Origin of the sequence: Martelella mediterranea (assembly GCF_004342225.1) — a bacterium.
GTDB lineage: Bacteria > Pseudomonadota > Alphaproteobacteria > Rhizobiales > Rhizobiaceae > Martelella > Martelella mediterranea_B.
This window is the reverse complement of sequence record NZ_SMAR01000003.1, coordinates 56,714-172,056: the sequence shown is the minus strand read 5'-3', so window position 1 is coordinate 172,056 and position 115,343 is coordinate 56,714. Positions and strand designations below refer to the sequence as shown.

The window sequence follows — 115,343 nt, the reverse complement described above, 5'->3', positions numbered from 1 at the left end:
CTGTTTTTCATCAACGATAACGACGCCGAAAGAGGAACCTTCATTCACAGGCTTGATGACGTAAGGCGGCTCAATCGGATGCTCGATACCAATATCAAAACGGTTCATCATCCGTCCGCCGGCAACAGGGATGCCACAGGCTGCCGCGACATTCTTGGCCTGAACCTTGTTCATTGCCAGTGCTGAGGCAAGAACACCTGAATGCGTGTAGGGAATTTCCAGATACTCAAGAATACCCTGGATCGTGCCGTCTTCACCAAAAGGGCCATGCAGCGCATTGAAGGCGAAATCCGGCTTCAGATCTGACAGAACGCGGGCAACATCGCGGGTCACATCAATGCGGCTTACGCGGAAGCCTTCAGCTTCCAGCGCATCTGCGCAGGCTTTTCCCGATGCCAGGCTGACCTGACGCTCAGAGGAAAATCCGCCCATTAAGACCGCTACATGTCCGGCACTCATGCCCGTCCCCGCTTCATCGGCATTTCTGCCGTAAAATCATCGGAATACCGCTTTTTTGTGGAAAGCGTTTCGTATCCCCATTTGTGAACGAGGATGGTTAATGAAGCGTTTACTTTAGTTAATCAGTGAAAAAATCGGTTTGGCAAATGACAAACAGCGGCTCCTACGCGTCAGGTAAGAACCGCTGCCATTTTGCTCTCAGCCTTTATGGACCGGGTTATCAGTCAAGCTCCTGCGGCTCAAAAACATGAACCTGGCGTTCGGGCAGAAAGGCACCGATTCTCTTGATTTCCCAGTGCAGAAGTATGCCGGAATGATTGTATACGCGCTCGCGCACCGTCTCGCCCAGAAACTCGAGATCATAAGGGGTGGCATGGCCGAGATTAATCATGAAATTACAGTGCATTGGCGACATCTGCGCACCGCCGATCATAAGCCCGCGGCATCCAGCCTCATCAATCAGCTTCCAGGCGGAATGACCTTCCGGGTTTTTAAACGTCGAACCGCCGGTCTTTTCCCGCACAGGCTGAACGGTCTCGCGGTGTTCGCGCACTGCGTCCATTTCTTCGCGAATCACTGCGCGGTCCTCTTCAAAACCTTCCAGCAGTGCACCTGTGAAAATGACACCTTCAGGGGCTTCGGAATGGCGATAGGCATAGCGCATTTCCTCTTTGGGAATGGTCACCGTCTCGCCCTTGCGATTCATGCCGTAGATTTCCACGACGCGTGCCGCCGTCTCTCCGCCATTGGCACCGGCATTCATCTTGAGCGCCCCGCCAAGCGAACCGGGAATCCCGAAGAGGAATGAAAAACCGCCGATTCCCTCATCCATGGCAAAACCGGCAATGTGTTTATCGGGCGAAATCGCGCCTGCACGGATCTGATTGTCACCAACACGTTCCTGCTTGCCAAATCCCTTGGCAGACAGACGAATCACGACACCTTTCAAACCACCATCACGCACGAGAAGATTCGAACCGACGCCGACAACCGTGACCGGAACGCTTTCCGGCAGGGCCTTCAGAAACAGGCTCAGATCATCTTCATCAAGAGGCTGAAATAAAAGTTCTGCCGGGCCTCCGGCCCTGAACCAGGTCACTTTATCCATTGCTGCGTTCGGCACCAGTCGCCCGCGCAGTTTAGAGGCGGTGTCGCCGAGGCTTTCAATAAGCGCTTTGCCGTCAAGCATTGCGGTCTCGTCCTTTAAGTCATGTCCGCCAGAGAACCCGGCAGACGCGCAGCCCATCCGGTGATGCTGCCTGCGCCAAGCAAAACAACAAAGTCGCCCGGTTCGGCGCATTTGGCAATATGATTTGCCAGTTGATCTTCTGCCGGCAGATAGTGGGTATCGCGATGACCGGCAGCTTTGATGCCGGAAACCAGCGCTTCGGCATCAAAGCCGGGCCGCGGGTCCTCACCTGCGGCATAAACGGGAGCAATAAACACAGTATCGGCGTCGTTAAAGCAGCCGGTAAAATCTTCAAACAGGCTTTCAAGCCGAGAATAGCGGTGCGGCTGATGAACCGCAATAATCCGGCCCTTGCAAGCTTCACGCGCTGCTTTGAGAACGGAGCGGATCTCAACCGGATGATGACCGTAGTCGTCAATAATCTGAACGCCATTCCATTCACCGACAAGCGTGAAGCGCCGTTTCACACCGCCGAAGGATGCCAGTCCCTTGCGAATATCATCCTCAGATATATGCAGACGATCTGCTACGGCGATCGCTGCAGTGGCATTCGAGACGTTATGCCGCCCCGGCATTGGTAGAACGAGGTTCTCCAGCTTGACGGAAGGGCGACGGCGGCGGCGGATATCGACATCGAAGATCGTTTTCACGCCCTCGTTGCGAATATTGGAAAAACGCACATCAGCCTGACGGTTTTCCCCATACGTAACCACACGCCGATCCTCGATCTGCCCCACCAGAGCCTGAACCTCCGGATGATCGAGGCACAAAACGCCACAGCCGTAAAACGGAACATTTTCCACAAACTGGCGAAACGCCGCGCGAACGCCGTCGAAGGTCCCATAATGATCAAGATGTTCCGGATCTATATTGGTAACAACAGCAATTTCGGCGGGCAGTTTCAGGAAGGTCCCATCCGACTCGTCGGCTTCGACCACCATCCACTCGCCCTCGCCCATGCGGGCATTGGTGCCATAGGCATTGATGATGCCGCCATTGATCACGGTCGGATCAAGGCCACCGGCCTCCACCAAAGCAGCAACCATTGAGGTTGTTGTGGTCTTGCCGTGCGTCCCGCCAATGGCAATCGCATCGCGGAAACGCATCAGCTCGGCAAGCATCTCAGCGCGACGAACGACCGGCAGATGTTTTTCACGGGCGGCAATCAGTTCCGGATTATCACGGCGGATAGCAGACGACACGACAACGACCTCTGCATCCTTCAGGTTTTCCGGTTTGTGGCCAATTGCGACCTGAATGCCTTTTTCGCGCAGACGAATAACATTGGCACTTTCAGCCTGATCCGATCCCTGCACCTTATATCCGAGATTCTTCAGAACCTCAGCGATGCCGCTCATCCCGATGCCGCCAATGCCGACAAAATGAACGACCCCGATGGTCTGAGGCATTTTCATATACTCTATCCTTCAATCGCTGTGCGGGAAGCCAGTGCCTCCGCCATGTCGGCAAGTCTTGCCGTTGCATCAGGCTTCCCGGCCTTTCTCGCCGCTGCTGCTGCAATCTGCATTTTGTCCGCATCATTCACGGCTTCGGTTAACAATTCAGTAAAGCGTGTATCCGTCAGCTCTGACTGGCGAACGACCTCGGCACCACCATTGGCCGAAACCAACGCCGCATTGGCAGCCTGATCGTGATCCAGAGCATGCGGGTATGGCACATACACAGCCGGTCGGCCGATCACCGATATTTCCGAAACGGTCGAAGCACCGGACCGGCAAACAACATAATCTGCCTCAGCGATCCGGCGCGGCATATCTGAAAAGAACGGGGACACGTCTGCTTCAACACCCAACTCAGAAAAACGTGCCCTGACGTCATCGACATCCTCGGGCCGCGCCTGCTGGGTAACACGAAAGAGCGGACGAAGATCGTCATCAAGCGCTTCAAGTGCATCTGGAACCGCATGTGCAAAAAAGTGTGCGCCCTGGCTGCCACCAAAAATCAGAAGGTGAAACGGATCACGTGGCTGACGCTGGCGGTATGCCACCGCTGCGGCCTCCAGCACGGCGGGACGCACCGGATTCCCGGTTTCATAAATCTTTGAGGAGAACGGATTGTCACCACGCGCCAGAAAGCCGCCCGCGATGGCGTTGACCCGCGACGCAAGCATCTTGTTTGCCCGGCCCATTACCGCATTTTGTTCGTGCAGCATGGTTGGAATGCCCGCACTGCTGGCGGCATAAATCGGCGGCACGCTTGGATAACCGCCAAAACCGACCACTGCTGCAGGGCGGTATTCACTGAAAAGATCACGCGCAACGCGTGAGCCTTTAAAAAGCGTATATCCGGCCTTGATGATCGCAATTGGATTTTTCGAGCCGATGGTTGCCGAAGGCACGACGTGAACATGACCATCGGGGAAACTGTCGGCGTAACGCTCTGCGCGTTTATCCGTCACAAGATGAGGATCATGCCCGCGTTTGCGTAGCTCTTCGGCAAGAGCGACGGCGGGGAAAACATGCCCCCCCGTGCCGCCAGCGGCCAGAAAAAAGCAATATTGGTCCATTTTGAAAGTTCCTATTCAGCAGCGACGCCGCGCGACCGGCCCGGTTCATAAAAATGATCCTGGCGGGCGCGCTTTTCCGGCCTGTGGCGCGTCAGCGCAAGAATGAAACCAGCGCCGATACATGTGGCAATCATCGACGAGCCGCCGGCAGATATCAGCGGCAGCGTCATGCCTTTTGCGGGCATCAATTGCAGTGCCACGCCAATGTTGATCACCGATTGCATGCCGATCTGAAGGACAAGACCAGCGACAGCGAAACGCGCGAAGTCATCACGTTCGCGATAGGCATGGGTGAGACCACGCAGCACGATGAAGGCATAGATGCCGACAATAAAGAGACAGAACAAAATGCCAAATTCTTCAGCAGCAACGGAGAAAACAAAGTCTGTATGACTATCGGGCAGACGACGTTTGAAGACTCCCTCGCCCGGACCAAGACCGAAGAGACCGCCGTTTTGTATGGCCTTGGCGGCAAGCTCGACCTGCATATTGTCGCCCTCGCCGGTCAGGAACCGGTCAATTCGCGATGTCACATGCGGCAGCCAGGTATAAGCAGCCAGAAGCCCGGCAACACCAGCACCGCCAAGCCCTAAAATCCATATCCACGACATGCCCGCCATGAAGAAAATTCCACCCCAGACAATGGAAAGCAGAACAGTCTGGCCGAAGTCCGGCTGCGCAATCAGCAACACAGCCGAAATGATAAACAACATTCCGGCAAACAGATTGCCGGGAATATCGGGATAACGCTGATGCTCTGCAAAAAGCCAGGCGCAAACCACGGCAAAAGCCGGTTTCAAAAACTCAGAAGGCTGGATAGAAAAGCCAAACAGAACAATCCAGCGTCTCGATCCGTTATTTGCGGTCCCGAAAAACAGCGCAGCCACCATCATCAACAGTGAGCCCACAAGAATGATGACAGCCAGACGGCGGATCATCCGTGGCGAGCAGAACGATAGCCCCACCATGACGATGAGCGAAGGAACAATAAAAAGTGCATGGCGGCGAACAAAGTGGAAGCTGTCATAACCGAGCCTTTCGGCAACCGCCGGAGAGGCTGCGAAAGAGAGCATAAAGCCGATGCCCATGAGCACGACAAAAGCGGCCAGAAGTCCGCGATCAATCGTCCAGAACCACTCTGCAATTGCACCGCGTTGTACCCGACTTACCATGCTTTAAGCCTCCCCGCCCGCAGGCAAAAGCATTTCCACATCCGAAAGCGCCGACACAAATTCAACAAAAGCCTCGCCTCGCTTTTCGAAACTTCTGAACTGATCAAAGCTGGCACAGGCAGGCGAAAGCAGAACAACCGGCAGCGGATCAATGCTGGTTGCAGCATCGTCCGCCGCCGCTCTGACAGCCTTCTCCAGATTGCCGGACATCACAATTTCAGTAAAGCCGGACAAGGTTTCGGCGAAGGCGTCCGCCGCTTCTCCTATGAGGTAGGCCTTGCTGATCTTCGGAAAAAATGACTGAAGTGAGGCGATACCACCCTGTTTTGGCTTACCGCCTAAAATCCAGAAGATGTTGTTGAAAGTCTGCAACGCAGGTTCCGATGCATCAGCGTTGGTGGCTTTGGAATCGTTCACGAACAAAACCTCGCCACGCCGTGCAACCGGCTGCATCCGATGCGCAAGCCCCGGAAAACGCATCATGGCATCAGCGATTTCCTCATCTTTCAGACCGACGGAACGGCAGGCAGCGATTGCAGCAGCCGCGTTCTGGCCGTTGTGACGCCCGCGCAGGACCGTGTGGCTCGAAAGGTCTGCAACTGTTCGCCAGCCCCCGTTTTCGAAAGCCATAACCGCCACGCCATCAAAGGCCAGCCCTCCGCTCCGGCCTGCAACAGACTTCGAGATCGGCACAACGGCAACGCCGGAAACTACAAGACGCTGAGCAATATCGCGGCAATAATCGTCGTCCATACCAATGATGGCGACAGATGATCCGGCAACAAGGCGCTCCTTGATCGCCGCATAACGCTTCATATCCCCGTGACGATCAAGGTGATCCGGCGTCAGGTTCAAAAGAATGCCAGCATCAGGATCGAGTGAAGGGGCCAGATCAATCTGATAGGATGAGCACTCAACGACATAAATACGGTCGCTCTCAAAAGGCTCGAGATCCAGCACTGCCCGGCCAATATTGCCGCCCACCTGAACGTCACGGCCAGCGGTTCTGAGAATATGGCCGATCAATGCAGTTGTCGTTGACTTGCCGTTGGTACCGGTAACCGCGATCAGCCTGGCATCCGGGCACGTCGCCCTGCGCTCGCGGGCAAATAACTCGACATCACCCATGATCTCGACACCAGCATCGGTGGCTAGGTTCACAGTCCAGTGCGGCTTTGGATGTGTAAGCGGAACACCCGGCGAAAGAACAAGTGCTGAAAACTGGCTCCAGTCAGCCTCACGCAGATCAACAACAGAAATCCCGGCCCTGGCGGCCATGAGGCAGCTTTCCTCGCGATCATCAAAGGCAACGACCTCAGCGCCACCGGCGCTCAGAGCCTGAGCTGTTATCAGGCCCGAACCACCGAGCCCGAACAGAGCAACTTTTTTGCCTTTGAAAATACTGACCGGAATCATGTCCTTCGCCTATCGCAGTTTAAGGGTTGCAAGCCCGAGCATTGCCAGCCCGAAAGAGATGATCCAGAAGCGGATCACGACCTGACTTTCGGTCCAGCCCAGTTTTTCAAAATGATGGTGGATCGGCGCCATCAGGAACACGCGCTTCTTGGTCCGCTTGTAGACCGCAACCTGAATGATTACCGATAGTGCTTCCAGAACGAACAGACCGCAGATGATCGCCATGACGATCTCATGTTTGGTCGCAACAGCTACGGACCCGATCAGACCACCCAGCGCCAATGATCCGGTATCGCCCATGAAAATTGCAGCGGGTGGGGCGTTGAACCAGAGAAACCCCATGCACGCACCGATAACCGCACTCAGCAAAACGACCAGCTCACCTGTACCGGGCACATAATTGATCTGCAGATAGGTCGCGAACACCGAGTTGCCGACCACATAAGCGATCACGGCGAACGAGCCGGCAGCGATGATAACCGGAACCGTTGCAAGGCCGTCCAGCCCGTCTGTGAGGTTAACAGAGTTACCCGCTGCAACGATAACGAAAGCACCGAACGGGATAAAGAACCACCCCAGGTCAATAAAGAAATCCTTGAAGAACGGGAAGGTCAACGCGGATCCGAGAGTCGCTCCGTCAATGCTGGCAAGATTGGCAGCATACATCATGAAAGCAACAGCAATACCGGCAATCACGAACTCGAAGAAAAGCCGTCTACGGCTGGAAAAACCCTTATCCGACTGTTTCGTCACTTTCAGATAGTCGTCGTAAAAACCGATGGCACCGAACCCGAGCGTCACCAGAAGCGTGGCGACGACATAAGCATTGGAAAGATCGGCCCAGAGCAGAGAAGATCCGACAATTCCAGCCAGGATCATCAGGCCGCCCATTGTCGGCGTACCAGCCTTCTTGAAATGCGTCTGTGGTCCATCGGCGCGGATTGGTTGTCCTTTTCCCTGGCGTATCCTCAAAGACGAAATAATGCGGGGGCCGAAAAGAAAGACGATCAGCGCCGAGGTGAACACCGCAGCACCGGAACGAAAAGTGATGTAGCGAAAAAGATTGAAAAACTGGAATCGGTCAGACAATTCCACAAGCCAAATCAGCATAAACGCCCCTTTCCGGCGATGGCAGCCAGGACCGGCGCAGCAGCTTAAAACACGCGCTGGTCTGTTTGTGTGTATGTGTCGCGCCCCGGCGAAACCTTATCTGCACGGCCTGAAGCGCGTCTTACCGACCGCCTTATACGTCAGCTGGATAGGTTTCGAGTATTTTTTTGACGATATCGGAAAATCCGATTCCGAGTGACGACTTTACCATCACCACATCATCGGCGGCGATAGCACCGCTTGCGAATTCAGCCAGCTCACGTGCATTGGCGCGGTATTCCACAACTATGCTTTCCGGCAAGGCATCTCTGAGCACTTTCATTTCATCGCCTGCCAGCCAGACATCTGTGACACCACAGGAGACCAGCGGCGCCGCCAGAGCCTCATGCGCGTCATGCGCATATGCGCCCATTTCCAGCATATCACCCAGAATTGCAATTCTGCGGCCGTTGCCTTGAAGTTCAAACGACCCGAGAAGCTCAAGTGCAGCCCGCATGGAAGCCGGGTTTGCATTATAACTCTCGTCAATCAGGGTGAATACGCCGCCATCGGCCTTCAGCCTGTGCCGCCGCCCGCGCCCGTTCAACTGACGTGTTTCAGACAATGCCTCCACCGCTGCGATCGGGTCACCGCCAGCCACAGAAATTGCCGCAAGCGCTGCAAGCGCATTTTCGGCCATGTGCTGTCCGGGTAGTCCGAGTTCGAACGAGACAGGCTCATCAGAACCAAGCATGGCCTGAACCTGTCCTTTGTCGCCACACGTGCGATAATCGAGCAGCTTGAAAGAGGCCTTCGAATGCTCCCCGAAAGAAATAATCTGCGCGCCGGTATTTTTGGCAGTGCGTGCAAGGCTTTCAAACTGTTCGATATCACGGTTCAGCACCGCATAGCCCTCTGGCTCCAGCCCTTCGAATATCTCGGCCTTAGCGGCGGTGATTTCTTTCATGCTGTTAAAATTGCCAAGATGCGCGGGCGCAATTGTTGTTATGACCGCAACATGCGGACGAACCAGCTTTGTCAGCGGCCGGATTTCTCCAGGATGGTTCATCCCGATTTCAAAAACGCCAAACTCTGTATCAGCGGGCATGCGGGCAAGCGTTAGCGGCACCCCCCAGTGATTGTTGAAAGAGGCAACGGCGGCATGCACCTTGCCGGAGGGCTTAAGCCCGCTTGCGACCATTTCTTTCGTCGATGTCTTGCCAACCGAGCCGGTCACTGCAATCACTTGGACTTGAGCCCGCGCACGCGCCGCAGAGGCCAGCATATACATCGCCTCGAGAACATCATCGACTACGATCATCGGGCAGATCAGACGGCCAAGAGCTGGCAGCTTTGCCTCGGAAACCACAAGAAGCGATGCGCCATTGGCAGCCGCCATGCTGGCAAAGCTGTGGCCATCAACGCGGTCTCCCTTGATCGCGAAAAAAGCCTCACCCGGCGTGATCGAACGGCTGTCGATGGAAATGCCTGTGACGCCCTGAGGCAGTTCGCCGACGGGACGGCCATCCATGGCCGCAACCATTTCGGCTGAAGTCCATAGCAAACTCACGATGAGATACCCTCCAATGCCTTTCTGACTTCGGCAAGATCAGAAAAGGGGCGCGTTACACCACCGGCAGTCTGCCCCTCTTCATGCCCTTTACCGGCGACAATCAGTGTGTCGCCCTGTTGAAGCTGTGATACTGCGAAAGCGATCGCTTCGTGCCGGTCGCCGATTTCCGTCGCGCCTGGCGCTGCCTTCATGATTTCAGACCGGATGGATGCCGGTTCCTCTGACCGTGGATTATCATCCGTTACGATCACAACATCGGCAAGCCGCGTGGCGATTTCACCCATAATTGGGCGCTTGCCGGTATCACGGTCACCCCCGCAGCCGAAAACCACAAGAACGCGACCTGTCGTGAATGGACGAACGGAGGCCAGCACCTTTTCGAGTGCATCGGGTTTGTGCGCATAGTCGACATAGGCCAGAGCGCCGTTCGCCGCCCGGCCTGCAAGCTGCAGGCGCCCTGCTGCGCCTTCTATGCTTTCAAGCGCGGCAAGCGCTGTCTTCGCCTCCACGCCTGTGGCGATTGCAATCCCTGCAGCAACAAGTGCATTTGAAATCTGAAACTCACCGGCAAGCGGAAGTCTAACTTCGAAAATCTCACTGCCGTGACTGATTTCGGCAAACTGGCTGTCGCGCTTCTGCTCGACCCTTTTCAAGGTCAGAAACGTTCCATTGCGCCCGACGGTCAACACGTCATGTCCGGCATCCCTGGCGACCTTGACCGCTCTTTCTGACCACGGATCATCAGCATTGATGATGGCGGGCGAACCTTTCGGCAAAACCCGGTCGAACAGATGCATTTTTGCTGCAAAATAGTCCTCGACGGTCGGATGATAATCCATGTGATCGCGACCGAGATTCGTAAAGGCTCCGGCGGCAAGACGCACACCATCCAGACGATACTGGTCCAGCCCGTGACTGGAGGCTTCCATCGCTGCATGGGTCACGCCGGCATCTGAAAGCTCGGCAAGCAGCGCATGCAATGCCGCAGGATCAGGTGTTGTCAGCGATCCATAGTCACTGCGACCCGGCGCAATAACGCCGGTTGTCCCGATCATCGCGGCCTGAAGCCCGGCTAAAGCCCAGATCTGACGTGTGAAAGAGGCAACGGACGTTTTTCCTGCTGTTCCTGTGACCGCCGCCATCGTCTCGGGCTGTCGACCATAAAACCGGCTGGCCGCCAACGCCAGAAAGAGGCGCGGATTACCAACGGTCAGAACGGGGACTGAGACATTTTCAGCCGACCCGGCGGCAACCACGAGCGCTGCGCCCTTTTCGGCAGCATCCGCAATGAAGCGAGAGCCATCGGCTTTCGTGCCGGGGATAGCGACGAAAACCATGCCCGGTGTGATTTTCCGGCTGTCAGAGGAAAGGCCCGCCACTTCAAGCGCACCGGCATCACCAGCCAGTGCCTGTCCGAGTTCCGGAAACGCGTTTCCGGCCAAGTCACGAAACAACATCGGTACATCTTCCCCATTCAAACGGGCGGCTTCCGCAAGAAAACGCCCGACGATTCGTTTTCAGTAGGATGCCAGAAGCCCGTCACCCTTTTCACCAAAATCCGGATCAACACCCAAAATCGGTGCTGCCCGGCGAATAATCTCCCCCGCCATTGGCCCGGCATTCCAGGCTGCTGTGCGCCCCGGCACACCTTCTACCTTCTTTGGATCATCAATCGTGACCAGAACCACATACTGCGGATCGTCCATCGGGAATGCCGCAAGAAAAGCGTTGAAATTGTGATCATAGGCGTATTTGCCATCAATAATCTTCTCGGACGTGCCCGTTTTCGCCCCCACACGATAGCCGGGAACCTGACCGTTTCGGCCAGAACCATCCGTTCCGTTCAGCCGCAGCAGATAACGCATTTTGTTGCTGGTATCTTCTGAAACCACATGCTTTGCGATCTGGTCAGCCTGGGCCTCTGTTCGCGGAAGGAAGGTGGGCGGAATAAGTTTGCCGCCATTGATCAGCGCAGCTGCAGCAACAGCTGTTTGCAGAGGGGTTGTTGTAATGCCCTGCCCGAAGGAGACGGTCGCAGAAAAGACACCACCCCACTTTGCAGGCTTCTGAGGTGTACCCGAGCCACCGATTTCGGTCTCGATCCGGTTAAGCAAACCGAGATCTTCGAGAAAATTCTTCTGGTAATCAGGCCCGACAGCTGCCGCAATCCGCGAAGCGCCGATATTCGACGAATAGGTGAAGACTTCGGGATAGGTGAGGATGCGGTTTTGCGCGTGGTCGTCGTTAATGCGCGAGCTGCCGAAATAAAGCGGCGTCTTTGCATCGACAAGGCTATCGAGTGTGAACTTGCCGGATTCCAGCCCCATGGCCAGCGTGAAAGCCTTGAAGGTTGATCCCATTTCGTAAACGCCGGTAATTGCATGGTTCAGCATTCGCGGATCTGTCGCTCGCGGAGGATTGTTCGGATCAAAATCCGGGACTGAGGCCAGAGCAACGATCTCACCGGTATTGGCATCAAGAACAATGCCTGTTGCACCCAGCGCCTCAAACTTCTCCATGCCCTTTACGAGAATATCGCGCATGATGCTCTCAACCCGAAGATCAAGCGAAATCTCGAAGGGTTTCATTTCGATCGAATCCGTCAACCCCAGCCCCATCAGGCTCGAGATACCGTCGGTCTTGTCCATATAGCGCTCAATCCCGGAGAGGCCGCGATTGTCAACATCGACAAGGCCAAGAATATGCGCAGCTTCCGGACCGCCCGGATAGAAACGATGCACCTCAGGCCTGAAGCCGACGCCTGCCACACCAGCGGCGAGAACCTGACTTTGCTGTTTGGGCGTGATCTGGCGCTTCAGCCAAACGAACTCGCCTTTGGATTTCAAAAGGCGATAAGCACGCGAAACATCCAGCTCGGGAAAGATCGGCTTCAGTGCCTCCAGAACATCGTCGGGGCTCGTGATCATTGAGGGATTGGCATAAAGCGACATCATTCTGACGTCTGTCGCCATAACGGCGCCGTTGCGATCAACGATGTCAGGGCGCCGGGCCAGCGTATAAGGTACGGCTGCACGGGCAACAGTTCCGTCTTCCTTAGCCAGTGAATAGTGGATCAGACGCCCGCCAATGATCGCATAAACGGCGACAAACGCCGCAGTGAGCACCGTGACCCGACTGCGCGCAAGACCGACACGTTTTTTCGCAGTTCCCTGGAAAACCGTACTGTCCACCTGTTCACTCTGCTTGGCACAGGCAGGCTTGTCAGACTTCTTACGTAAAAAAAGGCTGGGCATCTTGATCATGGCGTCACCGATCCGGTTATGACAACATCTGTTCCATCAGGCGCGGTTCCGGCCATCAAAGGCGGCAGATCCTCTTCGGCGGGCGGCTCGGGCGCAATCGGGGGAAGCTGGTCGAGCGTTGCAATCTGCTCCGGTTCTGCGGGCTGAAGCTGCAGCTCATCGGCATAGTATTCAGCCAGACGCGAAAGTCTTGCCGGCTGCGTCAGAAGCGCCTGATCGGCCTCCAGAAGGTCGATGGTATTCTTTTCAAGAGCGATCTGATCATCCAGACGCCGCACCTCATCCAGTGTCGCCTCGGCAGAATACTTGATCGTATAGGTTACCGCTGCCGTTGCAGCCATAACAAGAATGAGAACGATATCGAGCGGTCTCAGCATCAGCTTTCGTGGCCTCCGAGGCGGGAAATATCAGCAAGAGCTGGCAGCCCGAAGGCATCCAGACCTGTATGCGGCGCTGGCTCATCCGTGCGCACGGCAGCACGCAGCTTGGCAGAGCGGGCACGCGGATTCACATCCGCCTCCGCTGCACTGGCCGCAATCATTGCTTTTCCCGCCTGCGAGAAAAGCGCCGGGGGCGGCGTAACCTGCGGCAAATGACGTGAGCCGGATGCCTTACCCAGCCTTTCTGCAATAAAATGTTTAACAATCCGGTCTTCGAGCGAATGAAAAGTGACAACTGCCAGAACACCGCCCGGCTTCAGCGCACGTTCGGCAGCTAAAAGTGCGGCGGCGAGCTCGCCCAACTCATCATTGACGTAGACCCGAAGCGCCTGAAATACGCGGGTCGCCGGATGGATCTTGTCTTTCGCACGACGCGGCGTGACCGTCTCGATCATCGAGGCCAGATCACGGGTTGTTTCAAACGGCGTTTCAAGCCGGCGCCTGTCGATTGCACGCGCGATCTTGCCAGCATTCTTCTCTTCGCCAAGCAAACCGAAGATCCGCGTCAGATCGCTCACCTTCGCCCGATTGACCACATCGGCTGCCGAAACACCTTCACGTGACATCCGCATATCGAGCGGGCCGTCTTTCTGGAAAGAAAAGCCGCGTTCGGCTTCATCGATCTGCATGGAAGATACGCCGATATCGAGGACGACACCGTCAAGGCCACCGTCTGGCGCAAACTGATCGAGCACGGAAAACCGGGTCTCGTACAGACTGAGACGCGCACCGGACTTTTCGACGAGCGGCTTTGCCGCAGCAATTGCGATGGGATCACGATCAAGACCGATTACGCTCGCGCCAGCATCCAGAATGGCAGATGCGTAACCGCCTGCCCCGAAGGTGCCATCGAGAATGACCTTGCCGGGCGATGGCTGAAGCACAGCCAGCACCTCGGCAAGCATAACCGGAATGTGACGAACCGGTCCGCCAATGGCATCATCTGTGCCAGGATTCCCCGCCATTCCGTATCCCCGTAGCTTCAGGCACCAGACCGGCCGCCAAACCGGGCCTTGCGCGCGGCAGCCTGCGCTGCCTGAAAGGCCTGCGGCTCCCAAAGCTGGAAGTGGTCCGCACGACCCACGAAAGTGATCTCCCTGCCGATGCCGGTGAAATCGCGAATGAAATCCGTGACCATCAACCGTCCTTCGGCATCGAGCTTCATAAACACGCCGCCACCATGAATCAGGAGCGACATGTCGTTCGCATCGGCTGAAAACGGATCTTCCTGATCGATCTGCCGCTCGAAGCGATCGAGCAGATCCGGCCCGCCGATACTGATGGCTGGAAAGATGAAATCCTGAAAGCAGTAAAGCTCTTCGATTCCCCGCTCGGCCAGCACTGTGCGAAACACTGCCGGGACCGAAACTCTCCCCTTCGCATCGATCTTCTTGGTCGCATTGGAAAGAAACCGGTTCATAACGCAATACCGCCGACGCTTCCGGTGACCGGAACGCAGCCACCCCTTCCCAACCCGATACAGACACAGAAAACCCGCTTCGCCCAAAGGGCGAATTCAACAACAATTCCGAATACTTAGAACAGAACCGCCTTACGAACGCAGGTGCTGCCGATGGCAGCGAACTCTTATCAGATGGGATAACATGGGCACAATTGGGCGTCAATGGGATAACCCGCTATTAACCAAGTCTGCATGCGGCATTAACAGCTGAGATTAGCAGCGCATCGTTAACGAAAGCTTTCCGCGCAAATCATTGAAACAAAAGGGACAACAGGACACGAATCCGTATTGCCCGGGCGCGAATGCAGGGCGAAAGAGCACCTGTGGCGCTCCATCCCAAAAAGTCATCGTGAGAAGAAATAAAAACCAGTTGGCCTGTAAGCCGGGTTCTGTATGGCCTTCTCAGCCAGAGCTGAAAAGACGTGGCGACCATTCATCTGGGACAGCACTTGCGCACTGCCTCTCGCAACCCACCCGGATGACAGACCTGGAAACAGGCTGGCGACAAGCGCCGCGTCATCCCTATTCGGTTTTGCTCCCGGTGGGGTTTACCGTGCCGTGACCGTTGCCGGACACGCGGTGGGCTCTTACCCCACCCTTTCACCCTTACCCCGCCGGCAATAAAGCTCAAAGCGGCGCACAGGCCAAACCAAAGAGCGTTATTGCAGGCGGGGCGGTTTACTTTCTGTGGCACTTTCCCTGGGGTCACCCCCGCCGGACTTTTTCCGGCACCGTGTTTCCGTGGAGCCCGGACTTTCCTCACCCTGCCGCCTTTCGGCATTGGCAAAGCGCGGCCGCCCGGCCAACTGGTGCGGGTTTCCTATACGAGACGATGGCAAATTGCCAACGGAATATCGCTCAGACAGTAACGCAGATCAGAATTCAGAAGAACGAAGGCGCGAAATCGACCGAATACCCCTCGCCCTGCAGCGTGCCCTTATCCATGAGCACCGCGCCAAGGCGACCGATTTCATCAGAGCTCTTCGCGCCGGCACCACAGCCGGCGGTCAGAACGGCCACACGGCTTGAAGGCAGGAAGCCGACCATTGGATAACCGGATGGTGAGTAGGACGTCGCGCAGGTTCCGGTCTGGGTATTGAGAACCCGGATACCCGGCATCAGATCGCAGAGCACCCGCGTCAGATATTCCCGGGTTGCTTTTTGCCCGGAAGAGCGAAACCAGTCTTTGATCGCCGCCTCGTTTTTCAGCGGCAGATCTTCAGGATCACCGCCGATTTTGAGATAGAAACGGCCATCGGGGTAGCGGATCGGCGGCAGAAGATAAATTCCGTCCGTTTCAGCGTCCGGTTTATAGATCAGGCTCGGCATGTCGGCCAGCGCTTCCGCCCCGTCCTCATCGACCTCGAAGTACGCGATCGTACGGGCAAATACACTCAGATCGATTTTGCGTGGCAAAAGCTTTTCGTTCACAGTGAAGCCGCCTGCTGCAACCAGAACCCTGTCGGCGGTATGGACGGAACCGCCCTCCACCTTCACAACGACATGTTCAGCCTTTTCCTGCACCTCTGTGACTGTGTCGGCTATAACAGTGGCCCCGGCCTTTTTTGCCAGCAAAGACTGCGCAGCCACTAGCCGGCGCGGCGAGATATGCCCGGCGTTTTCGGCTTCGTAGACAGCTTTTGTACCATCGGCAAACTCGAAATACGGGAACCGGGCAGCCAGCGCCTCAGCATCCATTTGCTGCGGTTTGACACCACAACTCTCAGCCGCCTCGATGACGGCGGCCATGTAGCGTGTGCCGGAACGTGAAGGCGCGGCGATGAGTGCGCCAACTTCACTGTAAAAGTCGATCCCGCTCTCATGTTCGATAGCGCGATAGCGCGCAATTGAACGATTGGCGAGTTCAGCCCAGACCGGGTCGCGATCAATCGTTCGGGTGATGCGCCCCTCATCATAGTGGCTTGCGAAAACGCCCTTATGGTTGGCCTTATCAAGTGGCTCGTCCGGACCGATCACAGCCACACCGTCTGTCATGGATGCAAGGTGCCTGGCGGCAGCGCTTCCCATCAGACCACGGCCGATAATGATGGTTTTGAAATGCTGTGTCATTCTCACCTCTTGGCCGATACCAAACCAGTCTTGCAGATAAGGCAGCGCCAACCGGTCCGAAAAGGTTCCCGACTGCCCAGAGATTTGCGGATGGACCGCATGATCGTTTCAACGTGATATAGACTTGATTAAAACCGGACAACAGGCCGGGAGCCCGTTTCCTCTTTCAGCCACTACCGCTCAGCATCATAAAGAACAAATGTCGTAGCGGACAGATCACCATCCTGACCATCGAGATTGGCTTCATAGATCGGATCGATCTCATAATGTTTCAGCACGAACTGACCATCTTGCAGAGACCACAATCCTGCGGAATAGGTATCACCAAGACCAAGCCACTTCTCAAAGGTTGAGATCGTCAGGGTTTCAGCATCAAATACCGGATTGATCAATAGGGTATCAGCCTGAAAACCGGTAACGACAGGATCGGCTTTCAGCTCAGTATCGGTTTCATCCCCATCGGCATACTCGATTGTAAACGCCGGTGACGCAAAGGAGGCCAGCGCCATATCCTCAGCATCCTCATCGCCCGTCGCGAAGACATATGCCACAACAAGGTTATACGCACCAGCGTAGCAGTTGATCTCGTAAAGAGTGCCGTGACGGTCAACCGATGTCCCGTCATAACTGGTTTCCGGCCACGATACCGAATAACTGGCGTCGGAAAGACCGGATATCCCTTCCTCGTTACACATATCGGGATGGGCCACCATTACAACGGACCGCGCACCTGATAGCTGGTCGCCATCTGCAAGCGCGGCACTTGCGGTAAGGACCGGGCAAGTCCCGACCAAAAGCGCCAACACCATTTCACCCCTGAGAACAAGGTTCATGTCAGGCAGCCTTTCGTTCACGCTCGATCTCTTCGTAAGCGGCGTTGATCATCGCCATGCGATCGTTGGCAGCAGCATGAAACTCTTTAGGAACACCACGGGCAATCAGCCGGTCCGGATGATTTTCTGCGACGAGTGAGCGATAGCGACTGCGGATCGTCGAAAAATCGTCAGAGCGTTTGACACCCAGAACCCGATAGGGATCGTTCGAGCCACGATCAATGTGACGCGCGCAGATGGCTTTGAAGCGCACCTCGCTGATACCGAAGATCTCAGCGATCCGCGCAAGAAAGGCCAGCTCGTTTTCGTGCACAGCACCGTCGGCCTTGGCGATGTGGAACAGGCCATCAATCACCTCTTCAAGGATCGGACACCCCTCTTCGCCACCAGCACAAAGACCTTTCAGCTTCTCGGCATAGGCTTCGTAGCCAGCAACATCCTGACGAGCGAGATTGTAAAGTCGCGCAACATTCGCGCGTTCCTTGTCGGGGATCTCGAAAATCTCGTGAAATGCATTCACTTCTTCCAGCGTGACGAAACCGTCTGCCTTTGCCATCTTGGCAGAAAGCGCAATCAGAGAAACGGAAAACGCCACCTGACGGCGCGTTTCAGGGTCACCTTCGAAAAGTGTGCGCACAGCCTCAACCACACCGGTCAAAACATTACCGGCGGACTGGCTGACAAAATTGACCAGCTTTTCCCAGAAAGACATCAGGCGCACTCCTTCAATCGGGCCTAACGCAAAACCCAAGATATCAGATTGAACAGTTTTATGTTTTTATGCAAGTCGAACCGATTGGTTCAATTTCAACTTTCTGCGACTTTCTGCAGAAGAATGAACCCGATCGCAATAGCCGATCAGTGATGGCGATCTGAAAACAGCCGCAGACCCTGAACGGCATTGGCGGATCAGAGGCAGACACCTCACCGCCAGATCATAAAGCCTCTATGAATGAAAGCCTTACAGAGCATAATTATACTTTAAATTTTGGCTATTTTCAGCTCACCCGAACAACGATCATCACGCCTCTCATATGTTCTGCTTTCTTTTTCCTTAAGGGTGACTGACGCCTGGCGCGTTTGACAGAGCAGAAGCAGGTGTTGAGGCGGTGCACTTTCGAACTTTTCTGATACAGCCTGCCGCTGCTCCTTTTTAAAGATATCTGAACATATCCTGCCTGGAACCCGCACTTTCTTACGGTTCAGGCTTTACAGCGGCAAGGCTCCTGTCGCATCCATGTCGCATTGAACGTAAATAATTCCACCGTTTTGATGGAAGGATGAAAATGTCGAGCCATAAGGTTGCCATGCTGACCGCCGGGGGCCTAGCGCCCTGTCTATCGTCTGCTGTAGGCGGACTCATTGAGCGTTATTCCGATATCGCCCCCGACACGGAAATCATCGCCTATCGCTCCGGTTACGCCGGACTACTGAAGGGTGACAGCCTTCCGATCACAGCAGCCATACGCGAACAGGCATCCAGACTGCACCGTTTTGGCGGCTCGCCGATCGGAAACAGCCGCGTCAAACTGACCAACCAGAAAGATTGTGAAAAACGTGGGCTGGTTGGTCCCGGCGAAGACCCACTGAAAGTGGCTGCCGAACAGCTGACCAGAGACGGCATTACAATTCTTCACACCATCGGTGGCGATGACACCAACACGACGGCAGCCGACCTGGCAGCTTACCTGAAGAAAAACGGATATGATCTCACCGTTGTCGGCCTTCCCAAAACCGTCGACAACGACGTCATGCCAATCCGGCAAACCCTGGGAGCATGGACTGCAGCTGAATACGGCGCGGCCTTTTTTGACAACATCGCCAACGAACAGAGCGCAGCACCGCGCACGCTTATCATTCATGAGGTGATGGGCCGCCACTGTGGCTGGCTGACCGCGGCCACGGCACGGGCTTATCTGGAGCGTCAGCGCACCGTCGAATATGTCGAAGGCATGTTGATGGACCCAGCCATGAAAATGCTTGATGGCGTTTATCTGCCCGAAATGGCGTTTGATCTTGAAGCAGAAGCCGCACGCCTGAAAGAGGTGATGGACAAGAACGGTTCCGTCTCGCTCTTCGTCTCCGAAGGGGCCTGTCTTGATGCGATTGTCGCAGAGCGGGAAGCCGCAGGGGCAGACGTGACCCGTGATGCGTTCGGCCATGTCAAACTCGACAAGATCAACGTTGGCGACTGGTTTGCCAAACAGTTTGCAGCCCTTCTGGGCGCAGAGCGTTCGATGGTTCAGAAGTCAGGCTATTATGCGCGTTCGGCCCCGGCCAACAGTGACGATCTGCGCCTGATCCACTCAATGGTCGATCTGGCGGTTGAAAGCGCACTTGATGGCGTTTCCGGCGTCACCGGGCATGATGTGGAACGCAACGGTCAATTGCGTACAATTGAATTCGAGCGGATCAAAGGCGGCGGTCACTTCGACCTCAACACCGCCTGGTTCGAAGCTGTCATGGACGAAATCGGACAGGAATTCAGCCCTGCTCATTGATTTTTCCTTCCTGGGAGGCTTTTATAGCCTGATAGGCAGGAGGTGCATAAATTGTCTGTCGAAGCCATGATCGCCTTTCCGGCGCTGGTTTTCGTTGTACTGTCGCTTCCCTCGGGCAGAATGCTTCATTTTGCCCGTTGGCAGTTTCAGCGGCGGCTTAGTGCGCGCTTTGCAGCTGGCTGCGGTGTCCTGATAGTGCGACTGGTAAGCCTGTGCATCGCTGCCGGGCTGGTTTTCTTCTTTTTGACTGCCATGCCGGACGGTATCGTTCTGGCGCGGATAGCAGCAGCCACTTTCCTGTTCATTCTGGCGGTCAGAACCACTTTGAAAGCCCGTCACTTTTTTCCTGTCGCATCAAACGACAATCAGCCGGTCCAGAAATTCCATCAGATTTTCGGCTATGCGATCAGCGCAAAAATCAGCCCATCAACTGAGATTGCCGTTCCCGCGTCAATCCTTGTGCTTTTTCTCAATCCAGAAGCCTTAACACGCGAAACACTGGAAACGCTGGCCATTTCCTATAGCGCTTCAACCGTGTTTTCACTGCTTTTTTATGCAGTGGCAACACGTTTGATCGCATCGCGCATTCGCAGAGAAAACGCGCAGGCACGGAAGCTCCGGATTGAAAAGCTGCTGCGCTCGGGCCTGCCGCGTGTGTCGGCCCGTTACCGACAGGATGCGGCATAAAGGCCAGCCTGCAAGGCGTTCTTGAGAACGCATGCGTCATCAAACTTTAGCAGAGCTGCTCTAGGTGCTGGAAGTTAAACATCCGCATCCAGAGGGAAAGAGTGTCGCCTGCTTCGGGTGATATTCCCCGGCCAGAAGGACGAGAGTGACGATGAGCAGCCTTGAGCAGCGCAACAATCCGAAAATAGGGAACCGCTTGAAAACGGCTCTGTTGCAACACCGCGCATTCTCGAAAGAAGGGTTTTCCGAGCGCCTGTTCGGACTTCTTTTTTCCGGCCTTGTCTACCCGCAGATATGGGAAGATCCGGACGTCGATATTGCCGCAATGAAGCTTGGGCCGGGCCACCGGGTGGTTACAATCGGATCTGGCGGCTGCAATGCGCTGGCTTACCTGACATGCAAGCCAGAACAGATCGACGTTGTTGACCTCAATCCGCACCATATCGCACTCAACAAGCTCAAGCTTGCAGCTTTTCAGCACCTTCCCGATCACGCTGCCATTCTTCAGCTTTTCGGCAATGGCGACAAAGGTGCCGTAGGGTTATATGATCGCTACATTGCAGAACATCTGGATGAAAAGACGCGCGCCTACTGGGAAAGCCGTGACAAGCTTGCCCGCAGACGCATCAGTGTTTTCGGGCGCAACATCTATCGTACCGGTCTTCTCGGAAACTTCATCGGCGCCGGTCACGCCGTTGCGCGCCTGCATGGCGTCAGAATTTCGGATTTAACGGAAGCCGGATCACTGCGCGAGCAGAGACGGTTCTTCGATGAAAAAATCGCTCCTTTGTTTGACAGGCCGCTGATACGCTGGACCACATCCAGAAAATCCTCGCTGTTCGGGCTGGGCATACCACCGAAACAATATGAGGAGCTGGCAAAATCAAGTGAAGACGGAACGCTGGCACCAGTGCTTCGGGCACGACTGGAAAAGCTCGCCTGCCAGTTCCCGCTGAAAGACAACTATTTTGCCTGGCAGGCTTTTGCCCGACGCTATCCGGAGGCTGGAGACGGCGCTCTGCCAACCTATCTTCAGGAGGAAGCATTTGAAGCAATCAGGGAAAATGCACCACGGGTGAAGGTTCACCATGCAAGCTTTACCGAATTGCTGTCTCACCGTGAGGCCGCCTCTGCCGATCGCTTCGTCCTTCTGGATGCGCAGGACTGGATGAATGACCATCAGCTCAACGCACTCTGGTCCGAGATCACCCGGACGGCACGTCAAAATGCTCGTGTTATCTTCCGCACCGCCGGGGAACCAAGCGTTATTGAAGGGCGGCTTGGAGCAGAAACGGCCTCTGAATGGCGGTATCTGAAGGATCAGTCAGAAGAGCTTGGCATGCTGGATCGTTCGGCGATCTATGGCGGCTTCCACATTTATGAAAAGGTCTGAGGCCCATGAGCGAACCGGCAACACCTGACGGCGGGCAGCATGCCATCGCCATGGATGCAATGTACCGCTACCAACGGCACATTTATGATCTGACCCGGAAATACTACCTCTTTGGACGTGACCGGATGATTGCTGGTCTTAACCCGCCTGAAGGCGGATCCCTGCTTGAAGTCGCCTGCGGCACAGCCAGGAACCTGAAGAAGGCTTCCGCGCTCTATCCCCAGGCACGGCTTTACGGCTTTGACATATCGTCTGAAATGCTCATCAGCGCACGCAGAACCTTTCAGCATTGCACTGCCCGCCCCATGCTGCGCACAGCCGATGCCTGCACATTCAGACCTGACGCGTTTGCAGTCGATGGCTTTGATCGGATCATGATCTCTTATGCGGTTTCCATGATCCCGGAATGGGAAAAAGCCTCAGAAAATGCAATAAAAGCGCTTGCTCCCGGTGGTTCTCTCCACATCGTCGACTTCGGTCAGCAAGAGGGGCTTCCAGGCTGGTTCAAAGCTGGCCTGAACCAGTGGCTCGCAAAGTTCCACGTCACACCGCGCCCTGACTTCAGGCAGGTTCTGGAAATGCAGGCAGCCGCAGCCGGTGCCCGGCTGACATTCACGTCTGTCGGTCGTGGTTATGCATCGTTGGCAGTCATTGAGCGACAATAAACGCTTCGCCACGGTCCCCATCGACGATCAAAAACGATTTTAATGAAAGCTTAGGTGGATCGGGCTAGTCTGGTTGTGAATGATATACTCTGTCGAACAGGCACAAGCTTTTGAGGAGACGCCTATGTTTTCCAGGACTATCCGTGCGGCCATTGTCGCCGCCGGAATCTCAACGCTCGCAGCTGGACCCGCGCTTGCGCAGCAATGCGGCGGTCCGCTTTCTGATTTTCTGAACGGGGTGAAACGCGAAGCCGTTCAGAAAGGCCTTTCACCGAGCGCAGCAGACGCTGTTCTGGCGGGCGCTTCGATCAGCAATCAGGTTCTGAAAATGGACCGTGCGCAGGGCGTCTTCAAGCAGACCTTCCTTGAGTTTTCGCAGCGCACCGCCAGCAATTCCCGCCTTCAGATCGGCGCCAAGAAAATCCAGCAATACGCCAGCACATTCAACCGTGCAAAATCCCAGTATGGCGTTCCGGCCGGTGTTTTGACTGCATTCTGGGCCATGGAAACCGATTTCGGCGCGGTTCAGGGCAACTTCAACACGCGCAACGCCCTTGTGACCCTCGCGCATGATTGCCGCCGGCCTGAAATCTTCCGTCCTCAGCTGATCGCACTCATCGAAATGACCCAGCACGGCGACTTCGATCCCAACAGTGAGACCGGCGCATGGGCCGGCGAACTTGGGCAGGTGCAGATGCTGCCGGAAGATATCATCCGTTTTGGCGTTGATGGTGACGGCGACGGACATGTTCGCGTCAAGAAGAGCGCGCCGGATGCGCTTTTGACAGCCGCGAACTTCATTCGCAGCCTCGGCTGGCGCCCGAATGAACCCTGGATCCAGGAAGTTGTCATTCCGCAGGACCTGCCTTGGATGAAAACCGGCTTTGACGGTGGCATGACAGCTGGCCAGTGGTTCCGGCTTGGCGTTCAGCCCCGCGATGGCAATACCCGTTATTCCAATCTTCCAGCAGCTTTACTGATGCCGCAGGGGCGCTTTGGTCCAGCATTCCTCGCCTATCCGAATTTCGATGTGTATCTGAAATGGAACCAGTCTTTCATTTACACCACTTCAGTGGCTTACTTTGCCACGCGTTTTGAAGGTGCCCCGCCCTATCGCGCCGGCAACCCGGAAACAGGCCTCTCCGACAGCCAGATGAAGCGCCTGCAGCGTATCCTTGCCAATAAGGGTTACGATGTCGGCGATATCGACGGCATTCTCGGCGCAGGCACCCGCAATGCCGTTCGCGAAGAGCAGAACCGGCTTGGCATGCCGGCTGATGGCTGGCCAACCCTGCCGCTGCTTCAGGCCCTGATGTAAGATAAAGGCGAACAGTTCACCGATTACAAAGGCCGCGTTCCTGATCAGGAACGCGGCCTTTTACTATTCTTTGTACTTCAAGATGCCCTGCGGCTTAATCGATGTCATCGACTTCGCTGCCCGCAGAGCCGTCGATGCGATGCGCAAGAGCGGCTTCCATGAACGGGCTGACTGCGCCATCGAGAACATCGGACGGAGATGTACTTTCAACGCCCGTCCTCAGGTCTTTGACCAGTTGATAAGGCTGCAGAACATAAGACCGGATCTGATGCCCCCAGCCGATCTCCGTCTTCGACGCAGCTTCCTGATTGGCGGCTTCTTCACGTTTCTGCAGTTCGGCCTCATAAAGCCGGGCACGCAGCATGTCCCATGCTTTTGCACGGTTCTTGTGCTGTGAACGCTCCTGCTGGCACTGCACGACTATACCGGTTGGAATATGGGTAATGCGAACAGCGGAGTCAGTCGTATTAACGTGCTGGCCACCCGCACCGGACGCCCGATAGGTATCGATCCGGCAGTCGCTTTCATTGACGTCGATGTCAATGGAATCGTCGATCACCGGATAAACCCAGACAGACGAAAACGAGGTGTGGCGACGCGCATTACTGTCGTAGGGTGAAATCCGCACAAGGCGATGGACGCCGGATTCTGTCTTCAGCCATCCATAAGCATTGTGGCCTTTAACAAGGATGGTCGCTGATTTGATGCCCGCTTCTTCGCCATCATGCACTTCCATGACGTCGACCTTGTAGCCCTGCCGTTCTGCCCAGCGAATATACATCCGAAGGAGCATATTGGCCCAGTCCTGGCTTTCAGTGCCGCCAGCGCCGGAATGGACTTCAAGGTAAGTATCGTTGGAATCCGCTTCACCGGAAAGCATCGCTTCGACCTGCTGCCGGTTTGCTTCTTCCAGAAGCTTGCGCAGACTGCCTTCAGCGTCGGCCACCACCTCGGCATCACCTTCCTCTTCACCCATCTCAATGAGTTCAATATTATCGGAAAGTTCTGTCTCGATACGGCGAACGGCAGAAATACCGTCTTCAAGAAGCTGCCGCTCGCGCATCAGCTTCTGAGCCTCGCTGGCGTCATTCCAGATGTCGGGATCTTCTGCTTTATTATTCAGCCAATCCAGCCGTTTGATTGCCTGATCCCAGTCAAAGATGCCTCCTCAGCAGGCTTACGGCCTGCTTGGTTTCATCGACAATACCTTCGATTTCCGCTCGCATGGTTCTCTGTTCTTCTTGAAAATGTGTTGAACGTTGCTGCCGGTGAATAAGCGCGGGCGGACGCGATGTAAACCCCGCCTGCCCGAATGGTGTTATGCCAATGAAGCTTAGTAAAGACCGCTCGAACCTGTCGAAATTGCCTTGTTGGCCTGATTGGAATCTTTCAGGATCTGCGCCGGAGGCACGTATCCGGGCATATCAATGATATCCAGTGCTTCGGCAGGACCCGATCCCGGCTTGAAGGCTTCAACAATGACATTCGGTCCGGACCCTGTCGCGCGCATGCCGGTGCTGCGGTTCACCGCAATATCCATCATGCCTTCAGGCTCGATGAAATTCTCTTTCGGGATATTTTTGAGGGCATCCTGCATGAATTCATTGAAGATCGGCGCAGCAAGCCCGCCGCCCGTCCCGTGACGACCAAGCGTGGCCGGCTGATCGAAACCGACATAAAGACCTGCCACAAGGTTGGGGGTGAAGCCCACGAACCAGGCATCCTTCTCATCATTGGTCGTGCCGGTTTTACCGGCAACCGGACGATCCAGATTGACCGCACGTGCCGCAGTACCGCGCTGGACAACACCTTCCATCATCGACGTGACCTGATAGGCGGTCATCGGATCAAGAACCTGTTTGCGCGTATCGATCAGGATTGGCTCGGGCTGACCCTGCCAATCTTCGGCGTTACAATTCTCGCAAATACGGTCTTCATGCTTGAAAATAGTCTCGCCGTATCGATTTTGGATCCGGTCGATCAGCGTCGGGTTAACCTGCTTGCCGCCATTGGCAATTACGGCATAAGCCGAAACCATCCGCATCACACTGGTTTCACCCGAGCCGAGCGCCATAGCAAGAACCGGGTCCATATTGTCATAAATTCCAAAATTATTGGCGTAATCGGCAACAACATCCATACCAAGATCGTTCGCCAGACGCACAGTCATAAGGTTTTTCGACTTTTCAATACCTGTCCTGAGTGTTTGCGGACCAGAGAAACTGCCACCATAGTTTTGCGGTTTCCAGAGCTCTCCGCCGGACTGAATCTCGATCGGAGCATCCATGACCACAGAGGCCGGCGTATAACCGTTATCCAGCGCTGCCGCGTAAACGAAAGGCTTGAAAGAGGACCCAGGCTGACGCATGGCCTGTGTGGCGCGGTTGAACTGGCTCTGAGAAAAAGCAAAGCCACCGACCATGGCGACAACGCGGCCGGTCTGCGGGTCCATGGCGACCAAACCGCCCTGAACCTTAGGCACCTGACGAAGCCGGTAATTATCACCCTCGCCCGTAGCCTCCGCATAAACGACGTCGCCCGGTTTCAGCACGCCTTCCGGACTGGAAGCGTTCTTCTTGCCACGTTCCTGAAAACGATAGGCCCATTTCATATTATCGGCAGAAATGAAGCCGGTGTCGCGCTCGGACGCAACCTTGCCACCAGCTTCGATCTGAGGGCGCAAACCGATTTCGACGCCATCAGCACTTACACCGAGCACCACAGCAACCTGCCAGTCCGGCACATCCCAGAGCGTGCTGACTTTTGAAAGCGGGATACCCCAGTCACCGCTGATATCGATCTGATTGATCGGTCCGCGGAACCCCGCAGCCTCATCATATTTGATCAGACCATCACGCAAAGCCTTCTGGGCGTCAGCCTGAATGTCCGGGTCAAGCGATGTTCTGACGGAAAGTCCGCCTTCATACAGCATCTCCTCACCATATTTATCGAGAAGTTCGCGCCGCACCGCCTCGGCAAAGTATTCATCACCGGCAACGGGCTGATTCTGGTGCGTGGTAACCGCACCCAGCGGCTCGGCCTTGGCCAGATCGGCTTCGTCCTGCGTGATGTAACCATTCTCCGCCATGCGGTCGATAACCCAGTTGCGGCGTTCAAGCGCGGCTTTCGGGTGACGCCACGGATCATAGTTGGCCGGGCCTTTCAACACAGCCGCAAGATAGGCACTTTCAGCAACACTCAGATCTGAAACGGGTTTGTCAAAATAGGTCAGAGCGGCATCGGCAATACCGTATGCGTTCAGACCGAAGTAAACTTCGTTGAGATAAAGTTCGAGGATGGTATCCTTGGAATACGCACGCTCGATACGGAAGGAAAGAATTGCTTCCTTGACCTTACGCTCAATGGTCTGGTCCGAGCTCAGCAGGAAGTTCTTTGCCACCTGTTGTGTGATCGTCGAAGCGCCCACGGGCCGACGGCCTGTTCCGATATTCTTGACATTGGTGAGCACAGCACGCGTCAGACCAACGACGTCGATACCGGGGTGGGTATAGAAATTCTTGTCCTCAGCGGAAAGAAACGCACCGCGAACGCGCATCGGGATGGCATCGATCGGCAGGAACAGGCGACGCTCATGGGCGTATTGCGCCATCAGCTCGCCGTCAGATGCGTACATGCGGGTTGTCACAGGCGGCGTATATTGCGCCAGCACCTCATAATCCGGCAAATCCTTCGCCACGTTGTTCAGGTAAACTGCAACACCGATGGCGACGACCAGAAACAGAACACAGGCCAGGCCGAAAAGATAACCAATGAATTTTATGACGCTCACGTTGATTGAACCTTGATTTTTCACGTCTTCAATTTTCGACGCGTGCTTCCCGCCCCGATGAAAGAGCAGTGCGAATTATCGATTGACACCGGGATAACCCTCGCCGCTCTCGAAAGAAACTCTCATTTCACCATTTTACGATGAATGTGCGCATTTTGCGACCATGGTGTTTTCAGCATCATCTGAAGTTCACTCCCCGGCATCCGCTATTGTCGGCTTGTGATATGCTTTTACGGCATCGACAAGCCTTTCAATCAGCTTGTCGCGCCAGGCAGGATCCTGCATACGCGCCTCATCCTGCGGATTGGAAAGAAACCCGATCTCAAGAAGAATTGAGGGAATATCCGGTGCGCGCAACACCATAAAGCCGGCATAGCGGTGAGGATTATTGATCAGGCCGATCTGTCCCTTGAACGATTCGACCACCCTGTCGGCAAGATTGATCGAAAAGCTTTGCGTTTCCCTGCGGGTCAGGTCGAGCAGTATATCGGTGACCTCTTCTGGTTCGGTCGCGGTTTCCAGACCAGCGATTTTATTGGAGAGGTTTTCCCGTCGCGCCAGTGCTGCTGCAAGCCGGTCGGACGCTTTGTCAGACAGGGTATAAACTGTTGCGCCTGAAATATCCGGCTGGCTCAGTGAATCGGCATGAAGCGATATAAAAAGGTCAGCGTCATGCTGACGGGCAAGCTCTACGCGCTGAGAGAGGGACAGATAGACATCCGAATCACGCGTCAGATAGGCATCAAGGCCGGGTTGCTCTTCCAGCTTTTTGGCGAAGGTGCGGGCAAACTCGAGCGTGATATCCTTTTCCAGCGTCTTCGAATCTTCTCCGATGGCACCGGTATCAATACCGCCATGGCCGGCATCGACGGCAACCAGAAACCCATCTTTCTCGACATCCGCGTCTGCCGGATTACTGATGGTCTTTGAAGAAAGCGCAATCGCCTGATCATCGCGCAGAGGCGCTTGATCTGCGATCAGTTTCTGAAACCGCGCCGCGTCTGTCATGGCCAGATCTATGACGAGCCGCGCCCCTCCCGCCTCGTTTTCGCGTGTCTCGGCCAGGGTAAGCTGAAACGGTTGCGTTGCTGTCAGGATGACACGAGATTGTCCCGGACCGGTGGTTCCATAGCGGATATCCGAAATCATCCCGCGCGGTTCAACGGAGTCAGCAGAGAAGCTGAATGATGTCGATGGCAGCGTCAGGATGAGACGCGCCGGATTGGACATGTAGTGATAGTTAAATGCGGGCTTTCTATCGAAATCAATCACCAGTCTGGCACGGGCGTCATCCCCCACCAGAAGCCCGTTATAAGCAATCAGAGGCGAAGCGTCCGCAGCATCGGACTGACTGCCGAAAGCGGACAACGGAACGAAAAGAACCAGCAGAAAAATCAGGAAACGCGCCAAAGGATCTCCGCTCATAAATTGCCCGAAGTGTTGATAGCGCCTGTGTCAGCAAGCAGCAATGTATTGTCAACACCGCCCCATACTTACAACCTATCAGTTTATATCAAATTGATCATCATCAGGGCCTCTAAAAAAAGGGAAGCATTGACCTCTTAGCCCTCAACGGAAAAAACGGCGATTTTCCGGCCACTTGCCACATTCCACACTGATTGACGTTAACGTCACAACATATGTGACCAAATGCAGCAGTTCATCGGCTTTTTTCTTGCTATTGTTGCCCGGAAAACATACTAATGCCTGACAGGTGGAGATTTGAGACGGGACAGGTCCAAGCTCCGGCAGCCGGAATCTAAACTGATTCGCGCCACAAAGAGCGGTCGATCGTCCGCCGTCATTCCACCACCGGACAGCATATCTTTGCTGACATATGTCTTAACAAACGGCTGTGCAGCAAAAGAATTAACGCTCCTGAGACGCTCAAACTCAGGTGCGCATTCATCGCCTCCTTGATAAAAGGGAGGTAAGGCAACATTGATTTCGACTGGTCTCAGATGAAGACGAAGCGTCAGTTCACCCCGTCAGTTTCCGCCGCAAAAAGCGGCGCTGTTTTTGTACGGCTGGTCGGCGCGCAGATCTCGTTTCGCCAGGCGAACACCTTATTATTCGGCGCCAGCACGCGTGACCATTCCCCTCGAAAAGCTTTGACAAGCCCGGGAACAGGCGAGCGGCCGCGCCGAGGAGCTTTTCTTAAATGGCAGATAAAATGCTTGTCGACGCCTCTCACGAAGAAGAGACGCGCGTCGTTGTCGTACGTGGAAATCGGATAGAGGAGTTCGATTTTGAATCGCAGCACAAGAAGCAGCTGCGCGGTAATATCTATCTGGCAAAGGTAACGCGGGTCGAACCCTCGTTGCAGGCCGCATTTGTCGACTATGGCGGCAATCGTCACGGCTTCCTCGCCTTTTCCGAAATCCACCCCGATTATTACCAGATCCCTCTGGCTGATCGTGAAGCCCTGATGCGTGAGCTCAGCGGCGAAGACGATGACGCGCAGTCGGCGGAAACATCCGAAACTTCGGAATCGAACGGCGATGACAGCAAGCCGAAACCGCGCACACGCCGCGGCAGAGCGAAATCGCGCGCCAAGAAGGAAACGGTCGAAGCCGCAGACGAAAATGCTACACAGCTTGAAGAGCAGTCCGACGGCCCCGAAGAAGCGGCTGTAAAGGCAGAAGCAGAAGAGACTGCTTCCGAGGCTCCGGCAGAAGAAGAAACAAAGCCTGCAAGAAAGCCACGCGCCCGCAGACGCAAGAAAGCCGATCCCGAAGCCGAAGCGAATAAAGCCGGCGCGGCCGAAGCCGATGAGAGCGACGCGAAGACGAAAGCAGGCGAAGACGGAGAAGCTCCGGGCGATGAAGACCAGAACGGTCCTTCGCATATGGAAGCGAAAGTCGATTCCGACACGATTTCCGAAGATATCGACAGCGACGATGAAGATGATGTTGAGTCGGTCGGCGCAGAAGATGCGATGGAAGAGGTTCCGGAAAGCGCGCATCGTCGTATGCGCAAACAATACCGTATCCAGGAAGTCATCAAGCGCCGTCAGATCATTCTGGTTCAGGTTGCAAAGGAAGAGCGCGGCAACAAGGGTGCTGCGCTGACGACCTATCTTTCGCTTGCCGGCCGGTATTCGGTTTTGATGCCGAACACCGCACGGGGTGGCGGCATTTCCCGCAAAATCACCAACCCGGCAGACAGAAAACGTCTGAAGGAAGTTGCCAAGGGGCTTGATGTTCCGCAGGGCATGGGCGTGATCCTGCGTACAGCCGGTGCAAACCGCACCAAGGCCGAGGTCAAGCGTGACTTCGAATACCTGATGCGTCTTTGGGAAAACGTACGCACAAAAACGCTGACCTCGACGGCGCCGTGTCTCGTCTATGAAGAAGGCAGCCTGATCAAGCGCTCTATCCGCGATCTTTATAACAGAGACATCGACGAGATTATCGTTTCGGGCGATGAAGGCTATCGTGAAGCCAAGGATTTCATGAAGATGCTGATGCCCAGCCACGCCAAGGTGGTTCAGCGTTATCGTGATCCGCATCCGATCTTTTCGCGATCCGGCATCGAGGCACAGCTGGACCGTATGCTCCAGCCACAGGTCACCCTGAAATCAGGCGGCTATCTGATCATCAATCAGACCGAAGCGCTGGTGGCGATTGACGTTAACTCGGGCCGTTCGACGCGTGAGCATTCGATTGAAGACACAGCGCTTCAGACCAACCTTGAGGCGGCGGAAGAAGTTGCTCGCCAGCTTCGTCTGCGTGACCTGGCCGGTCTTGTGGTCATCGACTTCATCGACATGGAAGAAAAGCGCAATAACCGTGCGGTCGAGAAGAAGCTGAAAGAGTGCCTCAAGAATGACCGTGCGCGTATTCAGGTTGGCCGAATCTCACATTTTGGCCTTCTGGAAATGTCGCGTCAGCGCATCCGTGCATCGGTTCTGGAATCAACAACGCAAACCTGCCCGCATTGCGGCGGAACCGGTCATGTCCTCTCTCAGTCTTCTGTCGCTCTGCATGTATTGCGCAGTGTCGAAGAATATCTGTTGAAGAACACAACCCATAACATTCGCGTGCGCACATCACCGGAAACCGCGCTTTACGTTCTCAACCAGAAACGCAGCAGCATCGTCGATTATGAAAACCGGTTTGGCGTCGATATCACCATCGAGGCTGATAATACGCTGGAAAGCGTTCACCTTGAAATCGACCGTTGTGAGCCTGTCGAAAATCCGGTCAAGATCGAAAGCCTTTTCGACTTCAGAGATGAGCCGGAAGAAATCGACATCACGCCGGTTGAAACAGAAACCGACAGCAGCAACGATGACGACCAGTCCTCTCCGTCCGGTGATGAAGGTGGAAAGTCTCGCCGCAAACGCCGCAAACGCCGCCGCGGCAACCGTAATAACCAGAACGGGAATGGCGACGGCAATCAGAATCAGTCGTCTGAGAACAATGACGGCGATGACGAAAGCAATGATGATCAGGCAGCATCCGCTGAAAACGGTGACGGCCAGCAGGATGATCAGCCCCGCCGCAAACGCCGTCGTGGAAAACGTGGTGGACGTCGAAACAAGAACGACAGCAACGGTCAACAGCAGGAAGACACACCGGCTCAGAACAATGATGAAACTGGTTCCGAAAATGCCCCAAGTACGCCCGTTGTAGCATCTGACACTGAAAAAACGACAGAAAGCGCGGCAGAATCGAACGTCTCCGAAAGCATAAAAGAAGACACTGCTACATCGGAGGAGAAGTCAGAGACCGAGGCCACTGTGACGGCTCAAGGGCAGGAAACGGCCCCGGAACCAACAGAGAAGCCGAAGCGTCGGCGCCGGAAGCCGGCTGCGACCAAGGTGAAAGAATACGCTTCTGCCGATGAGGCTTCAACGCAGCCGCCCGCCGAGGTGACATCTGAAGATGAGGCGATGGCTGAAATTGAAGGGCGCAAGCCACGTCGGCGCACCCGCAAGGCAAAGCCTGCAGAGACAGAAGCGCCGACCGCCGAGGCACCGGAACAGAAGCAGGAGCCGGTTGCACCTGAAACCGAGACGACAGCAGCGACTGGATTTTCTGAACCTGATCAGGTTCAGACTGAGGCACCTGTCTCCGAATCCAACGCTGACAGTGAAAACGTATCCGTCGCAGCTGAGACCACAGCCGACCAGGATGCTTCGGTTGAAACCGACGACAATCAGGCGCGGGCTAACCGCGCATCGAACGTCACAAGCTCAGAACCAGTTGTGACATCCAACGGTAACGGTGATGAAGATGACAGGCCGGCAAAGCCGAAACGCGGCTGGTGGCAACGTCGCGGGTTCTTGTAAGACCTGCTGACATCTGAACGGCTAAACGCCAGCCTTTCCGGGCTGGCGTTTTCTTTTGGCAAAAGGCAACGGCTGAGCAGATTCTGAATACCGGCTTTCATAAGCCGTGTTTTTAGTGATCCCAGTCCAGCACCGAAAGATGCGGCCAGAGATTTTTCCAGCGGGTCGATTTTTCTTCATACGCTTCGCGGGAGGCCTGGGTTTTGTTCGGGCGGATGATCCCCTGCATCAGGTCTGCAAGCCCAAACGGCGCATCGCACTGCCAGCGTCCTTCAGCAGGACGAATACCAAGTGAGGTCGCTGTGGTCGGGAACGTGCTGATCGCGTCGGACACGCTTTCGTAAGGCTCGATATCGTAGCCAAACCTGCCAGCGTACCAAAGATGGACCCGCGCTTCATTTTTCACATCGATCCAGAGCGGCAGATTAGAAAACAGCGCACGAATTCTTGCTGCGGTCTGGTTTTCCGAACGTTCTGAAAGATCGTCGGCATCAAAATAGACGAGATCGATATCTGCGATACCATGCGAAGGCGAAAATCCTGCCTGATGGTTCCAGACTGTCTGGGCCAGGACGCCAGCAACCAGCCAGCAGTCCGGCAATGCAATCTTGTGCCAACTGTTCAGGATCGGCTCAAGAACCGGGCTTTGACAAACAATCGATTTCAGTTGCGTAAAATTTTCGTCCATGAACTCTTGATATCCAGCGGCTGAAGACCGCCTGCGACAATTTTTCCTTAAGGCTTAGCGCACTGCGAAAGTCGGATAAATTCTTGATAATTGCAATGTCACTGCGCCGGGTTTGCTTGATACGGCGCTTGAGCTGCGCCTGCTGAGCTGACGTTTTTCAAATGCCGCTTCCATAGCGCTCGCAAAATGACGGTCGCAGCCCAGCACCTGACCTTGAAATTGCGTTCTTCAAGCCCCTTCTTTCTTCAGGGTGACGTTACTTCCTACGCCATCAAACACCCAAATCCGTTTGAAAAATGACGGAACAGACAGGGAGCCATATCATGATTTCAACAACGATTTTTCCGGGGCGTTATGTTCAGGGCAACGGGGCGATCAGCCTTCTGACAGAAGAGATTGCAAGGCTCGGGAAAAGTGCACTGGCCATCGTCGACAAGGGCGTCATTCCATTTGTCGGCGATGCTGTTAAAGGCGACGACAAGGCTGCCATAACAACAGAAATCTTCAACGGCGAATGCTCGGACGAAGAAATCACCCGTATTGGCAAACGTGTGGCTTCCGAGGGCGTGAACGTTATTGCAGGTGTTGGCGGCGGTAAATCGCTCGATACAGCCAAGGCCGTGGCACATGCAGCAGGCCTGCCAGTGGTGATCGTGCCGACACTGGCTTCGACGGACGCACCCTGCAGTGCACTTTCGGTGATCTATACCCCGGAAGGAGCCTTTAAACGCTATCTCTTTTTGCCGCGGAACCCCGACGCCGTTCTGGTCGATACCAAACTGATCGCCGGTGCACCCGTTCGGTTGCTTGTTGCCGGCATGGGCGACGCAATGGCGACATGGTTTGAGGCGGAAGACTGCAAGAACTCTGAAAGCCCGAACATGACAGGCCGGTCTGGCTCAATGACAGGTTACGGCCTGGCAAAGATGTGCTTCGAGACATTGCTCGCTGACGGGCCTGCAGCGAAGGCCGCAGCCTCTGAGAAGATCGTAACGCCTGAATTTGAACGGATCGTTGAAGCCAACACGCTTCTGTCTGGCCTCGGCTTTGAAAGCGGTGGGCTTTCCGGTGCACATGCCATCCACAATGGCCTGACGGTTCTTGAGGGCACCCACAGCTACTGGCACGGCGAAAAAGTTTCTATCGGTACACTTTCACTGCTGATGCTGACGAAACGTCCGAAAGAAGTGGTCGATACCGTATTCGGCTTTTGCGAGGCGATCGGGCTGCCAATGACCTTTGCTGATATCGGTATGGCTGACGTCACGGATGAACAGTTGCTGGAAGTGGCAAAGCTTGCCTGCGACCCGGCCGATACCATGGGCAATGTCCCTGGCGATGTGACGCCTGCCGATGTTGTCGCGGCCATGAAAGCGGCAGATGCCGAAGGGCGTCGTCGCAAAGCAGCGCAGCTCAACGCCTGAATGTGAGAGTTTCCGGGACCGGGGCCTCCCCGGCCCCGTTCAAGCTTTCAGATTCGGATACGATCCATATGGCTCAGCACTGAAAAACCATCCCCGCGGGCCATACCGATCAGTGTAATGCCTGCATCTTCCGCAGTCCGGATTGCCAGAGCGGTCGGCGCGGAAATCGCAATCAGAACCGGTGCTCCGGCAATGGCTGCCTTCTGCACCATCTCCACCGAAAGGCGGCTGGTAACGACCAGTGCGCCGCCGTTCACATCCCCTCCTGAGCGTGCAAGAGCACCAACGAGTTTATCGAGCGCGTTATGGCGACCGACATCCTCACGCACGGCTGCAATACCGCTTTCCGGTCTGTAAAATCCTGCACCGTGAACAGCTCGCGTCTGTGCGAACAGCGGCTGCTGCGCTGTGAGTAAGTTTACAGCTTCATTGACCTGATCCGGGGTTATGGAAAAACCGTGAGCAACAGGACCGGGAAGCTGACGCATGGCTGCCTCAAGCGATTCCAGCCCGCAAAGCCCGCACCCGACAGGGCCTGCCATCGACCGTCGCCGTGCCGAAAGCGCGGCTGACCGGTCTTCCGACAGTGTAATCTGAAGATCAACGCCATTATCGAATGAAATGACTTCCACCGCCTCGATCTGCGCGGGGTGGTCGATAATGCCTTCGCTCAGAGAGAAGCCATAGGCAAAATCTTCCAGATCCGCAGGCGTTGCCATCATAACGGCATGGCTTGATCCGCCATAAGACATCGCAATCGCCACTTCAGATGCAATGGCGCGCTCATTCTCATGCGCACCTGCATTGCTGAAGGTTATAATGGTTTGATTTTCCTGAATATCCCAGACTGTCACATTGCCTCACGCGATGACTGATTTTGAAGACGTCCGCTCACGGATCATTGCCGCGATCAGCGAGAGACTTGAAACAAGTTCAAGCTCTGTTGATGCAGACAGCGAAACCCGGATCGCTGGTGGCCCCGGTTGCCGGGCAATCTGGAAGGCCGCTCCGGCGGCAACGGCAACCCCCCGCCCCTTCAGGCGGTCAACAAATGAAGCTTCATGTGTCCCTTCCGGGAGAGGCATCCAGATATGAAGCGCACCGGGCGTCATCTGATGGTCAATGCCCTCCAAGGCCGTTGCAGCAATCGCACGGCGGCGCTTCAGCGCCAGTCGCTGCCAGTTCACCAGCTCTATCGCTGAGCCATCGACAATCCAGCGGCTGGCGATCTCTGCCATCACCGGGGTTGCGATCCAGTTAGCGGCCAGATAGCGGTTGGCAACTGATCCTGCATAGCGATCGGGCGCGGTCAGGAAGCCGCAACGAAGCCCCGGAATCGTATTCTTGGAAAGGTCTGTCAGGTACAGTGTGCGCTCCGGCGCAAAGGCAGCAACAGGCGGTGGACGATTGTCAACCAAAGGTCCAAGCACGTCATTTTCGATAATTGCAAGGTCAAGCCGGCGCGCGAGTGCAGCAATGGCCCGGCGACGTGGCGCGCTCATCAAAATGCCTTGCGGACTGCACGCAGACGGCTGGATGAAAACAGCGCGCAGCCGTTTGCGCGTTGCAAGCGCCTCCAGAGCTTCCGGCACTATCCCGTCACGATCCATCGCAACAGATTCGAGATCCAACCCCAGATAGCCGCAGAGCGGCTTCACCATCGGATGTGTCAGCTCTTCTGCTGCGAGTGTCGCGCCCGGCGGCACAACACTCATAAACGCTGCGGTAATGGCATCACTCGAACCGTTGGTGACTGTGATGCCATGAACCGGCGCTTTCAGCCCGCACGCCGCCAGCCAGTTCGAACCGGCAAGCCGGTACCGTCTAAACAGCTCATTCGGGATCATCGAAAAAGCCAGCTCAGATGGCATATTGCTGCCAAGTGTGGCAAATGCATCGCGAAACTTGGTCAGGCTCCGGCTTTCGCAGATCGGTTTCAGAATGGAAAGGTCAATCAGCCCCGAACCACCTTCCGTCAAATAAGGGCGCTCGGGCGTCGTCGGGACTGATTTTATATAGGAGCCACGCCCGACCTCACCTGTTACCAATCCGCGCCTGGTCAGCTCTTCATAAGCACGGCTGACCGTTTGCACCGATATTTTGAGATCAGCCGCCATCTGCCTTTGTGGCGGCAGGCGCATCCCATCGATAAGAAGTCCGTCGCGAACGGCGCCCGCGATCTGCTCGGCAAGTGAAAGATAGGCCGGACGTTTGATCAGCCGGGGATTCGGTTTCCATTTAGTCATGTCCGCAGTCTTGCCGGGATCAGGTCAATTGACAACCAAAATCAGGTCAATTTCAGCGGTATATCAGATGTTTCAATCACATCATGTGCAACACGTCAGGATTAAACCTGTTTGGTTCCAAGACGGCTGATACGCGTGCACAGCAGGTCTGCCAGGTTTAACGAGGCCGCCGCTGCGGCGACCATCTGCGGCAGCGTCAGCCACTCCAATGTCCACGCTGCGCCGGAGCGCTCCTGTTCATGCACCAGTGCGGAATGCATGGCAGAAAGCTGAGCCGCATTGAACCGGGCGAGCGACACCAAAACTTCGGCAGCGACCGGATTGCGCTTTCCTTCAACATCAGAAGACTCGCCACCATCAATCAACTCAATCTCATCGCCCATCTCCGCAAGTAGCGCGATATCCAGTCCGAATTTTCCAAGGTTGCCGGTGATCTGCGACATCGCAGAAGCAAATTCCGCCAGAACATTACGCTGGCTCTGCCATTGCGGCGCATCGATCAGGCCGAGGAGATCAGCCAGCATGGCGCGCACTTCAACGCCATGATCCGGCAACTTATGCAGCGTGCCAACAGCCCCGCCAAACTGAACGGCAAACAGCTGGCCATCAAGGCGCAGGAGAAATTGGCGGAGATAAAGAACCGGCTCACGCCAACTCCTGATCCTGTCGGAAACGGTAATCGGGATGGCCGGCTGCATGCGCGTGCGTCCCATCAGCGAATTGTCGCCAAAACGGGCCTCCAGTGTCTGCATCCGCTGGAAAAGATGATCGAGCCGGTCGAGCAGAAGTTCAGAAACAGATGAAAGCCGCATCATCAGCGAAGTATCGATGACATCCTGGCTGGTCGCTCCGAAATGAACATATTGCGCCGCGTCTCCGCCGACAGCCTTGCGAAGCTGGTGAACAAGATCGGGCACAACGATACCATCGCGCGCGGTCGCTTTTTTCAACGACGCTACGTCCGGCTCGAATGTCGCACAAACCTCGCCGATCCGGGTTGCGACATCTTCCGGTATCACGCCACAGCGCGCCTCAGCCTCGGCCAGCGCTGCCTCGAAAGACAGCATCGCCCTGATTTCTGCTTCCAGCGTGAAAAACGCTGAAACCTCGTCGTCGCCGACCAGACCAGACAGAACAGGATGATCAAATGCAGAATAGCTCATCGAATAACGATCACTCAAAAAACATCACGATACGGCAGTGCCCGGGCCAATATGACCATCAAACTGCCGCCGCAACGAAACAGACAAAAGCATGTAGCTGCCTACGTGCCATGGCACCGGGCCAGGATGGCTTACAGATTGCGTCAACCGACGCCGCCGCGCAAGTCTTGGCATGTAATTTTATAAGTCACTCATAAGTCTGTTTTTCCGCGAACGCGAGGATTGCATCAGCATATTGATCCGGACGCTCCATACAGGCCAGATGGCCGGCATTGCGGATCAGGCAATACTCTGCATCCGGGATCATGTCAGCCATAGCCTTTACAACCTCAGGCGACGTTGAGCCGTCTTGATCGGCAGCAAGACAAAGACACGGAACGGACATTGTCGAGACAACGCCTGTGTAGTCTGCATCGCGAATGGCTGCACAGCTTGCCACATAGCCTTCAGACGGCTGACGGGACAGCATATTGCAGACGCCTGCAAAAACAGGATTATCAGCGGTTCGAAATTCTCCTGTAAACCACTTTTCCATCGTGCCATTTACCTGCGGCAAAAGCCCCTCCTCACGCACCTTTGCGATACGAGCCGCCCACATATCGGCAGTTCCGATCTTATGCGCCGTATTGGAGAGCACGAGTGCCTGAATCAGGTCGGGGCGCGCAGAACAAAGCGCCAGCGCGATCAGCCCGCCAATGGAGAGGCCACAAATCGTCGCCGAGGTCACTCCGACATGCTCAAGAAGACCGGCAAGATCAGCGGCGTGATCTTCAATTGTGTAAGGGGTCTGGCCGAGATCAGAAAGCCCATGCCCGCGTTTGTCATAAACGATGACTGCAAAACGGTCTTCAAGTCTTGAGATGAGATCATCCCAGATGCGGAGGTCCGTTCCAAGCGCATTGATCAGCACGAGGACCGGCTGCTCATCCGGGCTTCCATGCACCTCGTAATGCAGAGTGACAGCGTTAATGCGTGCAAAGCTCATACGTGCCTCCTGAGGGAATCAAAAAATGAAAATGGCAGCTGCGAGACTATCGCAACTGCCATCATCAAAAATCAATTCTTCCCCGTTTTCGAGGCTTACTTCCACTCGCGCACATCGACGAAATGTCCGGCGATGGCGGCTGCGGCTGCCATAGCAGGCGAGACCAGATGCGTACGCCCCTTGTAACCCTGACGGCCTTCGAAGTTACGGTTCGAGGTTGATGCGCAACGCTCTTCCGGCTTCAGACGATCGTCATTCATGGCAAGGCACATGGAGCAACCCGGTTCACGCCATTCGAAGCCGGCTTCGATGAAAATCTTGTCGAGACCCTCAGCTTCGGCCTGCTCCTTAACCAGGCCGGAGCCCGGCACGACCATCGCATTGACGCGCTCGGAGACCTTGCGGCCCTTAGCAACAGCGGCAGCGGCGCGCAGATCTTCAATACGTCCATTGGTGCAGGATCCGATAAATACACGATCCAACTCGATGTCGGTCATCTTCATGCCCGGCGCGAGTCCCATATATTTCAGCGCACGCCATTTGGAAGAGCGCTTGTTCTCGTTGTCGATTTCATCCGGGTTCGGCACTTCGCCGGTCACCGCAATCACATCTTCCGGTGAAGATCCCCAGGAAACAATCGGCGGCAGGTTGGCCGCATCAAGCGTGACGACACGATCATATTCCGCGCCCTCATCGGTTGTCAGGGACTTCCAGTATTCAACGGCGCGGTCCCAGGCTTCGCCCTTCGGTGCCCGCGGACGGTCCTTGATATAGGCAAATGTCTTTTCATCAGGAGCGATGAGACCGGCGCGCGCGCCACCTTCGATGGTCATGTTGCAAACCGTCATGCGGCCTTCCATCGAGAGGTCACGGATCGCCTCACCAGCAAACTCGATAACATGGCCAGTGCCGCCAGCCGTTCCGATTTCACCAATGATCGCCAGAATGATATCCTTGGCCGTGACACCTTCCGGTGCCTTGCCGTCAACACGCACAAGCATGTTCTTGGCTTTCGACTGAATCAGCGTCTGGGTTGCAAGAACATGCTCTACTTCCGATGTCCCGATCCCGTGAGCCAGAGCGCCGAATGCACCATGCGTCGAAGTATGGCTGTCACCACATACGATCGTCATGCCCGGCAATGTAAACCCCTGCTCCGGGCCAACAATATGCACAATTCCCTGACGGCGATCTTTTTCGGAGTAATACTCAACGCCGAAATCAGCAGCATTCTGGGCAAGCGCTTCCACCTGAATGCGGCTTTCCTCATTCTTGATGCCGTGAATGCGATCCGGTGTGGTGGGGACATTGTGGTCGACCACGGCGAGCGTCTTCATAGGCGCATGCACCGTTCGGTTTGCGAGACGCAAACCTTCAAATGCCTGAGGGCTGGTCACTTCATGGACCAGGTGGCGGTCAATATAGATGAGACAGGTACCGTCATCCTGACTGTCCACCAGATGATCGTCCCAGATTTTGTCGTAGATCGTGCGAGCCTTGCTCATGGTTTCATGACCCATATTTCAAAAGAGAAGATAAGGCGCGGAACACCGGCGCCAGCGTTTTTTTCTGCAAAAACGGCGGTCAGCTAAGTCGGGCGTTGAGTGCGCCGGAAATCATTGCAAAAAAGCGGCTCGGCAGGCGTTTGCGATCCTGCAGAACAAAAGGCCTGTAAAAAACGGCCGCACTTTCTTTTCTCATGCTGTTCATGGCGCGCTACTTACCAGTTTTCAAAGACCTGAGCAATTCAAATTAGGATGGTTCAAAACTGGCCGACAAAAACACTCAAGACTGTTAGCCAGAACGTCTTTCATAACCGTTCTTCCGGCGCATACGACGTTCAACGCTCCGCAGCATCAAAGACAGCCCGATCGTCAACAACAGATAGATATAGGCAACGATGGAATAGGTTTCGAAAAAGCGAAAGGAACTGGCGGCGTAAACTTTACCCATCTGGGTAATATCGGCCACGCCCAGTACCGATACCAACGAAGAATCCTTCACCATAGATACAAAGTCATTTGAAAGCGGCGGAAAAATCGTCCGGATCGCCTGCGGAAAGATGATAAGGCGAAAACGCTGGAAACGTCCGAGACCGAGTGCCTTGGCCGCTTCGATCTGCCCTTCGTCCACGGACTGGATACCGGCCCGAAAAATCTCCGCGATAAAAGCGGCGTAGCCAATCGTCAGCGCAATGATTGCCCGCCACATCAGCGAGAAATCCCGCACCATGATTTTACTCATTGCGCCGGCATCAATCAGCGGAGACAGGATATAATTGGCAAGCGCAACGAGCGACGGGGCGCCGACAAAAGCCACATAGAACAGCAGAACCAGTATCGGAATTCCGCGCACAATCTCAATGTAGAACCGCGCAGTCTGTCGCAAGGCAATGTGCGAGGAAAGGCCAAGAACAGCGATCAGAAGGCCAAGCAGCGTGGCAAGCGCAAAGGCGACAAGCGTGACAAAGACGGTGACCCATATGCCTTTGGCAACGACACCAAAGACCTGTGTGTACATGCCGTTCAGCACTATAGAGATGGCAGCAAGAGCCGCCAGCGCCAGAAACGCAAAAAGCCACCACGGGCGCTCGCCCTTGTTTCCGCCGGAGGGCAGTGTCTGAAAACTCATTCTGTGAAAAAGGTAAAGACGCTAACGCGCCCTTACTGCCCCATTTTGTAGTCAAAGAACCATTTCTGGTTCAGCGCTTCCAGCGTGCCATCGGCCTTCATTGAAGCCAGGGCAGCGTTCACAGGCGCTTCAAGATCCGATCCAACCGGGAATATAAAGCCGAAGTCTTCAGCTCCCAACGGTTCTCCGGTGAGCTTTAGCCCGCCATTTGAAACATTCACATAGCCGTTTGCGGCGGTACTGTCCGTCAAAACGAGATCGACATCGCCGATGCGCAGAGCCTGCACGGCAGCTCCGATGGTCTCATAAAGTTTGATCCGCGGGTTCTGCTCGTCACCATCCAGAACATCGTAGACAGCGGTATAAAACGGCGTCGTGCCGGGCTGAGAACCAATCAGGCCACCTTTCAGTGCGGCAAAGCTCTCCGCATCCTCAAACCGGTCCTCATCGCCGCGCACCAGCATCAGCATTTCTGAATGCATGTAAGGATCAGAGAAATCGACCATTTCCTTGCGATCTTCACGGATGGTAATCCCATTCATGGCCATATCATACTGATTGTCATGAACAGCCTGGATCATCGCATCCCAGCTGGTTGTCGTGTATTCGACGTTCATGTTCAGGCGATCGGCGATCTCGGCGACAGCATCATATTCCCAGCCGATAGCCTTTCCGCTTTTGGGATCGACGAACTGCAGCGGTGGATAGGTATTTTCAGCGACAACCGTCACTGTCCGCCCTTCGAGATCGGGCAGATCGTTCGCATAAACAACTGTGGTTGCCGTGGCAGACACGGCCAGGAACGCAGCGCCGATGGCACATCTGGAAAGCATGAACATCTCCCTGAAAGAATGGATAGCGCAAGTTGTCATATCCAGACGCGATAAAGCAAGCCCGACCTTTTTAAGTCGAAGCTTTCACCTCAGAGAAACGCGTTAAAATCTTCTATCTGTCAAAATGGCGTTGCCCGGCTATGGCCATCGTACGGGCAGCGACCTCTGTGCCCAACGGCCCGCCGCTCGCTAAAATGCGGTGGGTGGATTGTTGGCCCGGTTCGTCGTCATCAACCAGAAATCGGGCAACATCATTCATCGTACGAGCGTTCGCTCGACTGGCAAGAACCGGTGTGGCTATTGTTCCGAGTGCAGCACCAGTCTTCATGCGGACTGCCACACGACTTTGCTTGGACATTTCTTCTCCGTTTGTCCGGCTCAACAAAATGCTTAAAGCCGGAACACATCTATCAGGTAGAAAACGCTAAGCCTGAATTCCGGCGATTTATTGTTCGCCTTGCCAGCCGGAATACAAAAAAGGGCGCCCCGAAGGACGCCCTTTCAAAAACTTCGCTTAAAGCGCGTGTTCTTATTCTTCGCTGGCCTTCTCGGCAGCAGCGGCTTCTTTTTCAGCCTTTGCGGCAGCGCGGGCAGCAGCTGCGGCTTCACGCGCCTGATCGTTCAGGCGACGTGCGCGAACCGACGTGTTTTCAGCAATACGCGCAGACTTACCGCGACGATCACGCAGGTAGTAAAGCTTCGCGCGGCGAACCTTACCACGGCGGATAACTTCGACGCCTTCAACCTGCGGCGAATAAATCGGGAATACACGCTCGACGCCTTCGCCGTAGGAAATCTTGCGAACGGTGAAGTTCTCGTTCAGGCCACCGCCGGAACGGGCAATGCAAACGCCTTCAAAAGCCTGGATACGCGTACGCGTTCCTTCCGTCACGCGAACATTAACGCGGACAGTGTCGCCAGCTTCAAACGGTGGCAGTTCACGCTGAGCTTTGATGCGTGCAGTTTCTTCGGCATCGAGCTGTTCGATGATGTTCATCGGTCAAACCTCTTTTTCAGTTCTTGCTTCAACAGCCAGAGCGCTCAACAGTCACCCTTTGGTCTTTGCCGCCGGATATGCCAGTCTTATAAGAAAAGCGGGAGCGTTACGCAGTTATTCATTCGGGTAACCGGCATCACCGGTTGTGCGGGCGTATAGACTGTTTTTCCCGCCTTGTCACCCCCCTTGCGTCAGGCGCTTTCAACCTCGATCGTCAAATGCGACAGACCATGCAAAGAAGCAAGCTTTTCCTTGTAAAACGCGACCGGATGGGGCTGTTCTGAAACAATAGAAACGATCGCCGCATGATGGCCTGGACCGAGATACCATAGATGCAAATCCTGCACATGGGCACCCTCGGCTTCAACAATCGCCCGGATCTCCGGCTCCAGTGCATTATCAATACGATTATAGTCAACCAGAATCGCACCGGTATCGCGAATCAATGTCCAGGACCAGCGGGCAATCACCAGCGCTCCGACGATCCCCATGACAGGGTCGAGAAATGACCATCCCCATAAACGTCCCAGAGAAAGTGCGACAATTGCCAGCACAGAGGTCAGGGCGTCAGCCAGCACATGAAGGTAGGCCGCGCGCAGGTTGTGGTCCTGCTTGCCGTGATCATGGTGATGGCCGTGGGAATGGCTATGCCCGTGATCATGTCCATGATCCTCATGAAGAAGCCAGGCACAAACAACATTCACAACGAGACCGATACAGGCCACAAGGATGGCATCGGAAAAGTTGATCGAGACAGGACTTGTAAGGCGAACCAAACTTTCCCAGCCAATCAGCAGCGCCACAAGCGCCAGCACCACTGCGCTGCCAAAGGCCGCCAGATCACCGACTTTGCCGGTTCCGAAGGTAAATCGCGGGTTATCGACATTGCGCCGGGCATAAAGGTAGGCGAGTGCAGCAATCAGCATAGCCGCAGCATGAGTCGACATGTGCCAGCCATCGGCCAGAAGCGCCATGGAGCCGAACAGAGTTCCACTGACGATTTCGATAACCATCATCGTCGCTGTGATCGCGATGACCAACCAAGTCCGTTTTTCGTTGCGCGCATGATTATCGCCCAGAAAAGCGTGATCATGGTCTCCGGCAAGCGGGATGTGATCATGATCATGCGGATGGCGGTCATTATGGGTATGGTGGTGATGTTCCTGAGGACTTCTGGTCATTTCAAATACCGCCTTATGACGCTCATCAGCTCTTCGGCCCCGGCTGCGCTCGTTTCATTTCCCGGCGAAAGCGGCGAAATCACATGCTCCTGCATGTGTCCCTCAATCAGCTCCAGCGTCAGGCCATTAGCGGCGCCACGAATTGAAGCAACGAGATTGAGCACTTCAGCGCAGGGGGCTTCCGCCTCCAGCTGCCGTTCCACCGCCTCGAGCTGCCCTTTCAGACGACGTACACGCGCCAGAAGCTGCGTTTTGTTTTTCTGTGTATGACTCATAATATAGGAGGGTACCCTATATTGAAGACTACAACAACCAACGCTCGCAACTGCTCTCAGAATAGGTAGTGAGAGTTTAAGCGAAAAACGCGAGAGGATTTCAAAAGATCAGAGACACAGACTGTCGATGTTCAGTCGTCATCATCCGCTTTGGCGAGAAGGTCCGGGCGACGCTCTTGCGTTAGTTCCAGCGCCTGTTCATGCCGCCACCGATCGATCGCGGCATGATTTCCGGATGTCAGAACCTCGGGGATTGTCGCCCCTTCCCATTCGGCTGGCCGGGTATAATGCGGATGCTCCAGAAGCCCGTTTTCGAAGCTTTCATGCGTACCTGATTCCGCATTTCCCATAACGCCCGGCAAAACACGGACAATCGCATCCAGCAACACCAGAGCAGCTGGTTCGCCGCCGGACAGAATGTAATCACCGATGGAAACTTCTTCGAGGTCGCGGCCGTCGATCACCCGCTGATCAACACCTTCAAAACGACCACAGACAATCACGGCCCCCGGCCCTTCCGCCAGTTCGCGCACACGTGTCTGAGAAAGCGGTTTGCCGCGCGGGCTCATCAGAAGCCGTGGTCTCTCGTCATTGGCTGAAACGGCATCAATCGCCTTGCCAAGGATGTCAGCCCGCAACACCATGCCGGCACCACCACCAGCCGGCGTATCATCGACACTTCTGTGCCGGTCTTCGGCAAATTCGCGGATATTAACCGCTTCCAGCGTCCATTGCCCGCGCTCAGCAGCGCGTCCCGCAAGCGAAGTGCCAAGATGGCCCGGAAACATTTCAGGATAGAGGGTGAGGACAGTTGCCTTGAAACACATCTTGACGTTCAGTCTTCGCCGGGCGTTGGAAAATCCGGTCCATCATCGTCGCGGCCTTCGTCAATGAGGCCGGCGGCAATCGGATCCACCAGAATATGCCGTTCACTGAAATCAACCTCAAGAATGGCATTTTCATTAAACGGAATAAGGACAGGCCGACGTCCCGGCCCTTTCAGTTCCAGCAAATCACCAGCCCCGAAGTCAAAAATCGCGCTGACAGAACCATAGCTCTTCCCATCCTGATCGAAGACTTCCAGCCCTTCGAGATCAGCATAGAAATACTCTTCGTCATCCAGCTCTTCATCCGGCAGATTTTCGCGCTCAATGTAGAGATTAAGCCCCCGCAGCGCTTCAGCGGCATTGCGGTCGTTCACGCCGCGAAAGCGGATGACGATCATATTATTTTTGCCCGGACGCACCTCGAGAATTTCGAACGTGGTGCCGTCTTCGGCATGCAGGTTTCCATAGTCGCCAACGGAAAGCGGGTTGGCCGTGAAGCAACGAACGCGAACATCGCCGCGCAGTCCCTGCGCTGCACCAATTGTCGCCATCAAGACAGGATCGTTCAGCTTTGCCATTTCAAATACCTCTTTCCAGCGACAACCTCTAAGCCGATTTCCGAAAAAGGAAAAGGGCCGGACGCAAACGCCCGACCCTTTTCGACAAGTCTGTCCGAAAACTTATTCGGAAGCTTCAGCAGTGGCTTCAGCAGCTGCAGCAGCGGCTTCTTCAGCCTTCTGCTGTTTTTCAGCAGCGCGCTCTTCAGCCTTCTTGCCCGGCTTTGCCTTGTTCGGGTTGTTGCGTGCCTTGCGCTCAGCAAGACCGGCTTCAGCGAGGAAGCGCAGAACACGGTCGGTGGGCTGCGCGCCTGTACCGAGCCAGTACTTTACACGCTCTTCGTCGAAAACGACGCGCTCTTCGGAATCCTTCGGCAGCATCGGATTCCAATGGCCGAGCTTTTCGAGGAAACGACCGTCGCGCGGCGAACGCTCATCGGCAGCAACGATGTGGTAGTAAGGGCGCTTCTTGGAACCGCCGCGGGCGAGACGAATTTTGATTGCCATTGTGTTATCTCCTTAAAGGCATTTCTTAAGATCGCCGCAGCGATCTTTATCGTTCCATTTCTCCCGTATCCTGCCTCATGCCCGGGCCTGCCCGGTGATGAAAGAGAAGCGGGGTATTGCTTCAAATCAGTCGCCTTGGCGACCTATTTGTCATCGCCACCATGTTCGGCGGCGATCTGTTCGTGATGCCGGATCACTTCCTTGATGATGAAGTTCAGGAAAGTTTCGGCAAAATCAGGATCGAGATCGGCGTTTTTTGCCAGCGCTCTCAACCTTGAAATCTGTTGTTCTTCGCGTGTCGGATCAGCCGGTGGAAGATCATGCACGGCCTTAAGATGACCCACAGCCTTGGTGCAGCGAAACCGTTCAGCCAGAATATGCACCAGAGCTGCATCGAGATTATCGATCGACTGACGGTAAAGGCTCAGTTGCTGCCGAATTTCAGGATCGATCATTTCTTTTTGCCTTTACCGAAACCGCCGCCAAGGCCGGGCAGTTTAGGACCACCGGAACCACCAAGACCGCCGGCCTTCTTCTCAAGCTCGGCAAGCTGATTGGCGTCGAGCTTGGAAAGGTCCGGCATACCACCACCCATTCCGCCCATGCCCGGAGGCATGCCGCCACCCTTGCCGCCAAGCATACTCATCATCTGCTTCATCTTGCCTTTGCCCTTGCCACCCATGGCTTTCATCATGTCGGCCATCTGGCGGTGCATCTTCAAAAGCTTGTTGATATCGGCAGCTGAGGTGCCGGAGCCGGCAGCGATCCGTTTCTTGCGCGAATTCTTCAGCACATCGGGGTGTGCGCGCTCATATTTGGTCATCGAACCAATGATCGCGAGTTGGCGCCTGAACACGGAATCGTCCATGCCTGCAGCGGCCATTTTGTCTTTCATCCCACTCATGCCCGGCATCAGACCCATAATGCCGCCCATGCCACCCATATTCTGCATCTGCTTCAGCTGCTCGGCCATATCATTGAGGTCGAACTTGCCCTTGGCCATTTTCTCGGCCATGGCCTGCGCTTTTTCAGCGTCAATGGTCTCGGAGGCCTTTTCCACCAGCGAAACAATGTCGCCCATGCCGAGAATACGGTCGGCAATACGCTTCGGATGGAACTCCTCAAGAGCGTCCATCTTCTCACCGGTACCGATCAGCTTGATCGGTTTGCCGGTGACCGCGCGCATGGAAAGGGCCGCACCGCCGCGCCCGTCGCCATCCATACGGGTCAGGACCAGACCGGTGATCCCAACCCTGCTGTCGAAATTGCGGGCGAGATTGACGGCATCCTGACCGGTCAGCGAGTCGGCGACCAGAAGGATTTCATGCGGGTTTGCCTGCTTGCGGATGTCCGACATCTCGACCATCAGCGGCTCATCAATATGGGTCCGGCCTGCCGTATCGAGAATAACCACATCATGACCGCCAAGCTTGGCTGCCTGAACGGCGCGCTTGGCAATCGCGACGGGATCCTGCCCCTTGATGACCGGCAGCGTGTCGACCGAAGTCTGTTCGCCGATCTGCTTAAGCTGCTCCTGCGCCGCCGGACGACGGGTATCGAGCGAGGCCATCAGCACTTTCTTGCGGTCACGACTGGTCAGACGAGCGGCGATTTTGCCCGTCGTGGTGGTTTTACCCGACCCCTGCAGACCGACCATCATGATGACAACCGGCGACGGCGCATTCAGGTCAACCGTCACACCTTCCGAGCCGAGCATTTCAACAAGCTCGTCGTGAACGATCTTGACGACCATCTGGCCGGGCTTGATCGACTTCAGGACTTCGGCACCAACGGCCTTTTCCTTCACCCGTGCAGTGAAGTCACGCACGACCTCCAGCGCGACATCGGCTTCCAGCAGCGCCCGGCGCACTTCCCTGAGTGCAGCAGAAACATCAGCGTCCGAAAGCGAGCCGCGGCCGGTCAATCCTTTGAGGACGGAACCAATGCGGTCCTGGAGGTTTTCAAACATTGCTCATTCCCTTTTCGCTTCACACATGGCGAAACGTTGGCATTTCTGCTTAAAAAAACAAGACGCAAAGCAAAAAGACATCCGAGGGCGCAACGCGCTGTCGGATGTTGACCTCCGGGCTCTCTTTATACCTTTTCGGGCCCCGGTCGGTGGCTGAACGTCTTCTTTTCAGCAAAATTTCATCGCGATAAACCTTAACGCTCAGAAAAAGTCAAGACTTGCAGGCAGAAAACCGACAATATACCGGCGCATATATAAACCATTTCAGCAGACGCGGAATCATACGGGAACATTTCCGCTTATCCCGCGTAGCAGATACTCAGCGACATTTCATCACGCAACGAGGCAGAATCAGGCATGAAGCCAATCAAAGCGCAGAAGGCGGCACCAAACCGATACTATCAGGGACCGCCAAGCGATCATTTCGATGGCACCCTCTTCTTCAATCCGCACGGTATGGTTCCACCCGGCTTTCGCGCATTTCTGAAATGGCGCTTCGGCAACAAAAAGACCAAATGGCCGAAGCAAGAGGAAAACAACATCTCACCAGCACTTCCGTCAGAACGGGTCAACGGCGACGATCTGCGCGTCACCATGATCGGCCACGCCAGTCTGCTGATCCAGGTTTCAGGCCTGAATATCCTGACGGACCCGGTATGGGCTGAACGCGCCAGCCCGGTGCAATTTGCTGGTCCTAAGCGAGCGACAGCTCCGGGCATCAAGCTGGATGACCTTCCGCCCCTCGACATCGTGGTGATTACGCATAATCACTACGACCACCTTTGCATCCAGACGCTGAAAAAGCTTCAGAAGGAACATGAACCTCATATTGTTACGCCGCTGGGCAACGACACAATCATCAAGAACAGTATCGCCGGAGCCAGCGTATCATGTCTGGATTGGGGCGAGAGTTATGAGGCTGCAAACGGCGTACGCCTGAGTGCCGAACCATGTCACCACTGGTCTGCGCGTGGCATTGCAGACAGACGTATGGCGCTTTGGGCTGCCTTCGTCTTCGAGACCCCGGCAGGTAACATTTATCACATCGGTGACACCGGTTTTCATGAAGGCCGAAACTATCGTGCGGCAGCAGCAAAGTATGGTGGGTTCCGGCTCGCAAATCTGCCGATTGGCGCTTATGAACCCCGCTTCTTCATGCGCAATGAACATCAGGACCCGGGCGAGGCCGTTGAAGGCATGAAACTGTCAGAGGCTGATTTTGCCGTTGGCCATCACTTCGGCACGTTTCAGCTCACAGACGAAGGGATCGACGATCCGGTCATCAGACTTGAGGCAGCACTCGAACAACAGGGAATTGAAAAGGCCCGCTTCCGGCCTTTAAGACCGGGCGAGGTGTTCGATGTGCCGCTTGCGCTGAAACAGCCGATCAACGCCTCAGGGCCAGTCCCCGCAGCACCATCCTCGGCCGTGGCACAGCGGGATAGCACAGACTGAGGCCCCTCAACGCCCGGAAAGTGACGCTTCTGTCGATGATGCAGCTGCATTCTTGATCTTGAGCACGTGCTCACGCCAGATCGTGAAGCCACCTGCACAGACGACGATGAGAGCACCGAGAATCATATGCAGCGTCAGACTTTCATGGAAAATCAGCACGCCGAACGCCGAACCATAGACAAGCTGCATATAGGTAATTGTCTGGACGGTCACCGCTTCCGTGATGGCAAGCGCACGGATCAGAAGATAGTGCCCGGAAACGCCGGTCAGGCAGAGAGCGAGCAACCAGCCCCAATCAGCAAAGGCGACATCTTCCCAGAAAAACGGTCCGATCATGCTCGTGATGACCAATCCGACAACACCGGTATAGAAAAAGCTGACTTCTGCTGAATCATATCGTCCGGCCAGGCGTGTAAAGAGCGAATAGAGCGCAAAAGTGAAACAGCATCCAACCGGCACAAGTGTCACGAGCTGGAACTCCTCTCCGAGCGGATCGATAATGATCAGCACGCCGAAAAGACCGATGATAATCGCCACCCAACGCCGCCAGCCAACTTTCTCGCCGAGAAGCGGAACAGAAAGAAGTGCAACGACGAGTGGCGCGGCCATGAAGATCGCCTGACTTTGCGCCAGCCCAACCAAAGCGAAGGACAGAATGGAAACGAGAATCTGAGCGACAAGAAGAAAACTGCGCCAGACTTGCAAAACCGGATGTTTGGTTTTCACAGCGCCCAGAAATCCAACCTGACTGCGTGATGCCCAGATGACAGCGAACAAGCCGAAAGCCCAGTAGCGCACCATCGCGATAAAGAAGGGCGAATAAAGCGGCCCCAGATGACGCGTGATCGCGTCCTGCACAGCAAAAATAGATATCGCAGTGAATGCAAGAACAACGCCCGGAACCTTCATATCAGACCTCCAGACTGGCTATTGCAGAAACGGCAATAATTCGCCCTGGCGCATGGCACTTTGTATAAAGCGGAGATGGGCCCGTGGCCGCAATCTTCATCAACATCACTGCAAAACTTTCAAAACCTGTCGCGTCAGGCACAAAACCGGGCGGAGCGGAGCAACGCATTGCGGGAAATCAAAGGGTGACAGCTGGACCGGCCCGGACGGTGGTACGCTCTAAAAATATGACTTTGGCACATTAAGCATGAAAAAAGAGCGGCGCAAAGGGGGCAAATACAGGCTTTGGGAACCGCGTTATGAATAATCTGGTTGCAAAGCACATATATTGCTCTGGTCACATGCCGAATGATCGGCCATATAGGGCGGGAAATCGCAAGCGGACGGCAAGGACAACCGGCATGGCAAAGGAAAAGCTCCTCGCGCGAATGGAACGGATGAATGGTCTTGGAAACAAGATTCTCGTCATCGATATGCGCGGACGTAAAGACAAGGTGACACCGGAAGCTGCCAAACGCCTGAACGGTGATCCTGAGACAGCGTTCGATCAGATCATGGCGCTTTATGACCCGAAGAAGAATGCACCTGACGGCTGGATCGATATTCTGAATTCGGATGGCTCAATGGCGCAGGCCTGCGGCAATGGCACGCGCTGCGTTGTGGATTACTTATCAAAGAAGAATGGCCCGACAAGCTTTGACTTCCGCACTGTCGCCGGTGCGCTTCATGCCGAAAAGCTGGACGATGGGCTGATCTCCGTTGATATGGGATCGCCCGAATTTTCATGGGAAAAAATACCGCTGGCCGGACCTGCTGCGGAAACAACCCATATCGGCCTTTCTGAACCTTATGAGGCGGACCCTGCCCTGCAACGGTTCTCTGCCGTTTCAATGGGAAACCCTCATGCGGTATTTTTCGTGCCGCGTGATGTCGACAGCTATGGGCTGGAGGATTTTGGCCCACGATACGAGCGTCATCCAATGTTTCCCGAACGGGCCAATATCTCGCTTGCACAGATTACATCGCCATCGTCCCTGTCTCTGAAAACTTTCGAGCGTGGCGCGGGCCTGACACTGGCCTGCGGTTCTGCTGCATGCGCGGCAGCCGTTGCCGCGGCCAGAACGGGACGCACCGGACGCAGCGTTGATGTTTACCTGCCGGCTGGCTCCCTCCACATCAAGTGGCGCAAGAAGAACGATCATGTCATCATGACCGGGCCAGCAGAGTATGAATGGTCTGGCAGGGTCGATCCCGAAACCGGGGTTTGGGAGCGCAAATAAACCCGCTTTGAGCGACGTTCATTGAGTTTTGCGGCCAGAACGCGATATAGGCGCCATCAACACACAAGACCGACAGGCGTAACGGCCATAAGATGACAATCAAAACACTGACATTCGGCTGCAGGCTGAACACATATGAGAGCGAGGTCATGCTCAAGGCCGCTGAAGAGGCAGGCCTTGAAGATGCGATCCTTGTGAACACCTGTGCCGTTACCAGTGAAGCTGTGCGCCAGGCACGGCAGGCCATCCGCCGTGCGCGTCGCGAGAACCCCGATCTCAGGATTGTGGTGACCGGCTGCGCGGCGCAGACCGAGAAGGAAACCTTCGCGAATATGGCTGAGGTGGACGCGGTTCTGGGCAATGCTGAAAAGCTTGAGGCAGACAGTTACCGCGCACTCCCCGATTTTGGCGTATCGGCTGAAGAAAAGCTGATCGTAAACGACATCATGAGCGTGACAGAGACCGCGCCGCAGATGGTAGAAAGCATTGACGGCCATGTGCGGGCCTTTCTGCAGGTGCAAAATGGATGTGACCACCGGTGCACCTTCTGCATCATTCCTTATGGTCGCGGCAATTCACGCTCCGTGCCTATGGGAGCTGTGATTGATCAGGCCAGAAAGCTTGCCGCTCAAGGTTATATCGAGGTGGTTTTGACGGGTGTGGATGCCACATCTTATGGTGCAGACCTTCCGGGCGAGCCGACACTTGGACTACTCGCAAAAACGCTGCTGAAGCAGGTACCGGAAATTTCACGACTGCGCCTGTCTTCCATCGATAGTATCGAAGTTGACCGGCATCTGCTCGATCTGCTGGCCGACGAGCCGCGCTTCATGCCGCATCTGCACCTTTCACTCCAGCACGGCGATGACCTGATCCTGAAACGGATGAAACGCCGCCATTCCAGCGCAGATGCCCGCGCCTTCATGAATCAGGCAAGACGGCTTCGCCCTGAGATCGCTTTCGGGGCCGATTTCATTGCAGGCTTTCCGACCGAGACCGAAGACCATTTTCAAGGCACGGTGAGGCTTGCCGAAGAAGCTCAGATTGCCCAGTTGCATGTGTTCCCTTACAGCCCGCGACCGGGAACTCCGGCAGCACGCATGCCGCAGGTGGACCGCGCTCTGGTGAAGGAACGGGCAAAGCGCCTGCGCGAAACCGGCCAGGCATTGATGTCAGCGCATCTTGAGCAACTGACAGGCACAACACAAAAGTTGCTGACAGAACGGCGAGGCATTTCCCACTGTGAAAATTTCACGCCGGTACACACACCGTCACTTCAACCCGGACAACTGAAAACAGTTCGGATCGTCGCACATGACGGCAAAAGGTTGATTGCCGAAGGGACCGGCCTTACAGGTTAGGCAGTCGTCTTCTCCCGGTAACGGGCCCCGGCAACAGGAAAGAAATCCCATGGCGCTTGGCTTTATGAAAAACGTCTTCACCTTCGGTAAAGACAAGAAACAGGCAGAGATCCAGCCGGAAGAAGCGGAAAGGCCTGACGAAAGCACTCTGACGGACGAAGACTCTGGCGAAACGGCTGAAGCAGCAACCGGACAATTAGAGGCCGCGCAACCTGATCCTGCCGCTTCCCAAGATACAGCCTTCGCCGAAAGACCTCCATCAGAGCCGCAAGGCGCGCCGGAAGAAACAGACGAACAGCCTGTCGATCCCTGGGATGATGAAAGTGTTATGGGAGGGGTGACCGGCCCCAGCACCCGCAAAAAAGACACCCAGCCGGCAGAAGAAGCGCGAACCGGAGATGCAGCATCTAAGTCTGAACCTCTGGCGCAAGCACATCCGGAGGCAACCACGCCAGAAGAAGAACCGGCGGCCGCTGTCAGAAATACCGGTTTTGAAATCACCCATGGGCCTGAGACACGCCAGGAACCTGCGCCTGTGTCGCAGCCGAAAAAGCGCTTATCCTGGTTCCAGCGCCTCAAGGCCGGCCTGTTGCGTACGTCCCAGCACCTTTCCGGCCAGATCGCCGCACTCTTTACAAAGCGCAAGCTGGATGAAGACGCACTGGAAGAACTGGAAGACCTGCTGATCCAGGCTGACCTTGGTGTTGAGACTGCGATGCGGATCACCGATACGCTGTCCTCAGAGCGCTATGGCCGCGATGTGACCGGCCAGGATGTGGCCCGGATCATGGCCGGTGAAATCACCAAGGTTCTCAAACCCGTCGCAACACCGCTTGCGCTGGATCTGAGCCACAAGCCTCACGTCATTCTGGTGGTTGGTGTCAACGGCACGGGCAAAACCACAACCATCGGAAAGCTTGCGGCCAAGCTTTCCGCCGCCGGTCTGAAGGTCACGCTTGGCGCAGGCGATACGTTCCGCGCTGCTGCGATTGAGCAGCTGAAAATCTGGGCGGATCGCACGGGATCGGAGTTTGTCGGCAGCAAGCTGGGTGCTGATGCAGCTGGGCTCGCCTTTGACGCCTTCAAGCGCGGTCAGGAAAACGGATCGGATGTCGTGATCATCGATACGGCGGGGCGCCTTCAGAACAAGGCCGAACTGATGGACGAGCTTTCCAAAATCGTTCGCGTTCTCGGCAAACTCGATCCTGATGCACCGCATACCGTGTTGCAGACACTCGACGCCACGACCGGGCAGAATGCCATGAATCAGGTCGAGATCTTCCGCAACGTTGCGGGTGTTTCGGGCCTGATCATGACAAAGCTTGATGGCACCGCACGCGGCGGCATTCTGGTCGCCATCGCTGCCAAGCACAAACTACCGGTCTACTTTATCGGTGTTGGTGAAGGCATCGACGATCTTGAGCCGTTCGAAGCGGAAGAATTCGCCGAAGCTATTGCTGGCACCGAAGAAGCCGAAGAGGCCTGACTTTTTTAGCGCACTTTCGGAAAATTGCCGCGATTTGGGTTGAAGAAGCATCCTCCTTCCATGCTATCACACTTTAGCAGATGCTGACTGCAGCAACCATCAATCAAGACTGGCGCATAATGACCAAGGCACCTCAAAAACTTAACACTGAACCAAAAGAAGATCCGCTGCTGAAGCTCGCCTTCGAGCTCGGCCCGCTACTGATCTTCTTCTTCGCCAACCTGCGCGGCGAATGGCTGATGAAGACATTTCCGGTGCTTGCGCCCATTGGAACGCCGCTGCTGGTGGCCACAGCCTTATTTATGGCCGCCACGGTGATATCGCTGGTGCTTTCGAAGATTTTCATGGGGAAAATTCCGATCATGCCGCTGGTCTCAGGCGTGGTCGTATTGGTGTTCGGCGCACTTTCGATCGGGCTGCAGAATGAAGTCTTCATCAAGATGAAGCCGACCATCGTCAACGGCCTTTTTGCTGCCGTTCTTCTGGGTGGCCTGTTCTTTGGAAAGTCGTTGCTGGGCTATGTGTTTCACTCCGCCTTTCAGCTTGATGATGAAGGCTGGAAAAAGCTGACCCTCCGCTGGGGCCTGTTCTTTGTGTTTCTGGCAATCCTGAACGAGGTGGTCTGGCGCAATTTTTCTGCGGACACATGGGTGAACTTCAAGGTCTGGGCGACGATGCCGATCACGATCATCTTTACACTGTCGCAGATGCCACTGATCATGCGGCACTCACTGGAGCCGATTGGCGGAGAAGAGAAGAAAGACGAAAGCTGAACGCAGCCCGTGGTTGATGGCGAGGTTCGTCGCCCTGGCAGGCCCCGTCAGTTCATCAGCTTTGATGCCGGGCCAACAGTGCGATTGATCACCGGCAGGATTTCCCTCTCATAGGACTTCGCATCGATAGGGCCGACCTTCTTGAAAATGATCGTGCCATCGGGGCCAACAACAAAGCTTTCAGGGATGCCATAAACGCCCCAGTCAATCGCAGCAGCGCCCTTGCGGTCCACCCCGACGGCCGAATACGGATTGCCCAGTTCGCCAAGAAACCGAAGCGCGTTATCCGGATTGTCCTTATAATTGATACCGACAACATTGATTTGCGGATCACGCGACAAGGCCATGATAAAGGGGTGCTCCTCTCGGCAGGGAATGCACCAGGACGCGAACACGTTGACAAGCGTCAGCTTGCCATCAATCTCATCCGAAGTAAGTGCTGGAAGCTGGCTGCCTTCAAGTGCAGGAAGGTCAAGCTGAGGTGCTTTCTTGCCGATCAGCACCGACGGGATTTCGGACGGATCACGACCGAACATGATCTGCCAGCCGAAAACGCCGAACAGAGTAGCAACGATGACAAGCGGGAGCGCTGCGATCAGATATCGGGAACTTCCGCTGCCTGATTTTACCTGATTGTCAGTCATGGGCCATCCTTGGCATTGTGATCACTGCGCCGCCTCGCTCCTGACTTTTCAAGCGCTGCCAGCTCGCGTTTGCGTGCGCGCCCGTCCACAATCAGCCACAGCACCAGAGCGCAGAACACAAGTGCTGATGCCCCATAACTCGAAAAGACGAAAAACGCATGATCCATCATCTGCCCTCTTTGACTGGCTGCACAGCCGCCTTTCGCCCTGCCCTGCTGGCAGCAACCTTGCGCATGGCGGCAACACGCCGTCTGAAAATCTCGTTTCGCATGGCAACAAGATGCATGGTGAAAAAGGCAAATGTATAGGCAAGCGCCATCACGGCGAGCGGACGCAGGAACTCCGGATCAATCGCCGGGCCGTCAAGCCGCATCACACTTGCTGGTTGATGCAGCGTGTTCCACCAGTCGACCGAGAATTTGATAATCGGAATATTGACCACGCCGACAAGGATCAGGATCGAGGCCAGCCGCGCGGCGCGTCCCGGATCATCGACCGCGCGATTGAGCGCGATAATGCCAAGATACATCAGAAACAATATAAAGACCGAGGTGAGGCGCGCATCCCAGACCCACCATGCTCCCCACATTGGCTTACCCCAGAGCGATCCGGTCAGAAGGGCCAGAAAGGTAAAAGCGGCTCCGATGGGAGCCGCCGCCTTATGCGCCACATCGGCCAGAGGATGCCGCCAGACGAGCGTACCAAGCGCTGCAACAGCCATCACCATATAGCACATCATCGAAAGCCAGGCGGCGGGAACGTGCACATACATGATCCGCACCGTATCGCCCTGCTGATAGTCGGCTTCCGTTGAAAAGCAGAGATAGAGACCAAAGGCAAACAACAGCAACGTTATGCCCGTCATAAACGGCAGCACACGCCCGCTCAGCGAGAGAAACCGTGTCGGATTGGCAAGGCCGCTGAAAAGGCCGGGCTTTGATCTTTGATCACGCATGTGACTTTCCGTTTCCTCCGACGTTTGCCCGATGTTGCCTAATCTTCAGCCTGACGCAAGGCCAGAGCCGCAGCGGCGGGGCCAACCACAGCAAAAAACAGCGTCAGCGCGGCCAGTATTAAAAACGGCGGCAGAAAAGGCTGAGGCTCGGTGACTGCTGCGTAACTTGCACTGACTCCGAAAATCAGCACCGGTATTGCCAGCGGCAGAATCAAAACCGGCACCAGAAGCCCGCCGCGTGGCAGAGACACCGTAATCGCTGCGCCGGCGGCACCGATAAAACTGATGGCCGGGGACCCGACCAGCAGCGTGAGCGCAGTCGCCGCCATCGCATTTGCGCTCATATTCATCAAAAGGCCCATAACCGGCGAAAGAATGACCAGCGGCAGAACAGAAGCCGTCCAATGTGCCAGACACTTGATAAAGACAGTCAGCACCAGCGGCGTTTCCTGCATGCGCAAAAGGTCGAGCGAGCCATCATCGCGTTCGCCCTGAAAGAGCCGTTCGAGCCCGATCAGCGTGGCGAGCAATGCGCCGATCCAGACCACACCTGCTGCTATTCTTGCAAGCAGCGCCAGATCCGGCCCGACGGCAAACGGGATGACGGTTACCACACACAAGAAGAACAGTACGCCGATCAGAGCACTGCCACCGGCGCGGACAGAAAGCTTCAGATCACGAAGATAAAGCGCCAGCATGTTTCAGTCCGCCTCTGGCAAAAAAGGGTCAGAGGCCAGATCAACCGGCCCGGAAAAGCGGAGCTCCCGGCTTTCACCGAAAGCCAGCGGCTCATGTGTGGCTGCAATCACCATTCCCCCGGAAGAAAGATGTCGGTTTGCCAGATCGGCAATGAGCGCCTTGGAAGCCGAATCAAGAGAGGAAGTCGGCTCATCCAGAAGCCAGACCGGCCGGTAAGCCACCAGAAGGCGGGCGAAAGCGATTCGCCGCTTCTGACCGGCGGAAAGATAGCCATAAGGAATATCCATCGCGTCTGAAAGCCCGACGGCATCAGCCGCTTGATCAATGGAACACGGCGGTCCTCCGCTGGAATTGCCCATAAACGCTGACCAGAACCCGAGATTCTCGCGCACAGTCATTTCCCGTTTCATTGCGTTATGATGACCGAGGAAATGACTGTACGCACCAAGCGGCAAATCGTCACGCTCATCAGATGCAACAAACGAAACCTTACCGCCTTCCAAAGGCAAGAGACCGGCCAGCGCACGCAATGCCGTTGACTTGCCTGCACCGTTACGACCACTGAAAATCAGGCTATCACCGGGTTTCAGCACAAAAGACAGGTCTGCGAAAATCAGCGCGTTGCCGCGCCGCACGGCAAGACTATCAACCTCTAAATAGCTGTCTCCCAAGGCAGTTTTCCTCATCGCGCGCTAAATTTTATAAAAAAATCAATTTTAGCCCTTCGTTGATCTGGCACCTTTCTTAGAAATTATCTATAAAACGCGCAACCACGCCAGCGGCTGGCGTGTCACTCATCCTTGCGCCGAACATGGGCCTGCACAGGCTCACGTGCGGACAGCGGAAATGGTCGCACCCGCATCCTGATGTCTTTAGTACATAGGCGTTCGCACGACTTATGTTGGCCAATCAGTATAAGCGGGGTTTTATCCGTGGCTAAATCACTAGACAGTTTTGAATGTCGCTCCACCCTCGATGTGGACGGTAAAGAGTATGTTTACTACAGCCTGCCAAAGGCTGAAGCGAACGGCCTCGAGGGTGTTTCGAAACTTCCTTTCTCGATGAAGGTTCTCCTTGAAAACCTTCTGCGCAACGAAGATGGCCGCTCGGTCACCAAAGACGACATTCTCGCTGTCGCCAAGTGGCTGACGGACAAAGGTACTGCGGGCGCTGAGATCGCCTATCGCCCGGCGCGCGTTCTGATGCAGGACTTCACTGGCGTTCCCGCTGTTGTTGACCTAGCCGCCATGCGTGACGGTATCGTCAATCTCGGTGGCGACCCGGAAAAGATCAACCCGCTGGTTCCGGTTGACCTGGTGATCGACCACTCCGTCATCGTCGACGAATTCGGCACCCCGCAAGCCTTCGCCCACAACGTCGAACACGAATACAAGCGCAATGGCGAACGCTACCGCTTCCTGAAGTGGGGTCAGCAGGCGTTTGAAAACTTCCGTGTTGTTCCGCCCGGCACAGGCATCTGTCACCAGGTGAACCTTGAATATCTTGGTCAGACCGTGTGGACCAAGGAAGAAGATGGCGCAGAAATCGCCTACCCTGATACGTGTGTAGGCACTGACAGTCACACCACAATGATCAACGGCCTTGGGGTTCTCGGCTGGGGCGTTGGTGGCATCGAAGCGGAAGCGGCCATGCTCGGCCAGCCGGTATCCATGCTGCTGCCGGAAGTCATTGGCTTCAAGCTGACCGGCGAGCTGAAAGAAGGCGTGACCGCAACAGACCTGGTTCTGACCGTGGTGCAGATGCTGCGCAAGAAGGGCGTTGTCTCCAAGTTCGTTGAATTCTACGGTCACGGCCTCGATAGTATGACGCTCGCCGACCGCGCCACCATCGGCAATATGGGCCCGGAATACGGTGCCACATGCGGCTTCTTCCCGGTCGATGTCGAAACGCTGCGCTACCTCGACATGTCGGGCCGCACGAAGGACCGGATCGCGCTCGTCGAAGCCTATTCCAAGGCTCAGGGCATGTTCCGCGACAATGACGGGGAAGAACTCGTTTTCACCGACACGCTGGAACTCGATCTCGGCGACGTCGTGCCGTCGATGGCTGGCCCGAAGCGTCCGGAAGGCCGCATCGCGCTGGAAAACATCGCCTCCGGCTTCTCCGAAGCCATGGTCGACATGTACAAGAAGGACAAGGGTGAACTCGACAAGCGTTATGCTGTCGAAGGCACGGATTACGACCTCGGCCACGGCGATGTTGCTATTGCCGCGATCACGTCGTGCACCAATACGTCAAACCCGTCCGTCCTGATTGCCGCTGGTCTTCTGGCACGCAACGCTGTTGCCAAGGGCCTGAAATCGAAACCGTGGGTCAAAACCTCACTGGCACCCGGATCCCAGGTCGTTGCTGAATATCTGGAAAAAGCCGGCCTTCAGAAAGATCTCGATGCGCTCGGCTTCAACCTCGTCGGTTTCGGCTGCACCACCTGCATCGGTAACTCCGGTCCGCTGCCTGCTCCGATTTCCAAGACGATCAACGACAAGGGCCTGATCGCCGCTGGCGTTCTTTCCGGCAACCGCAACTTCGAAGGCCGCATTTCGCCGGACGTTCAGGCCAACTACCTGGCATCCCCGCCGCTGGTCGTTGCCCATGCGCTTGCCGGTACGGTGACCAAAGACCTGACCACCGAGCCACTCGGCGAGGACAAGGACGGCAACCCAGTTTACCTCAAGGACATCTGGCCATCGACCAAGGAAGTTCAGGAGACGATTGAAAAATACGTTACCCGCGAGCTTTACGAGAGCAAGTATGCTGATGTCTTCAAGGGCGATGAAAACTGGCAGGCTGTTCAGGCGCCTGAAGGCCAGACCTATGCTTGGGACGATAACTCAACCTATGTTCAGAACCCGCCCTACTTCGTCGGCATGAACAAGACACCGAGCCCGGTTCAGGATATCGAAAACGCACGTATTCTCGGCCTGTTCGGCGACAAGATCACAACCGACCACATCTCGCCTGCCGGTTCGATCAAGGCACAGTCTCCGGCGGGTGAATACCTGATTGCCAATGGCGTCGGCGTCGCCGACTTCAACCAGTACGGAACCCGTCGTGGTAACCACGAAGTGATGATGCGTGGCACATTTGCCAACATCCGCATTCGTAACCACATGCTCGGCCCGAACGGCAAGGAAGGTGGCTATACCATCCACTATCCGTCGAAGGAAGAGATGTCGATTTTCGACGCGGCGATGGAATACCGCAAGGAAGGCGTTCCTCTGGTCATCTTCGCCGGCGGCGAATATGGCAACGGCTCCTCGCGTGACTGGGCGGCCAAGGGCACCAACCTTCTGGGCGTTCGCGCTGTGATTGCCGAAAGCTACGAGCGCATCCACCGTTCGAACCTCGTCGGCATGGGCGTTATTCCGTTTACTCTGGAAGACGGCTCAAGCTGGGAAAGCCTCGGTCTGAAGGGTGATGAAACCGTCACCATCGAAGGTCTGGCAGACGTCAAGCCGCGCGAGAAGAAGGTTGCCAAGGTCACCTTCTCCGACGGAACGGTCAAAGACGTGCCGATCCTTTGCCGTATCGATACGCTGGACGAGCTGACCTACGTCAACAATGGCGGCATCCTGCAGACGGTGCTGCGCCAGCTGGCTGACTGATCAGCATTAAGCACTTTTGAAGACTGAGGAACCGGGCCGGTAACATGGCCCGGTTTTTCTTTGTGTTGATTGCCTGAGAACCGATCTGATGATCACACTCAAATTTCACCCGTTCGTGACTTTTGCTTGATTGCGGAAACCGCTAATTTATTTTCATACAACATCAATCTCTGATCAGGGGCCTACCCGTCGAGGCTGGCCTCCTGACCGCAAAAAGGTAATCACACGTGCTGAGGCAGGCGATCATAACGGGTACTGCGCTGATAAGCGTTGCGCTGGGGCCGGTTCATGCGGCTGGCTCTGAAAAACCGCTGGGCGTGGTGGAGCTGTTCACATCGCAAGGCTGCTCATCATGCCCGCCAGCTGATGCCGCCATTGCCGGGCTCGCCGATCGCAAGGACCTCATTGTTCTCAGCTACCATGTCGATTACTGGAACTATCTCGGCTGGGCCGACACGATGAGCAGCCCCGAAAACACCGAACGTCAGTATGATTATGGCAAAGCAATGGGGCGCAGCGGCGTTTATACGCCTCAGGCCGTTCTCAATGGCAGGGTTCAGCTTGTCGGCACAGATGCGAACGCGCTTGAGCAAAAACTCCGGTCACTTGCCGACAAAGGTCAGGGGCTAAGCGTACCGGTCTCGGCCAGAATGAACGATGAAGAAGTTGACATTCATCTGGGTGACGGAGAAGGGAAAGCTGACGTTCTCGTGGTCTACATCAATGCCCATGAACGCATTAAGATCGAGCGCGGCGAAAACGCCGGAAAGGTTATGGACTACCGGAACATCGTAACCGACGTTCAGACGATCGGCATGTGGCATGGTGAGGCCTCGACAATTGCCCTGCCCTCCCACGTACTGGAACCTCAAAACAGCGACGGCTGTGTCATCCTGCTGCAGTCCAGGGATCAAAACGGCAATCCGGGCGCCATCATCGGCGCCACAATGATCAGTTCCCCGGCGCGTGAAAAAGATAACGTCATGAACGCTTCTTCCGTCGAAAATCAGTAAATTAACGACTTTTTTACCATGTTGGGTGAAAGATCGGGGCACGATTGAAAAGCGGTCGTGCACCTGAATTTTCATGCCGCAAGGTGGATGGTGCGCGCCGCAGGCCAGATATTCGGGAAGCGGCAGGCGATGACGCAGACGCGCATGATCAGAGACAGCGGGGAAGACCGCCCGGCACTCGACGCCCTGAACCGCACGATCGGTGATCTGGAAACACGGCTCAATGCAATTATGGAAAGCCGCCGCGCACGTTCGGAAACGCTCCAGCCTGCGGCGGCACGCGCTGATGATGGTGTCGCACGCACGCCGTCGCGCCGGCCGAACCGTTCCGCAGAGCGGCCATTTCGCGAGCGCAGCTATCAGGATCCAGGTGCTGCCCGCGTCGAAAGCGAACTCCGGGACATTGCACGCACGCTGAAAGATCTTCGCGCAGCACTTCACAATGACTTCACATCAAGCCTTCGCGATGAGCTGTCTGGTCTTTATGATATGCTCGCTCATCTTGACCGGCAGACAGACACAGCTGAGATTGACAGTGAAACACGCGGTGAACTGGCCCGTGTTTCTGATGGAATCGACTGGCTGATTGAAAATGCTTCCGGGCAAGACGATGACAAGCTGATTGCAGAATTCGAGCATCTTCGCACGCTCATCGGCGGTCTTGCCGACGCAAAAAGCATTCAGCGGCTGGAAGATCGTTTTGATCGCGTCGATGACAAGCTGTCGGCCTTTGATCCGACCCGTCTTGATGACGAGCTGATCACGCTGGCAGAAGGTCTTGAAGATGTTCGTCATTGCCTCGCAGCACAGGATAATTCGCAGGACTTGCGGGATATTGAAGACCGTCTGACGGGGCTTGCCAGAGCGATGGAAACCCTGGTCGCACAGTCTCCGGCTGCGGCGAAAAAGCTCGACGGCCAGTTCGTCAGTCTTGAAAAGCGAATTGGCGATGTCGATCGCTCGCTTGAGCGCCTTTCACAACAGCGCACTGAAGCCGCACATGATCCGGCAATCAAGCACATGGACAGCAAGCTTGGCGAACTTGCAGACACTTTGACGAAAATTGATCGTCAGATACAGGCGCAGGATGCGCGGCAGTCAGAGCTGGTTGGTCAACTGCAGAGCATGGCCCGGCAACTGGAGAAGCATCGCCAACCAAACGGCTATCCGCAAATTGAAGCCCGTCTCGACCGCCTCGCCGGTCTTGTGGAAAATGCCGGAAACAGCGTCGACACCGAAACGTTCGCCAACACGATGGCGGCGCTTTCAGGACAATTCAGCCAGTTTGATCTGGAAGGCGCGGAGCAGCGCATCATCGGAGCAATCAATCGCACCGAACGGGACAGCAACACACAATCTCTGAACCGGGCGATTGCCGGGCTTTCCTCACAGGTCAGCGAGATTGATCTTGCCGGTACAGAACGCAGGCTTGCGTCGAAGCTCGATCAGACCGTTTCGCAGGAGATGATAACGGCTCTGGATCGCAGGCTCGACGACAGACTGGACCATCTGAATGCACTTATTGAGGCAAAGCCGAAAGACTTTGGCCCCGATGACCTGAAAAACGCCGTCTATGAGATCGCCGATCACGTCGCGCGGATCGATATATCGGGAACGGAGCAGCGTATCCTCAGCCGTCTGGACAAGACTGCCAGCGCAGAGACGCTCGCGCGACTTCAGCAAAATATCGACACAAGCCACACACGGCTCTCCGGCAAAATCGATTCGATGCCGCAAGGCGTCAGTGCGGCCGAGATGCAACAGAACACCCGCCAGATTGTCGATACGATCCAGCGTATTGATATCAATGGTGCAGAGCAGCGGCTTGCGGCGCGCGTAAGCGCTATCAGCGCCGGCAAACGCGACGATGCCTTGCATGAAAAAGTCGATGCCATGGATATGCCGGGCCTTGAAGACCGGCTGACAGCCCGCATTCTGGCGCTTGATCCTGAAGGTTCCGAAACACGGCTCGGCATGAAGATCGACGGACTGGCAAGTGCCAGCCATAATCCGGCTTTGACCCGGCAGTTTGCCGAGGTTGCGACGCGGCTGGAAGCGGCTCTTCAGGACACGAGTGGCAAGGCTTTCCGGAAAATCGAAAACCAGATTGGCGAACTGACATCGCTCATTCGCCGTGCAGATCCGCAATTCCCCGTCCATGAAATGGAGAAGCGGCTCGGCGAACGTATCGAAACCCTGTCGAAAACCAATGACGATTACATTATCGAGGCAGCGCGATACGCGGCAGAAGAAGCGCTCAAGGGTGCCCGGACAACCGAAAGCCAGAATGCCGAACATACGCTCCTTAAAACACTGATCAGCGACCTTCAGGCACTGCACGCAGCCAGCCGGAATGATGCAGCCGAGCAACGCAATGAGTTGAAATCCATTGTCAGCAAAATCGCGGATCGGCTGGATCGTTTCTCGCCTTCTGAAAAAGCTGAATTCCCAGCGACCAGACCTGAGGCATCGCCTGAGCCGCCCCGGACCCAAGAGCCAGCGGTCAAGGCTCATGCGGATAGCCACGCGCAGGAACAGGAACCAGCAACAAAGAAGGCTTCGACGACTGAAACCGGTCAGGCGGAAAGTACGCCGGCTGCTGAACATTCCACTGACGACTTCGCAGATGTTCTGAGTGTGCTCAACCGTGTTCGCGCCCGGCAAATGGGCGAAAATGCACCGAAGGCGTCTGAACAGCAGGCAAGCAGCAAAAGGGCCGCATCCAGCACACCAGCCGGTGTCAGAAGTCAGCTAGCCTCGGGCCGTGCGCCACAGGGCGAACTCATTGCCGCAGCCAGACGTGCCGCCCGGTCGGCCGCCACTGCTGCAGAGGCGGCACCTCAGGAAAAAAAAACGATAACGACGGCGGCAACGGCGGAAACGGCCAGACCCCGTCACGACGGCCTGTCTACCTTGCGGCAAGTGCCATTCTTCTCGCGGTTCTGGCCTATCCGCTGATCAGCAGAACCGCTTCTGTCGATAAACCGATCACAGTTGACCACGACGACGTCACTGCGGTTCATACGGTCAGAACGGACAATGCTGACACGCCGGTTTTAATGCGCGACCTGCGCGTTGAAACCACGCCTTCGCCGACTGCAGATGCGCAAAACGTACCCGTCACGGCGGATGCTCCCCTTCCCGTTCAGACAGCTGAAGCCGGGACAATCGGCGAACCAGCCGCTTTCCGCATCGCCGACGTTGATCGCAGTATCAGCACCGGCAGCATCAGAACTCAGAGCGCGGAAAATCCGTTTGAGGCTGCCGCAAGCAAGGCACTTGCCAGACGCAAAGGCCCAATCACCGAAGATAATCCTGCGACACGCTCTGCTGATAAAGCCGAACAGCCGGTCGACAGCGAAGAAGTGCTGGATATGTTATCCGACACCGCGCCGGATCCGGCTTCCGGGCTGCAAAAGGCTGGCACCAGGCCTTCAGAGCCTGCGGTCACTTCAGTTTCACAAGCACAGTCAAAGTCCAACGAGGATGTCGCCATCACGGTGCCCGCCGGGTTGAAGCCGGCTTCGCTGGCAGCGGCGGCAAGTCAGGGCAATCCGGCTGCTTTGTATCAAATCGGTCTTCATTATGAAGATGGAACCGGTGTTGCAAAAGACATGTCAACGGCTGCCGAATGGTTTGACCGTGCTGCAGAGAAAGGTTCTGCACTGGCTGCCTTCAGCATTGGAAGCCTTTATGAAAAAGGCAACGGTGTTCCTCAGAACCTGAACGCCGCAATAGAATTTTACCAGAAGGCGGCGGAGGCAGGAAATATCCGCGCCATGCATAACCTTGCTGTTCTTCAGGCCAACGGCGCGGCCACCGGTACACCGGACGTTCAGCAAGCAGCACGCTGGTTCAAGGCAGCCGCCAGCCACGGCGTGGCCGACAGTCAGTTCAATCTGGCAATTCTTTACGCCCGTGGCGCGGGGGTGAACGCCGATCTGGTGCAATCATACAAATGGTTTGCGATCGCTGCAAAAGCAGGGGACGCTGAAGCCGCAAAGCGCCGCGACGAGGTGGCAGAAGCCCTTTCACCGGAGGAACTGAAGCGCGGCAAGGCGGATGTTGCGGAGTGGAAGCCTGAAACCCCGAAAGCCAGTGCCAATACCGTAAAAACGCCGCCAGGCTGGCAACGCGCCGAAGCATCTGCAAAACCAAAACCGGTTGCCGACAAACAGGCCGTTATCCGCGACTTGCAGACGATGCTCAACAATCAGGGGTATGATGCCGGGCCCGCCGACGGCCTGCTGGGAAAGCGCACAGATGCCGCCATCCGTGCATTTCAGCAAGCCAACGGGTTTGAGCCGGACGGCAGAGTGACACCGGAACTGGTGAAAATACTGTTGGCCCACAGTCAGGCCTGAAAGCCAGTCAGATAAGGGTGAATTCGCCCGCTTTGAATTGACTTGAGCGCCAATGCAGCGCAAGAAGAAAAGCAGTTTACACCGCCCCTTACGGGCTTGAAAAAGCCCGCCGACACATGAGTTTGAGGTCTGCCCGTGATGATCTATCTGCCGATCGCGGAGCTATCGGTCAACATTTTTATCATCCTCGGAATGGGTGCAGCGGTCGGCTTTCTCTCCGGCATGTTCGGTGTCGGCGGCGGGTTTCTGATGACGCCGCTTCTGATCTTTTACAACATTCCCCCTGTGGTAGCGGTCGCAACCGGCGCCAGCCAGGTGGTTGCCTCATCCGTTTCAGGCACGCTTACCCATTTCAGGCGCGGTACGCTTGATATGAAGCTCGGTACCGTGCTTCTTTGCGGCGGTCTTGTGGGCGCAACGCTCGGCATCTGGGTTTTCTCACTTCTGCGTGCGCTGGGTCAGCTCGATCTGGTCATTTCAATTCTCTACGTTGTACTGCTGACTTCGATTGGTGGGCTGATGCTGACTGAAAGCATCCGCGCCATTCGGCGCAGTGCCAACAAGCAGCCCACCATGGTGCGCCGTCCCGGTCAGCATAACTGGATCCATAAACTGCCGATCAAGATGCGCTTCAAGAAATCAAAGCTTTATCTGAGCGTTATTCCGGTGTTCCTGCTGGGTGGATCGATTGGCGTGCTGACGTCATCTCTGGGTATTGGCGGTGGCTTTATCATGGTTCCGGCGATGATCTATCTGCTCAGGATTCCCACCAATATCGTGGTCGGTACATCGCTGTTTCAGATCATATTCGTTTCCGCCTACACAACTGTAATCCAGGCTACAACCAACTTTTCGGTTGATATCGTTCTTGCTTCCATTCTGATGATTTCCAGCGTCGTCGGTGCACAATATGGTGTTCGCGTCGGCCAGAAACTCCGCGGCGAGCAGCTGCGCGCATTGCTGGCATTATTGATTCTGGCCGTCGGCGTTCGGCTGGCCTTTGGTCTTGTCGTCACCCCTTCGGATATGTTCTCCGTCGTTTTTGCGGGGGCACCGGAATGAGACGAATCCTCTCTTATACTGCCCTCTTCCTGAGTATGGTTATTTCACCGGCTCTGGCGCAGGTCTCGGCTGATGTTCATGTTGAGACGCTTGAAATCGGCACCTCGACCAATCAGATCGCCATAACCTCCGATTTTTCCGGTGCTGATCTGACCGTTTTCGGGGCAGTCAATGAGGCAGACCCGGAACTTCTGGATCAGGGCGCCTATGATATTGTCGTTATTCTGGAAGGCCCGAAGGCCGAGGCTGATGTACGGCGTAAGGAGCGTGTCTTCGGTATCTGGGTCAACCGCGAAACCATGTCCTTCGAGCATGTTCCGCGCTCCTACTCAATTTCCAGCACGCGCCCGCTTGATGAGATCACAAGCCCGCAGGTTCTGGCTTCGCTTGGCATCGGCGTGTCCCATTTGCGGATATCGCCGGTTGGTTTTTTCGATGCCAGCGATCTGGCAACATTTCGCGATGCGATGCTGCGGCTGAATGATGTTCACGGCAATTACGTCTCTGAACCGGAAGGCATCAAATTCGTATCCAACAGCCTGTTTCGCGCCAGCCTGCGGCTTTCGGTCAATATTCCCGAAGGCACACACACCGTTCAGGCTTATCTTTTTAAGAACGGCCAGCAAATCGCAGCTCAGAATCTTCCGCTTGATGTGGTCAAAACCGGCCTCGAAGCACAAATCACAACGGCAGCTCATGAACAACCGCTGTTTTACGGCCTGTCGGCAGTGATGATCGCCCTGCTTTCCGGCTATATCGCGAGTGTGGTTTTCCGGAAGAGCTAACGCCTGTTCAGTTCTGCAAACGGAAAACTGTAAACCCTGTCCGGCCCGAGCATGTGAACGTTCAACTTCTTACGGTCAAAGAGCCCGGAAAAGGCGGAATGCTTCAGATCGAGTCCGCCAGCTTTGGTCGAAAATGCAGGCAGCATCAGCCTCTTGTCGTCTGCAGCAAAGCAAGGCCGCCGTACTGATTTTCCCGGGCGTTTCAAGGTTGCGGCAGGATGCAAATGGCCGCAAACCTCGCCTTCAACCGCATCAGGAAGCGGGCCCCCACCCGGTTCATGGCGAAAGCTCAGTCCCTCGAAATTCCATTCATGACTTTCATGTCCGGGCAATCCGCCGACCCCGTCAGGATCATGATTGCCGGTAATCCAGATCCATTCACCCGTTTGAGCCAGTTCTTCAAGGCGTTCGCGCAACTCCGGCATCATTGCCTGAGCGCCAAGGCGATCATGAAAACTGTCACCGAGCGAAACAATCCGCAAAGGCTGATAACGGCGCACCACCGCAGCGAGAGCATTCAGCGTTTGAGCAGTATCATAGGGCGGTAAAAAGAAGCCCCGCCGCGCATGCGCAGCACCGCGCTCCAGATGAAGATCCGAAATGACGAGAAGCGAAAGCTCCGGAAAATATGCAGCACCGGAGCAATCGAACGTGATGGCATGTCCCGCAAACCGGCCACTTGCGACAGGCCCATATGGCCGGTCCGTTTCACAGGCGCAAAAGGTCATTCATCTTCCTCACGATCTGCGCCTTCAAGGGCGGCGGCAAGCTCATCGACAGCCTCCTGCAGCATCGTTTCCCCGGCAGAGCCGTTGACACGTTCGCGCCCGATTTCCATCAGCACCGGCACAGCCAGCGGCGAAACCCGCTCCAGCGGATAGTGAACCAGATGCCCCTTGATTCTGGACAACATTTTGCCAAGCCGCCCAATATCCAGCAAGCCTGCAGCAGCATCTGCCCGGGTGGCCTGCAACAAAATATGATCGGGCTCATGAGATATCAGAACATCATAGATCAGATCTGCTGAAACCGTCATCTGCCGTCCGGTCTTTTCCTTTCCGGGATATCGCCGCTCAATCAAACCGGCAATCATCGCACACTGACGGAACGTACGCTTCAGCATCCAGCTTTCATTCAGCCAAGCCTCCAGATCATCGCCCAGCATATCTTCGTCCAAAAGCGTTTTCAGGTCTAGCGCACCACCGGCCAGCATCGCCCCCATATCTTTTAAGCCCCAGATCGCCAGCGAGTAGTCCGTCGACACAAAACCGAGCGGTGAAGCTCCAAAGCGCTCCAGACGCCGGGTCAGCAACATACCAAGTGTTTGATGAGCAAGCCGCCCCTCAAAAGGATAGGCAACCAGATAGAACCGATTATCCAGCGGAAACGTTTCGACGAGCAATTCGTCGCGTCTGGGGAGCAGAGAGTGTTCAGCCTGAAGTGAAAGCCATTCCCGCACCGGAGCCGGCAACACCTTGCGCCGGTCAGAATCATCCAGCATCGCCCGCACGCCATCGGCAAGATAAGTCGAAAGCGGAAACTTGCCACCCGCATAAGACGGGATCTTCGGATCCTTGTCATAGGCCGCAGAAACGAGGCACTCGCTTTCACGGATCCCCTCAAAACGCAGAACCTTACCGGAGAAAAGAAACGTATCGCCGGGACTCAGGCTTTCAATGAAATACTCCTCCACCTGACCCAGCGCCGGACCACCACGCCCGAAACCAGTTCGCTTGCCAGGTCTGACCAACCGCAGATTCAGCATGGGCATTTCGATGATCGTCCCCAGATTGAGCCGGTACTGCCTTGCGAAATCGGGATGCGTCAGGCGAAATGTTCCATCTTCGCTTTCGCGGATTTTCGCATATCGCTCATAGGAACGAAGTGCATAGCCACCCGTTGCGACGAAAGCGACGAGCCTGTCGAATGTTGTCCTTGAGAGCGTATGATAGGGCAGCGCCGTCCGGACCTCTTCAAACAGGTCATCCGGTCGGAACGGTTCAGCACAGGCCATGCCTAGTATGTGCTGCGCCAGAACATCCAGCGCGCCGTCACCAATCGGCGGCGTATCCTGCGCGCCGACATAATTGGCATCGAGCGCCGCCTGACATTCCATCACCTCGAAGCGATTAGCCGGTACCAGTATCGCCCGGCTTGGTTCATCCATACGGTGGTTGGCACGTCCGATACGTTGTGCCAGACGACTGGCGCCTTTGGGCGCTCCGACATGGACGACCAGATCCACATCACCCCAGTCGATGCCGAGATCCAGTGTGGATGTCGCAACGACGGCCCTCAGTTTACCCGCAGCCATGGCCGCTTCAACCTTGCGCCGCTGAGAAGCATCCAGCGAGCCATGGTGCAGCGCGATCGGCAGGTTGTCTTCATTCACTGCCCAGAGTTCCTGAAACACGATTTCAGCCTGCGAACGCGTGTTGACGAAAATCAACGTCATGGCGCGGCTTTTCAATGCCTCATACACGTCCGGCGCGGCATAGCGGGCCGAATGACCCGACCATGGAATGCGGTTCGATGCCTTGAGTATCGTGATATCCGGCAGGGCTCCGCCCTTGACCTGAATGAGCCCGGCAGCTGGCTCCGGCTCCACCTCTCCGGTTTGCTCTACCAACCAGCGCTGCAGCTCCATTGGCTCAGAAACTGTCGCAGAAAGGCCGATCGTCGTCAGCCGGGGCTGAAGCCGTCTTAATCGCGCCAGCCCCAGAGACAGGAGATGCCCCCGTTTTGAAGTCACAAGAGAATGCAGTTCATCGAAGATTACGAAGCGCAGATCCTCGAAAAAACTGTCGGCATCCTTGCTTGCGATCAGAAGTGCCAGCTGTTCCGGCGTCGTCAGCAGGATATCCGGTGGCTTGAGCTTCTGACGCTGGCGCTTGCCCTGCGGCGTATCGCCGGTTCTGGTCTCCATCGTGATATCGAGACCGGCTTCAACGACAGGTCGTTTCAGGTTGCGGGCAATATCCACCGCGAGCGCCTTCAATGGCGAGATGTAAAGCGTGTGAACACCATACGGCCTGGTTCCCGGTTTGTGCGGCCCACGGCGATCCAGATCGGAAAGCGCCGGCAGAAAACCGGCCATTGTCTTGCCCGCCCCCGTCGGAGCGATCAGCAACATGTTCTCGCCTGCGCTTGCGCGCGAAAGAAGCTCCAGCTGGTGCGGACGGGGCGACCAGCCATTGGCAGCAAACCAGCGGCGGAAGCGGTCAGGCAGGATCCCGGCAGAAGATTTTTCGGCCAATGTTTCCGTTTCGTTCATGAGCGGACGATGACAGTATTTGATGTTTCAGGCCAGATTTTTTTAAACCTGCTTTGAAACCTACATGGCAACATACCGGTCCCGGCGATGATTGATGGCAAGCACCATATTGATGACAACGGCACCGGCAACCGAACAGATTATAATATATGGGCTGGCGACGAAAAACGACATGACCAGCACCATGCCATCAAGCACCATCTGCACATAGCCCGCTTTAATGCCAAAGCGGTCCTGCAGATACAGTCCAAGAATCCCGAAACCGCCAAGGCTCGCCGAATGCCGGAAGAAGATCAAAAGTCCCGCGCCGACAAGCATACCTCCGAACAGGCCACCTGCAAACGGGTTCGTGTCTCCAATTGTAACGAACTGCGGCACAATGGATGTCAGCGCTGAGGTCAGGCCGACGGCGATAAAGGTTTTAACGGTGAAGGCCAGCCCGACCCGGCGCCAGGCAAAATAGTAAAACGGCAGATTGACCAGAAAGAAAGCCAGCCCGAAGCTCATGCCCGAGGTGTAAAACAGAAGAAAGGCCAGTCCTGCGGTCCCGCCTGTCAGCAAGCCACCAGCTTTAAGCATCATGATACCGACACAGGTAATCATCGACCCGGTAATGATCCCCTGCGCATCCTCAAGCAGCGAATGACGATCAGGGGTTGAGTTCATGATGCCGGACAGGAATTTATTCTCGGACAAGGCGCAGGCCGCTCCACAATGTTAGGCGAAAGGAAACCCGGTTGGTTCAACCGGAGGCTGGTTCCTATTCACCCTAAAACGCTGTGCGCGTCAAACAACATCATCCTGATTGACGCGTCCGCCCTCATCTTCCCAGTTGACAATCCGACGCGCCTCGCTTCTCGTAAATTTCAGCCGCAGCCCGACGCCGCCCTCACCTTCTTCCGGAAGAAAAGAAATACCAAGAGATTCGAGCGTGATTTTCAGCTTTTCACGGGTTTCATCGCCAAGATCTGCGATCCCTTCCTCGAAGGCTTTGATCTTGTCGTCGGAAACGCCGCTTTCTGCCGAAAGCGTTGGACGATCGATCTGTGCGAGGACACGTGCAGCCTGACAAAGTGCAGAAGTCAGAATCATTTCAGCCTCCCTGTTTCTGTTCAGCGTGTCTCCTGAAACGCACTCAAACGAATATGTGTTCCGCCAGAAAGATAATTCCCGGCACATCTGCCCCGCCGTCTTTACGCAATGTTACATTACGGAAGGCTTTGATCTGGAAGCCAAACGCAGAAAGCTGCTTCTCGACATAACGCCTAGAATGGGCATAGCGCAGCGAAGGCAAAAGACGGAAATGATCCCCCTCACCGGCATCTTCGACAGAAAACAGAAACATACCGGCGGATGCGGTGAGCTGGCGCACATTCATCATCAGATTTTCCAGCGCACCAATATACATCAACACGTCGGCTGCGATCACGAGATCGGCGCGCCCTTGGGCAAAGGGTTCCCCAAACAAGCCGCTTTTTTCCGGACATCGCAACAGGTCTGCTGGCCGCAAATCTTGGTAAAGCCCCTTCTCCGCGGCCTTTGAAAGCATGTTGAGCGAAAGGTCAAAACCTTCCAGCCTGTCCACACGACTGGCTAGAACTTCACCGGAAAGGCCGGTTCCGCAGCCGATATCCACACAGAGGCGGAAGCGGCGTTCCTGGCCTTCCACCTCATTCAGAAGTGCTGCAAGCTGCTGTGGCGCGGTATAGGCCAGCCGCTCAGTCAGCGCCTCGTCAAAATGTTCGGCGTAGGAATCAAAGAGTGCTTCCACATAACGGCCCGGTGGATGAGCAGGCGCATTGGCTGCACCCAGGACCGCAAGCTTCAAGGGTGCAGCGAAAAGATCACTGTCATCCTTGTCATCCAACGCTTTAAGCGTTTCAACTGCAGCACTGAACTGGCCTGCGTGCTCGCGAAAGGCAGCCAGCATGGCCAGCCCGGCGGGCCAGTCCGGCACGCGCTCAAGCGCCTGTTCCATCAGATCGGCGGCGGCCTCGAACTCGCCGGCTTCATCCAGCATGCGCGCATAATCGGCACGACGGTCTGCAAGCAGATCGCCCGAAGAAAAAGACTTTATATTCATGTCACGAAAACCGAAAAACAAGTGACATGGCCAATGGCGCGCTTTCAGGGAAAAGGCAAGCGGAAACATTGTTGCGACCTGAAGACCGGAAACCTTGAAGCCGGCTGCCATGCATTATATCTAAAAAGCTCAATTCTGACGGAGAAGGCGAGCAATGAGTAATGAAGTAAACCGGTTTCTGGGCGGCACTGTTGTCGGTACCATCGTCCGCCTGCTGGTGGTCTCGCTGATTGTCGGGTTCATTCTGTCAGCGCTCAACATTGACCCGATCGACCTCTACCATGGTGTGATCGACTTCTTCGTCAACATCTGGAACCGGGGCTTTCAGGCACTCGGCGAAATCGGACACTATTTCATTCTGGGCGCGATCATCGTTATCCCGGTCTTCCTGATCATCCGCATACTGAGTTATCGTCGCTGATGCCCCATTATTCCAAACCGGGCCGTCGGGCCTTTATCATCGGCATCCTCGGCGCAGGTACAGCAGTCGCGCTCACCGGCTGCGGGCTTGATTTCCCCGGTCTGGGGAATGGAATGCCGGAAGGTGACACGAATGCGCGGGCGATGACATCAACCTTCCTGCCATGGGTAAACGCGTTGCGTGCTGACCATGGCTTGCCGCCGGTCTCTTACGCACGTGTCAATGAGCAGGCGGCCCTTGATCAGGCCAGACGTATGGCCCTTGTTGGCAAGATGAACCATATTACAAGCCGCAGTGAGACGGTCGCCGAACGTTTCAAACGCATCGGTCTGCCATTGCCAGCCGCTGAGAACATTGCGATGTATCAGCAAACGCCCGAACGCGCCTTTCAGGCCTGGGTAAACTCGCCGCAACACCTTAAAAACATGCTCGGCGACTATGCACACATGGGTGTTGCCGTTTCGACCAGCCCCAATTCTGAAAACCGGCCATTCTGGTCGATGGACCTCAGCCAGTAACCTGAAACGGCAGCCGGAATTAAATCGGTTCCTTTGCCCAGCGATCGAGCGCAGTGTCGCGCAAGGCTGAAACCGAACTGGCGTTTTCCTTTTCCAGCGTGGCAATCAGCTTACGAAAAATGGTCGAAATCAGGCTCGGACCTTCATAAACCATGCCGGAATAAATCTGTATCAGGTCAGCCCCGGCTCTGATTTTTTCCAAAGCCCGCTCACCCGAATTCACACCACCAGCGCCAATGATTGCAATATCGGGGCCGAGGCGCTGGCGCATACGCGCGAGGACAGCAGTCGAAAGGTGAAACAGGGGGGCGCCGGAGAGCCCGCCGGCTTCGTTCGCGAGCCGTCTGTTTTTCAAACCAGCGCGCGACAGCGTTGTGTTGGAAACGATAAGCCCGTCGAGACCGCTCGACAGCACAGCAGCTGCTATATCATCAAGACCGGTCTCATCGAGATCCGGAGCGATCTTTAAAAATACCGGGATGCGTTGTTCTGCCTTTTCACGCGCTTCAGCAACACGCCCCAGAAGTGCATCAAGCTGCTCGCGCCCCTGCAGATCACGCAAACCCGGCGTGTTGGGAGACGAGATATTGACTGTCAGATAATCGGCAAGCCCGGAAAAGCGCGTGACGCCAGCGACATAATCCGACATGCGATCCTCAGAATCCTTGTTCGCCCCGATATTGACGCCGGTGACACCACGTGTGCTCAGACGCGAAAGCTTTCCGGCCAGCGCATCATGACCGTCATTATTGAACCCCATCCGATTGATGACAGCTTCATCCTCGACCAGACGGAAAAGCCGCGGTCTGGGATTTCCCGGCTGCGGCCGCGGCGTCACTGTTCCGGCTTCAACATGGCCGAAGCCCAGTCTCTGCAGTGCTGATATGGCCTCGCCATTTTTATCCAGACCAGCGGCAACACCCAGTGGGTTTTCAAAAGATAGTCCGGCAACGCTGATGGCAAGGCGCCGGTCTGAGGCATGCGCGGCGCGCGGCAAAAGCCCGCTGTTGATACCCTTGAGCGTCAGCGCATGCGCGCGCTCCGGATCAATCGTAAAGACAGCCTGACGTGCGCCGCACTTGAAAAGATTTATCATCAGATCAGCCCTTCAAAATTGTGCATGCCGTTATCCTTCAATGGAAGTGGTTTCTCGGAGATAACGGCCGTCATCGAAAGCGCGGCATAGAGATGCGGGAACAAGGCACCGCCGCGGGACAGTTCATATTTCAGATCTGCCCCCAGAACCCCAGGGTCGACGGCCACAAGCAACAGGTCAGTTTGGCCGGCAAAATGCTTGGCTGCGGTTTCCTCAACCTGATCGGCTGTTGAGAAGTGGATGAAGCCATCCGCCCTGTCGACAGGTGCGCCATGATACGTTCCGGTGTCACGCGCTTGCTGCCACTCTTCGGCCCGGACAATTTTGTAAATAAGGTTCTGCATGATGCCATCCTGTCGATTATCCGGGCGTCTTTAAAGCCGCAGGAAACAGAAATGTCCATGAGGAAGCGCAGAAATCCGGTTTAATAGAGCGAATATAAAAGCAAAAAGCATAAAAACTTGTGTTTTATCGTTGCGAGCTTAAAAATTGCGGTAATCATACGGTGATGAATGCCCCTCGGTTATTGTGTTGCGATACGGTTGTGTTTAATGATGAAAACTCATGATATGGGTTGTGAACTGCCTTTGGGAGGGGGCATTTGATGACCGGACAAACAATACTGATCGCAGATGACCACCCTTTATTCCGCAGTGCGCTGAAACAGGCGATCAGCGGGATGGCGACCTATTACGCCGTCGTTGAAGCCGGTGACTTCGAAGGTGCCCGACAGGCGGCGAAAGAAAATCCAGACGCAGACCTGATGTTACTCGACCTTGCGATGCCCGGCGTAAGCGGCCTTTCCGGCCTGATTACCGTGCGGGCGGAATTTGCAAGCCTGCCGATTGTGATCGTATCGGGCAGTGACGATGACGACACGGTTCGCCGTACACTGGCGCTCGGCGCATCGGGTTTCATTTCGAAATCGGCGGGTATTGATGAGCTCAGACAAGGAATCCGTACGGTTCTTGCCGGCGAGGTTTACACGCCATCCGGTTATGAAGGCGGAGAAGAAACGGATCCGGACGTCGCCGACATGCTGGAACGCCTTCAGACGTTGACCCCGCAGCAGTCGCGTGTGTTGCGGATGCTGTGCGAAGGGCTTTTGAACAAACAAATCGCTTACGAGCTTGGCGTATCAGAGGCCACGGTGAAGGCGCATGTTTCTGCAATTTTGTTGAAACTCAATGTCGATAGTCGCACGCAAGCGGTTATCCAGCTCGGCAAGGTCAATATGGCGATGGTCGCCTAAACCATTGAGCAAAACACATCACAGGATTTTATTCCTTTCAGTGCTTTACGAGTCAGGAAAGATCGGTTTAACTGACCGTCATCGTCCCGAGGGCTTGTAAGGATTTAAGAATGCCGCCTGTGTTCCCTCATAGCTCTATGTGGCAAGCCATCGACAGGCTTGCGGAAAATCACAAGCTCACGCCATCGGGCCTTGCGCGAAAAGCGGGACTGGATCCAACGACGTTCAACAAATCCAAGCGTTTCAGCAAGGATGGACGCGAGCGCTGGCCATCCACGGAATCCCTTTCAAAAATCTGGGCGGTAACCGATACACGGCCTCAGGATTTTTTCGAGCTCGGCGCTGAAAGCTCCAGGCCGCCTGTTGATGACTTTCCACCACAGGCCGCAACAATACCGCTTTTAGGATTTGCACAGGCAGGCAGCGGCGGGTTCTTTGACGATGGCGGTTTCCCGGTCGGCCACGGCTGGGAAGAGGTCGACTTTCCTGCGCAGCCACACTCTGAAAAAGGCATATATGCCCTTGAGGTTCAGGGCGACAGTATGCTGCCTCTTTACCGCAACGGCGATGTTCTGATTGTTGAAGCCAGCGCGGACACCCGCCGGGGCGACAGGGTCGTGGTTAAAACCCGCGACGGCGAAGTCATGGCAAAAGTGCTCGTGCGCAAAACTAGCAGGCAGATCGAGCTCATGTCCGTTAATCCGGAGCATGAAAACAGAACATTCGACATGGCGGACATAGAATGGGTGGCCCGCATTTTGTGGGCCAGCCAGTAGCCCGCAGCTCCAACACAAAAGGCACCATTCATGAACAAGACCCCGCTCACCCATTATGACGCCCTGATCTATGTGATGGTGATGGCCTCGGCCGTCGATAGCGGCATGAGCGATGCCGAACTGTCCCGTATCGGCCTCATTACCCGTTCTCTTCCCGCTTTCGAAGGATTTGACCCGGAGCGTATCACCGATGCGGCCCATCAATGTGCCGAGATTCTGGCTGGCCCGGAAGGCATGGAAATTGCGCTGGAAATTATTAAAGATACGCTGCCGCAGCGCCTTTATGATACGGCCTATGCACTGGCTGCGGAAATCATGGCGGTTGATCATAAAATCAAACCGGAAGAAATTCGCTTGCTACAACTTTTCCGAGACAGATTTGAACTCGACAAGCTTACATGTGCAGCACTCGAACGCGGCGCCATCGCCCGCTATCGGCGTTTTTAGCGATGATTGGCCGACCTCCCGTTTTGTAACGGATTGCGGGTGACCAGGCATGGGCATTTGCGCTTTGTCAATCTTTTCACGAAACAAAGCGTTGCCAGTGCCAACGGCGAACCATATGCCGACACAGCACCCATTTCCGCCCTAGGAAAAGGAACGAGTTCCCTGCCTCATCCTACTTTCAGGCTTCATGCACCAGATCCGGAACAGGTTTCTAAAGCAATCATAAATATACGTGTATTAGCAATGTTTTAGCGCAAAAGGTGCAATTAGATACACATCTTAGTTGCATAAACTATAATTACATTATTAAATAGATATTGTGCAGGGGGCAATTTCAGACATCAGAGGTCAGGCATGCCAGAATCAGCGCGTGCAGATGCTGCACAATTGTGCCCGGAAAAGAGTGATAGAGTAGAGGTTTCCACCGCGTCCCTTTCGCAGGAAATGCGACTTTTAATCAGGATAGGTTTCCCGCAGTGCAGGGTTGAAGCCGCATATGGAAAGGCAATCAGAAACCAGACAACAGTGGAGGACGAGTTTCTCGCATCGGGTGATATCCGAATTGACGATTATTATAAGCGACTGGCAAAATATCTTGGGCTTCCCTTCAGGAGCAGTCTCGACGTCGACAGCGTCAGTGATCGTCCGCTGATTGATCTCATTTTGATCAACTCAGGCGGCCTGAGACTGGAGGAGAAAAGCGGGCAAAGCCGCTTTGCCATCGTGCCCAAGGCAAGTGGCCTCAGAAGCTTCATGGCGCGGCTGCAAGCGCACCCCCGGCTGCGATGGAAGGTGGTGGTGACAACGCCGCATGCCATGCGGGAGGTCGTCTGGAAGGTCGGCGCCAAACGCCGGTTGCACCATACAATCAACCGGCTATTTTCCTGGAAACCGCATTTTTCCGCCCGGATCGTCTTCTGGGGCAAACAGGGATTTCTCTTGGGCGGTAGCCTTGCTGGCCTCATCACGAGCCTTCTTATTTTTCCGGTGACGACCCTTCTCGTGATTCATATCACCATGACGTCACTCTACCTTCTGATGATGTTACTGCGCATCGCCTCGGTCCGTCTGGTAAAGCCATGCGCCACAGTGCCGTTATTAAAGCCGGACAACGCCCTGCCGACTTACACAATCATGGTCGCGCTTTACCGGGAAGCAAATATGGTGCGGCAACTGACGGAAAATCTGCTCCGGCTGAACTGGCCACGCTCGAAACTCGATATCAAACTTGTTTGCGAAGCTGACGACGATGAAACAATCGCAGCGATCACGGCGCTCGATTTGCCCCCGTGTTTTGAGGTTGTCGCTGTTCCAGCGGCCAATCCACGCACAAAACCCAAAGCCCTGACCTATGCGCTTTCCGGCGCGCGCGGCACGCTGTTGACCCTTTATGATGCCGAGGACCGGCCGCATCCCGATCAGCTGCTTGAAGCATGGCATGGTTTCAGGACAGGCCCAGAAAATCTGGCGTGTCTGCAAGCACCACTTGTCATCACCAACCTTTCACACAGCTGGATGACGGCCTTATTCGCATGCGAATATGCGGGCCTGTTTCGCGGTATATTGCCATTTCTGGCTCGTCACCGTTTTCCCATGCCGCTTGGAGGCACGTCCAACCATTTCAAAACGGAACTACTCTGGAAATGCCGGGCCTGGGATCCCTTCAACGTTGCTGAAGATGCCGATCTTGGCCTCAGACTTCACCGTCTGGGTTACATTTCCGGGGTCATCACGCGCGGCACCGGCGAAACCGCGCCTCTGACGATCGGCAGCTGGACAGCACAACGCTCGCGCTGGATAAAAGGCTGGCTGCAAACGCTGCTGGTGGCACTGCGGGACCCGGCAAAACTCTTGAACGAGCTGGGCGCACTTAATTTTCTGGTGTTTGTGATCAACGGCGTTGGAATGATTCTGTCATCCCTGCTTCATCCGTTGCTTTTTGTGGCGCTCGCCATGACGGCATTTGCAGCACTACACCCGGAGGCAAAGCCTTCCTCGCTCGATCAGCTTCTTACGGGTATCGATATCATAAATATTCTGCTGAGTTACTGGGCTTTCCTGCGACTCGGCCTCCAAAACATGTCGCCACGCGAAAAGAAGCAGATGCATGCCGATATCTTCTATATTCCATTTTATTGGCTGATGCTTTCCTACTCTGCCTGGAAAGCGTTCTTTGAACTCTATCGCATGCCATTTCTGTGGCGCAAAACGATGCACCATACGTCATCATAACCGCTCAGGCACAAAGCAAAGGGAGGAAAAAGTCCGCGTGAAACGATTTCATGTTAAGTTATTGAAATCATTGGAGCGGGTAACGGGAATCGAACCCGTGCGTTCAGCTTGGGAAGCTGACAGGCTACCATTACATCATACCCGCCCGGAAGGCGGTAATAACCGCCTGTCAGAGCTTCATTATCACCAGCTGTCAGCTATCGGCAAGTTGAAAAACAGCCTATTGCCATTTTGTCATCCCGTTTCACTTCCTCTGAGCCTGTGGACTTGACGCGTGTGATTTCAGGCTTAAGTTTTGTTTGCCTGCCACGTATGAAAGCGCAAAGGACTGATTTTGCGCCGCGTCAAAGACCGTAAGCCGGCCCCGTGACACAACAGTCGAGGCCGAACGTCTGACGCAAGCCATCAAAATGCGTGATCGGCAAACCCGGTGCCGGGCCCCTCTGGCGAGAGTTCGACGGCGCTCTCGTGATGTCGGTACCGCCCGCAAAACAGCCGGCGGACATGAACCATCATGTATCAGTATTCTATTGCCTATGCGCGCGCCCGGGCGGGCGCGTTGCCTCGTCTCTCGTTCGCAGTGAACCACCTTCCAAATTCTGGAGGCGTCGCATCATGAACAATGCACCCTCCACACTCTCGTATTTTAAGTGGGCACTGGTCGCCACAGTGCTTGGGCTGATTGCAAGCGCAGTCTATGGCTATTTCAGCTTCGGTCCGAGCCAGGCTATGACCTTTCTCTTTATCACAGCGGTGCTGGCCGTTCTTGAAATCTCCCTGTCATTCGACAATGCCGTTGTAAACGCCAACAAACTGAAAGACATGAGTCATGTCTGGCAACGGCGTTTTCTAACCTGGGGCATTCTCATCGCCGTTTTCGGTATGAGACTCGTCTTTCCGCTCGTCATTGTAGCGCTGGCCGCACATATCGGCCCCATGTCTGCGATCGATCTGGCCTTCACACAACCGCAGCATTACGCCGCAATCATGCATGAAGCTCACCTTCCGATTGCTGCTTTCGGTGGGACCTTTCTGTTGATGGTCGGCCTGACCTATTTCTTCGACCGTGAGAAAGACGTTCACTGGCTCCCACATATTGAAGAACCGATGTGCCGGCTGGCGACGATAAAGGGTATCGAGATTGGCATAGCCCTGGCGGTCATTCTGGTCTTTTCCGGTCTGGTCGCCGAAGAACGATCGGCAGATTTTCTCTATCCCGCACTTTATGGACTCATCACCTTTCTCGGTGTTGAAATTCTCAGTGGTTTACTTGATGCCAATCAGGCACAAACGGCTAAAGCCGCTGCACAGGGAGGTTTTGGAGCCTTCATTTATCTGGAAATTCTCGATGCCAGTTTTTCTTTCGATGGCGTGGTCGGTGCATTCGCGCTGACCAAGAATCTCCTAGTTATTGCCATCGGGCTCGGCATTGGCGCAATGTATGTACGCTCTTTGACAATCCTACTGGTTGATCGCAAGACACTTTCGCAGTTCCGTTTCCTTGAGCACGGCGCATTTTACGCCATACTCGTACTGGCCATGATCATGTTTGCGCAAACCCTTGTGCATATTCCAGAAGCCATCACAGGGCTTGCCGGAGCAGGACTGATCGGCCTGTCGCTCTGGTCATCTCTGCGCTGGCGAAAAACACATGCTTCTAAGGAGCTGGCTTAGGACCGGCCTATTCGGCTGCGGCCTTGTGAAAGATCGCAATCTGATTGAGAAATGCCCGCAACACAGCTGGTTTCAACGGTTTGTGCTGTACGGAAATATCCTCGCTTTCGGCCTGATCGCGCACCTCCTGTGTGCGATCAGCGGTGAGCAGGACGGCAGGAATGTGTCGCTGGCATTGTTCGCGCACGGCTGTGACCGCATCAACTCCGCGTTCATGATCGAGGTGATAATCAGCAATAATCACGTCCGGCAAAATCCCAAGCGCCTTCGCCTCTTTGACACTCTCGGCGGTAAACACCCGCACGCCCCAGCCACCGAGCAGAACCCGCATGCCTTCAAGAATATCGGTCTCATTATCGATACAGAGTACTTTCAGCCCCTTCAGAGCATGGCCGGGTGAATGCGCAGCCGGTTTTCCGGCTTCGCTGGCTGGCTCACTTCTTGCGTCCGCCAATGGCACGGAAAGCCGGAAAACGGTCCCTTTCCCGGGTTCTGAGGACAGACTGACCGGATGGTCGAGCATGCGTGACAGGCGGTCAACAATGGAAAGACCAAGGCCGAGCCCCTGCGCAGCGCGTGCCCCCTCATCCAGCCGGGTAAACTCCCGAAAAATGCTGTCGACTTTTGAATCGGGAATACCAATGCCGGTATCATAAACTTCAATCACCGCCTTCTCGCCCCGTCGTCGCACGCCGACAAGAACCCTGCCGTCCGGCGTATATTTGATAGCGTTGGAGACCAGATTCTGAACCAGTCGCCTTAAAAGCTGCACATCGGAACGAACGTGAAGACCGGAGTTGACAACAATCAGCCTCAGCTTTTTTTCTTCCGCAAGGGGATGAAAGTCGGTCTCGACACGGCGCAGTGTTTCAGCAAGGCTGACACTGGTGAAATGCGGCTTCATCGCACCGGCATCAAGCCGCGAAATATCCAGCACCGCCCCCAGAATATCCTCAACCGATTGCAAAGCAGAATCGATACGAAACGCCAGTTCACGGTTCTCGCCTTCAGCGGGCATGCGCTCACCCAGCGATGTCGCATAAAGCCGCGCAGCGTTCAGCGGCTGCAGGATATCGTGGCCGGCGGCTGCAAAAAATCGGGTCTTGCTTATATTGGCTTCATCGGCCGCAGCACGGGCTTCACGCAGCGCCGCATTCACCTCGGTCAATTCAGCCGTGCGCTCTTCAACACGCTGCTCCAGCGTTTCGTTCGCCTGTTTCAAGGCCAGGTCTGCCTCAACACGGCGGGTAATATCAGTGAAGGTGACAACCATTCCCTTGTCGGGCATGGCACGCGACTGCACTTCGAGAATGCGCCTGCCACTGTCGAGGACCATCGGAAAGGCCTGCTCATGTCCTCTCAGCTTGCGCAACGCATCCTGGGCCTCATCGCCGGTCAGATCACCACGAGATGACAAACGCCCCATCATATTGATCAGCGGGTAACCGACCTGCCCCACCTCTTCCGGAAGATCGAGAAGGGCACGAAAACGTTTGTTCCAGACGGTTAGCCGGTTGGACGCATCGAAAACTGCAATCCCCTGATCAATCTGTGCCAGCGCAGTTTGCAAAAGTCCCTGATTGTATTGTAGCGCTTCACTTGCCTGATCAAGCAGAAAGGCAGCATCACCTGAGGCGGCTTCTGCGCGCTGCAGCACCAGAGACAGAACAAGCCGCGCCGAAGACGAGCCGATGGCACTGCCCAGCAATTGCTCTGAAAAATGAATGAGCGCCATATCAGCCTGCTCGCTGTCATCCATTTTCCGTCCAGCGTTGCGCTCAAAGGTTGCAAATGAGCGAGCTGTGCGCTCCTCCCCGAGATAACCAATCAGCGTTTCACGCAAAGCGCCTACAGAAACGCCGGTTCCGATGCCGCGGGCCGACGACTGCCACCGCGCCTGCCTTTGCACAAAAACGCCAGACTGAATGCGCTCAAGCGGTCTGGCCGGACGGGTGAGCGAGCCGAACACAAGACCGAGAATATTCACCAGCAGCGAAAGGCAGGTGACATTCAGAAGAATATCGGCATCAGGCCCGGTGAAAAGCCCGGTTCCTGGCACGATCAGCGCCAGTATTTCACCTGCCACAACGGAGTGATCCGGCCCGCCAAGACTCGGCACAAAAAGCAGATAGACCCATGTGAGAAAGCCGCAGGACAGCCCGATGATTGCACCGCGCGCATTGGCATTGCGCCAGACAAGACCGATAAACAGAGCCGGAGCGACCTGAGCAATGGCCGCGAACGCCAGAAGACCGATCGAAAACAGGCCACGGTCACCATCGATATGACGGTAATAGGCATAGCCAAGCAGCATTACACCGAGAATGGAGGCTCGCCGAATGTTGAGAAGCAGGCCATAAAAATCCTGACGCTGCCCCTCGCCTGCAATCATTCGGCGGCGCAGGAAGATCGGGTTGACGATATCGTTGGACAGCATGATCGCCAGTGCCACTGAAGAGACAATCACCATAGCCGTGGCCGCTGAAAAGCCGCCAAGAAATGTGACCAGTGAAATGATCGGCATGCCCTCGGCAATCGGAAGCTGCAGAACATAGAGGTCGGGGTCAACGCCCGGACCAAGCCGCATGGCCGCACCAATCGCAACTGGCAGCACCAGAATATTGATCGCAACGAGATAGAGCGGAAACATGAAACGGGCGAGATTGAGTTCATTCTCAGAACGATTTTCAACGACCGTGACATGAAACTGCCGTGGCAACAGCAATATCGCAAAGGCGGAGAGAACAGTCAGCAAGACCCAGCGGCTGACTGGTGTTTCATAACTGAGAGCAGAAACAGCCTGAGCGTTTTCACGAGCAGCCGAGAACAAATCCACCGGACCATTAAACAGGATAAATACGACAAAAAGCCCGACCGACCCGAATGCTACAAGTTTGACGACGGACTCCATGGCAATCGCAAGGATCAGGCCATCCTGATGTTCCGTCGCATCCGTATGGCGGGTGCCGAAGATAATGGCGAAACTGGAAAGCACCAGAGTTACAGCCAGAGGCAAATCAAGCCCCAGCACGGAATCGCCCGGCAGAAGGCCGCTTTCACTTCCGACCATCACCGAGACCGAATCCGAAACAGCCTTCAGCTGCAAAGCGATATAGGGAATGGCAGCAGCCAGAGAAATGATCGCAACAAGGGCTGCAACCGTCGGGTTTTTGCCATAGCGTGCCGCCAGAAAATCTGCTGCGGAGGTGAGTTTTTCCGCCTTGGCCAGCGAAACGATCCGTTTCACGACGGGCATACCCAAAGTGAAGACGAGAATCGGGCCGATATAAATTCCGGCAAATTCCAGCCCGCGCTCAGCAGCAAGGCCAACGCCGCCGAAATATGTCCACGACGTACAGTAGACCGCCAGCGAAAGCGCATAAACAAAAGGACGACCGGCTCGCGGTGCTATATCCCTCTGTGCTTTGCGATCACCATAGCTGGCGACAGCAAACAACAACAGAATGTACAAAAACGCCGCTAACAGGATCAGCCAGCCAGGCAACATCGCACTCTCCCTTAACGGGGTAACTTTATGGCATGGCAGTGCTTTTGGAAATGCGACTGATGCAGCACACGCAACATCACAAAAAACAATCGTTCAGCGCTAAATATTGATAGCAGACAGACATTCAGAAGATTTAAGACTGGTCCTAACACGGAGACCAACATGGATTTGATGAACAGTTTGAGCGAGCGTGCAAAGAACGCGCCGGAAAGTGGCATTGTCGAGGTTATCAATTATGCGCGCGGGCGAGACCGTTTGTTGCCGCTCTGGGCAGGTGAAGGCGACCTGCCAACGCCGGCTTTCATTTGTGAGGCAGCGCAGAAGGCGCTGGCGAATGGCGAAACCTTCTACACACATCAGCGCGGCATTCCCGATTTGAGACAGGCGATTGCCGACTATTATGACCGCCATTTCAATGCCCAGCTATCCCCCGAGCATGTCTTCGTGACCGGTTCCGGCATGCACGCTATCAAACTGATGGTCGAAGCTCTGACAGAAGTCGGAGATGAGGCGATCTATTTTACCCCGGCCTGGCCGAACATTGTCGCCGCACTCGGTGTTTCCGGCGCCAAGCAGGTTGGCGTGCCGCTATCTTTCAGCGAAGGTCGCTGGACACTCGACATCGATAAGGTTGAGGCAGCCATTTCGCCCAAAACGCGGGTTATGTTCATCAACACGCCAGCCAACCCGACAGGCTGGACGGCAAGTCTGGATGACCTGCGTGCACTGTTGGAACTGTCCCGCCGTCATGGCATATGGATCATGGCAGATGAGATCTATGCGCTTTACCATTTTGCCGGCGGCCGCGCGCCCTCCTTCCTCGATATCATGGAAGATGGCGATCGCATCGTTTTCATCAATTCGTTTTCAAAGAACTGGTCGATGACCGGCTGGCGTGTCGGCTGGATCGTCGCGCCTGCGGTGATGGGGGATGTGATTGAAAACCTCGTTCAGTATACAACATCGGGCGTTGCCCAGTTCATGCAGCAGGGTGCGCTCGCTGCTGTTCGTGATGGTGACGCGGTCATCGCTGAAAACGTCAGAAGAGCGGCAGAAGGCCGGGACATTCTCTGTGACCGGCTGCTTGCGACCAACCGCGTTGAAACCCTGAAGCCCACCGGTGCGCTCTATGCTTTTTTGAAGATCGATGGACTCACAGATAGCCGCAAAGCTGTGTTCGACATCGTTGACAAAACCGGCGTTGGCATGGCTCCGGGAACGGCGTTCGGACCGGGCGGTGAACCCTTCATCCGCGCTTGTTTTCTTCGCAATGCCGACCAACTGCGTGATGCCGGAGACCGGCTGGCCGACTATATCAGCAAACTCTGAAATTTTCTGCGGCTTATAAAATCACGCCCATTAAATGCAAAAAGGAGACGCATCGTGCGTCTCCTTTCTTATCTTCGGTTATGGCAGAGCCGACACTGCGTTTAGCCCGACCAGTTTCCAAGAAAGCTTACTGAGCAACCGAACGTGCGTCGTCCAGCCAACCGTCGACTGTGTCTCGGTTAGCGGAAATCCAGTCAGCCGCCTGCTTCTGCAGGTCAGCCGGTGTGTTGGCACCATTCTTCATCGCAGCATTCTGCTTGTAGATAAATTCGATAGGCAGCGAAGCTTCTTCCAGGAACTTAGCGGCAACCGGATTGTTGGCGATGAAATCATTATTGGCAACGATACGGATATCATTGATCGGCCAGCCAAGGCGGCACGGGTCAGCCACGCAGCCCTTGATGCCTTCAACAGTGGCCGAATCTTTCAGGTCTTCCTGTTCTTCCGGAAGAGAGACGCTTGGTGTCTGGATCCAGACAACATCTTCACCCGGCTTCAGCTCGTTCACTGTCCAGTTCGGCGTCCAGGTATAGAAGAGGATCGGCTCATCATTGGAATAAGCAGCAATCGCATCAGCCATGGAGGCGGAATAACCGGCCTTGATGGGATTAATGTCATCGCGCAGCTCAAATGCATCGAGCTGATGCTTAATCGTCAGTTCGCAGCCCCAGCCCGGCGGACAGGCAACGAGGTCGGCTTTGCCATCGCCATTGCGGTCAAAGGCTTCCTTGACGTCATCCCGCTTGAAATCGTCCAGCGTCTTGATATCGAACTTGTCAGCCGAAGCCTTGTCGACCAGATAGCCCTGCAGCGCGCCCTGCTTGACCACGTAGCCAATCGGTTTCGCGTTAAAGCCAGGCTGGTTCAGATAAACGTTATGAAGTGGCAGCCAGCCATCATAATAAAAGTCTGCGCTCCCCTGTGAAACGGCCTGATAGGCAACAGGGATGTTGCTGTTCAGCGGTTCCTGCATGTCATAACCAAGTTCAGCCAGAAGCTGGCTGTAAACTTCGGTAATAATCCAGCCGGTGTCGTCATTGGCCTGAGCAATCGTGATGCTTACGCCCTCTCCCGGCCTGGCATCATCTGCCATGGCAAACTGTGGTGCGGATACAAGGTTTGCAAAAGCCAGAACACCACCAGCGATGGCACTGCTGTGCTTGAAAGAAATCACCAACTTTCTCCCTCTTATAGGTTTCTCAAATTTCAAAAACATACTTATCCCCCGCATCGGGCCTGTCGCTAGAGTGCCGAGCATCCATTCGGATGCATAAAGGACGCCCTAACCTTTTGAATCTACGCATCGTGCTTTCCGAAAATCGATTCCGATTTTCGGAAAGCACGATGCTGTAAAGAACGCGCCTGGGCCGCGAAGGTTCAACATTTAAAGGCGTACGACATCTCCTCCGCGTGCCGCAACCTCGGATCTGCTGCCATTGGTTGTAAATATATTACATAAACACAAGATTGCGATGCCACTGTTTTTAGCCTTGGAGGTTGTAGCAAGTTACCAGCAGGAAGAGACGAAGCGTTATCCGTTTCCTCGCAATGCCGCACAGAAACCTGACGCAGCGCTAAAAGCATCTTCAGTGCCAGAAAGCTATTTCAGTAAAGGCCGCCATCGCAGGATTAGTCTGCAGCACCTGCCGAAGGTGCGTGTTCAGCTGTTGCTGACGAACAGCAGGGTTTCTTCTGATATGAGTGACAATTTCACCCAGAGGATGTTCAAATGCTGCCGGCTCCTGATTATGAAGCATCGGTAAAGAATCGATCAAGGCGTCCTGCAATCTGGCGGTGGCTCTGTCTGGCACATCTCCGGCGCTGGGGCTGGCGGCAGCAACGACCTTGCTGAACAATGCTCTGGCATTATGCGGATTTAGCATATCTGCCGACCGCAGCATGGTATGCAAAACCCGGTTTCGATCCGGGTGGCTCAGCAGACTGTGCTGGTTCAGAAGACTGGCACCGAACCGTTGATAGGTTTCATCTGCTGCCAGATCGTCGGACAAGCTGTCTGCAATCGTCATATAGGCATCTGTCTGCCGTTCCCGCGGGAGGTTTGAGATATCACGCAGCTGCTCACCATAGACATCGGCCGGAAGTGCCCGCTCACGAAGAAGCGCCAGGACGCCGGACATAACAGGCTGGAAAGCCAACTTCCAGCTATCATCGCTCTGCATTGCATTTACTTTGGTTGTAAGCGCCCTGACATCATCAAACGCAAGCGCTCTGTCACCGGCAGTTTCAACATCTCTGTCACTCAGAAAAGCAGGCACCTGTTCTGACAATAGTGAAGCACGATCCGCTTCCGAAAGCTGATCGGAATCCTGCAACAGGACGAGACGGCTGACCTCAGTGAAGTCATCTTCAGACGCAAGGTGAATAGCAGCGTCTGCCAAAGCAGAAAGTGATTTCAGGCCAAAATCTGTATGCTCTTTCATCAGCGAACGTATTCTCATGAGTATATCGCGATCACCATCGGGCGCGACAGACTGAACTCCTGAACACAGGTTTGAAAGCACATCTTCGCCGTGCTTGCCCAATGACGCGCCGGCCGCGAAATTTTGCCTCGTGATTTCCAGAATCTGTTCAATGACCTCACGCCGCCGGGCTCTCGTACCGTCCTGTTTGGCGAGCGTGTTCTCGTGTGCTGATAAGGGAGGGATACGGCCAATATCGACACTCGAAAGAATTCTGGCCTTCTGCTCCGAGCTGAATGCAAAGTGACGCCCATTGACCGAAAACCCGTTCACAACCATTTCGAGTGCCTTCTGGACCGTCTGAAAATAGGATGGTTGGCGACCGGCTTTTGCTCGACTTTGCGCGGAATCACTCTTGAGTCCGGAAACAAGCTGCCGGCATGCGTTTTCCCTGTGATAGCGAGCACCCTCTCCCCCAAAAAGCGTCGATGCGTGATTTGGCCGCTTCGCAATACCGGCGTCAACACAAGCCAGGCTACTCAGATCTTTGGTGTTCACCCTACGCAGAATCTCATCCGCGACATTTGCAAAAACCTGCGTGATTTTCGGAGCAGGATCGGAGTCGAAAACGTCAGGTTCGGACGATCGCCTTCCTGCATTCAACCGGGCAGCGCCCCGATCGGCTGTGGCTGCTGGAGCCTCCTCGACCTGACGCGTTGAAGCGCCACCACGATTTTCTGGGGAAGACACATTTGATGTAGCAGGCATCGCGATCTCCGGAGTCTGAGAACGTTTGCTCTGCCATGCGACCAGCTTATAGAGAAATCAGCTTTTCATCGGAAAAACACGAACAGCCATGCGCACTATTTTCCAAGGCTTCACTCAAATGCGATAACAATTTCCCTTGGAAAAATGGCGCGCTCGGGAAGATTCGAACTCCCGACCCCCAGATTCGTAGTCTGGTGCTCTATCCAGCTGAGCTACGAGCGCTTGCCTTTTCAGGCCCGCCGCTGTTGTCTGCGGCGTGTGAAAGGGCTTCTAGATGCTCCCGATTTCAAATGCAAGCGGTATTGAAGAGTTTTTTGTCATTTTTCTGAAACACCGCAAGACAAGGCCGGGAATATGGGACTTTCGACCCAAAATTTCGAATGCTGCATCGCACGTTCCCGCCTTAAACAGTTCAGAGCCTGTGGACGCTGGCACCATCAAGACCGCCATTTTAAACAAGCTAAACTAAATGAAATCATATATTTAAATAGATTCGCTGCTTTGCGCCGCCTCACCGGACGATCAATCATACGCTTTCATTGCGGTAAGTCTCCAGCGAGACTGGCCGGTCCGGAATTTCAATGCGAAACAAGGTGCCCTGTCCTGCCTTTTCCACAAGCGCGATGGTTCCCCCATGCGCAAGCACCAGCTCTCTGGCGATTGCAAGCCCAAGACCTGTCCCGCCGGAGCGCGCCGATCCCCGAAACGCCGCGAACAGGTTCTCTCTCGCTTTTTGCGGCATTCCCGGGCCGGTATCGTCGACAGAGATCGAAACCACGCTGCCGTGCCTCACCGCTGATACTGTAAGGCAATTAAGCGAGTCGCGCCTTTGTCTGGCTTGCTGCTCCAGCGCCTGAGCGCTGTTGCGACAGAGATTGAACACAACGCGGAAAATCTGATCGGCATCGGCATCCACCTCAAGGCCATCAGGAACGAGATTGATCCATTCAATCTGCGCGTCAGCCGAAAGATCGAGATAGTCGCGAACGTCGTTCACAAGCGCACTGAAATCAATTCGCTCACGATTGGGTTCAGCTTCCGAAACCTGACCATAGCTCAGAACGGAGCGAGAATAACCGGCGGCCCTGTCGATGGCTCTCAAAAGCTTTGGCGCGATACGCTTGACCACAGGATCATCTGTTCCGGCAATGCGATCCGACATCAGCTGGGCAGACGCGAGAATGTTGCGCATATCATGATTGATTTTCGACACCGCCAGACCAAGCTCAGCCAGCCGCTTTTGCTGGCGTAAGGTTCTTTGAAGCTCAAGCTGCATGAAAGACAGGTGGCGCCCGGCCACACCAAGCTCATCCTCATTATCCGATGGCCTGAAAACGCTGTCGGCCTCTTCGGGGCGCTCGGAAAACGTTTCCATGCTCGCGATCTGACGACGCAGCGGGCGAACAATCAAAGAATTGAGACGAAAGAAAACAAGCATGGCCGTCACAGAAGACAGCAGAATGCTCAGCAGAAAAATATTGCGCGCATACACAAGAAGTGCCTGCCGCAGTTCATAATCCGACATCACCAGCTCGATAACAGCTGCGCTTTCACCAACCTGATCGAGCACGCGAATCGTACGATTGCCGCCAAACAGCAGGGTATCGAATGCATCAAGCACCGCCTGTACCGGCCCGACATGCGCCAGATCATAAGTGGCACTGATCTCCGGCGGCATATCGGCCATCGCCAGCAGTTGAGATGTCCCGTCTTTTCTGAGAACGATCGCCTTGGTGCCGGTGGCCATCAAAGTGTCATCCTGAAGCCCCTGAGGCAGTTCGAGTGGCTGAAGACCGTCAATCACAGTCACTGCGGCGGCGGCCGTGTTCAGCCGGTCATCCAGCCAGCGTAACCGCATACTGGCAAGGGAAGGCACGAAGAAAACCACCTCGGCGACCATGATGATGCCGACTGTCAGCGCAAGAATTTTCCCGGAAAGTCCAGCAATAAAGCCCGGCATTGCAGCCGCTGTCTCAGCCTTCATATTATGCTGGCTTTCTCCGGGCTGGCGTTCAGAGCGCCACATCATCGTTCTCCGGCGTTAAAGAAGATCTTGGCAGCTTATATGAAGCTTATGAAACTGAAAACCAGTGCTTTCGAACCGGTAAACGGGACGAAAGCGAGGCAAAACCAGCACGCAATTGACATTTTCGCTGCATTTCCCGTATAAGCCGCGCAGTTTCGGTTCCAGCCAGCGTTCTGCGGGCACCTGATCGGGACTGTTTTCAAAACCACACGCTTAAACTGCTGCAGTTAAAATCGCAGCAAACCAAGAAGGGCCGCACACCGCGGTATTTAAATAAATGTCCACAAAGCGTACCTACCAGCCTTCAAAGCTCGTCCGCAAACGTCGCCACGGCTTCCGTTCGCGCATGGCAACAAAAGGTGGCCGTAAGGTTCTCGCAGCACGCCGCGCCCGCGGGCGCAAGCGTCTGTCGGCCTAAGGCCTTTTGCCCGTAATGGCCGGGCATAAGACGGATATGTATTCCGAAATGACTGTCGGGCGGCTGAAAAGCCGTCCGCAGTTTTTGGCCGTTCAGAAAGGCGAACGGCACAAGGGAAAGTACTTTCTGCTGGAAGTGCTCGACCGCAAAGAACCTTCATCCGCACCGCGTGTCGGTTTCACTGTTACGAAGCGACAGGGCAATGCAGCTGAGCGCAACCGCATGCGCCGCCGCCTCAAAGAGGCAGTACGCCTTGCCGCCGGGTTTGCAATGCAGCCCGGTTACGATTATGTCGTGGTTGGCCGCCGGGATGTGCTTGAAGCCCCATTCACGGCGCTGGTCGAAGAGCTGAAGACGCGGATTTCAAAACCGCCTCGAACCGGACGGAGCCGCCAGGGCGCCGAACCAGGAAGAAAAGATGGAAAATAACCGCAATTCTATCATTGCGATCGCGCTGACTGTCTTGGTCGTACTGGCCTGGCAGTTTTTATTCATGGGGCCGCGGCTCGAAGAGCAGCGCAAAGCAGAAGAACTTGCGCAGCAACAGGAAGCCGCGCAGCAGCAGACAACGTCAAATTCAGGCAGTGCTTCCAATACCGGCACAACGACAGGAACCGCCGTCGGCGGCTCTTCGGATGCGGTGTTGAGCCAGAGCGGAACCCAGACTGAAACCGCCCCGCGCGTGAAAATCGACACGCCATCGCTGGCAGGTTCGATCAATCTGGCAGGCGCCCGCATTGATGATGTTAAACTCAAAAATTATCATGTGACTGTCGACAAATCGAGCCCGATCGTCACGCTGTTCGCTCCCGCAAATACCGAAAACGGATACTTTGCGGAACTCGGCTTTGTGCAGGGCAGCAATTCAGGCAAGGTGCCTGGTCCGCAGACAGTCTGGACGCTGGAAAATGGCGATCAGCTGACACCCTCGACACCGGTCGAAATTTCCTACACAAACGATTCCGGCCTGACCTTCCACCGGACCTTCTCCATCGACGATGAGTATATGATCACCGTCGACGACAAGGTCACCAACAACAGCTCGAATGATGTAACCGTTTCGCCCTATGGGAGACTGACGCGCTTCAACAAGCCGGAAGGCCCGTCTGCATGGGTTCTTCATGAAGGCTTTCTCGGTGTCATGGGTCCCGACGATGGCGTTACGGAAGATAATTATAAATCCATTGAGAAGGAAGATCTGACCTATAACGGTGCCTCCGGTGGCTGGTTCGGTCTGACTGACAAATACTGGGGCGGCGCGATCGTTCCGCAGTCCAGCATCAACTATGATGTTCGTTTCTCGCACTTCACCGATGGCCGCAGCCGCTATCAGGCTGACTACAGCGACAATGATCCCTTGACCGTTGCGGCCGGACAGACAGCCGAGCTGAAAACCATGGTTTTCGCCGGTGCGAAAGAAACCAACGTTCTGACCGATTACCAGAAGCAGTATAATATCCCGCTGTTTGACCGAATGATTGACTGGGGCTGGCTGTGGTTCATCACGAAGCCATTGTTCCAGTTGATGGACTTCATTTATCACATGGTCGGAAACTTCGGTGTTGCCATTTTGATCACCACCGTGATCATCAAGCTCCTCTTCTTCCCACTTGCATCCAAGCAATACGCCTCGATGGCAAACATGAAGCGCGTGCAGCCGCAGATGGCGGCGCTGAAAGAGCAGTATGGTGATGACCGCATGGGCCTGCAAAAGGCCATGATGGAGCTGTACAAAAAGGAAAAGATCAATCCTGTTGCCGGGTGCTGGCCGGTACTGATCCAGATCCCGATCTTCTTCGCGCTCTATAAGGTTCTTTACGTCACCATCGAAATGCGTCACGCGCCATTCTTTGGCTGGATTCAGGACCTCTCTGCGCCGGATCCGACAAGCGTCTTCAACCTGTTTGGTCTTCTGCCCTTTGCAGTGCCAGCGGTGCTGATGATCGGTGCATGGCCGATTATCATGGGTATCACCATGTGGATGCAGATGCGCATGAACCCGACACCGCCGGATAAAACACAGGCGATGATCTTCAACTGGATGCCGGTGGTTTTCACCTTCATGCTGGCAAAGTTCCCCGCCGGTCTGGTGATCTACTATGCATGGAACAACTCACTTTCGATTCTGCAGCAGTCGATCATTATGAAACGCCACGGCGTGAAGATTGAGCTGTTCGATAATCTGAAAGGTCTGTTCCGTCGCAAGAAGGCCACGTCGGAATAGCTGAACGCTCCAAGCCCCGGCCTAACCCGTCGGGGCTTTCCTTTTCGAAGAAGATTTTAAGAATGAACCAGTCCCAGCCGGCAGCCCCTCTTTTCAACCGCCCGTGGATTTTTATCCGTGGTGTGCCATCCATGAAATTTCTGCCACCGGAAGGCCCTGCCGAAGTCGCATTTGCCGGACGCTCCAACGTCGGCAAATCATCGCTGATCAACGCGCTGATCGGACAGAAAGGTCTGGCCCGCACATCAAACACGCCCGGCCGGACACAGGAGCTGAACTACTTCGTGCCTGATGGCTACTCAGGCGAAGGCGATGACCTGCCACCGATGGCGCTGGTCGATATGCCAGGCTATGGCTATGCGCAGGCACCCAAAGCACAGGTGGATGCGTGGACACGTCTTGTTTTCGATTACCTGCGTGGTCGTGCCACCCTGAAACGCGTTTATGTGCTGATCGACGCCCGTCACGGCATCAAGAAGAACGATGAAGAGGTCCTGAGCCTTCTCGATAAGGCAGCTGTTTCCTACCAGATCGTGCTGACGAAAACGGACAAGATTAAAGCGCCAGGCCTCGCCAGATTGCTCGACATCACGGCCGAGACGATCCGCAAACGCCCTGCCGCATTTCCGGAGGTTCTGGCAACGTCTTCAGAGAAGCACAGGGGCCTGGATGAACTCCGGCAGGCGATCCTGACCACAGTAGAAGGCTAAGATTAACTTCACCAGAGCGCCATGCATCCATTCGGATGCACAAAGGACGCTCTGACCCGTTGAATCTAAACATCGTGATTTCCGAAAATGACGATGCGTAGCGATAAAAAGGGGAGCCACTGTGCTCCCCTTTTCGTATTCAAAGTTATTGCAACTGGTCAGCTCGCTGGCAGAAGAACCTTGTCGATCACATGAATCACGCCGTTCGACTGTTTGACATCTGCGATCGTCACATGGGCGGTACGGCCTTCTTCATCCGTCAGCATAATCGTACCGTCCATTTCCTTGGCCTTCAAAGTACAACCGCCAACGGTTGGTACATCATGCTCACCGCCGTCATCTGCGATCATTTTCTGGATCGCAGATGACATTGCATCAGCTGAAACAACATGGCAGGTCAGGACTTTAACAAGCTGCTCCTTGTTCTCCGGTTTCAGCAAGGTGTCGACAGTCCCTTCCGGCAGCGCAGCAAAAGCCTCATCTGTCGGAGCGAAAACGGTGAACGGCCCCTCTCCCTGAAGAGTCTCCACAAGTCCAGCGGCTTTGACAGCAGCAACAAGCGTTTCATGGTCCGCCGAGTTCATGGCATTTTCAACGATATTTTTATCAGGGTACATTTCAGCGCCGCCAACCATCGGATTTGCTGCGAAGGTCGCAACAGCGGAACCGGCGATCAGTGCGGCAGCGAGGCCGGAACGTTTCAAAGAATTCAGCATGATTTTCTCCTCTCAGGCGTAAAACTCTTGAATAAGCCCGGCGACGGCTTTTTCCGTGGCCGGACACCTTCAAGAGACGGATCTGAAAGAAAAAGAGTTTCAGAAAAACAGTTTTCTTTTCCGCATGCGGCGCAGCCGGATGCCTTCTAAAGCGACTGAAGCTCGCCAACGGCGATCACAGGCCCGGTTGGCTGGCCGGTCTGCGAACCGCCATAAGGCTCGATACTGACTGCAAAATACGCACCAGCTCCGATATCAGCCTTGATGTCGCGCGGCACCTTCAGCTCACCTTCCCCGCTCTGGGGCAGAACCCCAAGCGAAACCGGCGGGTTTTCGTCTTCAACCAGCCAGAGTTCAAGAGAACGCTCGTTGGCAGCACCTGCTGCAACGGGCGTAACCGTTACAACGCCGTTTCGGGCATTGTAGCGCGCAACCAGATTAACAGCATTATCCTCACCGCTTAGCTCTGCAACAAAGCCCGGTTTCTGTCCGACGAAGGGAGTGCCCTGATATATAAAAGTGACAGCGACCAAAATGACCGCCGCGACTGAAACGCCGCGCCAGAGGGCAATCGAATTCCACATACCGGCCAGAAAGTCACGTTTGTTCTCAGCCTTCATTGCCGAGTCGAACAGGCGGTCTTCGATCTTTCCCAGAACCGATGCGGGCGGCATTTCCGCGCCATAGGCGCTGTCGAGTGTTTCCAGAGTGACCTGCCAGTCATATACCAACGTGGCGAACGCGCGATCCTGCCGCATTCGCCTCTCAGCCGCGTGCCTTTCCTGCGATGAAAGCAGACCGAGAACATACTCAGCCGCGATCACGTCATCGCGTGGCTCTTCACCATTGATGTCTCCCGGCGTACTCATTGTTCCAGGCACTCTTTCAGTTTCATCAGACTGCGGCGCAGCCGGGTTCGCATTGTATTCAGCGGAACGGTATAGCGCTCCGCAAGCTCCTGATAGCTCAAACCTGAAACATATGCTTCTTTCACAGCAGACGCACAATCCGGCTCAAGTTCATCCATGCAATGATCGATGCGTCGTCCCTCGCTTTTCATATGCGCAGACTGTTCGGGGTCGTCAGCATCATCGGCAAGGTCGAAGGCTTCCTCGATATCTTTCGAAACAGGCTTTCTCTGGCGAAGACGGTCGATGGCATGATTGCGCGCAATCGTCGACAGCCATCCAGACGGCGAGCGTCCATCAGCTGAATATGTTCCAGCCCGCTGCCAGATCCGCACAAATATTTCCTGCAAGGCATCTTCCGCCTCGCTGCGTTCACCCAGAATACGAATACAAATGGCAAAAAGTTTCGGGCTCATGCGCTGATAGAGCGCATAAAAAGAGGTGCGGTCCTGCATTGCCACCCTTGCAATCAATTCAGCCAGATCTTCACTCGCCCTCAAAACCGGTATCCTTCCCCAAACCCGACCATATTAATGGTAGGGCAGTTTCCTGCTGCGGCAAGCAGTCTTTGCAGATAACCAGGTGAAGAATATTCACTCTGGCGAAGACATGCGCTAAAAAGCCGCGACAAGCGATCTAAATCCGGGGACATTCATGACACTGTCGGAAAATGAACAGCAGGCACGGCTCCTAGTGCAGGCCCTGCCCTACATGCAGAAATATGAAAACAAGACAATCGTCGTGAAATATGGCGGCCATGCCATGGGCGATGCCGAGCTGGGTCATGCATTTGCAAGCGATGTCGCTCTTCTGAAGCAATCCGGCGTCAACCCGATTGTCGTTCATGGTGGCGGACCACAAATTGGCAGCATGCTGAAACGCATGAACATCGAGTCGAAGTTCGAAGGCGGCCTGCGTGTCACGGATCAGGCAACCGTGGAAATTGTTGAAATGGTGCTGGCGGGCTCGATCAACAAGGAAATCGTTGCACTCATCAACCAGACCGGTGAGTGGGCCATCGGACTTTGCGGCAAGGACGGCAATATGGTTTTCGCCGAAAAAGCCAAGAAAACCGTTATTGATCCGGATTCCAACATCGAACGCATTCTCGATCTTGGCTTTGTCGGTGAAGTGGTCAATGTCGACACCACCCTGCTCGATCTTCTTGCCAAATCGGAGATGATACCGGTTATTGCCCCGGTGGCGCCCGGCAATGACGGACATACCTACAATATCAACGCAGACACATTTGCCGGCGCGATTGCAGGCGCTTTGCGTGCCACTCGCCTGCTGTTTCTCACCGATGTTCCCGGTGTGCTCGACAAGCATGGAGAACTCATCAAGGAGCTTTCCGTATCCCAGGCCCGTGAGCTGATCGCCGACGGAACGATTTCAGGTGGCATGATCCCGAAGGTTGAAACCTGCATTGAGGCTATAGAGGCCGGGGTCGAAGGTGTCGTTATTTTAAACGGCAAGGTCAAGCACGCCGTATTGCTTGAAATCCTGACCAAAGGTGGAGCTGGCACACTTATCGTCCGCTGACAGGCTTCTCCCGCGCATCAGCCAAGGTGCGCGGGCTCTTCAAGCACATCATTATTCTGCTCCGTTTTGCCGGGCGAAAGCAGCACAGCCATGAAAACCACGACGATATAGCCGGCGAGATTATAAATCATCGCGCGCGAAAACGCTTCGACATATGCCATGTGCAGGCCCGATCCGACATCCATGAGCGCAGCAAGGCGCGGAAAGAATATCTGGCTGACGACTGCAATTCCAAAGGCGCCGCCCAACTGCTGCACAGCTTGCAATGCGCCCGAGGCTGCACCAGCATCGTCATGGGGGACGCCGGACAGAACGAGCTGAAAAATCGAGGCGATCGCCACGCCAAGTCCAAGACCACCGGTCAGAAGTGGCAAGAAGACAGCCCAGTGCGAAACGGCATTTTCAACAGACAGAACATAAGCGCGCAGCCAGAATATCCCGATTCCCAGAACGATGACGCCGCCGATCACGCGCAGCTTCAGACCATGGGTTCCAAGCCTGCCGCTGATCAGCGACGCGATGAGCACGCCGAGCGAAAACGGCACTGTTGTAAGCCCGGATTTCAGTGGACTGAACTCGAAACCGACCTGCAGAAACAGCGCAAGACAAAGAAAGAAACCAGGCATGGTGGAGAAGAAGAACAGAGACATCAAACCACCAAGCATGAAATTACGGTTCTTCATAAGCGAGTATGAAAGAAGCTGAGGTGCGTTGAACCGGCTTTGCTTACGTTCCCACAACACAAAAGCCGACAGCAGCGGAATGGCACCGATCATCAACGCGAAGCACCACCAGGGCCAGCCGTAAGTTCGGCCTTCAACCAGCGGAAAAATCAGCATAAACATGGCAACCGCGATGAGGATAATGCCCGGCAAATCATTGCGCGCGCCCGGTCTGCGTGGCGTTGACGGAACCAGCTTCCAGCCTGCAAGTACAGCAAGCACCCCGATTGGCAGATTAATCAGGAAAATCGCTCTCCAGCCCAGACCGAACACATCGTGATCAATCAGGAGACCACCGATTACAGGCCCGCTGACTGTAGCAAGGCCAGCCGTCATGCCAAAAAAGCTGAACGCACGCGCGCGCTCACTCGACGAAAACATCACCTGTGCCAGCGCCAGCACCTGTGGAGTCATGATCGCAGCGGCAAATCCCTGAAAAAAACGTGAGGCGACCAACATACCCGTGGTATGCGAAAGGCCGCAAAGAGCGGAACCGATTGTAAAGCAGGCCACACCGACAAGAAAAACGTTCTTCTTGCCCATAATATCGCCAAGCCTTCCAAACGGCAGGAGTGCCAGCGCAAACACCAGCACATAGCCAGCGACAATCCACTCAATCGCAGTGCTGGAGGCGTTCAATCCTTCCTGGATTGAAGGCAAGGCGACGTTCACAATCGTAACGTCCAGCATATTCATGAAAACTGCACTCAGCAGTACTGCAAGAGCAATCCAGCGTTCGGGATTTTCTCCGGTTTCTTGAACGCTTGTTGGCGTCGTCGCATTCGAAATTGAAGCCACGCACTATTCTCCTGCGATTTTAAAAACAATGAATCAGGGCATGCTGCGGATAGGAATCGGCACGACGGCTACCCTCTGCGGCAAGCGCTACCAGATTTCGAATTGGGTCATGAAACACCAAAAGTCAAATGCAAGAAATCCCCTATCCTGAGAAGAGGCCGCGTTCTTCCCGTTTATCAATGGATACAACGAAAGGAAGCAACAGCGCGGTTAGAAATACAACCAGACCCATGACAATCATATAACTGATGCTCTTTGAAAAAGCCCGGGCAGTATCTGCCCTGCCCGCCAGCTGAGCATCAGTTCGGGAATTCAGTGGTCAGCAACGCCAAGTATATGTCAGCTTGAGGCGATCTTTTCATGGTGTTCACGAGACAAGAAGCACCAGAACTCCGATCACGATCAGAGAACAGCCTGCCAGCTCCGGCTTGGTAATCCGCTCGCGGAAGATAATCGCTGACGTTGCCAGTGAAAGAAGCATTTCGACCTGTGCGACCGCCTTTACCAGCGCTGCCTGCTGCAATGTCATGGCCGTAAACCAACCGAATGAGGCAGTCGCACCGACGAAACCGACTGCCAGAGCCGGCTTCCAGGCCTTGAACACGTTTGTCAGCTCATCCCGGTTAAAGACGAGCATCCAGACGCCCATCGAAACGGTCTGCACTGTTATCACCACAAGCAGGGTGAAAGCCGCCTGCATGACACTGTCCGGACGTTCAAGACTACCGGCCAGAGACAGAGATGCAGCACGATAGGCCACAGCCGAAAGCGCAAACAACGTTCCTGATCCAATACCAATAGCAGCCGTTCGGCTTGCAAGTCCGCCCAAGAAAGGCCGAACCCCGGCAGCATTGCGCGAAAGCGAAATCAGCATCACTCCGGAAACCGAAATCACAATCGCAACGATTGCGACGAACGAAATCTGCGCTCCGAAAAACAGGAAAGCGATGATCGCTGCCTGCGCCGGCTCTGTTCTTGAGTAAGCTGTACCAACGGCGAAATTGCGAAACGAAAACAGATAGACAAGCAAAAACGTTGCACCAATCTGGCTGAAAGCACCGATCAGTGCCCAGATCGCGAAAGCCTCGTTAGGCGATGGTATCTCGCGGCCAAGCCCGAATACCAGGATTGCGAGATAAAGCGCCGCGAAAGGAAGGCCAAAGCCAAAGCGGGTAAACGTCGCGCCCAGAGTGGCCATTCGCCCTTTCAGGTATTTCTGCAAGCCGGAGCGCATATTCTGCAGAAAGGCGGATGCAAATGTGATGAGGATCCAGAGTTCCATGGAAATTGCCTTCGTCATCGATGGCGGGTACGAAGCTCGGTCTTTCAGACTAATGGAATGAATTTGACATTTGAATTCCGCCTGCCGCCAGTGATAGTTTCAAATGTCAAAATCGAAAATTCCACTAGAAACATAAACTTAGCTAGCGGTTCTTTTGATTCCGGCATTTGGATAAGCGCGTGCGGAAAAAGGAACCAAATGCCGGTATCGAACCACTGGACGAGCCGCGGGCCGGACAAGTGTCACTGATATTCGGTAGAACCGGAAACCGTTCCGGTCAGGCAAATTCCGTATGAAGCTTTCCACGGACTGCGCCGCAAAACGACGCAAAAAAGCGGGCAGGCAACCGTTTCCGATCCTGCAACACAAAGGCGCTTGTCAAAGCGCAATTATAATGCCCACTTGCAAACATGATTGTGGAATAGCACATCGTTTTAAAAACCGGTAGTGCCGGTAAAGCTGCACAAAAGCCCTTGCTCCGCACGGGTATGAAACAGAGACTTCATGACTGATCCTAAAAAGCACCCCGAAAAAGCAGATTTCGTGAATGTCAAAGACTGGGTCTTTGACCTCGACAATACGCTCTATCCTCATTCCATCGACCTGTTCTCCCAGATCGACAGGAACATGACTGCCTACGTCGCCGCATTGCTCTCCATGGAGCCAGAGGAAGCGCGCAAGCTTCAAAAAGATTACTACCGCGACCACGGCACGACATTGCAGGGGCTGATGATCAATCACGGCGTCAACCCGGATGACTTTCTGGAGAAAGCCCATTCTATTGACTACTCTGTGGTGAAGCCGGATCGGGCTCTCGGCTCTGCGATCGCGGCACTTCCGGGTCGCAAATTTATCTTCACCAATGGTTCTACAGCGCACGCGCAAAAAACGGCCGAAGCGCTCGGAATTCTCGATCAGTTTGACGATATCTTCGATATCGTCGCTTCGGAATATACACCAAAGCCATCTGCTGAAGCCTACGAACGTTTCCTGAAGCGCTCAGGTGTCGATACCGCCCATGCAGCCATGTTCGAGGACCTGCCACGCAATCTAGAAACACCCAACCGGCTTGGGATGAAAACGATTCTCGTGGTTCCGGAAAATCTGGACTATGGTTTGGCACAGGCCTTTGAGCGCATTGGCGAGCATACTGCGCATATCGATTACGTTACTGAGCATTTATCTGATTTTGTTCAGTCCATCATTTCCGGGTTTATTGATGATTAGCAATTAATTCATTACACATATTTCACCCTACATTGCCTTCAATTAAGTATTTCCACAAAGAAGACTCATCTATTCTTTCCGTGTCACCATATAACGAGGACCAGAACCATGACCGGAAAGACACTGACTGTAATTGCCACGACCATCATGATTGGCGCTTCGGCGATGCCAGGCTTCACATGGGACAGGCTCACCCCACAACGAGGTGATCGCTTTGTCGAAATTGATACGGACAGTGATGGGAGCATCACTCCGGAGGAGTTTGCGGCGTTTCATCAGCAGAGAATGAACGTGGGTGCTTCAAAACAGTTTTCAGGCGCCGGTGCTGACAATATGGCGCTCAATGGCAACCAGAAAGGCACGGGAAGTCAACTGGCCGGGAACAGAAGATCGCTTTCCGCAGATTGTCCGCGGGATGGGAGCCGCAAGATGGCACTCAATGCCGACAACGGGCAGCAGGGAATGCCCGGCGGCCAAAGAATGCAGCCCGCCAACAGACAGGGACATATGAAAAACACGCTGTTCGTCCGCGCGGACCTTGATGGAAATCAGCAGGTCACTGAAGACGAATTCACCAAGGCCGCAAGCCAGATGTTTTTGCGCATGGACCGCAACAAAGACATGATCATCACAACCGATGAATTCCCGGCCCGCGCAATGCGCTGATGTTCGACCACCGATGCCTCTCAGCATTCAGACCGGATGCTGAGAGTACTTCATTCACCCTCACTGACGTCCGGCAAGGTTTCACTGTTCAGGGCCAACGGCCTGCCCCTGCATCCACTGAAATCAGCCGAGCGGTTCAAATCTATTGCGTAAAATCAAACCCGACTGACCTTTCCCGCCAACCTCACAGATGCCTTTACCCGCCGCAAAGATTGACGCATTGCCAAGCCTCGCTTAGAGCGTTTGGTAACGTTTTTGCGGTGCGCTGTGCCGCATCAGATCATGAGCGCGCATCGACCGCGACAGGCAAAGGACAGACCATGACCGACCTCACGTCTCTTGAGCAAACCATCGAAACCGCTTTCGAAAATCGCGGCGAGATCACCACAACGACACGCGGTGAAGTGCGGGATGCCGTTGAAGAATCACTGAACCTGCTCGACAGCGGCAAGGCGCGTGTTGCCGAGCGTGGCGAAAGCGGCGACTGGGCCGTAAACCAGTGGCTCAAGAAGGCTGTCCTTCTTTCTTTCCGTCTCAACGATATGGAAACGATTCCCGGCGGCCCCGGCACCGCAACATGGTGGGACAAGGTTCCATCAAAATTCGACGGATGGGGTGATGAAAATTTCCGTCAGGCCGGTTTCCGTGCTGTCCCGAATGCTGTTGTGCGCCGCTCGGCTTACGTCGCACCGGGTGTTGTGCTGATGCCATCATTCGTTAACCTCGGCGCCTATGTTGACGAAGGCACGATGGTTGATACCTGGGCCACTGTCGGCTCCTGCGCCCAGATTGGCAAGAATGTACACCTTTCCGGCGGCGTTGGCATTGGCGGCGTTCTGGAGCCTATGCAGGCAGGCCCGACGATCATTGAAGACAATTGCTTTATCGGCGCCCGTTCGGAAGTTGTCGAAGGCTGCATAGTGCGCGAAGGCTCGGTTCTGGGCATGGGCGTCTTCATCGGCAAGTCGACGAAGATTGTTGATCGTGCGACCGGTGAAATCACATTCGGCGAAGTGCCGCCTTATTCTGTCGTCGTCGCCGGATCACTGCCAGCTGCAAAGCCCATGGGCAACGGCCAGCCTGGTCCCGGCCTCTATTGTGCCGTCATCGTCAAACGCGTCGATGAAAAAACCCGCTCGAAAACCGGCATCAACGAATTGCTGCGCGACTGATTGTCGGCCATTATCGCAAGGCGGAAGGTATCAGCCCTCCGCCTTTTCTGTATCATCCAGAGCCCATAACGACTGACCATGACCGTGCGTAACCCCGTATCCAATCTGCAAACACTGATCCGCTGCCCTTCGGTAACACCGGAAGAAGGCGGCGCGCTTGATGCCCTTGAGGCTATGCTGTCTCCAATGGGTTTCCATGTTCAGCGTATGGTCGCAAAGGATGAAAACACGCCGGATGTCGAAAACCTTTATGCCCGCTTCGGCAGCGATGGCCCGCATCTGATGTTTGCCGGTCATACAGATGTCGTGCCGACAGGTGATGATGCACTGTGGTCGCATCCTCCTTTTTCCGCTGACATCGATAATGGCCGGGTTTTTGGCCGTGGCGCGGTTGATATGAAAGGCGGCATCGCCTGCTTCATCGCGGCCCTCGCCCGCCATATCGAAGAAAATGGCCCGCCTCCCGGCTCGGTCTCATTGCTGATCACAGGCGATGAAGAAGGCCCCAGCATCAACGGCACGGACAAACTCCTGAAATGGGCGGATGAGCGCGGCGAACGCTGGGATGCAGCACTGGTCGGCGAGCCAACCAACCCGGATGTGCTTGGCGAGATGATCAAGGTCGGACGCCGCGGTTCCCTGTCTGGCCGGATCACCATCCGAGGCACGCAGGGACACGTTGCCTATCCGGACCGCGCCGACAATCCGCTTCGCGCCTTGCCAGCAATGCTTCAGTCCCTGATGGGGAAAGCATATGACAATGGCAATGACCGTTTCCCTCCGTCCAATCTCGAAGTTACATCCGTTGATACCGGCAACAGCGCCACGAACGTCATACCGGATCATGTCTCTGCTGTCTTCAACATCCGGTTCAACGACAGCTGGACGACAGAGACACTTCAAAACGAGATCGTCAGCCGCCTTCAGCGGGCTGCTCAGGATTTGTCCCTGCGATCGGGAAAACAAGCGGCCACATTCGACATCGAATGGCTTGGCCGCCCGAGCCCGGTGTTTCTGACGCGCAATGACGCACTTGCCGGCTCACTGTCAGAGGCCATTGAGGCCGTCACCGGGAAGATGCCATCGCTTTCGACCACCGGGGGAACGTCTGATGCCCGTTTCATTAAGGATTACTGCCCCGTCGTCGAGTTCGGACTAGTCGGCCAGACCATGCATAAAATCGACGAACATGTGCCGGTCAGTGATCTTGAAACGCTGACCGTCATTTATCAAAATTTCATCGGGAGGTGGTTCGCTCGTGCCGTCGGTCGCTGAAATCCTGTTTTACATGCGCGGTCTCTGGCGCCTTTTCAAAGGTGATCCTTCAGCCGGGCGTTATCTCGATTTCACGGAACGCGGGCTGAAGCGCTCGTTCTGGTCCATGGCGCTCAGCATGCCATTCATGATGATGACAACCATGTTCACGCTGGCCGAACAGCAGCACTTAGCCTTCGCCGCGGACATTCGTACCGTTATCAGGACAGCTCTTGTCGAGGGATTGAGCTGGGTTGTCCCGCTCGTTGTTTTCGGTGTGATCTGCATGATCGCGGCACTGCCGAAATCTTTTCCGCGGCTTGTGATTGCCAGTAACTGGATGAGCCTTCCGGTTAACGTCATAGCCGCCATCGCCATTGCACTCATTGCCAGCGATTTAGGCATTCTTTCAGAGATCGTGCTCCTCTTCCTTCAGGTCATCGTTCTTGGTGCCTTCGTATTTGAAATCCGTATCGTCTATGTGCTGATGGAAAATCGCCTCATGCCAACGGCGGCAGCCATTGTCTCGGCCTCGATTATCGCATTGCTCATTTCAGATATCGGAATGCGCTATATCGGGGGCCTTTGAACGGACGGAAACGGAACCGGTTGACATTCTCAGGCGCCGGCTTAATCGTTGACGTGCATTCTGGGTTGTCAGGGAGGGCTAAAGTGTTTCGATTCATGCTGCCGCTATCAATGGGTCTTGCCCTGGTTGCCTGTCAGACCGGCCCCCTTAACGTTCTCTATAAAGAAGGCAGCACACGCTCCCAGCGGCAGGAAGCCTATGATCAGTGCGTCATCAAGGCCTTGAAAGAAGTTCCGCAAAACATGGTGACAGAAGTGTCCGGCGGCTACAGCATGCCGGGATATGTCGACTGTGATACAGATGGAAATCAAACCTATTGTACAGAGGTCGGTGGCTATACCACGCCGATCACCAGCCAGTCTTACGATACGAACCGAAACCTTCGCAGCCGCGTGATCAACCGCTGCCTTGAAGATAAAGGCTATGCAGCGATCCAGCGTCCGGTCTGCGATAGCAAGACCGAACGCGCGAGTTACGCAATGTTGACACGTCAGCCCAATGCAGCAGACATTACTTGCGTCGATGGCCAGTCTTTCGATCCAAGCTAGAAAAACGTCAGAGCGCTTTCTGATTGACCCGCTTTGAAAGCGCTTCCGCACTCTCGACACGCTCGGAATACCGTTCCGTCATATAGCCGCTTCGGCCGCGGAGCAGTAGTGTGAACTTCATCAGCTCTTCCATCACGTCGACCATGCGATTGTAAAACGGCGAAGGTTTCATCCGGCCATTGTCTTCAAATTCGTTAAAGGCTTTCGGAACCGATGACTGGTTCGGAATGGTCACCATGCGCATCCATCGCCCGAGGATCCGCATCTGGTTGACGGTGTTGAAGCTCTGCGAGCCGCCGCAAACCTGCATCAAAGCCAGAACCCGTCCCTGCGTCGGACGCATACCGCCGAGTGAAAGCGGCAGCCAGTCAATCTGCATCTTGAAAACTGAACTCATGGCGCCGTGACGCTCAGGAGAACACCAAACCTGCGCTTCCGACCAGAATGAAAGTTCTCTCAATTCCTGCACTTTCGGGTGACTTTCGTCAGCTCCACCGACAACGGGCAGGCCTTCTGGGTTAAAGATCCGCACCTCTGCTCCATAGGCCTGCAATATGCGTGCGGCCTCCTCGGTCAGCAGTCGCGAATAGGAGCGATCGCGCAAAGAGCCATAAAGCATCAGAACACGCGGCGGATGATCGGATGTGTCACCCGCAAAAAGGCGCTGCTGATCAATGGGCTGAAAAGATGCTGTATCCAGCGCAGGCATATCATTTTCGGGGTGCTCTTCCTGCATATTCAGCCACCTGTCTGCTTTGGAATGACCACCTCGCCATCTTCTTTGGAAAAGACTCCGATGTCAGCGTTTGCCAGGATTTCCAACACGGTTTCAGATGGACGGCAGAGCTTTACGCCCTTTTCAGTTACGACAATTGGTCGATTGATGAGAATCGGATGCTCCATCATCGCGTCAATCAACTGCTCATCAGAAAAGGCCGGATCATCCAGGCCCAGCTCAGCGTAAGGCGTTCCCTTTTGCCGCAAAAGGTCGCGCACGCCGATCCCCATACGGCTGATCAGGTCAACCAGTCTTTGACGCGATGGCGGGTTTTTCAGATACTCGATCACTTCCGGCTCTTCGCCGGATTGACGGATGATCGCAAGAACGTTCCGCGACGTTCCGCAATTCGGGTTGTGATAGATTGTTACCGGCATATCGGCCCTCATAATTCAATATATCCAGATTTATAGAAATATAGAATTATGGCTGTGCAGACAACCGCAAAATCTGATTGCGCATCATCTGAGAATATACAAATCGTCAGGGTGATAGCGTCAGTCGCCGGGGTAATCGACCTGAAGAAAGAACAGCCCGTCGGGCGGCGCAACCGGCCCGCAGGCTTTGCGATCGCGCGCTTCAAGCATGCCCTCAACGTCGTCGGCTGAGACTTTGCCTTCGCCGGCAAGCTTCAGCGTTCCGGCAAAAGAACGGATCTGGTTGTGCAGAAAGCTTTGTGCCGAAGCCCTGATCTCAATAACATCGCCATTGCGGCTCACATCCAGCCGGTCCAGTGTACGCATCGGCGAGTTGGCCTGACAATGTACAGAGCGGAATGTCGTGAAATCATGATGCCCGATCAACCGCTGCGCCGCCTCATGCATGCGCTCATGATTCAGGGGCTTTGGAACCCACCAGGCACGTTTTTTCTCTAGCGCAAGATGGCCGCGACGGTTGATGATCCTGTAAAGATAATGCCTTTTGATCGCAGAAAACCGAGCATCGAAATCGTCACTGACCTGTTTCACGTCCACCACGGCAATGCCGTGCCCGGCCATTCTGAGATGCGCATTGATGGCATTGAGCAACTGAAATTCGCTCCAGTTCCGCATCAAATCCAGATGGGTTACCTGCCCCAGTGCGTGCACGCCGGAATCCGTCCGCCCTGCGCCGCGAATGGTTACGCTTTCCTGCGTGAGGCCATGCACGGCCTCCTCAAGGCTGCCCTGAACGGATGCGCCGTTATCCTGACGCTGCCAGCCGACATAACTGGTTCCGTCATATTCCACTGTCATGCGATAACGCGGCATCAGGCGAGCACCGTCCCCGCTTCCAGCGAGGTGCCGCGCAGAAAATCTGCAGCATCAAGAGGCTTGCCACCGGCCTTTTGAAGCCGTGTCAGACGCACCGCGCCGGAACCACAGGCGATGACAAGACCAGACTGGTCCAGCACAGTTCCTGCTGGCCCGGAGCCCTCAGCAACAGTACTGGCAAGCACCTTCACACGATCTGCTTTCTGGCCGCGCGGTACCTCCATCCATGCCCCCGGAAACGGCGACAGCCCGCGAATATGATCGTGTACAGACCTGGCTGGCGCAGAAAAATCAATCCGGGTTTCGGCCTTGTCGATTTTACGGGCATAAACGGCGCCCTCTTCCGGTTGCGGCGTCAAAGGCAAATCACCGGCTTCCAGCTTATCCATCGCCCGCACCATCAGGCGTGCACCTGTCTGCATCAAACGGTCATGCAGCTCCCCGGCAGTCATATTGGCACCGATCTCGACAGCTTCAGTCATGGCAACAGGGCCGGTATCCAGCCCCTTTTCCATGCGCATTACCATCATCCCGGTCTCTTTGTCGCCCGCCATGATTGCCCGCTGAATGGGTGCTGCACCGCGCCAGCGCGGAAGAAGCGAGGCATGCCCGTTGAATGCGCCGAACCGCGTGCCGTCAAGGATCGCCTCGGGAAGCAACAGACCGTAGGCCACAACAATCGCCACATCTGCATCAAGCGCCCTGAAATCTGCGCGCTCCGCTTCATCTTTGAAGTTCAGCGGTGTGCGAACCTCAAGCCCGAGCAGTTCTGCGGCCTGATGCACAGGTGTCTTCACCGCGCTCAACCCCCGCCTTCCCGCCGCACGCGGCGGCTGGGTGTAGACACGCACGATGTCGTGACCGGCATCGGCAAGCGCCCTCAGCGTCGGGACAGAAAAATCCGGCGTTCCCATAAAGATGATTTTTAACGCCATGCTGCACCTCTTCCGTGTTCGCCTCAATGCCTGAATAGCCCAGACAGGCCGGAGCCTGGCTTGTCGAAGCCCTGAAATTCAGAGCTTATTCTGCTTGGAAGCCTTGGTGAATTTCTTGATGACCCGGTCCCGTTTCAGGCGTGACAGGTAATCAATGAAAAGCACTCCATCGAGATGATCAATCTCATGCTGGAGGCAGGTCGCGAACAGACCATCGGCCGTCACTTCCTGCTCTTTGCCATCAAGATCAGTATAGCGCACGGTGACCTCTGCCGGACGCTCGACGTCGGCGTAGAATTCAGGAATCGAAAGACATCCCTCTTCATACACCGAACGGTCATCCGACGACGACAGGATCGTCGGATTGATCACGACTTTGGGGTCTTTGTCGTCCTCATCCTTGCTGACATCCAGCACAAGCAGACGACGCGGCACGCCGACCTGAATGGCAGCGAGGCCAATTCCCGGCGCTTCATACATGGTTTCCAGCATATCACCGGCGAGCTTCTTCAGGTCATCATCGATACGCTCGATGGGTTCAGACACTTTGCGCAACACCGGGTCCGGCAGAATAATCATAGGCTTTATTGTCATGGGGTTCCCTTAGCGCAAGTTCACAAAAGAGGAAATGGTTTCATCACTCAGGAACAGCATCAGACGTGCAGTAATTTGCCAGTCGCATTTTTTGTTCACGTTTTGATCTGGAAATTCCAGACATAAATGCTACACTTGTCAAAACCTCAATAAAGGCTGGATGATTTTGGAAACTTTAGAAGCCGCTCTTCGCACAGCCGGGCCTCTGACAATTGGTGTGTTGTTCCTTCTGGCCTGCGTTTTCGTTCTAGGCCTGGTCATGCTTGTCAGGCAAGCCAGCAACAGGCGCGAACGTGCTTTGCAACGCCAGCTGGAAACGCTGGTCAGAGCCCAAAACGAGATGCAGGGGCGCATGGCAACGATGTCCGAACTGTTCGGCAGCAGACAGGCTGAGCTCAATGCGGCTTTAGGATCGCGAATCGACGGACTTTCGCAGAGGATCGGGACAACGCTTCACCAGCAAAACCGGTCAACGCACGAGAACCTCAGACGTCTGCAGGAACGACTCGCTGTAATTGATGCGGCACAAAACAATATTCAGTCGCTGGCGAAAGACGTTGTTGGTCTTCAGGCCATTCTTTCCAATAAACAGACACGCGGTGCTTTCGGTCAGGGGCGAATGGAAACGATCATTGCAGATGCGCTGCCCTCCGGCTCATTCCGGTTTCAGGGCACGCTTTCCAACAACACCCGGCCTGATTGCCTGATTGACATGCCGAATGATGCACCGCCACTGGTGATCGATGCCAAGTTTCCTCTGGAGGCATGGAATGCCATGCGGGATGCCGAAACAGAAGAGGCCCAGCGGGCAGCTGCGCAACGCTTCCGGCGTGATCTCGAAACCCACATCCGGGACATTTCGAAGAAATACCTGCTACCCGGCGAAACGCAGGATACCGCTTTTTTGTTTGTCCCTTCAGAATCGATCTTCGCTGATATTCATGAGCACTACGAGGCAACGGTCCAGAAAGCCCATACGGCGCGGGTCGTGATCGTATCTCCAACCTTGTTGCTGTTGTCTATACAGGTTGTGCAGGCTGTCATGAAAGATCAGCGGATGCGTGAGCAGGCCCATCTGATTCAGGGCGAGGTCGCAAACCTGATGGGCGATCTGACACGTCTGAACGACCGGGTCGAAAAACTGCAGAGTCATTTCTCACAGGCCCGTCAGGATGTGGAGCAGATTCGCATTTCAACCGGCAAGCTTGCCCGCCGCGGCGAACGCATTTCGGCACTGGAGTTTGAGACCAAAGGCACGGATACAGCCTTATCCGGGCAAAGGCCCACAGAGGCCGGGAGCGAAACAGGGGCTCATGACAAGGACAGCGATAGCTTCGGACGCATGAAACTGCGGATCGTGGATGAGGATTGATTGTTTTTGGCCGGAAGGCCTCATAAAACAGGGTCCAACAGGCTTTTATGAGAACAGGCCTCGAAGAGTTCAGCCGCGGGAGAAAGCGCCATGATCACGGTTTTCGGCTCCATCAATATGGACCTCATAGCCACAACAGAAAGACTTCCGAAGCCCGGTGAAACGGTTGCAGGAAATTCTTTTGCCACCGCACCAGGCGGTAAGGGCGCCAATCAGGCACTGGCGGCACAGCGTGCTGGCACTGCCGTTCGGATGGCCGGCGCTGTCGGAAATGACGAATTTGCCGTTCCCGCTACAGCCCTGATGAAAGAAGCCGGTGTCGACCTTTCAGCGCTGAAACAAACAGATGGTCCGACGGGCACAGCGATGATCCTTGTCGACGGGCAGGGAGAAAATGTCATCGTGATCAACGCTGCGGCCAACGGTGAGGTATCGGAAGACGATGCTAGACAAGCTGTCGGCAACATGAACAAAGGTGATTTTCTTGTCCTGCAGCTGGAAATCCCGGCCCCCGCAATCAAAGCTGCACTAGTGGCCGCAGATGAAAAGGGCGTCACATCTGTCCTGAATACAGCGCCTTTGACCCATGAAGCGGCCGAACTGGGCCGTATGGCCGATATCGTCATCGCAAACGAGACGGAATTCGAACGACTGGTCGGTGCTGATGAGCTTGGCAGCGAAGGCCGCATAGCCATGCTCAAGACTTATCATGATGAAACCGGGCAGACTGTTGTGATCACGCTTGGCGGCGAAGGCGCTGTTGCGATGCATGAAGGCACGTTTTACCGAATTGACAGCCTTAAGATTGATCCGGTCGATACAGTTGGCGCTGGCGACACCTTTTGCGGCTACTTCGCGGCCGGTCTCGATCAGGGCCTCGATTTCGAGAAAGCGGCGCATAGGGCTGCTGCGGCGGGAGCACTTGCCTGCCTGAAAGCCGGAGCACAGCCTTCCATTCCGCTTTCAGAAGAGGTTGCGGCGCGGCTTTCGCCGGAGCCCTGACATTACCTGATACAAGACAAAAGCCCGGATTTCGCTCCGGGCTTTTTCAAGCAATGGCGGCTTCCAGAGATTACAGCATCGTGCTTTGTGCATCCGAATGGATGCACGGCGCTCTAACGTCCGCTGATATCTGCCGCTTTGCCGTAGCTGGGTTTGTAGCGTTAAAACCGGCCAAGCCGCTCTGTCAGAAGATCGAAGAAACCCTGAGCATCGGCTTTTCCGATGACAAGTGCATTGGGCTTGCGGTCCGTGACCCGCCACCAGTCGATCACAGTTTCGCCCAGTGTCAGCTCAGAATTCACTTCAATCTCGACATTGCATTCACGGCCTGAGAAAAGCTCAGGCTTAAGAAGGTAAGCTGTTACGGCAGGGTCATGCAGAGGCCCGCCATCGGAGCCATATTTCTCAACATCAAAACGCTCATAAAAGCGCAGCATCTCTGCCATCGCTTTTGCTGCTGGATTACCAAGCCCATCAATCCGGTCGACCCGATCTTTGAGGCAAAGGAGCTGATGCGTCACATCCAGCGGCATCATGACGATCGGAATGCCTGAACCAAACACCAGCTTTGCGGCTTCGGGGTCGACGTAAATGTTGAATTCGGCAGATGGTGTAATGTTTCCGCCTTCGAAATAGCCGCCCCCCATCATGACGATTTCCTGCACCCGCTCGATGATATCCGGCGCCTTTTCAAAAGCCATTGCCACATTGGTCAGTGGACCAAGCGTGCACAGCGTGACCGTTTTTTCAGGATGAGCACGCAGCGTTTCAACCAGAAAGTCCACCGCATGCTTTTCCTGTAGTGGCATCGTCGGTTCAGGCAGATCCGGACCGTCCAATCCGGTTTTGCCATGCACATGCTCCGCAGTGACAAGCGGGCGCTGCAATGGCTTGTCGCAGCCCGCAAAAACGCGCATATCGGTGCGGCCAGCCAACTCGCAGACGATCCTGGCGTTCCGCTTTGTCATCTC

102 protein-coding genes, 2 tRNA genes, 1 other RNA gene and 1 pseudogene (2 of these 106 running past the window's edge) are annotated in these 115,343 nt (G+C 55.2%); 39 read left to right on the top strand and 67 right to left on the bottom strand.

Annotation, left to right across the window (positions count from 1 at the left end; genetic code table 11):
• From EDC90_RS03600 to EDC90_RS03520, 17 genes are all read right to left on the bottom strand, one after another.
• Positions 1-459, bottom strand: the beginning of a protein-coding gene (locus EDC90_RS03600; RefSeq protein WP_132308633.1) for a D-alanine--D-alanine ligase. It extends 465 nt beyond the left edge of the window; 459 of the gene's 924 nt are visible here — the first part of the coding sequence; the start codon lies at positions 457-459; the stop codon falls past the left edge of the window.
• A 220-nt stretch (positions 460-679) separates the two neighbouring features.
• Positions 680-1,648, bottom strand: a complete 969-nt coding sequence (murB, locus tag EDC90_RS03595) for a UDP-N-acetylmuramate dehydrogenase (RefSeq protein ID WP_132308631.1) — start codon at positions 1,646-1,648, stop codon at positions 680-682.
• Positions 1,649-1,662: 14 nt separating this feature from the next.
• On the bottom strand, positions 1,663-3,063 hold the full coding sequence (murC, locus tag EDC90_RS03590; protein WP_132308629.1) for a UDP-N-acetylmuramate--L-alanine ligase: 1,401 nt from the start codon (positions 3,061-3,063) through the stop codon (positions 1,663-1,665).
• Positions 3,064-3,068: 5 nt separating this feature from the next.
• On the bottom strand, positions 3,069-4,175 hold the full coding sequence (gene murG, locus EDC90_RS03585; protein WP_132308627.1) for an undecaprenyldiphospho-muramoylpentapeptide beta-N-acetylglucosaminyltransferase: 1,107 nt from the start codon (positions 4,173-4,175) through the stop codon (positions 3,069-3,071).
• Between the two features lie 11 nt (positions 4,176-4,186).
• The gene (gene ftsW / locus EDC90_RS03580; RefSeq protein WP_132308625.1) at positions 4,187-5,347 is read right to left on the bottom strand and encodes a putative lipid II flippase FtsW; all 1,161 of its coding nucleotides are present in this window, start codon (positions 5,345-5,347) and stop codon (positions 4,187-4,189) included.
• Between the two features lie 3 nt (positions 5,348-5,350).
• Entirely contained in the window at positions 5,351-6,763 is a 1,413-nt protein-coding gene (murD, locus tag EDC90_RS03575; protein ID WP_132308623.1) for a UDP-N-acetylmuramoyl-L-alanine--D-glutamate ligase, read from the bottom strand.
• A 9-nt stretch (positions 6,764-6,772) separates the two neighbouring features.
• Positions 6,773-7,873, bottom strand: a complete 1,101-nt coding sequence (gene mraY / locus EDC90_RS03570) for a phospho-N-acetylmuramoyl-pentapeptide-transferase (protein WP_132308621.1) — start codon at positions 7,871-7,873, stop codon at positions 6,773-6,775.
• A 133-nt stretch (positions 7,874-8,006) separates the two neighbouring features.
• Positions 8,007-9,422 carry a UDP-N-acetylmuramoylalanyl-D-glutamyl-2,6-diaminopimelate--D-alanyl-D-alanine ligase gene (locus tag EDC90_RS03565; protein ID WP_132308619.1) on the bottom strand — a complete coding sequence of 472 codons (1,416 nt, stop codon included), beginning with the start codon at positions 9,420-9,422 and terminating at the stop codon, positions 8,007-8,009.
• A complete protein-coding gene (locus tag EDC90_RS03560; protein WP_132308617.1) occupies positions 9,419-10,882 on the bottom strand; it encodes a UDP-N-acetylmuramoyl-L-alanyl-D-glutamate--2,6-diaminopimelate ligase in 1,464 nt (487 codons plus the stop codon). Before EDC90_RS03560 ends, EDC90_RS03565 begins: the two co-directional genes overlap by 4 nt.
• Positions 10,883-10,942: 60 nt before the next feature.
• Positions 10,943-12,688, bottom strand: a complete 1,746-nt coding sequence (locus EDC90_RS03555) for a peptidoglycan D,D-transpeptidase FtsI family protein (protein WP_132308615.1) — start codon at positions 12,686-12,688, stop codon at positions 10,943-10,945.
• Positions 12,685-13,065 (bottom strand): cell division protein FtsL, encoded by a 381-nt coding sequence (gene ftsL, locus EDC90_RS03550; RefSeq protein WP_132308613.1) that lies wholly within the window; start codon positions 13,063-13,065, stop codon positions 12,685-12,687. The genes EDC90_RS03555 and ftsL overlap by 4 nt, the downstream gene beginning before the upstream one ends.
• Positions 13,065-14,093: a 16S rRNA (cytosine(1402)-N(4))-methyltransferase RsmH gene (rsmH, locus tag EDC90_RS03545; protein WP_132308611.1), complete on the bottom strand. Its 1,029-nt coding sequence runs from the start codon at positions 14,091-14,093 to the stop codon at positions 13,065-13,067. The genes ftsL and rsmH overlap by 1 nt, the downstream gene beginning before the upstream one ends.
• Before the next feature lie 17 nt (positions 14,094-14,110).
• Positions 14,111-14,548: a division/cell wall cluster transcriptional repressor MraZ gene (gene mraZ, locus EDC90_RS03540; RefSeq protein WP_132308609.1), complete on the bottom strand. Its 438-nt coding sequence runs from the start codon at positions 14,546-14,548 to the stop codon at positions 14,111-14,113.
• A 404-nt stretch (positions 14,549-14,952) separates the two neighbouring features.
• An RNA gene (gene rnpB / locus EDC90_RS03535) (RNase P RNA component class A) lies at positions 14,953-15,400 on the bottom strand.
• Between the two features lie 72 nt (positions 15,401-15,472).
• Entirely contained in the window at positions 15,473-16,660 is a 1,188-nt protein-coding gene (locus EDC90_RS03530; RefSeq protein ID WP_132308607.1) for an NAD(P)/FAD-dependent oxidoreductase, read from the bottom strand.
• A gap of 173 nt (positions 16,661-16,833) precedes the next feature.
• The gene (locus EDC90_RS03525) at positions 16,834-17,493 is read right to left on the bottom strand and encodes a DUF1176 domain-containing protein (protein ID WP_207903836.1); all 660 of its coding nucleotides are present in this window, start codon (positions 17,491-17,493) and stop codon (positions 16,834-16,836) included.
• Position 17,494: 1 nt separating this feature from the next.
• Positions 17,495-18,205, bottom strand: a complete 711-nt coding sequence (locus tag EDC90_RS03520) for a J domain-containing protein (protein WP_132308603.1) — start codon at positions 18,203-18,205, stop codon at positions 17,495-17,497.
• Positions 18,206-18,779: 574 nt separating this feature from the next.
• On the opposite strand from EDC90_RS03520, the gene EDC90_RS03515 reads away from it, so the two are divergent.
• From EDC90_RS03515 to EDC90_RS03495, 5 genes are all read left to right on the top strand, one after another.
• On the top strand, positions 18,780-19,994 hold the full coding sequence (locus tag EDC90_RS03515) for a pyrophosphate--fructose-6-phosphate 1-phosphotransferase (RefSeq protein WP_132308601.1): 1,215 nt from the start codon (positions 18,780-18,782) through the stop codon (positions 19,992-19,994).
• Positions 19,995-20,045: 51 nt separating this feature from the next.
• Positions 20,046-20,681: a hypothetical protein gene (locus EDC90_RS03510; protein WP_132308599.1), complete on the top strand. Its 636-nt coding sequence runs from the start codon at positions 20,046-20,048 to the stop codon at positions 20,679-20,681.
• A 151-nt stretch (positions 20,682-20,832) separates the two neighbouring features.
• Positions 20,833-22,074: a DUF3419 family protein gene (locus EDC90_RS03505; protein WP_132308597.1), complete on the top strand. Its 1,242-nt coding sequence runs from the start codon at positions 20,833-20,835 to the stop codon at positions 22,072-22,074.
• Between the two features lie 5 nt (positions 22,075-22,079).
• Positions 22,080-22,739, top strand: coding sequence for a class I SAM-dependent methyltransferase (locus tag EDC90_RS03500; RefSeq protein ID WP_132308595.1), 660 nt, complete (start codon positions 22,080-22,082; stop codon positions 22,737-22,739).
• A 124-nt stretch (positions 22,740-22,863) separates the two neighbouring features.
• Positions 22,864-24,057 carry a lytic murein transglycosylase gene (locus EDC90_RS03495; protein ID WP_132308593.1) on the top strand — a complete coding sequence of 398 codons (1,194 nt, stop codon included), beginning with the start codon at positions 22,864-22,866 and terminating at the stop codon, positions 24,055-24,057.
• Positions 24,058-24,151: 94 nt separating this feature from the next.
• On the opposite strand, the gene prfB is transcribed toward EDC90_RS03495, so the two are convergent.
• From prfB to EDC90_RS03480, 3 genes are all read right to left on the bottom strand, one after another.
• Positions 24,152-25,283, bottom strand: a protein-coding gene (prfB, locus tag EDC90_RS03490; RefSeq protein WP_132308591.1) for a peptide chain release factor 2 whose coding sequence is annotated in 2 segments (ribosomal slippage) — positions 24,152-25,213 and positions 25,215-25,283 — 1,131 coding nt in all. Because the reading frame shifts where the segments join, the coding sequence is not laid out codon by codon here.
• Between the two features lie 107 nt (positions 25,284-25,390).
• Positions 25,391-27,847 carry a penicillin-binding protein 1A gene (locus EDC90_RS03485; protein WP_245510913.1) on the bottom strand — a complete coding sequence of 819 codons (2,457 nt, stop codon included), beginning with the start codon at positions 27,845-27,847 and terminating at the stop codon, positions 25,391-25,393.
• A gap of 189 nt (positions 27,848-28,036) precedes the next feature.
• Positions 28,037-29,257 (bottom strand): N-acetylmuramoyl-L-alanine amidase, encoded by a 1,221-nt coding sequence (locus EDC90_RS03480; RefSeq protein ID WP_245510912.1) that lies wholly within the window; start codon positions 29,255-29,257, stop codon positions 28,037-28,039.
• A 751-nt stretch (positions 29,258-30,008) separates the two neighbouring features.
• On the opposite strand from EDC90_RS03480, the pseudogene EDC90_RS03475 reads away from it, so the two are divergent.
• A pseudogene (locus tag EDC90_RS03475) lies at positions 30,009-32,093 on the top strand (Rne/Rng family ribonuclease); the annotation flags it as partial.
• Positions 32,094-33,255: 1,162 nt separating this feature from the next.
• Here EDC90_RS03475 and EDC90_RS03470 read toward each other — a convergent pair.
• The gene (locus EDC90_RS03470) at positions 33,256-33,831 is read right to left on the bottom strand and encodes a nucleotidyltransferase family protein (protein WP_132308585.1); all 576 of its coding nucleotides are present in this window, start codon (positions 33,829-33,831) and stop codon (positions 33,256-33,258) included.
• Between the two features lie 323 nt (positions 33,832-34,154).
• On the opposite strand from EDC90_RS03470, the gene EDC90_RS03465 reads away from it, so the two are divergent.
• A complete protein-coding gene (locus tag EDC90_RS03465; RefSeq protein ID WP_132308583.1) occupies positions 34,155-35,255 on the top strand; it encodes a glycerol dehydrogenase in 1,101 nt (366 codons plus the stop codon).
• 47 nt (positions 35,256-35,302) lie between these two features.
• On the opposite strand, the gene fdhD is transcribed toward EDC90_RS03465, so the two are convergent.
• The 16 genes from fdhD to ffh all read right to left on the bottom strand — a co-directional run bounded on the left by fdhD (position 35,303) and on the right by ffh (position 49,426).
• Positions 35,303-36,109 (bottom strand): formate dehydrogenase accessory sulfurtransferase FdhD, encoded by an 807-nt coding sequence (gene fdhD, locus EDC90_RS03460; RefSeq protein ID WP_132308581.1) that lies wholly within the window; start codon positions 36,107-36,109, stop codon positions 35,303-35,305.
• 6 nt (positions 36,110-36,115) lie between these two features.
• Entirely contained in the window at positions 36,116-37,501 is a 1,386-nt protein-coding gene (locus tag EDC90_RS03455; RefSeq protein ID WP_132308579.1) for a PLP-dependent aminotransferase family protein, read from the bottom strand.
• Between the two features lie 101 nt (positions 37,502-37,602).
• The gene (locus EDC90_RS03450) at positions 37,603-38,664 is read right to left on the bottom strand and encodes a 3-carboxy-cis,cis-muconate cycloisomerase (RefSeq protein ID WP_132308729.1); all 1,062 of its coding nucleotides are present in this window, start codon (positions 38,662-38,664) and stop codon (positions 37,603-37,605) included.
• A gap of 187 nt (positions 38,665-38,851) precedes the next feature.
• Entirely contained in the window at positions 38,852-39,649 is a 798-nt protein-coding gene (pcaD, locus tag EDC90_RS03445) for a 3-oxoadipate enol-lactonase (protein WP_132308577.1), read from the bottom strand.
• Positions 39,650-39,744: 95 nt separating this feature from the next.
• Complete coding sequence (leuC, locus tag EDC90_RS03440) at positions 39,745-41,154, bottom strand: 3-isopropylmalate dehydratase large subunit (RefSeq protein WP_132308575.1); 1,410 nt, start codon at positions 41,152-41,154, stop codon at positions 39,745-39,747.
• A gap of 289 nt (positions 41,155-41,443) precedes the next feature.
• A complete protein-coding gene (locus EDC90_RS03435) occupies positions 41,444-42,280 on the bottom strand; it encodes an amino acid ABC transporter permease (RefSeq protein ID WP_132308573.1) in 837 nt (278 codons plus the stop codon).
• A gap of 32 nt (positions 42,281-42,312) precedes the next feature.
• Complete coding sequence (locus EDC90_RS03430; protein ID WP_132308571.1) at positions 42,313-43,113, bottom strand: transporter substrate-binding domain-containing protein; 801 nt, start codon at positions 43,111-43,113, stop codon at positions 42,313-42,315.
• A gap of 112 nt (positions 43,114-43,225) precedes the next feature.
• Positions 43,226-43,471, bottom strand: a complete 246-nt coding sequence (locus tag EDC90_RS03425; protein ID WP_132308569.1) for a hypothetical protein — start codon at positions 43,469-43,471, stop codon at positions 43,226-43,228.
• Positions 43,472-43,642: 171 nt separating this feature from the next.
• Entirely contained in the window at positions 43,643-44,110 is a 468-nt protein-coding gene (gene rplS, locus EDC90_RS03420) for a 50S ribosomal protein L19 (RefSeq protein WP_132308567.1), read from the bottom strand.
• Positions 44,111-44,301: 191 nt separating this feature from the next.
• Positions 44,302-45,291, bottom strand: a complete 990-nt coding sequence (gene dmeF, locus EDC90_RS03415) for a CDF family Co(II)/Ni(II) efflux transporter DmeF (protein WP_132308565.1) — start codon at positions 45,289-45,291, stop codon at positions 44,302-44,304.
• Positions 45,288-45,566: a metal/formaldehyde-sensitive transcriptional repressor gene (locus tag EDC90_RS03410; protein WP_132308563.1), complete on the bottom strand. Its 279-nt coding sequence runs from the start codon at positions 45,564-45,566 to the stop codon at positions 45,288-45,290. The genes dmeF and EDC90_RS03410 overlap by 4 nt, the downstream gene beginning before the upstream one ends.
• Before the next feature lie 131 nt (positions 45,567-45,697).
• Entirely contained in the window at positions 45,698-46,393 is a 696-nt protein-coding gene (trmD, locus tag EDC90_RS03405) for a tRNA (guanosine(37)-N1)-methyltransferase TrmD (protein ID WP_132308561.1), read from the bottom strand.
• A gap of 8 nt (positions 46,394-46,401) precedes the next feature.
• Positions 46,402-46,971, bottom strand: coding sequence for a ribosome maturation factor RimM (rimM, locus tag EDC90_RS03400; RefSeq protein WP_132308559.1), 570 nt, complete (start codon positions 46,969-46,971; stop codon positions 46,402-46,404).
• Positions 46,972-47,073: 102 nt separating this feature from the next.
• On the bottom strand, positions 47,074-47,457 hold the full coding sequence (rpsP, locus tag EDC90_RS03395; protein WP_132308557.1) for a 30S ribosomal protein S16: 384 nt from the start codon (positions 47,455-47,457) through the stop codon (positions 47,074-47,076).
• Between the two features lie 143 nt (positions 47,458-47,600).
• Positions 47,601-47,912 (bottom strand): chorismate mutase, encoded by a 312-nt coding sequence (locus tag EDC90_RS03390; protein WP_132308555.1) that lies wholly within the window; start codon positions 47,910-47,912, stop codon positions 47,601-47,603.
• Positions 47,909-49,426 carry a signal recognition particle protein gene (ffh, locus tag EDC90_RS03385; RefSeq protein ID WP_132308553.1) on the bottom strand — a complete coding sequence of 506 codons (1,518 nt, stop codon included), beginning with the start codon at positions 49,424-49,426 and terminating at the stop codon, positions 47,909-47,911. Before ffh ends, EDC90_RS03390 begins: the two co-directional genes overlap by 4 nt.
• Before the next feature lie 357 nt (positions 49,427-49,783).
• On the opposite strand from ffh, the gene EDC90_RS03380 reads away from it, so the two are divergent.
• Entirely contained in the window at positions 49,784-50,881 is a 1,098-nt protein-coding gene (locus EDC90_RS03380) for an MBL fold metallo-hydrolase (protein WP_132308551.1), read from the top strand.
• A gap of 6 nt (positions 50,882-50,887) precedes the next feature.
• Here the strand turns inward: EDC90_RS03380 and EDC90_RS03375 are convergent, their stop codons facing one another.
• Positions 50,888-51,790, bottom strand: a complete 903-nt coding sequence (locus EDC90_RS03375) for a DMT family transporter (RefSeq protein WP_132308549.1) — start codon at positions 51,788-51,790, stop codon at positions 50,888-50,890.
• A gap of 401 nt (positions 51,791-52,191) precedes the next feature.
• Between EDC90_RS03375 and dapF the strand changes: the two genes are divergently transcribed.
• The 4 genes from dapF (at position 52,192) to EDC90_RS03355 (ending at position 56,690) form a co-directional block, all read left to right on the top strand.
• Entirely contained in the window at positions 52,192-53,070 is an 879-nt protein-coding gene (dapF, locus tag EDC90_RS03370; protein ID WP_132308547.1) for a diaminopimelate epimerase, read from the top strand.
• A 92-nt stretch (positions 53,071-53,162) separates the two neighbouring features.
• Positions 53,163-54,431, top strand: a complete 1,269-nt coding sequence (gene mtaB / locus EDC90_RS03365; RefSeq protein ID WP_132308545.1) for a tRNA (N(6)-L-threonylcarbamoyladenosine(37)-C(2))-methylthiotransferase MtaB — start codon at positions 53,163-53,165, stop codon at positions 54,429-54,431.
• A gap of 49 nt (positions 54,432-54,480) precedes the next feature.
• Entirely contained in the window at positions 54,481-55,917 is a 1,437-nt protein-coding gene (ftsY, locus tag EDC90_RS03360) for a signal recognition particle-docking protein FtsY (protein ID WP_132308543.1), read from the top strand.
• 119 nt (positions 55,918-56,036) lie between these two features.
• Complete coding sequence (locus EDC90_RS03355) at positions 56,037-56,690, top strand: septation protein A (RefSeq protein WP_132308541.1); 654 nt, start codon at positions 56,037-56,039, stop codon at positions 56,688-56,690.
• 47 nt (positions 56,691-56,737) lie between these two features.
• On the opposite strand, the gene EDC90_RS03350 is transcribed toward EDC90_RS03355, so the two are convergent.
• The 5 genes from EDC90_RS03350 to ccmA are packed head-to-tail and all read right to left on the bottom strand — an operon-like array spanning position 56,738 to position 59,659.
• The gene (locus tag EDC90_RS03350; RefSeq protein ID WP_132308539.1) at positions 56,738-57,334 is read right to left on the bottom strand and encodes a DsbE family thiol:disulfide interchange protein; all 597 of its coding nucleotides are present in this window, start codon (positions 57,332-57,334) and stop codon (positions 56,738-56,740) included.
• Positions 57,331-57,501, bottom strand: coding sequence for a heme exporter protein CcmD (gene ccmD, locus EDC90_RS03345; protein ID WP_132308727.1), 171 nt, complete (start codon positions 57,499-57,501; stop codon positions 57,331-57,333). The genes EDC90_RS03350 and ccmD overlap by 4 nt, the downstream gene beginning before the upstream one ends.
• Positions 57,501-58,289 (bottom strand): heme ABC transporter permease, encoded by a 789-nt coding sequence (locus EDC90_RS03340; RefSeq protein WP_132308537.1) that lies wholly within the window; start codon positions 58,287-58,289, stop codon positions 57,501-57,503. The genes ccmD and EDC90_RS03340 overlap by 1 nt, the downstream gene beginning before the upstream one ends.
• A gap of 38 nt (positions 58,290-58,327) precedes the next feature.
• On the bottom strand, positions 58,328-58,987 hold the full coding sequence (gene ccmB, locus EDC90_RS03335; RefSeq protein ID WP_132308535.1) for a heme exporter protein CcmB: 660 nt from the start codon (positions 58,985-58,987) through the stop codon (positions 58,328-58,330).
• A 3-nt stretch (positions 58,988-58,990) separates the two neighbouring features.
• Positions 58,991-59,659, bottom strand: coding sequence for a heme ABC exporter ATP-binding protein CcmA (gene ccmA, locus EDC90_RS03330; protein ID WP_245510911.1), 669 nt, complete (start codon positions 59,657-59,659; stop codon positions 58,991-58,993).
• A gap of 261 nt (positions 59,660-59,920) precedes the next feature.
• Here ccmA and acnA point away from each other — a divergent pair, with 261 nt between their 5' ends.
• From acnA to EDC90_RS03300, 6 genes are all read left to right on the top strand, one after another.
• Positions 59,921-62,614: an aconitate hydratase AcnA gene (gene acnA, locus EDC90_RS03325; protein ID WP_132308531.1), complete on the top strand. Its 2,694-nt coding sequence runs from the start codon at positions 59,921-59,923 to the stop codon at positions 62,612-62,614.
• A gap of 227 nt (positions 62,615-62,841) precedes the next feature.
• Positions 62,842-63,627 carry a DUF1223 domain-containing protein gene (locus EDC90_RS03320; protein ID WP_132308528.1) on the top strand — a complete coding sequence of 262 codons (786 nt, stop codon included), beginning with the start codon at positions 62,842-62,844 and terminating at the stop codon, positions 63,625-63,627.
• Between the two features lie 129 nt (positions 63,628-63,756).
• Positions 63,757-66,585: a hypothetical protein gene (locus EDC90_RS03315; protein WP_132308526.1), complete on the top strand. Its 2,829-nt coding sequence runs from the start codon at positions 63,757-63,759 to the stop codon at positions 66,583-66,585.
• A gap of 101 nt (positions 66,586-66,686) precedes the next feature.
• A complete protein-coding gene (locus EDC90_RS03310; RefSeq protein ID WP_132308524.1) occupies positions 66,687-67,991 on the top strand; it encodes an SEL1-like repeat protein in 1,305 nt (434 codons plus the stop codon).
• Positions 67,992-68,126: 135 nt separating this feature from the next.
• Complete coding sequence (locus tag EDC90_RS03305) at positions 68,127-69,053, top strand: sulfite exporter TauE/SafE family protein (protein ID WP_132308522.1); 927 nt, start codon at positions 68,127-68,129, stop codon at positions 69,051-69,053.
• Positions 69,050-69,838: a TIGR02186 family protein gene (locus EDC90_RS03300; protein WP_132308520.1), complete on the top strand. Its 789-nt coding sequence runs from the start codon at positions 69,050-69,052 to the stop codon at positions 69,836-69,838. The genes EDC90_RS03305 and EDC90_RS03300 overlap by 4 nt, the downstream gene beginning before the upstream one ends.
• On the opposite strand, the gene pdeM is transcribed toward EDC90_RS03300, so the two are convergent.
• The 5 genes from pdeM to EDC90_RS03275 all read right to left on the bottom strand — a co-directional run bounded on the left by pdeM (position 69,835) and on the right by EDC90_RS03275 (position 75,195).
• Positions 69,835-70,566 (bottom strand): ligase-associated DNA damage response endonuclease PdeM, encoded by a 732-nt coding sequence (gene pdeM / locus EDC90_RS03295; protein WP_132308518.1) that lies wholly within the window; start codon positions 70,564-70,566, stop codon positions 69,835-69,837. The two genes, EDC90_RS03300 and pdeM, sit on opposite strands and share 4 nt — an antisense overlap.
• Positions 70,563-73,112, bottom strand: coding sequence for a ligase-associated DNA damage response DEXH box helicase (locus EDC90_RS03290; RefSeq protein ID WP_132308516.1), 2,550 nt, complete (start codon positions 73,110-73,112; stop codon positions 70,563-70,565). The genes pdeM and EDC90_RS03290 overlap by 4 nt, the downstream gene beginning before the upstream one ends.
• Positions 73,113-73,172: 60 nt before the next feature.
• Positions 73,173-73,808 (bottom strand): YitT family protein, encoded by a 636-nt coding sequence (locus tag EDC90_RS03285; RefSeq protein WP_132308514.1) that lies wholly within the window; start codon positions 73,806-73,808, stop codon positions 73,173-73,175.
• Positions 73,809-73,898: 90 nt separating this feature from the next.
• Positions 73,899-74,204 (bottom strand): XRE family transcriptional regulator, encoded by a 306-nt coding sequence (locus EDC90_RS03280; RefSeq protein WP_132308512.1) that lies wholly within the window; start codon positions 74,202-74,204, stop codon positions 73,899-73,901.
• Positions 74,205-74,247: 43 nt separating this feature from the next.
• Positions 74,248-75,195, bottom strand: a complete 948-nt coding sequence (locus tag EDC90_RS03275) for a methyltransferase domain-containing protein (protein ID WP_132308725.1) — start codon at positions 75,193-75,195, stop codon at positions 74,248-74,250.
• Between the two features lie 154 nt (positions 75,196-75,349).
• Between EDC90_RS03275 and EDC90_RS03270 the strand changes: the two genes are divergently transcribed.
• Both EDC90_RS03270 and EDC90_RS03265 read left to right on the top strand, forming a co-directional pair.
• Positions 75,350-75,616, top strand: a complete 267-nt coding sequence (locus EDC90_RS03270; protein WP_132308510.1) for a DUF6460 domain-containing protein — start codon at positions 75,350-75,352, stop codon at positions 75,614-75,616.
• Complete coding sequence (locus EDC90_RS03265) at positions 75,616-76,134, top strand: CAP domain-containing protein (protein ID WP_132308508.1); 519 nt, start codon at positions 75,616-75,618, stop codon at positions 76,132-76,134. The genes EDC90_RS03270 and EDC90_RS03265 overlap by 1 nt, the downstream gene beginning before the upstream one ends.
• 19 nt (positions 76,135-76,153) lie before the next feature.
• Here EDC90_RS03265 and EDC90_RS03260 read toward each other — a convergent pair whose 3' ends face one another.
• On the bottom strand, positions 76,154-77,230 hold the full coding sequence (locus EDC90_RS03260) for a quinone-dependent dihydroorotate dehydrogenase (RefSeq protein ID WP_132308506.1): 1,077 nt from the start codon (positions 77,228-77,230) through the stop codon (positions 76,154-76,156).
• A complete protein-coding gene (locus tag EDC90_RS03255) occupies positions 77,230-77,574 on the bottom strand; it encodes a DUF952 domain-containing protein (protein WP_132308504.1) in 345 nt (114 codons plus the stop codon). Before EDC90_RS03255 ends, EDC90_RS03260 begins: the two co-directional genes overlap by 1 nt.
• 260 nt (positions 77,575-77,834) lie before the next feature.
• Here EDC90_RS03255 and EDC90_RS03250 point away from each other — a divergent pair, with 260 nt between their 5' ends.
• The 4 genes from EDC90_RS03250 (at position 77,835) to EDC90_RS03235 (ending at position 81,937) form a co-directional block, all read left to right on the top strand.
• Entirely contained in the window at positions 77,835-78,482 is a 648-nt protein-coding gene (locus tag EDC90_RS03250; protein WP_132308502.1) for a response regulator, read from the top strand.
• A gap of 110 nt (positions 78,483-78,592) precedes the next feature.
• Positions 78,593-79,258: a S24 family peptidase gene (locus EDC90_RS03245; RefSeq protein ID WP_132308500.1), complete on the top strand. Its 666-nt coding sequence runs from the start codon at positions 78,593-78,595 to the stop codon at positions 79,256-79,258.
• Between the two features lie 30 nt (positions 79,259-79,288).
• Positions 79,289-79,705: a tellurite resistance TerB family protein gene (locus EDC90_RS03240; RefSeq protein ID WP_132308498.1), complete on the top strand. Its 417-nt coding sequence runs from the start codon at positions 79,289-79,291 to the stop codon at positions 79,703-79,705.
• 354 nt (positions 79,706-80,059) lie between these two features.
• Positions 80,060-81,937 carry a glycosyltransferase family 2 protein gene (locus EDC90_RS03235; protein ID WP_132308496.1) on the top strand — a complete coding sequence of 626 codons (1,878 nt, stop codon included), beginning with the start codon at positions 80,060-80,062 and terminating at the stop codon, positions 81,935-81,937.
• A gap of 71 nt (positions 81,938-82,008) precedes the next feature.
• Here the strand turns inward: EDC90_RS03235 and EDC90_RS03230 are convergent.
• Positions 82,009-82,082: transfer RNA gene (locus EDC90_RS03230), tRNA-Gly, on the bottom strand.
• Between the two features lie 470 nt (positions 82,083-82,552).
• On the opposite strand from EDC90_RS03230, the gene EDC90_RS03225 reads away from it, so the two are divergent.
• A complete protein-coding gene (locus EDC90_RS03225; protein ID WP_132308494.1) occupies positions 82,553-83,611 on the top strand; it encodes a DUF475 domain-containing protein in 1,059 nt (352 codons plus the stop codon).
• A gap of 7 nt (positions 83,612-83,618) precedes the next feature.
• On the opposite strand, the gene EDC90_RS03220 is transcribed toward EDC90_RS03225, so the two are convergent.
• Complete coding sequence (locus EDC90_RS03220) at positions 83,619-87,119, bottom strand: hybrid sensor histidine kinase/response regulator (RefSeq protein WP_132308492.1); 3,501 nt, start codon at positions 87,117-87,119, stop codon at positions 83,619-83,621.
• Between the two features lie 162 nt (positions 87,120-87,281).
• On the opposite strand from EDC90_RS03220, the gene EDC90_RS03215 reads away from it, so the two are divergent.
• On the top strand, positions 87,282-88,448 hold the full coding sequence (locus EDC90_RS03215; protein ID WP_132308490.1) for a pyridoxal phosphate-dependent aminotransferase: 1,167 nt from the start codon (positions 87,282-87,284) through the stop codon (positions 88,446-88,448).
• A gap of 127 nt (positions 88,449-88,575) precedes the next feature.
• On the opposite strand, the gene proX is transcribed toward EDC90_RS03215, so the two are convergent.
• The 4 genes from proX to EDC90_RS03195 form a co-directional block, all read right to left on the bottom strand.
• Positions 88,576-89,622 carry a glycine betaine/L-proline ABC transporter substrate-binding protein ProX gene (proX, locus tag EDC90_RS03210; protein ID WP_245510910.1) on the bottom strand — a complete coding sequence of 349 codons (1,047 nt, stop codon included), beginning with the start codon at positions 89,620-89,622 and terminating at the stop codon, positions 88,576-88,578.
• Positions 89,623-90,034: 412 nt separating this feature from the next.
• Entirely contained in the window at positions 90,035-91,207 is a 1,173-nt protein-coding gene (locus EDC90_RS03205; RefSeq protein ID WP_165972717.1) for a hypothetical protein, read from the bottom strand.
• 574 nt (positions 91,208-91,781) lie between these two features.
• Positions 91,782-91,858, bottom strand: a tRNA-Arg gene (locus EDC90_RS03200).
• A gap of 304 nt (positions 91,859-92,162) precedes the next feature.
• Positions 92,163-93,596 carry an ATP-binding protein gene (locus tag EDC90_RS03195; RefSeq protein ID WP_132308721.1) on the bottom strand — a complete coding sequence of 478 codons (1,434 nt, stop codon included), beginning with the start codon at positions 93,594-93,596 and terminating at the stop codon, positions 92,163-92,165.
• A gap of 343 nt (positions 93,597-93,939) precedes the next feature.
• On the opposite strand from EDC90_RS03195, the gene rpmH reads away from it, so the two are divergent.
• The 4 genes from rpmH (at position 93,940) to yihA (ending at position 97,014) form a co-directional block, all read left to right on the top strand.
• A complete protein-coding gene (gene rpmH / locus EDC90_RS03190; RefSeq protein ID WP_106311648.1) occupies positions 93,940-94,080 on the top strand; it encodes a 50S ribosomal protein L34 in 141 nt (46 codons plus the stop codon).
• Positions 94,081-94,095: 15 nt separating this feature from the next.
• Positions 94,096-94,509, top strand: coding sequence for a ribonuclease P protein component (rnpA, locus tag EDC90_RS03185; RefSeq protein ID WP_132308486.1), 414 nt, complete (start codon positions 94,096-94,098; stop codon positions 94,507-94,509).
• Positions 94,499-96,304, top strand: coding sequence for a membrane protein insertase YidC (yidC, locus tag EDC90_RS03180; protein ID WP_132308484.1), 1,806 nt, complete (start codon positions 94,499-94,501; stop codon positions 96,302-96,304). Before rnpA ends, yidC begins: the two co-directional genes overlap by 11 nt.
• Before the next feature lie 62 nt (positions 96,305-96,366).
• Positions 96,367-97,014 carry a ribosome biogenesis GTP-binding protein YihA/YsxC gene (gene yihA, locus EDC90_RS03175; protein WP_132308482.1) on the top strand — a complete coding sequence of 216 codons (648 nt, stop codon included), beginning with the start codon at positions 96,367-96,369 and terminating at the stop codon, positions 97,012-97,014.
• Positions 97,015-97,172: 158 nt separating this feature from the next.
• On the opposite strand, the gene EDC90_RS03170 is transcribed toward yihA, so the two are convergent.
• The 3 genes from EDC90_RS03170 to EDC90_RS03160 all read right to left on the bottom strand — a co-directional run bounded on the left by EDC90_RS03170 (position 97,173) and on the right by EDC90_RS03160 (position 99,093).
• Positions 97,173-97,730, bottom strand: a complete 558-nt coding sequence (locus EDC90_RS03170; protein ID WP_132308480.1) for a fasciclin domain-containing protein — start codon at positions 97,728-97,730, stop codon at positions 97,173-97,175.
• Between the two features lie 146 nt (positions 97,731-97,876).
• Positions 97,877-98,599 carry an anti-sigma factor gene (locus EDC90_RS03165; protein WP_132308478.1) on the bottom strand — a complete coding sequence of 241 codons (723 nt, stop codon included), beginning with the start codon at positions 98,597-98,599 and terminating at the stop codon, positions 97,877-97,879.
• Positions 98,596-99,093 (bottom strand): sigma-70 family RNA polymerase sigma factor, encoded by a 498-nt coding sequence (locus EDC90_RS03160; protein WP_132308719.1) that lies wholly within the window; start codon positions 99,091-99,093, stop codon positions 98,596-98,598. Before EDC90_RS03160 ends, EDC90_RS03165 begins: the two co-directional genes overlap by 4 nt.
• 199 nt (positions 99,094-99,292) lie before the next feature.
• On the opposite strand from EDC90_RS03160, the gene argB reads away from it, so the two are divergent.
• Positions 99,293-100,180, top strand: coding sequence for an acetylglutamate kinase (gene argB / locus EDC90_RS03155; protein ID WP_132308476.1), 888 nt, complete (start codon positions 99,293-99,295; stop codon positions 100,178-100,180).
• Positions 100,181-100,197: 17 nt separating this feature from the next.
• Here the strand turns inward: argB and EDC90_RS03150 are convergent, their stop codons facing one another.
• Entirely contained in the window at positions 100,198-101,700 is a 1,503-nt protein-coding gene (locus EDC90_RS03150) for an MFS transporter (RefSeq protein ID WP_245510909.1), read from the bottom strand.
• Between the two features lie 367 nt (positions 101,701-102,067).
• Positions 102,068-102,982, bottom strand: coding sequence for a DMT family transporter (locus tag EDC90_RS03145; protein ID WP_132308474.1), 915 nt, complete (start codon positions 102,980-102,982; stop codon positions 102,068-102,070).
• Between the two features lie 504 nt (positions 102,983-103,486).
• Here EDC90_RS03145 and EDC90_RS03140 point away from each other — a divergent pair.
• From EDC90_RS03140 to EDC90_RS03115, 6 genes are all read left to right on the top strand, one after another.
• Positions 103,487-104,209, top strand: coding sequence for a pyrimidine 5'-nucleotidase (locus EDC90_RS03140; protein WP_132308472.1), 723 nt, complete (start codon positions 103,487-103,489; stop codon positions 104,207-104,209).
• A gap of 108 nt (positions 104,210-104,317) precedes the next feature.
• The gene (locus EDC90_RS03135) at positions 104,318-104,875 is read left to right on the top strand and encodes an EF-hand domain-containing protein (RefSeq protein ID WP_132308470.1); all 558 of its coding nucleotides are present in this window, start codon (positions 104,318-104,320) and stop codon (positions 104,873-104,875) included.
• A gap of 320 nt (positions 104,876-105,195) precedes the next feature.
• Entirely contained in the window at positions 105,196-106,047 is an 852-nt protein-coding gene (dapD, locus tag EDC90_RS03130) for a 2,3,4,5-tetrahydropyridine-2,6-dicarboxylate N-succinyltransferase (protein ID WP_132308468.1), read from the top strand.
• A gap of 78 nt (positions 106,048-106,125) precedes the next feature.
• Entirely contained in the window at positions 106,126-107,322 is a 1,197-nt protein-coding gene (dapE, locus tag EDC90_RS03125; RefSeq protein WP_132308466.1) for a succinyl-diaminopimelate desuccinylase, read from the top strand.
• Complete coding sequence (locus tag EDC90_RS03120) at positions 107,306-107,890, top strand: hypothetical protein (protein ID WP_132308464.1); 585 nt, start codon at positions 107,306-107,308, stop codon at positions 107,888-107,890. Before dapE ends, EDC90_RS03120 begins: the two co-directional genes overlap by 17 nt.
• An 83-nt stretch (positions 107,891-107,973) precedes the next feature.
• On the top strand, positions 107,974-108,438 hold the full coding sequence (locus EDC90_RS03115; protein ID WP_132308462.1) for a hypothetical protein: 465 nt from the start codon (positions 107,974-107,976) through the stop codon (positions 108,436-108,438).
• A gap of 7 nt (positions 108,439-108,445) precedes the next feature.
• On the opposite strand, the gene arsH is transcribed toward EDC90_RS03115, so the two are convergent.
• From arsH to def, 5 genes are all read right to left on the bottom strand, one after another.
• Positions 108,446-109,174: an arsenical resistance protein ArsH gene (gene arsH / locus EDC90_RS03110; RefSeq protein ID WP_245510908.1), complete on the bottom strand. Its 729-nt coding sequence runs from the start codon at positions 109,172-109,174 to the stop codon at positions 108,446-108,448.
• A gap of 2 nt (positions 109,175-109,176) precedes the next feature.
• The gene (gene arsC / locus EDC90_RS03105; protein ID WP_132308460.1) at positions 109,177-109,593 is read right to left on the bottom strand and encodes an arsenate reductase (glutaredoxin); all 417 of its coding nucleotides are present in this window, start codon (positions 109,591-109,593) and stop codon (positions 109,177-109,179) included.
• Between the two features lie 120 nt (positions 109,594-109,713).
• Positions 109,714-110,466, bottom strand: coding sequence for a tRNA pseudouridine(38-40) synthase TruA (gene truA / locus EDC90_RS03100; RefSeq protein ID WP_132308458.1), 753 nt, complete (start codon positions 110,464-110,466; stop codon positions 109,714-109,716).
• On the bottom strand, positions 110,466-111,404 hold the full coding sequence (gene fmt, locus EDC90_RS03095) for a methionyl-tRNA formyltransferase (RefSeq protein ID WP_132308456.1): 939 nt from the start codon (positions 111,402-111,404) through the stop codon (positions 110,466-110,468). The genes truA and fmt overlap by 1 nt, the downstream gene beginning before the upstream one ends.
• A gap of 78 nt (positions 111,405-111,482) precedes the next feature.
• Positions 111,483-111,998 carry a peptide deformylase gene (def, locus tag EDC90_RS03090; protein ID WP_132308454.1) on the bottom strand — a complete coding sequence of 172 codons (516 nt, stop codon included), beginning with the start codon at positions 111,996-111,998 and terminating at the stop codon, positions 111,483-111,485.
• Positions 111,999-112,164: 166 nt separating this feature from the next.
• On the opposite strand from def, the gene EDC90_RS03085 reads away from it, so the two are divergent.
• Positions 112,165-113,370, top strand: coding sequence for a DNA recombination protein RmuC (locus EDC90_RS03085; protein ID WP_432419982.1), 1,206 nt, complete (start codon positions 112,165-112,167; stop codon positions 113,368-113,370).
• 90 nt (positions 113,371-113,460) lie between these two features.
• Positions 113,461-114,372: a ribokinase gene (locus EDC90_RS03080; protein ID WP_132308450.1), complete on the top strand. Its 912-nt coding sequence runs from the start codon at positions 113,461-113,463 to the stop codon at positions 114,370-114,372.
• Positions 114,373-114,533: 161 nt separating this feature from the next.
• On the opposite strand, the gene EDC90_RS03075 is transcribed toward EDC90_RS03080, so the two are convergent.
• On the bottom strand, positions 114,534-115,343 hold the 3' portion of the coding sequence (locus tag EDC90_RS03075; RefSeq protein WP_132308448.1) for a nucleoside hydrolase. The gene runs 135 nt beyond the window's last position; the window shows 810 of its 945 coding nt (coding positions 136-945); its start codon lies off the right edge, out of view; its stop codon occupies positions 114,534-114,536.

What these genes read in the sequence shown, in the direction of transcription:
- murB (WP_132308631.1), bottom strand. Translation starts at nt 1,648, where the DNA reads ATGCTTGACGGCAAAGCGCTTATTGAAAGCCTCGGCGACACCGCCTCT.
- murC (WP_132308629.1), bottom strand. Translation starts at nt 3,063, where the DNA reads ATGAAAATGCCTCAGACCATCGGGGTCGTTCATTTTGTCGGCATTGGC.
- murG (WP_132308627.1), bottom strand. Translation starts at nt 4,175, where the DNA reads ATGGACCAATATTGCTTTTTTCTGGCCGCTGGCGGCACGGGGGGGCAT.
- ftsW (WP_132308625.1), bottom strand. Translation starts at nt 5,347, where the DNA reads ATGGTAAGTCGGGTACAACGCGGTGCAATTGCAGAGTGGTTCTGGACG.
- murD (WP_132308623.1), bottom strand. Translation starts at nt 6,763, where the DNA reads ATGATTCCGGTCAGTATTTTCAAAGGCAAAAAAGTTGCTCTGTTCGGG.
- mraY (WP_132308621.1), bottom strand. Translation starts at nt 7,873, where the DNA reads ATGCTGATTTGGCTTGTGGAATTGTCTGACCGATTCCAGTTTTTCAAT.
- EDC90_RS03560 (WP_132308617.1), bottom strand. Translation starts at nt 10,882, where the DNA reads ATGTTGTTTCGTGACTTGGCCGGAAACGCGTTTCCGGAACTCGGACAG.
- EDC90_RS03555 (WP_132308615.1), bottom strand. Translation starts at nt 12,688, where the DNA reads ATGATCAAGATGCCCAGCCTTTTTTTACGTAAGAAGTCTGACAAGCCT.
- ftsL (WP_132308613.1), bottom strand. Translation starts at nt 13,065, where the DNA reads ATGCTGAGACCGCTCGATATCGTTCTCATTCTTGTTATGGCTGCAACG.
- rsmH (WP_132308611.1), bottom strand. Translation starts at nt 14,093, where the DNA reads ATGGCGGGGAATCCTGGCACAGATGATGCCATTGGCGGACCGGTTCGT.
- mraZ (WP_132308609.1), bottom strand. Translation starts at nt 14,548, where the DNA reads ATGAACCGGTTTCTTTCCAATGCGACCAAGAAGATCGATGCGAAGGGG.
- EDC90_RS03530 (WP_132308607.1), bottom strand. Translation starts at nt 16,660, where the DNA reads ATGACACAGCATTTCAAAACCATCATTATCGGCCGTGGTCTGATGGGA.
- EDC90_RS03525 (WP_207903836.1), bottom strand. Translation starts at nt 17,493, where the DNA reads ATGAACCTTGTTCTCAGGGGTGAAATGGTGTTGGCGCTTTTGGTCGGG.
- EDC90_RS03520 (WP_132308603.1), bottom strand. Translation starts at nt 18,205, where the DNA reads ATGTCTTTCTGGGAAAAGCTGGTCAATTTTGTCAGCCAGTCCGCCGGT.
- EDC90_RS03515 (WP_132308601.1), top strand. Translation starts at nt 18,780, where the DNA reads ATGTCGAGCCATAAGGTTGCCATGCTGACCGCCGGGGGCCTAGCGCCC.
- EDC90_RS03505 (WP_132308597.1), top strand. Translation starts at nt 20,833, where the DNA reads ATGAGCAGCCTTGAGCAGCGCAACAATCCGAAAATAGGGAACCGCTTG.
- EDC90_RS03500 (WP_132308595.1), top strand. Translation starts at nt 22,080, where the DNA reads ATGAGCGAACCGGCAACACCTGACGGCGGGCAGCATGCCATCGCCATG.
- EDC90_RS03495 (WP_132308593.1), top strand. Translation starts at nt 22,864, where the DNA reads ATGTTTTCCAGGACTATCCGTGCGGCCATTGTCGCCGCCGGAATCTCA.
- EDC90_RS03470 (WP_132308585.1), bottom strand. Translation starts at nt 33,831, where the DNA reads ATGGACGAAAATTTTACGCAACTGAAATCGATTGTTTGTCAAAGCCCG.
- EDC90_RS03465 (WP_132308583.1), top strand. Translation starts at nt 34,155, where the DNA reads ATGATTTCAACAACGATTTTTCCGGGGCGTTATGTTCAGGGCAACGGG.
- EDC90_RS03455 (WP_132308579.1), bottom strand. Translation starts at nt 37,501, where the DNA reads ATGACTAAATGGAAACCGAATCCCCGGCTGATCAAACGTCCGGCCTAT.
- EDC90_RS03450 (WP_132308729.1), bottom strand. Translation starts at nt 38,664, where the DNA reads ATGAGCTATTCTGCATTTGATCATCCTGTTCTGTCTGGTCTGGTCGGC.
- pcaD (WP_132308577.1), bottom strand. Translation starts at nt 39,649, where the DNA reads ATGAGCTTTGCACGCATTAACGCTGTCACTCTGCATTACGAGGTGCAT.
- leuC (WP_132308575.1), bottom strand. Translation starts at nt 41,154, where the DNA reads ATGAGCAAGGCTCGCACGATCTACGACAAAATCTGGGACGATCATCTG.
- EDC90_RS03435 (WP_132308573.1), bottom strand. Translation starts at nt 42,280, where the DNA reads ATGAGTTTTCAGACACTGCCCTCCGGCGGAAACAAGGGCGAGCGCCCG.
- EDC90_RS03430 (WP_132308571.1), bottom strand. Translation starts at nt 43,113, where the DNA reads ATGCTTTCCAGATGTGCCATCGGCGCTGCGTTCCTGGCCGTGTCTGCC.
- EDC90_RS03425 (WP_132308569.1), bottom strand. Translation starts at nt 43,471, where the DNA reads ATGTCCAAGCAAAGTCGTGTGGCAGTCCGCATGAAGACTGGTGCTGCA.
- rplS (WP_132308567.1), bottom strand. Translation starts at nt 44,110, where the DNA reads ATGAACATCATCGAACAGCTCGATGCCGAAGAAACTGCACGCATCAAA.
- dmeF (WP_132308565.1), bottom strand. Translation starts at nt 45,291, where the DNA reads ATGACCAGAAGTCCTCAGGAACATCACCACCATACCCATAATGACCGC.
- EDC90_RS03410 (WP_132308563.1), bottom strand. Translation starts at nt 45,566, where the DNA reads ATGAGTCATACACAGAAAAACAAAACGCAGCTTCTGGCGCGTGTACGT.
- trmD (WP_132308561.1), bottom strand. Translation starts at nt 46,393, where the DNA reads ATGTGTTTCAAGGCAACTGTCCTCACCCTCTATCCTGAAATGTTTCCG.
- rimM (WP_132308559.1), bottom strand. Translation starts at nt 46,971, where the DNA reads ATGGCAAAGCTGAACGATCCTGTCTTGATGGCGACAATTGGTGCAGCG.
- rpsP (WP_132308557.1), bottom strand. Translation starts at nt 47,457, where the DNA reads ATGGCAATCAAAATTCGTCTCGCCCGCGGCGGTTCCAAGAAGCGCCCT.
- EDC90_RS03390 (WP_132308555.1), bottom strand. Translation starts at nt 47,912, where the DNA reads ATGATCGATCCTGAAATTCGGCAGCAACTGAGCCTTTACCGTCAGTCG.
- ffh (WP_132308553.1), bottom strand. Translation starts at nt 49,426, where the DNA reads ATGTTTGAAAACCTCCAGGACCGCATTGGTTCCGTCCTCAAAGGATTG.
- EDC90_RS03380 (WP_132308551.1), top strand. Translation starts at nt 49,784, where the DNA reads ATGAAGCCAATCAAAGCGCAGAAGGCGGCACCAAACCGATACTATCAG.
- EDC90_RS03375 (WP_132308549.1), bottom strand. Translation starts at nt 51,790, where the DNA reads ATGAAGGTTCCGGGCGTTGTTCTTGCATTCACTGCGATATCTATTTTT.
- dapF (WP_132308547.1), top strand. Translation starts at nt 52,192, where the DNA reads ATGGCAAAGGAAAAGCTCCTCGCGCGAATGGAACGGATGAATGGTCTT.
- mtaB (WP_132308545.1), top strand. Translation starts at nt 53,163, where the DNA reads ATGACAATCAAAACACTGACATTCGGCTGCAGGCTGAACACATATGAG.
- ftsY (WP_132308543.1), top strand. Translation starts at nt 54,481, where the DNA reads ATGGCGCTTGGCTTTATGAAAAACGTCTTCACCTTCGGTAAAGACAAG.
- EDC90_RS03355 (WP_132308541.1), top strand. Translation starts at nt 56,037, where the DNA reads ATGACCAAGGCACCTCAAAAACTTAACACTGAACCAAAAGAAGATCCG.
- EDC90_RS03350 (WP_132308539.1), bottom strand. Translation starts at nt 57,334, where the DNA reads ATGACTGACAATCAGGTAAAATCAGGCAGCGGAAGTTCCCGATATCTG.
- ccmD (WP_132308727.1), bottom strand. Translation starts at nt 57,501, where the DNA reads ATGGATCATGCGTTTTTCGTCTTTTCGAGTTATGGGGCATCAGCACTT.
- EDC90_RS03340 (WP_132308537.1), bottom strand. Translation starts at nt 58,289, where the DNA reads ATGCGTGATCAAAGATCAAAGCCCGGCCTTTTCAGCGGCCTTGCCAAT.
- ccmB (WP_132308535.1), bottom strand. Translation starts at nt 58,987, where the DNA reads ATGCTGGCGCTTTATCTTCGTGATCTGAAGCTTTCTGTCCGCGCCGGT.
- EDC90_RS03315 (WP_132308526.1), top strand. Translation starts at nt 63,757, where the DNA reads ATGACGCAGACGCGCATGATCAGAGACAGCGGGGAAGACCGCCCGGCA.
- EDC90_RS03310 (WP_132308524.1), top strand. Translation starts at nt 66,687, where the DNA reads ATGCGCGACCTGCGCGTTGAAACCACGCCTTCGCCGACTGCAGATGCG.
- EDC90_RS03300 (WP_132308520.1), top strand. Translation starts at nt 69,050, where the DNA reads ATGAGACGAATCCTCTCTTATACTGCCCTCTTCCTGAGTATGGTTATT.
- pdeM (WP_132308518.1), bottom strand. Translation starts at nt 70,566, where the DNA reads ATGACCTTTTGCGCCTGTGAAACGGACCGGCCATATGGGCCTGTCGCA.
- EDC90_RS03290 (WP_132308516.1), bottom strand. Translation starts at nt 73,112, where the DNA reads ATGAACGAAACGGAAACATTGGCCGAAAAATCTTCTGCCGGGATCCTG.
- EDC90_RS03280 (WP_132308512.1), bottom strand. Translation starts at nt 74,204, where the DNA reads ATGATTCTGACTTCTGCACTTTGTCAGGCTGCACGTGTCCTCGCACAG.
- EDC90_RS03275 (WP_132308725.1), bottom strand. Translation starts at nt 75,195, where the DNA reads ATGAATATAAAGTCTTTTTCTTCGGGCGATCTGCTTGCAGACCGTCGT.
- EDC90_RS03270 (WP_132308510.1), top strand. Translation starts at nt 75,350, where the DNA reads ATGAGTAATGAAGTAAACCGGTTTCTGGGCGGCACTGTTGTCGGTACC.
- EDC90_RS03265 (WP_132308508.1), top strand. Translation starts at nt 75,616, where the DNA reads ATGCCCCATTATTCCAAACCGGGCCGTCGGGCCTTTATCATCGGCATC.
- EDC90_RS03260 (WP_132308506.1), bottom strand. Translation starts at nt 77,230, where the DNA reads ATGATAAATCTTTTCAAGTGCGGCGCACGTCAGGCTGTCTTTACGATT.
- EDC90_RS03255 (WP_132308504.1), bottom strand. Translation starts at nt 77,574, where the DNA reads ATGCAGAACCTTATTTACAAAATTGTCCGGGCCGAAGAGTGGCAGCAA.
- EDC90_RS03250 (WP_132308502.1), top strand. Translation starts at nt 77,835, where the DNA reads ATGACCGGACAAACAATACTGATCGCAGATGACCACCCTTTATTCCGC.
- EDC90_RS03245 (WP_132308500.1), top strand. Translation starts at nt 78,593, where the DNA reads ATGCCGCCTGTGTTCCCTCATAGCTCTATGTGGCAAGCCATCGACAGG.
- EDC90_RS03240 (WP_132308498.1), top strand. Translation starts at nt 79,289, where the DNA reads ATGAACAAGACCCCGCTCACCCATTATGACGCCCTGATCTATGTGATG.
- EDC90_RS03235 (WP_132308496.1), top strand. Translation starts at nt 80,060, where the DNA reads ATGCCAGAATCAGCGCGTGCAGATGCTGCACAATTGTGCCCGGAAAAG.
- EDC90_RS03225 (WP_132308494.1), top strand. Translation starts at nt 82,553, where the DNA reads ATGAACAATGCACCCTCCACACTCTCGTATTTTAAGTGGGCACTGGTC.
- EDC90_RS03220 (WP_132308492.1), bottom strand. Translation starts at nt 87,119, where the DNA reads ATGTTGCCTGGCTGGCTGATCCTGTTAGCGGCGTTTTTGTACATTCTG.
- EDC90_RS03215 (WP_132308490.1), top strand. Translation starts at nt 87,282, where the DNA reads ATGGATTTGATGAACAGTTTGAGCGAGCGTGCAAAGAACGCGCCGGAA.
- EDC90_RS03205 (WP_165972717.1), bottom strand. Translation starts at nt 91,207, where the DNA reads ATGGTTGTGAACGGGTTTTCGGTCAATGGGCGTCACTTTGCATTCAGC.
- EDC90_RS03195 (WP_132308721.1), bottom strand. Translation starts at nt 93,596, where the DNA reads ATGCCGGGCTTTATTGCTGGACTTTCCGGGAAAATTCTTGCGCTGACA.
- rpmH (WP_106311648.1), top strand. Translation starts at nt 93,940, where the DNA reads ATGTCCACAAAGCGTACCTACCAGCCTTCAAAGCTCGTCCGCAAACGT.
- rnpA (WP_132308486.1), top strand. Translation starts at nt 94,096, where the DNA reads ATGGCCGGGCATAAGACGGATATGTATTCCGAAATGACTGTCGGGCGG.
- yidC (WP_132308484.1), top strand. Translation starts at nt 94,499, where the DNA reads ATGGAAAATAACCGCAATTCTATCATTGCGATCGCGCTGACTGTCTTG.
- yihA (WP_132308482.1), top strand. Translation starts at nt 96,367, where the DNA reads ATGAACCAGTCCCAGCCGGCAGCCCCTCTTTTCAACCGCCCGTGGATT.
- EDC90_RS03170 (WP_132308480.1), bottom strand. Translation starts at nt 97,730, where the DNA reads ATGCTGAATTCTTTGAAACGTTCCGGCCTCGCTGCCGCACTGATCGCC.
- EDC90_RS03165 (WP_132308478.1), bottom strand. Translation starts at nt 98,599, where the DNA reads ATGAGTACGCCGGGAGACATCAATGGTGAAGAGCCACGCGATGACGTG.
- EDC90_RS03160 (WP_132308719.1), bottom strand. Translation starts at nt 99,093, where the DNA reads ATGCAGGACCGCACCTCTTTTTATGCGCTCTATCAGCGCATGAGCCCG.
- argB (WP_132308476.1), top strand. Translation starts at nt 99,293, where the DNA reads ATGACACTGTCGGAAAATGAACAGCAGGCACGGCTCCTAGTGCAGGCC.
- EDC90_RS03145 (WP_132308474.1), bottom strand. Translation starts at nt 102,982, where the DNA reads ATGGAACTCTGGATCCTCATCACATTTGCATCCGCCTTTCTGCAGAAT.
- EDC90_RS03140 (WP_132308472.1), top strand. Translation starts at nt 103,487, where the DNA reads ATGACTGATCCTAAAAAGCACCCCGAAAAAGCAGATTTCGTGAATGTC.
- EDC90_RS03135 (WP_132308470.1), top strand. Translation starts at nt 104,318, where the DNA reads ATGACCGGAAAGACACTGACTGTAATTGCCACGACCATCATGATTGGC.
- dapD (WP_132308468.1), top strand. Translation starts at nt 105,196, where the DNA reads ATGACCGACCTCACGTCTCTTGAGCAAACCATCGAAACCGCTTTCGAA.
- dapE (WP_132308466.1), top strand. Translation starts at nt 106,126, where the DNA reads ATGACCGTGCGTAACCCCGTATCCAATCTGCAAACACTGATCCGCTGC.
- arsH (WP_245510908.1), bottom strand. Translation starts at nt 109,174, where the DNA reads ATGCAGGAAGAGCACCCCGAAAATGATATGCCTGCGCTGGATACAGCA.
- arsC (WP_132308460.1), bottom strand. Translation starts at nt 109,593, where the DNA reads ATGCCGGTAACAATCTATCACAACCCGAATTGCGGAACGTCGCGGAAC.
- truA (WP_132308458.1), bottom strand. Translation starts at nt 110,466, where the DNA reads ATGCCGCGTTATCGCATGACAGTGGAATATGACGGAACCAGTTATGTC.
- fmt (WP_132308456.1), bottom strand. Translation starts at nt 111,404, where the DNA reads ATGGCGTTAAAAATCATCTTTATGGGAACGCCGGATTTTTCTGTCCCG.
- def (WP_132308454.1), bottom strand. Translation starts at nt 111,998, where the DNA reads ATGACAATAAAGCCTATGATTATTCTGCCGGACCCGGTGTTGCGCAAA.
- EDC90_RS03080 (WP_132308450.1), top strand. Translation starts at nt 113,461, where the DNA reads ATGATCACGGTTTTCGGCTCCATCAATATGGACCTCATAGCCACAACA.